The organism is Domibacillus aminovorans (genome assembly GCF_001643235.1).
Classification (GTDB): Bacteria; Bacillota; Bacilli; order Bacillales; family Domibacillaceae; genus Domibacillus; species Domibacillus aminovorans.
In genome coordinates, this window is the sequence record NZ_LQWY01000036.1 from 1 (window position 1) to 88,585 (window position 88,585).

General features: G+C 42.1%; 95 protein-coding genes, 10 tRNA genes, 1 pseudogene and 1 riboswitch. Of the genes and pseudogenes, 77 read left to right on the plus strand and 29 right to left on the minus strand.

What is annotated here, in order from left to right:
- Nucleotides 1-106: 106 nt before the first annotated feature.
- Nucleotides 107-574, plus strand: a complete 468-nt coding sequence (locus AWH49_RS12340; RefSeq protein ID WP_082862820.1) for a nucleoside deaminase — start codon at nucleotides 107-109, stop codon at nucleotides 572-574.
- Nucleotides 575-821: 247 nt separating this feature from the next.
- On the opposite strand, the gene AWH49_RS12345 is transcribed toward AWH49_RS12340, so the two are convergent.
- Complete coding sequence (locus tag AWH49_RS12345; protein ID WP_063965968.1) at nucleotides 822-1,631, minus strand: alpha/beta fold hydrolase; 810 nt, start codon at nucleotides 1,629-1,631, stop codon at nucleotides 822-824.
- A gap of 295 nt (nucleotides 1,632-1,926) precedes the next feature.
- Between AWH49_RS12345 and AWH49_RS12350 the strand changes: the two genes are divergently transcribed.
- From AWH49_RS12350 to AWH49_RS12385, 8 genes are all read left to right on the plus strand, one after another.
- Nucleotides 1,927-2,613 carry a response regulator transcription factor gene (locus AWH49_RS12350; protein ID WP_082862829.1) on the plus strand — a complete coding sequence of 229 codons (687 nt, stop codon included), beginning with the start codon at nucleotides 1,927-1,929 and terminating at the stop codon, nucleotides 2,611-2,613.
- Nucleotides 2,610-3,620 (plus strand): sensor histidine kinase, encoded by a 1,011-nt coding sequence (locus AWH49_RS12355; protein WP_063965969.1) that lies wholly within the window; start codon nucleotides 2,610-2,612, stop codon nucleotides 3,618-3,620. The genes AWH49_RS12350 and AWH49_RS12355 overlap by 4 nt, the downstream gene beginning before the upstream one ends.
- Before the next feature lie 90 nt (nucleotides 3,621-3,710).
- The gene (locus AWH49_RS12360; protein ID WP_063965970.1) at nucleotides 3,711-4,475 is read left to right on the plus strand and encodes an ABC transporter ATP-binding protein; all 765 of its coding nucleotides are present in this window, start codon (nucleotides 3,711-3,713) and stop codon (nucleotides 4,473-4,475) included.
- Complete coding sequence (locus AWH49_RS12365; RefSeq protein ID WP_063965971.1) at nucleotides 4,462-6,366, plus strand: ABC transporter permease; 1,905 nt, start codon at nucleotides 4,462-4,464, stop codon at nucleotides 6,364-6,366. Before AWH49_RS12360 ends, AWH49_RS12365 begins: the two co-directional genes overlap by 14 nt.
- A 319-nt stretch (nucleotides 6,367-6,685) precedes the next feature.
- Nucleotides 6,686-7,774 (plus strand): type III polyketide synthase, encoded by a 1,089-nt coding sequence (locus AWH49_RS12370; protein ID WP_063965972.1) that lies wholly within the window; start codon nucleotides 6,686-6,688, stop codon nucleotides 7,772-7,774.
- Nucleotides 7,771-8,304: an isoprenylcysteine carboxyl methyltransferase family protein gene (locus tag AWH49_RS12375; protein WP_063965973.1), complete on the plus strand. Its 534-nt coding sequence runs from the start codon at nucleotides 7,771-7,773 to the stop codon at nucleotides 8,302-8,304. The genes AWH49_RS12370 and AWH49_RS12375 overlap by 4 nt, the downstream gene beginning before the upstream one ends.
- A 234-nt stretch (nucleotides 8,305-8,538) precedes the next feature.
- Nucleotides 8,539-9,696 (plus strand): multidrug effflux MFS transporter, encoded by a 1,158-nt coding sequence (locus tag AWH49_RS12380; RefSeq protein WP_244886841.1) that lies wholly within the window; start codon nucleotides 8,539-8,541, stop codon nucleotides 9,694-9,696.
- A 58-nt stretch (nucleotides 9,697-9,754) separates the two neighbouring features.
- Complete coding sequence (locus tag AWH49_RS12385) at nucleotides 9,755-10,366, plus strand: YczE/YyaS/YitT family protein (RefSeq protein WP_063965975.1); 612 nt, start codon at nucleotides 9,755-9,757, stop codon at nucleotides 10,364-10,366.
- A gap of 180 nt (nucleotides 10,367-10,546) precedes the next feature.
- Here the strand turns inward: AWH49_RS12385 and AWH49_RS12390 are convergent, their stop codons facing one another.
- From AWH49_RS12390 to AWH49_RS12405, 4 genes are all read right to left on the minus strand, one after another.
- Nucleotides 10,547-12,439, minus strand: coding sequence for a DUF2207 domain-containing protein (locus tag AWH49_RS12390; RefSeq protein ID WP_063965976.1), 1,893 nt, complete (start codon nucleotides 12,437-12,439; stop codon nucleotides 10,547-10,549).
- Nucleotides 12,440-12,527: 88 nt separating this feature from the next.
- The gene (locus tag AWH49_RS12395) at nucleotides 12,528-13,229 is read right to left on the minus strand and encodes an exonuclease domain-containing protein (protein WP_063965977.1); all 702 of its coding nucleotides are present in this window, start codon (nucleotides 13,227-13,229) and stop codon (nucleotides 12,528-12,530) included.
- A gap of 6 nt (nucleotides 13,230-13,235) precedes the next feature.
- On the minus strand, nucleotides 13,236-14,216 hold the full coding sequence (locus AWH49_RS12400; RefSeq protein WP_063965978.1) for a DUF294 nucleotidyltransferase-like domain-containing protein: 981 nt from the start codon (nucleotides 14,214-14,216) through the stop codon (nucleotides 13,236-13,238).
- 63 nt (nucleotides 14,217-14,279) lie between these two features.
- Nucleotides 14,280-15,557, minus strand: coding sequence for an ammonium transporter (locus AWH49_RS12405; RefSeq protein ID WP_063965979.1), 1,278 nt, complete (start codon nucleotides 15,555-15,557; stop codon nucleotides 14,280-14,282).
- A gap of 408 nt (nucleotides 15,558-15,965) precedes the next feature.
- On the opposite strand from AWH49_RS12405, the gene AWH49_RS12410 reads away from it, so the two are divergent.
- A complete protein-coding gene (locus AWH49_RS12410) occupies nucleotides 15,966-16,706 on the plus strand; it encodes a YwaF family protein (protein WP_063965980.1) in 741 nt (246 codons plus the stop codon).
- A 14-nt stretch (nucleotides 16,707-16,720) separates the two neighbouring features.
- Here AWH49_RS12410 and AWH49_RS12415 read toward each other — a convergent pair whose 3' ends face one another.
- On the minus strand, nucleotides 16,721-17,428 hold the full coding sequence (locus AWH49_RS12415; protein ID WP_425305711.1) for a DMT family transporter: 708 nt from the start codon (nucleotides 17,426-17,428) through the stop codon (nucleotides 16,721-16,723).
- A gap of 34 nt (nucleotides 17,429-17,462) precedes the next feature.
- Here AWH49_RS12415 and crcB point away from each other — a divergent pair, with 34 nt between their 5' ends.
- The 3 genes from crcB to AWH49_RS12430 all read left to right on the plus strand — a co-directional run bounded on the left by crcB (nucleotide 17,463) and on the right by AWH49_RS12430 (nucleotide 19,041).
- Nucleotides 17,463-17,831: a fluoride efflux transporter CrcB gene (gene crcB / locus AWH49_RS12420; protein WP_094777173.1), complete on the plus strand. Its 369-nt coding sequence runs from the start codon at nucleotides 17,463-17,465 to the stop codon at nucleotides 17,829-17,831.
- A complete protein-coding gene (locus AWH49_RS12425; protein WP_063965981.1) occupies nucleotides 17,828-18,139 on the plus strand; it encodes a fluoride efflux transporter FluC in 312 nt (103 codons plus the stop codon). Before crcB ends, AWH49_RS12425 begins: the two co-directional genes overlap by 4 nt.
- Nucleotides 18,140-18,216: 77 nt before the next feature.
- Nucleotides 18,217-19,041: an aldo/keto reductase gene (locus tag AWH49_RS12430; RefSeq protein ID WP_063965982.1), complete on the plus strand. Its 825-nt coding sequence runs from the start codon at nucleotides 18,217-18,219 to the stop codon at nucleotides 19,039-19,041.
- A gap of 122 nt (nucleotides 19,042-19,163) precedes the next feature.
- On the opposite strand, the gene AWH49_RS12435 is transcribed toward AWH49_RS12430, so the two are convergent.
- Nucleotides 19,164-20,114 (minus strand): LacI family DNA-binding transcriptional regulator, encoded by a 951-nt coding sequence (locus AWH49_RS12435; protein WP_063965983.1) that lies wholly within the window; start codon nucleotides 20,112-20,114, stop codon nucleotides 19,164-19,166.
- A gap of 86 nt (nucleotides 20,115-20,200) precedes the next feature.
- Here AWH49_RS12435 and AWH49_RS20995 point away from each other — a divergent pair, with 86 nt between their 5' ends.
- From AWH49_RS20995 to AWH49_RS12460, 6 genes are all read left to right on the plus strand, one after another.
- Nucleotides 20,201-20,335, plus strand: coding sequence for a hypothetical protein (locus AWH49_RS20995; protein WP_269765889.1), 135 nt, complete (start codon nucleotides 20,201-20,203; stop codon nucleotides 20,333-20,335).
- Nucleotides 20,336-20,444: 109 nt separating this feature from the next.
- On the plus strand, nucleotides 20,445-21,209 hold the full coding sequence (locus AWH49_RS12440; protein ID WP_082862823.1) for an NUDIX domain-containing protein: 765 nt from the start codon (nucleotides 20,445-20,447) through the stop codon (nucleotides 21,207-21,209).
- Between the two features lie 22 nt (nucleotides 21,210-21,231).
- Nucleotides 21,232-21,783, plus strand: a complete 552-nt coding sequence (locus tag AWH49_RS12445) for a cysteine hydrolase family protein (protein ID WP_063965985.1) — start codon at nucleotides 21,232-21,234, stop codon at nucleotides 21,781-21,783.
- Between the two features lie 3 nt (nucleotides 21,784-21,786).
- Nucleotides 21,787-23,238 carry a nicotinate phosphoribosyltransferase gene (locus AWH49_RS12450; protein WP_063965986.1) on the plus strand — a complete coding sequence of 484 codons (1,452 nt, stop codon included), beginning with the start codon at nucleotides 21,787-21,789 and terminating at the stop codon, nucleotides 23,236-23,238.
- Between the two features lie 216 nt (nucleotides 23,239-23,454).
- Entirely contained in the window at nucleotides 23,455-24,345 is an 891-nt protein-coding gene (locus AWH49_RS12455) for an ABC transporter ATP-binding protein (RefSeq protein WP_063965987.1), read from the plus strand.
- The gene (locus tag AWH49_RS12460) at nucleotides 24,342-25,139 is read left to right on the plus strand and encodes an ABC transporter permease subunit (protein WP_063965988.1); all 798 of its coding nucleotides are present in this window, start codon (nucleotides 24,342-24,344) and stop codon (nucleotides 25,137-25,139) included. The genes AWH49_RS12455 and AWH49_RS12460 overlap by 4 nt, the downstream gene beginning before the upstream one ends.
- On the opposite strand, the gene AWH49_RS12465 is transcribed toward AWH49_RS12460, so the two are convergent.
- Nucleotides 25,136-26,152 carry a potassium channel family protein gene (locus AWH49_RS12465; protein WP_063965989.1) on the minus strand — a complete coding sequence of 339 codons (1,017 nt, stop codon included), beginning with the start codon at nucleotides 26,150-26,152 and terminating at the stop codon, nucleotides 25,136-25,138. The two genes, AWH49_RS12460 and AWH49_RS12465, sit on opposite strands and share 4 nt — an antisense overlap.
- A gap of 153 nt (nucleotides 26,153-26,305) precedes the next feature.
- Here AWH49_RS12465 and AWH49_RS12470 point away from each other — a divergent pair, with 153 nt between their 5' ends.
- The 7 genes from AWH49_RS12470 (at nucleotide 26,306) to AWH49_RS12500 (ending at nucleotide 32,331) form a co-directional block, all read left to right on the plus strand.
- Complete coding sequence (locus AWH49_RS12470) at nucleotides 26,306-26,842, plus strand: GNAT family N-acetyltransferase (protein ID WP_018395391.1); 537 nt, start codon at nucleotides 26,306-26,308, stop codon at nucleotides 26,840-26,842.
- 190 nt (nucleotides 26,843-27,032) lie between these two features.
- Nucleotides 27,033-28,475 carry a SulP family inorganic anion transporter gene (locus tag AWH49_RS12475; protein WP_063965990.1) on the plus strand — a complete coding sequence of 481 codons (1,443 nt, stop codon included), beginning with the start codon at nucleotides 27,033-27,035 and terminating at the stop codon, nucleotides 28,473-28,475.
- 124 nt (nucleotides 28,476-28,599) lie between these two features.
- Nucleotides 28,600-29,025, plus strand: a complete 426-nt coding sequence (locus tag AWH49_RS12480) for a MarR family winged helix-turn-helix transcriptional regulator (RefSeq protein WP_063965991.1) — start codon at nucleotides 28,600-28,602, stop codon at nucleotides 29,023-29,025.
- 95 nt (nucleotides 29,026-29,120) lie between these two features.
- The gene (locus tag AWH49_RS12485) at nucleotides 29,121-30,062 is read left to right on the plus strand and encodes a ring-cleaving dioxygenase (RefSeq protein ID WP_063965992.1); all 942 of its coding nucleotides are present in this window, start codon (nucleotides 29,121-29,123) and stop codon (nucleotides 30,060-30,062) included.
- Between the two features lie 55 nt (nucleotides 30,063-30,117).
- Entirely contained in the window at nucleotides 30,118-30,522 is a 405-nt protein-coding gene (locus tag AWH49_RS12490) for a DoxX family protein (protein WP_063965993.1), read from the plus strand.
- A 70-nt stretch (nucleotides 30,523-30,592) separates the two neighbouring features.
- Nucleotides 30,593-31,261 (plus strand): NAD(P)H:quinone oxidoreductase, encoded by a 669-nt coding sequence (gene wrbA, locus AWH49_RS12495; protein ID WP_081898077.1) that lies wholly within the window; start codon nucleotides 30,593-30,595, stop codon nucleotides 31,259-31,261.
- A gap of 92 nt (nucleotides 31,262-31,353) precedes the next feature.
- On the plus strand, nucleotides 31,354-32,331 hold the full coding sequence (locus AWH49_RS12500) for a bile acid:sodium symporter family protein (protein ID WP_063965994.1): 978 nt from the start codon (nucleotides 31,354-31,356) through the stop codon (nucleotides 32,329-32,331).
- A gap of 15 nt (nucleotides 32,332-32,346) precedes the next feature.
- Here AWH49_RS12500 and AWH49_RS20070 read toward each other — a convergent pair whose 3' ends face one another.
- The 3 genes and pseudogenes from AWH49_RS20070 to AWH49_RS12510 form a co-directional block, all read right to left on the minus strand.
- Nucleotides 32,347-32,571, minus strand: a complete 225-nt coding sequence (locus tag AWH49_RS20070; RefSeq protein ID WP_063966027.1) for a hypothetical protein — start codon at nucleotides 32,569-32,571, stop codon at nucleotides 32,347-32,349.
- A 174-nt stretch (nucleotides 32,572-32,745) separates the two neighbouring features.
- Nucleotides 32,746-32,880 (minus strand): annotated as a pseudogene (locus AWH49_RS19755) (aldo/keto reductase); the annotation flags it as partial.
- Between the two features lie 218 nt (nucleotides 32,881-33,098).
- Entirely contained in the window at nucleotides 33,099-33,857 is a 759-nt protein-coding gene (locus AWH49_RS12510; RefSeq protein ID WP_063965995.1) for an IclR family transcriptional regulator, read from the minus strand.
- Nucleotides 33,858-34,029: 172 nt separating this feature from the next.
- On the opposite strand from AWH49_RS12510, the gene AWH49_RS12515 reads away from it, so the two are divergent.
- Genes AWH49_RS12515 through AWH49_RS12525 form a run of 3 tightly spaced genes read left to right on the plus strand, consistent with a single transcriptional unit; the run spans nucleotide 34,030 to nucleotide 36,594 of the window.
- Complete coding sequence (locus tag AWH49_RS12515; protein ID WP_063965996.1) at nucleotides 34,030-34,968, plus strand: fumarylacetoacetate hydrolase family protein; 939 nt, start codon at nucleotides 34,030-34,032, stop codon at nucleotides 34,966-34,968.
- A gap of 5 nt (nucleotides 34,969-34,973) precedes the next feature.
- Nucleotides 34,974-35,459, plus strand: coding sequence for a DinB family protein (locus AWH49_RS12520; protein WP_063965997.1), 486 nt, complete (start codon nucleotides 34,974-34,976; stop codon nucleotides 35,457-35,459).
- A gap of 22 nt (nucleotides 35,460-35,481) precedes the next feature.
- Entirely contained in the window at nucleotides 35,482-36,594 is a 1,113-nt protein-coding gene (locus AWH49_RS12525) for a cupin domain-containing protein (RefSeq protein WP_063965998.1), read from the plus strand.
- Nucleotides 36,595-36,796: 202 nt separating this feature from the next.
- Here AWH49_RS12525 and AWH49_RS12530 read toward each other — a convergent pair whose 3' ends face one another.
- Nucleotides 36,797-37,558 (minus strand): IclR family transcriptional regulator, encoded by a 762-nt coding sequence (locus AWH49_RS12530; RefSeq protein ID WP_018395404.1) that lies wholly within the window; start codon nucleotides 37,556-37,558, stop codon nucleotides 36,797-36,799.
- Between the two features lie 402 nt (nucleotides 37,559-37,960).
- Between AWH49_RS12530 and AWH49_RS12535 the strand changes: the two genes are divergently transcribed.
- The 3 genes from AWH49_RS12535 to AWH49_RS12545 all read left to right on the plus strand — a co-directional run bounded on the left by AWH49_RS12535 (nucleotide 37,961) and on the right by AWH49_RS12545 (nucleotide 42,461).
- The gene (locus AWH49_RS12535) at nucleotides 37,961-39,328 is read left to right on the plus strand and encodes an MFS transporter (RefSeq protein ID WP_063965999.1); all 1,368 of its coding nucleotides are present in this window, start codon (nucleotides 37,961-37,963) and stop codon (nucleotides 39,326-39,328) included.
- 244 nt (nucleotides 39,329-39,572) lie between these two features.
- The gene (locus AWH49_RS12540) at nucleotides 39,573-40,757 is read left to right on the plus strand and encodes an FAD-dependent monooxygenase (protein WP_063966000.1); all 1,185 of its coding nucleotides are present in this window, start codon (nucleotides 39,573-39,575) and stop codon (nucleotides 40,755-40,757) included.
- Between the two features lie 378 nt (nucleotides 40,758-41,135).
- Entirely contained in the window at nucleotides 41,136-42,461 is a 1,326-nt protein-coding gene (locus tag AWH49_RS12545; protein WP_063966001.1) for an RNA-guided endonuclease InsQ/TnpB family protein, read from the plus strand.
- A gap of 141 nt (nucleotides 42,462-42,602) precedes the next feature.
- On the opposite strand, the gene AWH49_RS12550 is transcribed toward AWH49_RS12545, so the two are convergent.
- The 5 genes from AWH49_RS12550 to AWH49_RS12570 are packed head-to-tail and all read right to left on the minus strand — an operon-like array spanning nucleotide 42,603 to nucleotide 46,287.
- Nucleotides 42,603-43,628, minus strand: coding sequence for a ThiF family adenylyltransferase (locus AWH49_RS12550; protein WP_063966002.1), 1,026 nt, complete (start codon nucleotides 43,626-43,628; stop codon nucleotides 42,603-42,605).
- Nucleotides 43,625-44,392 (minus strand): thiazole synthase, encoded by a 768-nt coding sequence (locus AWH49_RS12555; RefSeq protein WP_063966003.1) that lies wholly within the window; start codon nucleotides 44,390-44,392, stop codon nucleotides 43,625-43,627. Before AWH49_RS12555 ends, AWH49_RS12550 begins: the two co-directional genes overlap by 4 nt.
- Before the next feature lies 1 nt (nucleotide 44,393).
- A complete protein-coding gene (gene thiS / locus AWH49_RS12560) occupies nucleotides 44,394-44,597 on the minus strand; it encodes a sulfur carrier protein ThiS (RefSeq protein WP_018395409.1) in 204 nt (67 codons plus the stop codon).
- Nucleotides 44,594-45,730 (minus strand): glycine oxidase ThiO, encoded by a 1,137-nt coding sequence (gene thiO, locus AWH49_RS12565; RefSeq protein WP_063966004.1) that lies wholly within the window; start codon nucleotides 45,728-45,730, stop codon nucleotides 44,594-44,596. Before thiO ends, thiS begins: the two co-directional genes overlap by 4 nt.
- Nucleotides 45,731-45,735: 5 nt before the next feature.
- The gene (locus tag AWH49_RS12570) at nucleotides 45,736-46,287 is read right to left on the minus strand and encodes a thiamine phosphate synthase (protein ID WP_157723724.1); all 552 of its coding nucleotides are present in this window, start codon (nucleotides 46,285-46,287) and stop codon (nucleotides 45,736-45,738) included.
- An 82-nt stretch (nucleotides 46,288-46,369) separates the two neighbouring features.
- Nucleotides 46,370-46,479, minus strand: a riboswitch (TPP riboswitch).
- 201 nt (nucleotides 46,480-46,680) lie between these two features.
- Here AWH49_RS12570 and AWH49_RS19290 point away from each other — a divergent pair.
- The 5 genes from AWH49_RS19290 (at nucleotide 46,681) to AWH49_RS12590 (ending at nucleotide 50,730) form a co-directional block, all read left to right on the plus strand.
- A complete protein-coding gene (locus tag AWH49_RS19290; RefSeq protein ID WP_082862825.1) occupies nucleotides 46,681-46,824 on the plus strand; it encodes a Fur-regulated basic protein FbpA in 144 nt (47 codons plus the stop codon).
- A gap of 400 nt (nucleotides 46,825-47,224) precedes the next feature.
- Complete coding sequence (locus AWH49_RS12575; protein WP_063966005.1) at nucleotides 47,225-48,229, plus strand: lactonase family protein; 1,005 nt, start codon at nucleotides 47,225-47,227, stop codon at nucleotides 48,227-48,229.
- Complete coding sequence (locus AWH49_RS12580) at nucleotides 48,230-49,009, plus strand: SDR family oxidoreductase (protein WP_018395414.1); 780 nt, start codon at nucleotides 48,230-48,232, stop codon at nucleotides 49,007-49,009.
- Between the two features lie 104 nt (nucleotides 49,010-49,113).
- On the plus strand, nucleotides 49,114-49,983 hold the full coding sequence (locus AWH49_RS12585; RefSeq protein WP_063966006.1) for a DUF6612 family protein: 870 nt from the start codon (nucleotides 49,114-49,116) through the stop codon (nucleotides 49,981-49,983).
- 93 nt (nucleotides 49,984-50,076) lie between these two features.
- Complete coding sequence (locus tag AWH49_RS12590; protein ID WP_094777174.1) at nucleotides 50,077-50,730, plus strand: uracil-DNA glycosylase; 654 nt, start codon at nucleotides 50,077-50,079, stop codon at nucleotides 50,728-50,730.
- On the opposite strand, the gene AWH49_RS12595 is transcribed toward AWH49_RS12590, so the two are convergent.
- Entirely contained in the window at nucleotides 50,692-51,963 is a 1,272-nt protein-coding gene (locus tag AWH49_RS12595; protein ID WP_063966007.1) for an MFS transporter, read from the minus strand. The genes AWH49_RS12590 and AWH49_RS12595 overlap by 39 nt on opposite strands.
- A gap of 193 nt (nucleotides 51,964-52,156) precedes the next feature.
- Here AWH49_RS12595 and AWH49_RS12600 point away from each other — a divergent pair, with 193 nt between their 5' ends.
- The 3 genes from AWH49_RS12600 to AWH49_RS12610 all read left to right on the plus strand — a co-directional run bounded on the left by AWH49_RS12600 (nucleotide 52,157) and on the right by AWH49_RS12610 (nucleotide 55,038).
- The gene (locus AWH49_RS12600) at nucleotides 52,157-53,089 is read left to right on the plus strand and encodes a manganese-dependent inorganic pyrophosphatase (RefSeq protein ID WP_034288522.1); all 933 of its coding nucleotides are present in this window, start codon (nucleotides 52,157-52,159) and stop codon (nucleotides 53,087-53,089) included.
- 178 nt (nucleotides 53,090-53,267) lie between these two features.
- Entirely contained in the window at nucleotides 53,268-54,155 is an 888-nt protein-coding gene (locus AWH49_RS12605; RefSeq protein ID WP_026221827.1) for a YitT family protein, read from the plus strand.
- 268 nt (nucleotides 54,156-54,423) lie between these two features.
- Nucleotides 54,424-55,038 (plus strand): PH domain-containing protein, encoded by a 615-nt coding sequence (locus AWH49_RS12610; RefSeq protein ID WP_034288525.1) that lies wholly within the window; start codon nucleotides 54,424-54,426, stop codon nucleotides 55,036-55,038.
- Nucleotides 55,039-55,093: 55 nt separating this feature from the next.
- On the opposite strand, the gene AWH49_RS12615 is transcribed toward AWH49_RS12610, so the two are convergent.
- The 3 genes from AWH49_RS12615 to AWH49_RS12625 all read right to left on the minus strand — a co-directional run bounded on the left by AWH49_RS12615 (nucleotide 55,094) and on the right by AWH49_RS12625 (nucleotide 56,841).
- Nucleotides 55,094-55,519 (minus strand): hypothetical protein, encoded by a 426-nt coding sequence (locus tag AWH49_RS12615; protein WP_063966008.1) that lies wholly within the window; start codon nucleotides 55,517-55,519, stop codon nucleotides 55,094-55,096.
- Between the two features lie 84 nt (nucleotides 55,520-55,603).
- A complete protein-coding gene (locus AWH49_RS12620; protein ID WP_018395422.1) occupies nucleotides 55,604-56,383 on the minus strand; it encodes an HAD family hydrolase in 780 nt (259 codons plus the stop codon).
- A gap of 35 nt (nucleotides 56,384-56,418) precedes the next feature.
- The gene (locus AWH49_RS12625) at nucleotides 56,419-56,841 is read right to left on the minus strand and encodes a hypothetical protein (RefSeq protein WP_063966009.1); all 423 of its coding nucleotides are present in this window, start codon (nucleotides 56,839-56,841) and stop codon (nucleotides 56,419-56,421) included.
- Between the two features lie 140 nt (nucleotides 56,842-56,981).
- Between AWH49_RS12625 and AWH49_RS12630 the strand changes: the two genes are divergently transcribed.
- The 6 genes from AWH49_RS12630 to AWH49_RS12655 all read left to right on the plus strand — a co-directional run bounded on the left by AWH49_RS12630 (nucleotide 56,982) and on the right by AWH49_RS12655 (nucleotide 62,057).
- A complete protein-coding gene (locus AWH49_RS12630; protein WP_244886839.1) occupies nucleotides 56,982-58,109 on the plus strand; it encodes a diacylglycerol/lipid kinase family protein in 1,128 nt (375 codons plus the stop codon).
- A 145-nt stretch (nucleotides 58,110-58,254) separates the two neighbouring features.
- Nucleotides 58,255-58,764: a DUF4178 domain-containing protein gene (locus AWH49_RS12635; RefSeq protein ID WP_063966010.1), complete on the plus strand. Its 510-nt coding sequence runs from the start codon at nucleotides 58,255-58,257 to the stop codon at nucleotides 58,762-58,764.
- Nucleotides 58,765-58,783: 19 nt separating this feature from the next.
- A complete protein-coding gene (locus AWH49_RS12640) occupies nucleotides 58,784-59,455 on the plus strand; it encodes a PspA/IM30 family protein (protein ID WP_018395426.1) in 672 nt (223 codons plus the stop codon).
- A 58-nt stretch (nucleotides 59,456-59,513) separates the two neighbouring features.
- Nucleotides 59,514-60,068 carry a DUF4247 domain-containing protein gene (locus AWH49_RS12645; protein ID WP_063966011.1) on the plus strand — a complete coding sequence of 185 codons (555 nt, stop codon included), beginning with the start codon at nucleotides 59,514-59,516 and terminating at the stop codon, nucleotides 60,066-60,068.
- A 27-nt stretch (nucleotides 60,069-60,095) separates the two neighbouring features.
- Complete coding sequence (locus AWH49_RS12650) at nucleotides 60,096-60,491, plus strand: DUF350 domain-containing protein (RefSeq protein WP_063966012.1); 396 nt, start codon at nucleotides 60,096-60,098, stop codon at nucleotides 60,489-60,491.
- 12 nt (nucleotides 60,492-60,503) lie between these two features.
- Nucleotides 60,504-62,057, plus strand: a complete 1,554-nt coding sequence (locus AWH49_RS12655; RefSeq protein WP_063966013.1) for a polyamine aminopropyltransferase — start codon at nucleotides 60,504-60,506, stop codon at nucleotides 62,055-62,057.
- Between the two features lie 61 nt (nucleotides 62,058-62,118).
- Here the strand turns inward: AWH49_RS12655 and AWH49_RS12660 are convergent, their stop codons facing one another.
- Entirely contained in the window at nucleotides 62,119-62,301 is a 183-nt protein-coding gene (locus tag AWH49_RS12660; protein ID WP_018395430.1) for an SE1832 family protein, read from the minus strand.
- 315 nt (nucleotides 62,302-62,616) lie between these two features.
- On the minus strand, nucleotides 62,617-64,077 hold the full coding sequence (gene cls / locus AWH49_RS12665) for a cardiolipin synthase (RefSeq protein ID WP_082862827.1): 1,461 nt from the start codon (nucleotides 64,075-64,077) through the stop codon (nucleotides 62,617-62,619).
- Between the two features lie 174 nt (nucleotides 64,078-64,251).
- On the opposite strand from cls, the gene AWH49_RS20400 reads away from it, so the two are divergent.
- A complete protein-coding gene (locus AWH49_RS20400) occupies nucleotides 64,252-64,413 on the plus strand; it encodes an Lmo0850 family protein (protein ID WP_169815997.1) in 162 nt (53 codons plus the stop codon).
- A 57-nt stretch (nucleotides 64,414-64,470) separates the two neighbouring features.
- Here the strand turns inward: AWH49_RS20400 and AWH49_RS12670 are convergent, their stop codons facing one another.
- The 6 genes from AWH49_RS12670 to mgtE form a co-directional block, all read right to left on the minus strand.
- Nucleotides 64,471-65,082 carry a DedA family protein gene (locus AWH49_RS12670; protein ID WP_018395434.1) on the minus strand — a complete coding sequence of 204 codons (612 nt, stop codon included), beginning with the start codon at nucleotides 65,080-65,082 and terminating at the stop codon, nucleotides 64,471-64,473.
- 86 nt (nucleotides 65,083-65,168) lie between these two features.
- Nucleotides 65,169-66,287, minus strand: coding sequence for an MGDG synthase family glycosyltransferase (locus AWH49_RS12675; RefSeq protein WP_063966014.1), 1,119 nt, complete (start codon nucleotides 66,285-66,287; stop codon nucleotides 65,169-65,171).
- 15 nt (nucleotides 66,288-66,302) lie between these two features.
- Nucleotides 66,303-66,887: a DedA family protein gene (locus AWH49_RS12680; RefSeq protein ID WP_018395436.1), complete on the minus strand. Its 585-nt coding sequence runs from the start codon at nucleotides 66,885-66,887 to the stop codon at nucleotides 66,303-66,305.
- Nucleotides 66,888-67,595 (minus strand): polysaccharide deacetylase family protein, encoded by a 708-nt coding sequence (locus tag AWH49_RS12685; RefSeq protein ID WP_063966015.1) that lies wholly within the window; start codon nucleotides 67,593-67,595, stop codon nucleotides 66,888-66,890.
- Between the two features lie 80 nt (nucleotides 67,596-67,675).
- A complete protein-coding gene (locus AWH49_RS12690) occupies nucleotides 67,676-68,455 on the minus strand; it encodes a hemolysin family protein (RefSeq protein WP_063966016.1) in 780 nt (259 codons plus the stop codon).
- A gap of 323 nt (nucleotides 68,456-68,778) precedes the next feature.
- Nucleotides 68,779-70,137, minus strand: a complete 1,359-nt coding sequence (gene mgtE, locus AWH49_RS12695; protein WP_063966017.1) for a magnesium transporter — start codon at nucleotides 70,135-70,137, stop codon at nucleotides 68,779-68,781.
- A gap of 196 nt (nucleotides 70,138-70,333) precedes the next feature.
- Between mgtE and AWH49_RS12700 the strand changes: the two genes are divergently transcribed.
- The 30 genes from AWH49_RS12700 (at nucleotide 70,334) to AWH49_RS12850 (ending at nucleotide 88,536) form a co-directional block, all read left to right on the plus strand.
- Nucleotides 70,334-71,107 (plus strand): hypothetical protein, encoded by a 774-nt coding sequence (locus tag AWH49_RS12700; RefSeq protein WP_063966018.1) that lies wholly within the window; start codon nucleotides 70,334-70,336, stop codon nucleotides 71,105-71,107.
- Nucleotides 71,108-71,437: 330 nt separating this feature from the next.
- Nucleotides 71,438-72,493, plus strand: a complete 1,056-nt coding sequence (locus tag AWH49_RS12710) for a D-alanine--D-alanine ligase (protein ID WP_018395443.1) — start codon at nucleotides 71,438-71,440, stop codon at nucleotides 72,491-72,493.
- 12 nt (nucleotides 72,494-72,505) lie between these two features.
- Nucleotides 72,506-73,882, plus strand: a complete 1,377-nt coding sequence (locus tag AWH49_RS12715; protein WP_063966020.1) for a UDP-N-acetylmuramoyl-tripeptide--D-alanyl-D-alanine ligase — start codon at nucleotides 72,506-72,508, stop codon at nucleotides 73,880-73,882.
- A 23-nt stretch (nucleotides 73,883-73,905) separates the two neighbouring features.
- Nucleotides 73,906-74,592, plus strand: a complete 687-nt coding sequence (locus AWH49_RS12720) for an alpha/beta hydrolase (protein ID WP_063966021.1) — start codon at nucleotides 73,906-73,908, stop codon at nucleotides 74,590-74,592.
- A 135-nt stretch (nucleotides 74,593-74,727) separates the two neighbouring features.
- Complete coding sequence (gene cshA, locus AWH49_RS12725) at nucleotides 74,728-76,215, plus strand: degradosome RNA helicase CshA (protein WP_063966022.1); 1,488 nt, start codon at nucleotides 74,728-74,730, stop codon at nucleotides 76,213-76,215.
- Between the two features lie 62 nt (nucleotides 76,216-76,277).
- Nucleotides 76,278-76,625, plus strand: a complete 348-nt coding sequence (acpS, locus tag AWH49_RS12730) for a holo-ACP synthase (protein WP_018395447.1) — start codon at nucleotides 76,278-76,280, stop codon at nucleotides 76,623-76,625.
- Between the two features lie 48 nt (nucleotides 76,626-76,673).
- Entirely contained in the window at nucleotides 76,674-77,642 is a 969-nt protein-coding gene (locus AWH49_RS12735; RefSeq protein WP_018395448.1) for a LolA family protein, read from the plus strand.
- Nucleotides 77,643-77,732: 90 nt separating this feature from the next.
- Nucleotides 77,733-78,872, plus strand: a complete 1,140-nt coding sequence (alr, locus tag AWH49_RS12740; RefSeq protein WP_018395449.1) for an alanine racemase — start codon at nucleotides 77,733-77,735, stop codon at nucleotides 78,870-78,872.
- A gap of 137 nt (nucleotides 78,873-79,009) precedes the next feature.
- Nucleotides 79,010-79,291 (plus strand): CopG family ribbon-helix-helix protein, encoded by a 282-nt coding sequence (locus AWH49_RS12745; RefSeq protein WP_018395450.1) that lies wholly within the window; start codon nucleotides 79,010-79,012, stop codon nucleotides 79,289-79,291.
- A 5-nt stretch (nucleotides 79,292-79,296) separates the two neighbouring features.
- Nucleotides 79,297-79,647 carry a type II toxin-antitoxin system PemK/MazF family toxin gene (locus AWH49_RS12750; protein ID WP_018395451.1) on the plus strand — a complete coding sequence of 117 codons (351 nt, stop codon included), beginning with the start codon at nucleotides 79,297-79,299 and terminating at the stop codon, nucleotides 79,645-79,647.
- 185 nt (nucleotides 79,648-79,832) lie between these two features.
- A complete protein-coding gene (locus AWH49_RS12755; protein WP_063966023.1) occupies nucleotides 79,833-80,660 on the plus strand; it encodes an STAS domain-containing protein in 828 nt (275 codons plus the stop codon).
- A gap of 2 nt (nucleotides 80,661-80,662) precedes the next feature.
- Nucleotides 80,663-81,019 carry an STAS domain-containing protein gene (locus AWH49_RS12760; RefSeq protein WP_026221831.1) on the plus strand — a complete coding sequence of 119 codons (357 nt, stop codon included), beginning with the start codon at nucleotides 80,663-80,665 and terminating at the stop codon, nucleotides 81,017-81,019.
- 1 nt (nucleotide 81,020) lies between these two features.
- Complete coding sequence (locus AWH49_RS12765; RefSeq protein WP_018395454.1) at nucleotides 81,021-81,419, plus strand: anti-sigma regulatory factor; 399 nt, start codon at nucleotides 81,021-81,023, stop codon at nucleotides 81,417-81,419.
- Nucleotides 81,420-81,429: 10 nt separating this feature from the next.
- Nucleotides 81,430-82,440 (plus strand): PP2C family protein-serine/threonine phosphatase, encoded by a 1,011-nt coding sequence (locus tag AWH49_RS12770; RefSeq protein ID WP_034288575.1) that lies wholly within the window; start codon nucleotides 81,430-81,432, stop codon nucleotides 82,438-82,440.
- Nucleotides 82,441-82,532: 92 nt separating this feature from the next.
- Nucleotides 82,533-82,862 (plus strand): anti-sigma factor antagonist, encoded by a 330-nt coding sequence (locus AWH49_RS12775; RefSeq protein ID WP_018395456.1) that lies wholly within the window; start codon nucleotides 82,533-82,535, stop codon nucleotides 82,860-82,862.
- A complete protein-coding gene (gene rsbW, locus AWH49_RS12780; protein WP_018395457.1) occupies nucleotides 82,862-83,329 on the plus strand; it encodes an anti-sigma B factor RsbW in 468 nt (155 codons plus the stop codon). Before AWH49_RS12775 ends, rsbW begins: the two co-directional genes overlap by 1 nt.
- Nucleotides 83,307-84,101: an RNA polymerase sigma factor SigB gene (gene sigB / locus AWH49_RS12785; protein WP_063966024.1), complete on the plus strand. Its 795-nt coding sequence runs from the start codon at nucleotides 83,307-83,309 to the stop codon at nucleotides 84,099-84,101. The genes rsbW and sigB overlap by 23 nt, the downstream gene beginning before the upstream one ends.
- Nucleotides 84,101-84,697 carry a PP2C family serine/threonine-protein phosphatase gene (locus AWH49_RS12790; protein WP_034288583.1) on the plus strand — a complete coding sequence of 199 codons (597 nt, stop codon included), beginning with the start codon at nucleotides 84,101-84,103 and terminating at the stop codon, nucleotides 84,695-84,697. Before sigB ends, AWH49_RS12790 begins: the two co-directional genes overlap by 1 nt.
- A gap of 65 nt (nucleotides 84,698-84,762) precedes the next feature.
- A complete protein-coding gene (locus AWH49_RS12795; RefSeq protein ID WP_211268403.1) occupies nucleotides 84,763-86,913 on the plus strand; it encodes a Tex family protein in 2,151 nt (716 codons plus the stop codon).
- 2 nt (nucleotides 86,914-86,915) lie between these two features.
- A complete protein-coding gene (locus tag AWH49_RS12800) occupies nucleotides 86,916-87,377 on the plus strand; it encodes a SprT family protein (protein ID WP_063966032.1) in 462 nt (153 codons plus the stop codon).
- 134 nt (nucleotides 87,378-87,511) lie between these two features.
- A tRNA-Asn gene (locus AWH49_RS12805) sits at nucleotides 87,512-87,586 on the plus strand.
- A gap of 9 nt (nucleotides 87,587-87,595) precedes the next feature.
- Nucleotides 87,596-87,686, plus strand: a tRNA-Ser gene (locus AWH49_RS12810).
- 18 nt (nucleotides 87,687-87,704) lie between these two features.
- Nucleotides 87,705-87,776: transfer RNA gene (locus AWH49_RS12815), tRNA-Glu, on the plus strand.
- A gap of 56 nt (nucleotides 87,777-87,832) precedes the next feature.
- Nucleotides 87,833-87,909, plus strand: a tRNA-Asp gene (locus AWH49_RS12820).
- Between the two features lie 13 nt (nucleotides 87,910-87,922).
- A tRNA-Gln gene (locus AWH49_RS12825) sits at nucleotides 87,923-87,997 on the plus strand.
- Nucleotides 87,998-88,001: 4 nt separating this feature from the next.
- Nucleotides 88,002-88,077, plus strand: a tRNA-Lys gene (locus AWH49_RS12830).
- A gap of 94 nt (nucleotides 88,078-88,171) precedes the next feature.
- A tRNA-Leu gene (locus AWH49_RS12835) sits at nucleotides 88,172-88,257 on the plus strand.
- A gap of 9 nt (nucleotides 88,258-88,266) precedes the next feature.
- Nucleotides 88,267-88,343 (plus strand) — tRNA-Arg (locus AWH49_RS12840).
- Nucleotides 88,344-88,359: 16 nt separating this feature from the next.
- A tRNA-Pro gene (locus AWH49_RS12845) sits at nucleotides 88,360-88,436 on the plus strand.
- Nucleotides 88,437-88,462: 26 nt separating this feature from the next.
- Nucleotides 88,463-88,536: transfer RNA gene (locus AWH49_RS12850), tRNA-Gly, on the plus strand.
- The last annotated feature ends 49 nt before the right edge of the window (nucleotides 88,537-88,585 follow it).

Here is an 88,585-nt window from a genome sequence, read left to right on the forward strand (position 1 = left end):
GTAGTTGGGGGTTTCCCCCTGTGAGAGCAGGACGCCGCCAGGCAACGAGAAGAACAGCGACAGCTGTTCTTCTTTTTTTTAATTAAAAATTAGAGGTGTAACTATAATGGAAATAAGTAAATTTATGAAACAAGCAATAGACTTAGCAAGAGAAAACGTAAAGATAAAACATGGAAGACCCTTTGGAGCAGTAATTGTAAAGCATGGGGAAGTCATTGCAACAGGTGTTAATGATATCTTAGAAACCCATGATCCTACTGCTCATGCTGAGATCCAAGCTATTCGCAAAGCTTCTCAATACTTGCAGACAGCACAGCTTACAGGATGTGAATTATATGCGAGTGGTCAACCTTGTCCTATGTGCTTAAGTGCCATACACTTGTCAGGAGTGAAGGCTGTTTATTTTGCTTATTCTAATGAACAAGCTACGGAATTCGGGTTATCTACAGCCCATCTATATGAGCAAATGGCGCTCCCTATTGAAAAGCAATCCTTACCGATTAGGCAAATAGAGAATACTACAGATTCTGAACATCCTTATGAATTATGGGATAATATAAAAAGAGTAAAATAACAGTAACACAATAATACTTGTTTTATTGTGTTACCTTAGGAGTACCAAGTAAGTGGCAGAGCCACCAATTTTTATTGGTGGTTCTTTGTTCAGGAGTGATTGCTACTTTCTTTTTTTCAAAGCAGCAAATATAGTAATTGGAAATATGCAAAAGTTAGCTTTTGTTTAAGAAATGCAATCATTGGAATTTCTTTTTGCATAGGAAATTACATTCATACAGTAAATTGGTACGCTTAGGATCCCATCCTTATCCTATAAATTGTGTTAATTCTCGATTCAATTTTTCACGTTCTTCCCACATCAAACCGTGACCGCTATTTTCGAACGGAACAAGCTTGGAATTTTTAATTTCTTTATTTTGCGCTACAGCAAGTGGGTACAAACAAACCTTGTCATGAACACCGTGAAGAATGATCGTTGGAACACGTATTTGTCTAAGATCAGAGAATAAGCTTTCGTCTCTAAACGAAGTGGCAACTGCTGCGGTAGACCAGCCAGCTGCCTGTAATCCCATTTGGAGGAACCATTGGGAGAAGGGCTGCGTTATATGCAGGAAGAAAAATTCGCCTTCAAAGTCTTGAAGCATTTTAGGACGGTCAATGTACGTATTCTGAATGATGTTCGTGACCGCTTCTTTTGGAAGTCCGTAAGGAAAATCAGGGCGTATCGTCAAGCTGGGCGCTGCAGCTGCGATTAAGGCAAGTTTAGACACCCCATACCCGTTATGACGTGTCATATATCGCACGGAAATCGCTCCACCTACAGAGTGACCTGCGAGCGTGAAGTTTTGTAAATGAAGTTCATCCACCACTGCCCGCACATCATCGGCTAGCCGATCGTAGGAGTAGCCGCTCGATGGTTTGTCCGAGTTGCCGAATCCTCTCAAATCCATGCCGATGCAGCGATAGCCGAGAGAAGGCAAGTGATTAAACTGGTATTCAAACAGCTTATGGTTTGCTGGCCAGCCGTGTATAAATAAGATTGTTTTCTCACTTTCCCGATTCACATCTTCTACATAAATATTTACATCTGGTTCTACTCTTAAATAATACCCCACTGCAATTCCTCCTTAAAAAATTATCACTTAGAAGGTTATTCAATTTGGTTAAGGTAAATAACTTTTCAGGAAAAAATGTTTTCCTTTGATCATTCGATTAACCTTGTATGACAAATGACTTATACAATATACAATATACGATTTTAAGATATGGAAAGTAACAATCAATGTATAAGGTATGGGATTAGATATAGATGTCCTAGCATGGGCTGGCGAAATTTCCTTGTGGGCTTTTTTCTTTTCTAAGAAAAACTTATGATAAGATAATCTCATAAATAGAAGGGTGATGGGCGCGATGGAGATGAAGATTATGATCATTGAGGATGATCTGGCGATTGCCCGACAGATGGAGATACGGTTTGGACAATGGTCGTTTCAGACAGTGTTGCCGGTGTCTTTTCATGATGTGATGGCGACGTTTTTAAAGGAAGAACCGCATTTGGTTATTGTAGACATACAGCTGCCTGCTTTTGATGGCTTTCATTGGTGCCGGGAAATTCGGGCGGTGTCGACGGTTCCGGTTCTGTTTTTGTCATCGAGGGATCATCCGATGGACATGGTGATGGCGATGCAAATGGGTGCGGATGATTACATACAGAAGCCGTTTCATATGGATGTGCTTGTCGCGAAAGTGCAGGCGCTGCTCCGACGAGTATATGCATATGGTGATGAGCCGGCGGATGCGCTGCAGTGGAACGGGGCGGTGATTGATTTGAAAAAAGGAATGATCCGTCATGATGGAGAAGAGGTGGATTTAACGAAAAATGAATTGTTTATTTTAACGGTGCTCCTCGATTCGCGTGACAGCATTGTTTCAAGAGAAACAGTAATCAAGAAACTTTGGGATGATGCACAGTTTGTCAATGACAATACGCTGACGGTGAACGTAACGAGATTGCGGCAAAAGCTGGTGGGCATTGGGTTGGAAGGATCGATTGTCACGAAAAAAGGGCAGGGCTATATGGCTGTGACTCTGTCATGATTAAGCTGTTTTTAAAGGATCGGATGAGCTGGATTTTCTTTTTTATCTTATGGGTTGCGGCAGGAGATGCTCTTATTTTGCTTGATGATGGGATTGTCATTGAAACGGAATCACTCGTGTACTGGAATGGGTTCCAGCTAATGTTGTTTTTTCTTTTTTTGACATGGCGCTATATAGTCGAAATGGCCTTTTTCCGCTCGTTAATAACGATGCAGACGCATGAGGTACGCGACTGGAATGAAGCAGTACCGGAAGCCCATTCGGGAGTGGAAGATATTGCACGGGAAGCCATTCTCCATGCATCCCGCTCCTTACAGACACAGCTGTCCCAATTGAAAGCGGAGCAGGCGGATCATCTTGATTACGTCACGTCCTGGGTGCACGAAGTAAAGACACCGCTGACGGCGATGAAATTAATTCTGGAAGAGAAGCCGGATCTAGATGATGTACTTGATCAATGGATCCGCATTCATGCACTCGTCGATCAACAGTTGCACGTGGCCCGCTTGGCGGAATTGCAGCGGGATTTTATGATAAAAGACGTTGCACTGCAGTCGATGGTCGTGCCGGAAATACAGGATCTCGCAAAATGGTGCATCGAAAAAAATATTGAAATTAATTTAATTGGTGTGGATAAAATCGTCACAACTGACCCGAAGTGGTGTCGTTTTTTAATCAGGCAAGTTCTCTCGAATGCAGTGAAATACAGCCTGGTTGACGGAACGATTCATATCGAAGGTGTGAACAACAAAGACGGGCAGATCTCGCTTCGCATCACAGATGAAGGCCGCGGAATCAATCCTGCTGATTTGCCAAGAGTGTTTGAAAAAGGGTTTACCGGTGATGCGGGCCGGAAATCGAATGCGGCGACCGGACTCGGGCTGTATTTGGCGGCTGTGGTCGCGGAAAAATTAGGTCACCGTATTCACATTGAATCTAAAAAGGGGACGACTGTGACGATTACCTATTTCCCAAGAAATCCTTTCGACGAAGTGACAAAAATGTAACATTCACTCCCTGTTTTGTCATGTGAATCGAACGACTGGGAGTACAGTCGCGGTATACGATGAAAATAGAAAAAAACAGGGAGGCACAAGATGAACATTTTAGAGGCAAAACAGGTGCGAAAATCATTTGGATCGAGAAATCAGGTGTATCAAGTGTTAAAAGGCATTGATCTCAACGTACGAGCGGGAGAATTTGTCGGCATTATGGGGCCGTCGGGTGCCGGGAAAACGACACTCTTAAACGTGCTGGCATCGATTGATCGGCCGACAGAAGGTGTGATCGAAATCGGCGGCTCGGACATTGCACGTATGAAAGACCGTGATTTATCCAATTTTCGCCGTGAGAAACTCGGTTTTATTTTTCAAGATTATAATTTGTTGGATACGTTAACGGTGAAAGAAAATATTTTATTGCCACTGTCGCTCGGAAAGCAAAATCGAATGGAGTCAGAACGGATGTTCGTTGATATTGCGAAAGCGCTTGGCATTACGGAACTGTCGGATAAATACCCGAATGAAATTTCCGGCGGCCAAAAGCAGCGGACATCGGCAGCGCGGGCGCTTATTAACAATCCATCGCTTGTTTTCGCGGATGAGCCGACTGGTGCACTTGATTCGAAGTCAGCGTCATCGCTTCTTGGTAATCTGGAAGGAATTAACCGGGAACGGAATGTGACGATTATGATGGTTACCCATGATCCGGTCGCATCAAGCTATTGCAGCCGAGTGGTATTTTTAAAAGATGGGCAATTGTATACGGAATTATATCGCGGCGATAAAGAGCGGAAAGATTTCTTCGGGGACATTATGAGTGTGCAAAGTGCGCTCGGGGGTGACGGCTATGACACTGTTTGATCTCGTCCGGCGCAGCATGCGGAAAAATATTAAGCATTATTATTTGTACTTCTTCTCGTTTATTTTTAGCGTTATGCTGTATTTTGTGTTTGCGACGCTGCAGCATGATGAGTCGGTCATAAAAGGAGCGGAGTTGTCGCTTCGCTTAGATCAGTCTTTTAAAGTGGCTGCGTATTTGTTGTTGGCAATTGTTGCGGTGTTTGTTTTGTACGCCAATTCAATTTTCTTAAAACGGCGCAGCAATGAAATTGGTATATATCAGTTGATTGGGCTGACAAGAGGCGGAGTTGCCCGCATGCTTATGATCGAAAATATGTTGCTTGGCATAGGCGCGCTTTTAGTCGGGATTGCGACAGGTATCGTCGTTTCGCGTGGATTTTTGCTTTTGCTCGTCAAGCTGATGGGAAAAGAAGCATTTATAGAATTATCGATTTCCATTCCAGCGATTATGCAAACAGCTATCGTTTTTATTATTCTCGTGGCCGTGACATCTCTTCAATCATTGCGGGTTGTGTATAAAAGCACATTGATTGATTTGTTTACAGCAAGGCGGACAACCGAATTGTCAAAACAACCAGGTAAAATTAGTCAGTTGCTATTTGGTGTGCTCGGCATTGTGTTGATTGTATTTGGCTACTGGTATTCAGGGCGTATGGTGAACAGCTATTTTATTTTGAATGCCTTTATCGTGCTCGCTGCGACGATTTTCGGTACATTTTTCTTTTTCCGCGCAACGGTCGGATGGCTTCTCCATTTATGGAGAAAACGAAAAGATGGCCACTTGGCGTTTCGTGATACGCTTTCCACTGCAGCGATTATGCATCGGATGAAAAGCAATGCGCGTTCATTGACGCTTATTACAACGTTGTCTGCCATGACACTAGGCATGATCGGTGTCGCGTATTCCCTTTATTACTCTGTTGAAAATTCGACGCGCGGCATGTTTCCATACGATTTTGCTTTTCAAAATCAAGCAGAATTCGCTTCTTCATTTGAAAAAGAATTAACCGCAGCCGGCATCTCTTTTGAACAGAAAGAACTCGCCTCTGTGGAACTTCCTGTCGATGTAGCAAAGTTGCCTAGTCAGGCGAGCGCTTATTGGGCTGATTTAAAAGCATCTGTTTTTTCAAATGATTCACTTGAGCAGGCAGGGATGACAATTGTAGATCCGACAGGCGGTGCTGTTTTATTTGATTCATTTGCCAATAGTGACATGTTTGGATCGAATGTCGGATATGATGTCACACTTAAAATGCCGAACAATGAGCTGGATATTACGATTAAAGAAGTCGAAGAAAAACTTGCAATGAATACCGATACAAGCTTTTATCAGCTGGCAGTTGACCGTACCACGTATGAAAAATTAGCGTCAGGTGCACAAGAAGTACCATACCTGGTGTTCACACTTGGGCAAGAAGAAGACAGTAAAGAAGCGACAGCCATTTATAAAAAAGTAGTGCCGGAAAAGGAACAGCGGGTTGTTTACTATGATATGCTGGCACAGCAATTTGAAGCGAATGGACTGATGGTCTTCATTACCGGTTTTCTCGGTCTTGTCTTCCTGTTAACAACAGGCAGCATTCTTTATTTCCGTCAGATGACAGAAGCCGAACAGGAAAGACAGACGTTCCGCACACTACGTCAGCTCGGTTTTTCCATTCCAGATATGATGAATAGCATCATATGGAAGCAGCTGTTTATTTTCGGATTACCGCTCGCAATCGGTATTCTGCACGGCATTTTTGCGATTAAATCAGCTTCATCTTTCTTATTTTCGGCAAGCATTTTATTGCCGGCAACAGTTGCTTTTATCGTATACGCAGCTATTTATGCTATTTTCGCGGCGTTTACGATTGGCTACTACCGGAAAATAATGAAAGATGTTTTATAAGTGCAGAGGCACCTTCAAAAGAATTCTTTTGAAGGTGCTTTTTGTATTGAACAATCATTAAAAGGTTTTGTATCTTAACAGTAATATAATGTAGAAATCATTTTCTGTTTGGCAATAGAAAATGAGTTTTTGAAATAGAGAGAATTTGACTGGGAAATCAGTACAGTGGAATAATGTGGACAAACAGAGAAGAGAACGTAATATTTTTCTTGCTGATACGCTCGCATTGATCCTCTACTGAATACGAATGTTAATATAATGATTGAATAATTGGAAAAAAACAGGGCAAACTAGTAAAAAAAGAAAAGGGGGATTTCGTATGCCGAAAATTGTCTCGGTCAGCACGTTTCATCCACCGCATGAACTTATGCAGGGGAAGGTGATGGACTTTGTACGGGAATTGTTTCAAGAAGACTTTCAAGATATCGAACGACTGCTGCCTGTCTTTCAAAACGGCCAAATTAAGAAGCGCCATTTATCTATGCCTCTTGAATGGTTTCGTCATGAACATAGTCTAAAGGAACGGAATGATTTATATATTAAATTAGCGACACAATATGGAGTAAAAGCAGTGGAGAGCTGTTTAAAAGACGATCGTTTTTTACAAAAACCAGTGTCCTTTGGAGAGATCGATGCTATTTTCTTCATCTCCAGCTCCGGTATGGCAACACCCGGGATTGAAGCAAGAATTATGAACCGGCTGCCATTTTCAGCGGATACAAAGAGGATTCCCATCTGGGGTCTTGGCTGTGCGGGAGGGGCAGCGGGTGTCAGCCGTGCGCATGAATACTGCCTGGCGTTTCCAAAAGCGAAAGTGCTCGTTCTTTCGGTCGAATTATGCAGCTTAACTTTTCAACGAAACGATCGTTCCAAAAGTAATCTGATTGGCACATCATTGTTCGCGGACGGTGTTGCCTGTGTACTCATCGCCGGTGATGCCGCGGATGTGAAGACAAAGTGGCTTACGCCATCCATTTTGCGTACAGAATCAAAACTGATGCCTGATTCGGAAGATGTGATGGGATGGGATATGAAAGACAGCGGTCTTCATGTTATTTTTTCACGTGATATCCCGTCGATCATTCGCAGTTGGCTCGGTGGGTTTGTCGAGACGTTTTTACAAAAGCAGAATCTTTCTATCGATAAAATCGAGCATTTTGTTGCCCATCCAGGCGGCAAAAAAGTGCTCGATGCGTATGAGGATACACTTCATCTAACAAAAGAGAAAACAGTACACGCTTGGGACGTACTGTCTGAATTCGGTAACATGTCTTCACCAACTGTTTTATATGTGCTTGAACGCTTTATGTTAGATGAGGTGAGGAAAGGGGATTATGGATTGATGGCAGCACTTGGACCGGGATTTTGCGGAGAATTAGTTCTTCTGGAATGGGGGAAGGAAACATGACACTGTTCTTATTCGTAATCACTGTAGTGTGTCTGCAGCGTTTTGTCGAACTTGTTGTTGCAAAACGAAATGAAAAGTGGATGCGTGAACGGGGAGCCTATGAAGTTGGTGGGGGGCATTATCCGTTGATTGTTTCTCTTCATGTAGGCTTTTTCATTAGCTTAGCAGCTGAAGTGATCTTATTGGAAAGATCCATAAGCGATTGGTGGCCGGTATGGATGTCCCTGTTCTTACTTGCGCAGGCTGGCAGAGTGTGGAGTCTCGCTTCTCTTGGCCGTTTCTGGAATACGAAAATTATTATTTTACCAGGTGCGCACGTTGTAAAGCGGGGACCTTACCAGTGGATCCGGCACCCGAATTATACCATTGTTGCTGCTGAAATTCTTGTTTTGCCACTTCTGTTTCAAGCGTACTATACAGCCATTATCTTTTCAGTGCTGAACATGATGGTACTATCAATCCGGATTAAGGTCGAAGAAAAAGCACTCATTGAGGCAACAGATTACAATAAAGTGTTTAAAACAGACTAACGACGAAGGAGCAGCAATTAGGGAGGATTTTATGAGCGTTTCAGTTGGAAGGTAAAGAATAATATAAGATGTCTGTCTCCATGGTGTGCTAGTTGTACTTTGGAAACAGGCATTTTCTTCTATCTTCAAATGCTGTATGATGGAAAAACCAGATAAATAGATTGGTAGGGGAAAAATGTGAGAGAGTCTGTTTTGGAAAAGCAGCAAGTACACAGCCGTTCGAAACGCGTATGGATGGCACTGCTGCTCGGTTCGTTGTCAGCGTTCGGTCCATTGTCGATTGATATGTATTTGCCGTCATTGCCGATTTTAGCAAATGATTTGCAGACGACAGCGTCGATAGCCCAGCTTAGTTTGACTGCTTTTTTAATCGGTCTTGCAGCGGGTCAGCTTGTGATGGGGCCGCTCAGTGATGTGCAGGGGAGACGGAAGCCACTTCTAGCAGGCCTCGTCGTATTCGCGATTGCGTCTATGTTATGTATGATTGTGCCGTCGATCTGGGGATTAATTGCGATGCGGTTCGTGCAGGGTGCGTCTGCTGCAGCTGGAATCGTTATCGCACGTGCAGTTGTACGTGATATGTATGATGGGCCGGAATTGACAAAGTTTTTTGCGCTTTTAATGTTAATTAACGGTGTTGCACCAATTGCCGCACCGGTTGTCGGCGGACAGCTATTGGAATTTGTTTCGTGGCACGGCATTTTCGGTGTGCTTGCGGCCATTGGTATCATTATGGTCATGGCTGTCTTTTTTGGGATGCCGGAAACGCTTCGGGACGACCGGAAATCAGCGGGCGGATTAAAAAATACGCTTGTGACATTTAAAACATTGCTCGTTGATAAAGTATTTATGGGTTATTGTCTGGCCCAAGGGTTTGTCATGGGAGGAATGTTCGCGTACATTTCAGGTTCACCGTTTGTTCTGCAAGACTATTTCGGCTTGTCGCCGCAAGAGTTCAGTTTATGTTTTGCAGCAAATGGTGTCGGAATTATTATTGCATCGCAAGTAACTGGGCGCCTCGCGGGGAAAGTGAAAGAATCCGTGCTGCTCGTATTTGGTTTATCGATGGCACTTGGCGGAAGCAGTATGATGTTTTTAATGCTTCTTATGAAAGCTCATTTAATAGCTGTATTAATTCCGTTATTTTTCTCTGTCGCAAGCGTTGGTGTTGTAGCGACAGCATGTTTTTCTCTGGCGATGCAAGGAAAAGAAAAAACGGCTGGTGCTGCGTCTGCACTGCTCGGTTTAATGCCATACATTTTCGGTGCCACGGTTGCACCGCTTGTCGGCATTGCTGGTGGCGGAACACCGCTCCCGATGGGGATGATTATGGTATCGTGTCATCTGGCAGCTATTGCATCATACTTTTTACTGTGCCGGCGAAGAACTTAAAAGGAGGCCAAAGATTTACAATAAAAAGATAAATGCTTGTTAGGAAGAGGTATTTATAGTGGGGAAAAGAATAACGGTTTACTTTGTAGGTTTAATCATCACTGCACTAGGAATTGCGCTTGTTGTTCATTCTGATGTAGGGGCGGGTCCGTGGGATGCTGTGGCGGTTGGATTAAAACTTCATTTCGGATTGACGATTGGCATGTGGTCGATTATTGCACAAGGGTGTGTTGTGCTCATTACGGCCATTATCGAGCGGGCGAGATTTCAGTTCGAATCGATCTTGGCGATTATGCTGCGGAGCTGGTTTCTCGATCTCTGGTTTTATGTCATCTTAAATGATATAAATTTTACTTCATCCCCTGTGATACAATGGATGACATTTGCGTTAGGTGTTTTTGCAGTCGGACTTGGTATCGGTATTTATGTTGAAGCAGAACTGCCGAAAACACCGCTTGATGGATTGATGCTCGCGCTTAGCAATACGTTTGGCTGGAGTCTTAGCACAGCGAGAATTTTGATTGAATTGACAGGTGTCGCGATCGGATTTTTACTGGGTGGACCAGTTGGCATTGGCACAGTCATCATTGCGTTGACGCTTGGCCGAATTATCTCGGTTGTAAATCGTAGTATGAAAAAACACATTGTCATGCCGGGTGTATCTACATAAAAAAGGGGCTGTATCATAAGCCCCTTTTCTAATGGAAATAATCAATGATTGCGCCCGAAAAAGCTTTATTTTCGCGATGAATTCATTGTAAAAATACTAGAATATGTTTTAAAGCAAAAATAGGGTTGTTCCTAGTTAGTTATTCATTGACATTTAGGATAGCTCCTTGTTCGGAGGGGATCAGTCTCCGCCTCCGCCATCTCCACCTCCGCTGTCCCCACCACTACCGCTATCTCCAAAGAAGTCGCCTCCGCTGTCCGAGGAGGAAGAACTGCTTCCTCGCGGTATGCTCCATTTCCAAGTTTCTGAAACGTAACGAACAGGTTCTTCATCTGATAGGATTAAAAACGTAAGTGGCGCAACAGCTGCGAGTTCCGTATCCAGCATTTTATGCGATACCGGTTTTTTTGCCCGCAGAATTAGTGACCGTACTGTCCATTTTTCAATGTCACTGTTCGGCATATTCCGTTGTATTCGGAACTGCCTGCTGTCTGCTTTCACAACAGCGGCTTCGCTTGATAACAAGAAGCGTGGTGTTAAGAAATACAAGACGGCACTGAGCAATATAAACAGTACGAGCCACAATGCTGCATCTACATCGTACAGCATAGCAGCCCCAAGGGCGGAACCTGTAAAGAAAATGGGTGCAGGCCAGCGTTTTTTTGGCTTCCGCCAAATAGTTATCATGAGCACCAGTCCGATAGTTCCATATACAATCATCGTAGACATTTCTAATGAATCAATCACATATGTGTATAACATTAACCCGAATACAGCCAGCAGTACCCATCCTTTTAAAAACCGCGGCAGCCGATCACTCATGACGCCGTCTTCTTTCATCTCATCAATGACATTATCCACCCATTCTTGTTCGCGCTGTTTAAATGTCTGCACTTTTTTCTGGTAATTGCGAAGAGTCGTATTTCGCGTTTTTTCATTTTTCGTTGCACCGGCTAAATCATGGACAGTGAAGGTGTTGCGTCTTTTGAAAAAAATCATGACCAGCTTCTTTTCGCAGTCAGACAATCGCTTTCGATCTCCCGTCAATGTGAAATGCAGCGTGTTGTTCGGGGAATCCGGATCTTTATAAAAACGGCCGTGCGTCCGGCTTACCTGCACAGATGCGAATCCTTTTTCAACAAGTGAATAAAGTCCAGCTAAAAAGGCATAATGATCCGTTTTCCCAGCTCGATCAATCATATACAAATAAAGAGGGTCATGATGGATCAGCGATGATGAATCACTGCGCCCACCATGAAACCTTACGAACATGACAGCGATTGCTCCCGCAAAAACAGCTGCGGATAATACCATCAATAGTATCTCGAGGTTGTCTTTTTGCTCTTCCTTTTTATAAAAAGATTGGGCGAGTGTGTTTTCCGCGTCGACCGCTTCTGTAATCGTCATCGGTTCGGCCCTTTTTGTTTGTCCGGTCATCATGGACGAAGGAAATAAAACACGAACTTCGGTCAGCGAATAAAGCATGGAAGCGGGCGTTGTAAAGCGGACGACTTCTGATCCTTTTTCTTCTACCATCCCGAGCCGATCGTGAAAAAATGCATAATATTGAGAGGGCTCTATTTCTTCAGGAAAGACGATATCAATCGTGACGTTTTCCAATGTTTCATCGTGATTCCCATCTGTTCCGAAAAAAGGAATGGTGAGATCGCTGTATGTATCGTACGAGTGAACGGCGTTTTTAAGTTCATAAATGTAAAATACTGATTTCGATGTGTTTGCTGTGGGAAGTGCTGCATAAAATGTGTTGTCCTCCTGTTCCACAGGCAAAGCACGCAAATCATTTTGGCTGACAAAGCCAGGCTCTGCACTCGTATTCGTTAATTCGTATGCTTCAAAATATTCCACGCCGTCGTGTCCCACTTTATGAATGGAGCGCCTAACCCGTTCATAATCTCCATTAAATGTGTAATGGAAAATTTCATTTACAAGTACGTCTCCGTCAGGTTGAATCCAGGTTCGAATGTTAACTTCATCCATAGAATAAGAGCGGGCGTGAACAGATGGTGCAAATAAAAAGAGAAAAAGAACGAAAAACGCGAGTTGTTTTTTCAATAGAAGTCGCCTCCTTATACAAGATGTTACGATTGTTTAGAAAGAAAAGATTCATAGAGCAGGAAAAATAATGAAAAAGACTCACCGCTCATCGAATCGCGGCGAGTCTTTCGTATACTTGTGACAATGTATTGATTCCTAATTTTTGTAGCTTATCAATATAGACAGCCCATAAAGCGGCGGTGAGCCGGGCATCACCAAGTGCATGGTGGCGTCCAGTGACGGTAATTTGATTATGTGTACAGCAGTCTTCCAGCCGGACATATGGGTTATCCGGTTCAGCAATACGGTACATGAATGACGTGTCGATGAGCCGGTGAGAAAAAGGGGTGCGAAAGTATTTTCGGCTTGCGTACTGCATAAACGCTTTTTCATGGCTTGCATGATGGGCAACGAGCGGAGACGCTCCGCTAAATTTGAAAAATTGTTCAAGCGCATTAGCCGGCTCTGGTGCATTTTTTAATTCTGCTTCATCAAGACCGGTTAGTTCTTTAATAGAAGGAGGAAGAATCTTTTCGTAACGAACGGGCGAATAGTATTCATCTTCTACTTGACAGCCGGTCACTTTCACGGCACCAATGGACAAGATTTGATCACCTTTATCGGGGTGAAAGCCGGTTGTTTCCAGATCAAAGACAATCACTTGCAATTCATCAAGTGGAATCGAAGTCGTCTCCTTCGTTCGCAAATCCCGCTGTAAGCTACGCATAAATGCTATATCCTGCCGGCCGCCCTGTAAACCGGTAAATCGGTTGCCGCTCAAATTTTTCATAAAATCGTTAAAGCCCATGGTTGATCATCCTTTTTCTACAAATCGCTGCACGTAATGATGAAGTGCCTCTGCCGTTTTTAAAATGTGACGCAGTTCTTTTTTTCGGATCGGTCCGAGCGTGTCGATATGAATGTAATGAGAGCTGTCATAATCGGATGCATTTTTGAGCGCACGAAGTCGAAAGTCCAGTAGCATCCGGTACGCCTCTTCACATTCGTCTATCCGGCTTGCATGTGCAGAAATTTGTTTTAATGCTTTCATTCTCATCAATGTCGAGGAAGATTCGATTCCTTCTTTGACAGCTAGCACGCGGATCGCATTGACATACGGGAAAAATGCCGCCTGTTTTAAATTGAGTGCACCTGTATGTTGACCGTTTTGTTCAGTGAAAATCTGTCCGAACAGCCCAACGGATTTTTTCATATATTGAATGTTTTCGAAAAAACGTTTCAATAAATACCGATCGTTTTGTAACAATGTTGAAATTTGTTTTTTAAATGAAGAAATATATGTTTTCTCCCCGTAGAGCACCCGCGCATCGCATATCATATGAAGCGAGCGAATCGTATCAAGTGTTTCCTCTTCGATCCATGAATGAATCTGCGTTTCCCATCCTTCAATCGATCGGCACCAGACTGGGTTCGAACTCATGACTTTGCCTTCGCAGTACGGATAGCCTACCTCATATAAACCATCTGAAAACGTTTGGCCGAGAGTGAGAAAATAATCCGCCGCATCATTTGTATGAAGTTCATATATCATGCCGTGATCTTGATCGCTGAGTGTTCCTTGTTCACACCGACCAGCACTGCCGAGTAAAAATAATGTGAATAGGCAAGGCGGAGCACCGTTTGTTTCTTCATGCTTTTGTAAGGCCGTTAAAAATACCTTCATCATAATCGCATCGTGAAATGCATTTAACCGCTGTGTTGAATGAAGGTATTGCTCCATGCTTGAGTCTTTTGCAAGGCGGATGTCTGCGTATGTGTGGGCACGCGTCGTCATACCTAAACACATCCTTTTTAACTAATAATACGCAAAGCGGAGCCGCTTTGCGCATGAATTATATTATTTTTCTCCTGATATAGTTTGATTTGTATGATCAGCAAATACTTCTGGATAGCCGTAGCTGCCGTGTTCACTCATATCAAGGCCCATAATTTCCTCTTCTTCTGAAACTCGGAGTCCGCCAAGTGCTTTCTTGATGGCGAAAAGAATAATGAATGACGCTGCGAAAGCGAAAGCGCCGCTGACGAATACGCCCATTGCCTGTACACCGAGCTGTGTGAAACCACCGCCGTAGAAAAGCCCAGGCCGACCGACCGTTGCAAGTTCTGGTGTAGCGAAGAAACCAGTGGATAATGTACCCCAAATACCAGGAATACCATGAACAGAAAGGGCGAAAATGGGATCATCAATGCCCATTTTTTCGATCAAACGTGCACTGTAGAATACGAGTACACCGGCGATTAAACCGATAACGACCGCTGCCCATGTGTCAACGAATGCACATGACGCGGTAATCGAAACAAGTCCTGCTAGTGCGCCGTTTAAAATGGTTGGAATATCGGACTTGCCAAGAACAACCCATGAAATAATCAATGCTGAAACAGCAGCGGCACCCGCCGCGAGGTTCGTGTTCAGTGCAACGTATCCGAAAAAACCGCCATCGACTGATAATGTGCTGCCTGCGTTAAAACCGAACCAGCCAAACCAGAGAATAAGGACGCCAAGTGATGTGAAGACCTGATTGTGACCGTGAATTGCATTAGCAGAACCGTCTTTATTAAAACGGCCAATACGTGGTTTAAGCAAAATCGTTGCGGCAAGTGCAGCCATTGCACCTGTTAAATGTACGACGGTCGAGCCAGCAAAATCTTGTTTGCCGTGCTCAGCCAACCAACCGCCGCCCCAGATCCAGTGAGCGACAACTGGATAAACGAGTGCTGAAAATAAAATTGTGAAGAGGACGTAGACAGAGAGCTTTGCACGTTCCGCGAAACCGCCGAGCGCAATTGTGACCGCGATCCCTGCGAATGCCATCTGGAATAAGAAGAAGACGGGGGATGATAAATTCATATCTTCAAGTTCATAACCGGAATAAAAGAAGTTCGATAATCCGATGAAAAAGTTTGCGTTATCTCCGAAGATGAAAGCAAATCCGACAGCCCAGAAAACGAGGCAGGCAAGACCGAATGTGAAAACAGTTTTACCGGCAATATGTCCGGCATTTTTCATGCGTGTTGACCCCGCCTCCAGCATAATGAACCCGGCAGCCATAAAAATAACTAAAATGGCACTAAGCATAACCCACAGACTGTTCATTAAATACAACATATCATCCATTTTTAACATCTCCCTGAACGTTATTTTTGATAACTAAATTATGTTATGTTTTATAACATGTACTTATGATATGTGGGGAGTAAAGATTAGTCAATAGTTTTCTGAACATTTTTAAAATTAATGTTATAAAAAGTAACATATAAAAGGACGGGATTATTTAAAGTGGTTTTAAATGTAGAAAGATTCTCTGGAAAGCATTATTTCCTAGGGAAGTTTTTGTATTATCCTTCAAACGAAAACGTAAGTATAAAAGGAATAAGAAAAACTCTTCCAGGCCGATTCTTATATGGTACACTTGGAATGGAATTGGAAAATGACGATCGTGTATTTTGTTCATCATTGTGGAAATAGAAAGGTAACCATACTGGCCGCTTATTTTATTATGAGCCGGCAGAAAGGGGTTTGGGAATGAGCTGGTTTGGGGGAAGTTATGAAGAGTATGACTTCAATATGTTTTCAGCGAGTCATTTTACTGTGCTAGCCATTTTAATAATAATTGTCGGTTGTCTCTATATTTTTAAAGAACGGCTGAAGTCATCACAATGGAGAAAAGCTGAAATAGGGACAGCTGTTTTCTTGTTATTGCTTGAAATGATGTATCACGTCTGGATGATAGTGAATGGCAACTGGCAGCTCAGCCATGCTATTCCACTGGAACTGTGCAGCATTAGCTTGTTCCTAGCTATTATTTTATTAATTAGTGAAAAGAAACTAGTGTATGAAATTTTGCTGTTTACAGGATTGCTCGGTGCATCGCAGGCGCTTTTTACGCCGTACTTAAATTATGACTTTCCACATTTTCGCTTTTTTCATTTTTTTATGACGCATCTGCTTATTTTCTGCATCCCGCTTTATTTTACGTGGATAAAGGGATATAGACCATCCATTTATTCTGTTGGTAAAACGATGTTGTTTTTAAACATATTGATGCCGTTTGTGATGATCGTGAACTGGCTCACAGGCGGCAATTATTTGTACCTAAGCCATAAGCCTAAAAGTACAAGCTTGCTTGATCTGCTCGGCCCCTATCCGTGGTATATCGTCTCACTAGAGTTGCTCGCGTTCAGTTTAAGCATTATTATCTGGCTGTTGTTACGACAAAGAGAAAGAAGTTTGCCGGTGGAGAAACCGTTCCGCCGCCGTGCTTGAAAAAAGCGGGAGATTTATCCACCCGCTTTTTTGTATGTTCTTTGCTTTTGCTGTATTAAAAAGAAAAAGACGCCGAGCAGGAGAACAGCAAGCAATGTTGCGCCTACAGGTTCCCCAAGAATGCTCATTGAAATGGTTGTCGCATCGACGTAGTTTAGTAGCCAGTTATTAATGACATGAGCCACTGTCGGGACGATGGCGAGCAATAGAAAAATGCCCCATTCCCGCGTGTTATGGCCGCCAAAAGCAACTCCTGTCCCCAGGTTATATGCAATTAAAAAAATCGATGCAAAGGCAAACACACAAAAACTATAAATCCAGTGCGATACTTTACGGACGATGTTTTGGCCGATTAATAAGTAACCGACAACTACAATGACACTTAAAAAGGATAAAATATCTCCTGAAATCGCTTCACTGCTTAAGCCGAAATCGTCCCATCCGATCATAACAGTACCAATGATGGCGATGCCCATCGTCATAAAGGCAGCGGCCGTTGTACGTTCCTTAAACAGAAAAAAGCCTCCGATAAGAGATATAACCGGCTGCAGGGTCAAAATGATGGTCGAACTTGCGACCGTTGTCAGCTTCAGAGAACCGAACCAAAGAACAAAATGTAAAGCGAGAAAGAGACCGGAGAAACATAATAAAAGCCAGTCTTTTTTTGTGATTTCACGAAAGTCCGCGCGCTTCTTGACAAAACGGCTACCAAAAATAATGATAAAAGAGACTTATTGATAGAAAGAAGGCTTTCGTGTGAACATATATATACTCATCGGGATCGGCGGCATGATCGGAGCGGTTTTGCGGTATAGCGTCAGCATATTAACGGTTTTATGGTGGAGCGGCTCATTTCCGGTTGCGACACTTTTAGCTAATTACATAGGCTGTTTTTTATTGCCATTTCTCTCGTTCAAACTAAGCGGTGTAGTATCAACGGATGTACAAAAAGCGATCACAACAGGTGTGATTGGTTCTTTTACAACGTTTTCTGCATTTAGTATTGAAACGATTGCATTGTTTGAATCTGGCAACATATTCGAAGGATGGCTGTATCTTTTTTTAAGTATTATAGGTGGACTCGTTTTTGTGCGGCTCGGTGATAGAAAGGGGCGCCTGATATGATTTTCGTTGCGATAGGTGGTTTTTTCGGGGCAATCGCACGTTTTTGGCTTGGAAATCATTTGAATAAAGGATCATTTCCGTATGGAACGTTGTTTGTGAATGTCAGTGGTGCCTTTTTGTTTGGTCTGCTGATTGGGAGCGGGATAGAAGGGAACAGGCTGCTTCTATGTGGGACAGGTTTCCTCGGTGCCTTTACGACGTTTTCAACGTGGATGTTGGAAGCGGATAAAATGGAAATGAAAAAAGCGGTTTTTTATATTATGTTAACATGTGCAGCCGGATTTTTCGGCTCATGGATCGGTTTGTAAGACAGTATAAATGAAAGAAAAACGTATGCTGTGCTATACTTTCTATGTAAAGTAAATGATAGAAGGGACGCGGGGAAATGCAATTTGTTACGTTAAATAATGGAGTTAAAATGCCACAGCTTGGATACGGTGTATATAAGGTAGAAGACGAGGAAGCGACGCCAGCTGTTTTGAAGGCCATTGAGGCAGGCTACCGTTCAATCGATACGGCAGCCTTTTATGGAAACGAACGTGGTGTAGGCAAGGCGGTACGGGAATGCGGTGTACCGCGTGAAGAGTTATTCATTACAACAAAAGTGTGGAATAGTGATCATGGTTATGAGAAGACGCTGAAAGCTTTTGATGAAAGCATGGAGAAGCTTGGTCTTGATTATCTTGATTTGTATTTGATTCACTGGCCGATGCCAGCTGAAGATACATATGTAGATACGTACAAAGCGCTTGAAAAATTATACGCAGACGGACGTGTGAAAGCAATTGGTGTATGTAATTTTAATATTGATCATTTGCAGCGCCTATTGAATGAGTGTGAAGTGAAGCCCGTTTTGAATCAGATTGAATGCCATCCGTACCTTGTTCAAAAAGAGCTGAAAGCATTTTGTCAAGAGAACGATATATATGTGGAATCATGGGGTCCGCTTATGCGGGGCGGCGCTATTTTTGAAAACGAAGCAGTGCAGTCGATTGCAAAAAAACACGGCAAAACACCAGCGCAGGTTATTTTACGTTGGCATTTGCAAAACGGATCAATTGTCATTCCGAAATCCGTGACACCATCACGAATTGAAGAAAACATCGATGTCTTCGGCTTTGAATTGACGCAGGGAGATATGGATCAAATTACAGCTCTTGACCGCGGTGAGCGAACAGGCCCAGTGCCCGCTGAATTTAATGGTAAGTAAAGAAGGCTGCCGGAAGAAATTCCGGCAGCCTTTTCATGATTGAAAAGCCGTTATTGTTCACGCTTATTGGAATTTAGTCACATTCGAGTGATATGACGATGCTTACTAAAATATTCTCGCGTTCAAACACTGTCCCGTTCGATTAATTTATACGCTATTTCACGATGTGAAACAGTATCCTCTGAAATGGCTAGTTGAAAAGCGATTATTCCGAGCTGCTTCAGGGGAAGTTCTATCGTCGTGATGCCGAGCGGTGCGGCGATAGCATGATTGTCAAATCCAACGACGGCCACGTCTTCCGGCACATTAAAGCCTAATCGCTTACACTCTAGTATAAATCCTACCGCAACAAAATCATTCGTGATCAGCATGGCAGGAGGAGGGTCATCAAGTGCTGCCCATTCACCAGCAACACGTGTGCCATCTTCAATCGTCAATGCTTGATCAAAAATCCACTTATCTTGCACATGCCCGAACGTTTCTTCATACGCTTTTTTACGAGCTTGACTACTTTTTCCGTCCAATCGGAAGACTGTGTAACCAATTTTTGAATGCCCTCTTTCAATAAAAAAAGAAATAGCTTCTTTAAACGCTTCATATTGATTTACAAAAACAGATGACATCTGTTCACCGGAACTAGCTTCGCACAATACGATATTCCCATATGCACTGTAGTCTTCCACTAGTTCAATCGGACACTCCCGCGATGTAATGATAATCCCGTCTACCTGCTTTAATTTCAGCATGTTAAGTGCATCAATTTCTTGAGCGATGTCATAATTCGTTTGCACAATCATTAATTTAAAGCCGCTTTTTTCAGCAGCGGATGCTATGCCATTTAAAATGGTTCCGAAGTAAGGATGGTTTACAAATGGCAAAATGACGCCGATTGTCTCCGTTTTTCCACGTGATAAATGAACGGCATTAATATTTTTTTCGTAGTGAAGCTGTTCGGCAGCGTTGAGTACTGCCAGTCTTTTTCCGTCACTTACATAAGGATGGTTATTCAACACGCGCGAAACTGTAGCAGTTGACACCCCGGCGATCCGGGCAATATCGTGAATATTTCCCATTGTCATCCCTCTTTTTTAAAAAAGTGCTTGCTCTGAAATGCGTTTCACACTTTACAGTTTAAAAAACAAAAGAGGGAGTGGCAAATATGTTGGGGATTTTTATGTTGCTAGTACTTAGCGTAGTTGAAGTGATAGTGGCCAGGGCTGCACTGAAAGCAGGCGGAGAAGAAGTTAAAATACAGCAATTTGAGGAATTTTTCGAAAGGGAACACAAATCATAATTATCACACACCGGCTGAGTGAAGCTGTTTTTTAATAACAACTTGCAAAAAGAGTTATCCTCGCATATAATTAGTAATTATAAAATTAATAATTAGTAGGAGAGAGCCAATGAACGATTACGATTCCTCAAAATATCGAACACCGGACGGTTATACAGCGGATATTGCAGTTTTCACGATTCTGTCCGAAAAAAAAGAAGAAAAAGCACCGCCGGATATGACGCTTCATATGATGCTCATTCAGCGTGCTGAAACAGACAGTGAAGGCAATCCGAATTTCGAAGGAGGCAAATGGGCGATTCCAGGTGGCTTCATTCAGCTGGATGAAACTGGAATACAAGCTGCTGCCCGAGAGTTAGTGGAAGAAACAGGTGTTGAAGGACTTCACATTCGTCATTTTGGTGTCTATGATACACCAGGACGTGACCCGCGCGGTTGGATTATTTCGAATGCGTTTTATGCCATTGTACCAGAATCAGCACTTGCCAGTCGGCGAGCCGCTGATGATGCAGCGGACGTTCAATTGTTTAGCATCGAAGACGTATTGAAACTGGATTTGGCGTTTGATCACCGCGATATTATTACGGATGCACTGACCATGATCCGTTCGGAAATGATCCGGACAACGACGGCGAAGAACTTTTTACCAGAAGAGTTTACGCTCTCTGAATTGCAGCGGGTGCTGTTGACGGTAACAAATGATCCGAAGATTGCCTCCGATCCGGTCTTTTTCACGAGAGCACCGAAACTGCCATTTATTGAATTGGTGCTGGACGAATCGGGACAGCCGAAAAAAACGACGCGCCATTCGTACCGGCCGTCACGTCTTTACACATTTAATAAAATTGATATGATCGAATCCATTTATGGGTGAAAAATGAAGGGATGGGTTTCAAATGAAACGAGCGCTACTCAATATTGATTACACATATGATTTTGTTGCCCCAGACGGGAAATTGACGTGCGGGGAAGCGGGCCAGGCGTTGGAAGGTGAAATTGTCCGGCTGACGGAACAGTTTGTCGGAGACGGGGATTACGTTGTCTTTGCGGTGGACGTTCATGATGAAAATGATCCGTATCATCCAGAAACAACGTTATTTCCCCCGCATAACATTCGCGGTACAACAGGGCGCAGCCTATATGGAAAGCTGCAAGATGTGTATGAGAAAAATCAAGACCGTGACAACGTGTATTATATGGACAAAACACGCTACTCAGCTTTTGCGGGTACCGATCTTAATATGAAGTTGCGTGCTAGAGGGATTACGGAAGTACATCTTGTCGGAGTCTGCACGGATATTTGCCTCTTGCATACAGCAGTTGATGCGTACAACAAAGGATACGAAATTGTGATTCATGAACAGGCCGTTGCCTCATTTAACGAAGCGGGCCACACTTGGGCACTCGGTCATTTTACAAATACGCTCGGAGCGAAAAAGGGGGAATAATGAATGAAAACGTACATGGATGATAGTTTAATGCTGCATACAGATTTATATCAAATTAATATGGCGGAAACGTACTGGCGTGACGGCATACATGACCGCAATTCCGTATTTGATATTTATTTTCGGAAACTGCCTTTCCGTAATGGATACGGGGTGTTTGCTGGTCTTGAACGAGTAATATCGTTAATTGAGCAGTTTGGTTTTACAGAAAGCGACATTAATTATTTACGTTCAACAGGTTATCAGGAAGACTATCTTGAATTTTTAGGAAATATGACATTCACCGGTACGATCCGATCAATGCGTGAAGGGGAAATTGTATTTGGCAATGAACCGATGATGCGCATTGAAGCACCGCTTGCGCAGGCACAACTGCTTGAAACGCTGCTTTTGAATGTCATTAATTATCAAACGCTTATTGCGACAAAAGCATCTCGCATGATGCAAGTGATAGGGAATGGAACGGCGAGTGAATTTGGCACAAGACGAGCGCATGAAACAGAGGCCGCGGTGTGGGGAGCTCGTGCTGCGTATATTACGGGCTTTGCTGGCACGAGCAATGTTCGTGCGGGTAAATTATTTGGGATTCCAGTATCCGGGACACATGCTCACGCAATGGTACAGGCCTATCAGGATGAATATGTAGCATTTACGAAATATGCCGAAACACACCGCGATTGCGTGTTCCTCGTTGATACGTATGATACACTGCGCTCTGGTGTACCGAATGCGATCCGTGTAGCAAAAGAATTTGGTAATAAAATTAACTTTAAAGGTATCCGGCTCGACAGTGGCGACCTTGCCTATTTATCAAAAAAGGCAAGGGAAATGCTGGATGAGGCAGGATTCCCAGATACGCAAATTATGGCATCCAATGATCTTGATGAAGAAACGATTATGAGTTTGGGCGCCCAAGGAGCAAAAATTGACGGCTGGGGAATTGGTACGAAGCTCATTACTGCATTTGACCAGCCTGCGCTTGGCGCTGTATTTAAACTCGTCTCAATTGAAAATAAGCAAGGTGAAATGGTCGATACGATTAAAATTTCTGGTAATCCAGAAAAAGTGACGACACCAGGTAAAAAGAATGTCTATCGCATCATTAACAACGCCAGTGGCCGAGCAGAAGGCGATTACATCGCGTTAGAAAATGAAGATCCGCAAAAGGAAGAAAAACTAAAAATGTTTCATCCACTACACACGTATATTAGTAAATTTGTAACGAACTTTACGGCTCGCAATTTACATGAAGATATTTTCCTCAATGGGAAACGGGTGTATGAGCTACCGTCGCTTGAAGATATTCGTCAGCACGTTAAAAAAGGTTTGGATGTTTTTTGGGATGAATATAAGCGTCCTGTTAATCCGGAGCAATATCCGGTCGATTTAAGTCCGGCATGCTGGGATCATAAAATGCGCAAAATTGAAGAAATGCTGCCACAGTCAGCAAGATAAGAAGAGGCTGCTCGAAGTTAGTTATTCACTGATTTCGGGCAGCTTCTTCTATTCATTTGAAAAGAGTAATGAAGACTTGCTTTAACTGATTTTCATCATAGTGAATCATTCATTCGTTTCGATCAAAATAGCTTGCAGGCCATACAGAATGATAGGGTATTTATGCTCTTTGTCGAATATAGATAAGCTGTAAGGTGAAAAGAGTGGAGGATAGATATGACGATTATTGAACTGAACGGGCTTACAAAATATTACGGGAAAAACCGTGGAATTGAAGATGTTACATTTTCAGTGGAGGAAGGAGAGATTTTCGGTTTTATCGGACCGAATGGCGCTGGAAAGAGTACAGCGATCCGGACTCTGCTTAATTTGATTTATCCGACAAAAGGAAGTGCGATGATTATGGGGCGTGATGTTGTGAAAGACTCACAGAAAATACGGAAGTTCACCGGTTATTTGCCATCTGAAGTGCATTATTATGAAGACATGAAAGTGAAAGAGTTATTTGCGTATTCTGGCGGATTTTATAAAAAAGACTGCGCCCGGAACGCATCGTATTTAGCTGAGAGGCTGGAGCTTGACACAAGCCGAAAAATTGAAGATTTGTCATTCGGCAACCGGAAAAAAGTCGGCATTGTTCAAGCGATGCTGCACGATCCGAGGGTGCTTATTTTAGATGAACCAACTTCGGGCCTTGATCCACTTATGCAAAACGTCTTTTTTGACCTGATCAGGGAAGCGAGAGACAAGGGGGCGACGATATTCTTTTCTTCTCACTATTTAAGCGAAGTGCAGAAATTATGTGACCGTGTGGCCATTATAAAAGAAGGGCGTCTCATTAAAGTTGAAAATATGGAAGACATCCGTACAAATCAATTTAAAAATGTCTCACTACTTTTTCATGATGCAAGCAAAGCAAATGTGAACATCGATGGAATGTTGCAGAAAGAACGAATCCCGCATGGCATCCGCTTTTTATACAGTGGATCAAGCCGGGCGCTGCTCGATCAATTGAAAACTGTGCCATTTGATGACATTCTCATTGAAGAACCTTCGCTTGAAGAAGTGTTTATTCACTATTATGAGAAAGGCGGCGTGGAATCATGATTTATAAGCGTGAAGTGAAACAAGCACAGAAAGCATTATGGATCTGGATCATTGCGCTCGGTGGCATGTCATTTTTAATTATGAGCGTGTATCCGCAGTTTGCGGCGAATAAAGAGCAACTAGACGATATGATGAAACTATATCCGGAAGCGATGTTAAAAGCATTTAATATGGACTCGCTTGGCTTTGATACACCACTTGGATTTTACGCGATTGAAGGATATTTGTTTGTCACATTGTTCGGCAGTATTTACGCGGCAATGATGGCGGGGAGCATGATCGTAAAAGAGGAGAGCGAGAAAACGGTTGAGTTTTTGCTGTCAAAACCGGTCAGTAGAGGACGGATTGTAGCAGAAAAAGCACTCGCTGTTTTCACGAATTTACTTTTGTTCAACATTGTTCTTTCTTTAATCAACTATGCCGGATTCCGCTATGCGGGGGACGAAGCAATTGATATGAAGATCTTCTTCATGATCTCGCTTGCGCCATTCTTGCTTCATTTGACGTTTGCGGCGATCGCGTTTGCGATCTCGGCGATTATGCGAAAAAGCCGGGCAGTCACATCGATTTCACTGGCGATTGTGCTTCTCTCGTACTTTTTCGATATCGTACAGAGTATTGCAGAGAAATTCGAGCCGCTGAAATATGTGACGCCGTTTGAATACGTGGATTCAGCTTACATTATCGAACATACGGCTATCAAGCCGCTGTATGTTAGTCTTATGGCCGGTATTGTCGTCATATGCGTTTTGGTCGCCTACGCCGTTTATAAACGAAAAGATTTATCGGTTTAAAGGCGGCTATATGCTTCGTCATCACAAATAATAAACAATCGGGCATCGTTTGGAATTGGTTCATCGAGTTTGGACATAAGAGATAAGTCTTGATGATTCGCGACGAGAAGGATACCTTTTTTAGCGAGTGCATTTTTCGCATCACGATATGTCGTCCAGTCCGACTGTTTCGGAATATGATACAAATCATGTCCGTCGTTGCATGTCAGCTGACGAATAATTTCGCTCGAACCATTAAATAGCATGGAGCGTGCAGCGAGATGGGCTGCTGTATCATTCGGTGTAATAAATTCTTCTACATTAGCATGAGTAAACGCGCTGATATGTTTAGAATCAGCCACTTCGCAGATCGTATATATGTTTTGATCATGTTTTTTCGCCGTTGCTTCCAGTGTGGAAGCAATGAGCAGCGTTAATCCATCGGCAGCTGATGAGTTGCGTGCGTCATCCGGTGAAAAAATCATCACCGATTTTGCTTGTAATAAATTGGCCTGCATTAATGTTGATTCTGCTGCCGGTGCGCCTTTCACGAAATCAACACGTTCATGTAGAAAAGGCGTTTTTTCGGTCACTTCGTCAATAATAACAGCACGAATGTCAGGAAAAGATTCAAGTAATTCGTTTAACGCAATCTGCGCCCGGTTCGTCCAGTTAATAAGTAAAATATGATTTTCGCGTGTAATTTGCAATCGGCCTTCCTCCTTCATCCGTTTTCGCACGCTCAATGTGTCAATAACTTTGCCGATCAATACCGTCATCAAGCCGATGCCAATGACATATAGAAACATCGCAAATAGTTTGCCAGGTACTGTAGCCGGGAATACATCCCCATAGCCAACCGTTACGACCGTTGTCATTGTCCACCATAATCCTTCAAATGGTGAGACAAATGTTTCCGGTTCGACATAATACATAAAAAAACTGCTGAACAAAATAAGTGTGGACGTGGAGAAAAATAATGTCCAATTGCTCATATGAACAGCTTTAAAAAACAATTTGCGGAAGAAAATCATGAAGTTTTCACCTCCAAATATTTCATGTGCTAATTAGCCTTTTTCTCCAAAGAACAGCCAATTTCCTTTATTTTTTTCGTGCGAATTAGTTTACTTTTGTCTGAATATTATGTATTTTGATGATAAGACAAAATGGAACAGGAGGAATTTGACATGCTGTTTCAAAAAGGAAAGCTAAAAGTTCGTGCGTTGGAAGAAAAGGATCAGGAGCTGCTAGTGAAATGGTTATCTGACCCAATCGTGTTGGAGTTTTATGAAGGGCGTGACAACTCGTTTGATTTAGAAAAAGTGAAAGCGCATTTTTATAACGATGAACAAGACATCACCCGTTGTATCATCGAATTTGAAGGCGATGAAATTGGCTATGCACAATACTATCCACTCTGTGAGCAGAAACGAGAATTATATGGCTATGCAGATGACGAATCTGTTATTTATGGAACCGATCAATTAATTGGAGAAGTCGATCATTGGAATAAAGGAATCGGTAAAGTGCTTGTCAAAGCGATCGTTGAATATTTAGCGAAAGAAGAGCAAGCAAAGAAAATTGTAATGAATCCGCAGTCGTGGAATGAGCGGGCCATTTGTTGTTATGAAAAGTGCGGATTTAAAAAAGTGAAGCTTCTTCCTGAACATACATTGCATGAAGGAAAGAAAAATGATTGCTGGTTGGTTGAGTACGAAAACTAAACATAAATAAAAAAGTAGAAGATGCTTGCATCCACAATAAAAGGCTCAACCATCATTGTTTTGATGGTTGAGCCTTTTATTGTTTTTCATCCATGTTCAAAAAGAATGACATATGATACGATGAAAATCGTTCACACATGAAGTAACCTTTCGTGAGAGTCGAAAGTGACATATATATAAGAGGTGAAGTATGGAGTTATCTGTTCAAAAAATGAAAAAAGAATGGTTTGGCAATGTAAAAGGGGATTTGCTATCGGGTCTTGTTGTCGCCCTTGCGCTCATCCCAGAAGCGATCGCATTTTCGATCATTGCCGGTGTCGATCCGATGGTCGGCTTGTATGCATCGTTTTCAATGGCTGTCGTGATTGCTTTTATGGGTGGTCGTCCGGCGATGATCTCTGCTGCGACCGGTGCGATGGCGCTCTTAATGGTCACACTCGTAAAAGATTACGGGCTGCAATATTTATTTGCGACGACGATTTTAACCGGTCTTTTGCAAATAACGTTCGGTTTTTTGAAAGTGGCCCGGTTTATGAAGTTCGTCCCGCGATCGGTTATGATTGGATTTGTCAATGCGCTGGCTATTTTAATTTTTATGGCACAAGTGCCGCATTTTATCGGCGTATCTGCTATGACGTATGTGTTTGTAGCGGCGACATTGGCGATTATTTATTTGCTGCCGCGTATAACAAAAGCCGTTCCATCACCGCTTGTGGCGATTGTTGTGATGACAATTATTGCGGTTGCTGCCGGCTTCGATTTACGGACAGTCGGAGATCTTGGCAATATTAGCGGCACGCTTCCGTCGTTTTTCTTCCCAGATGTCCCGCTCAATTTTGAAACGCTGTCCATTATTTTCCCAACGGCGCTGGCAATGTCGATCGTCGGCTTGCTTGAGTCATTATTAACAGCGTCCATTGTCGACGATATGACCGACACGGAAAGTGATAAAAATAGAGAAGCGCGAGGTCAAGGAATTGCGAACATTGCGACCGGTTTACTTGGCGGCATGGCAGGATGTGCGATGATCGGACAATCGGTTATTAATGTCAAATCTGGCGGCCGAGGTAGACTTTCGACATTTACAGCAGGCATCGTTCTTCTTTTGTTAATTATTGTATTAAGCGATATCGTCATTCAAATCCCGATGGCGGCGCTCGTCGGCGTGATGATCATGGTGTCGATCAGCACATTTGACTGGGCATCACTGACAACAGTACGCAAAATTCCGATCACGGATACAATCGTCATGGTCGTCACAGTAGCTGTCGTTGTCTGGACCCATGACCTGTCAAAAGGTGTATTTGCCGGTATTATTTTAAGTGCGTTGTTCTTTACCGCAAAAATATCGAAAGTAAACGTTACGAAAGAAGCGGGCGATTCAAATGAAAAGATCTATCGCGTAACAGGACAAATTTTCTTCGCATCAGTGACCGATTTCTTAAATGAATTTAATTATAAAGAAGAAGTAGATAAGATTGTGCTTGATTTAACAGAAGCAAATATATGGGACGATTCGGGGGTCGCTGCGATTGAAAAAGTGATCATGAAATACCGGGAAAACAGAGTTCCGGTTCAGTTAATAGGATTAAACGGACAAAGTGCCCGTCTCATGAAGCAAGTAAATGTTTAATAGTGGAACAGCGAGTCAATGATGGCTTGCTGTTTTTTCTGTTGACACATGAAACCAAGCGTGATACTATTATCTCGAATTAGAGATAAATTAAATTGAGATAATGGACTGGAAGTGATCAGAAATGAATTCTGGATTGAAGGCGTTAGTTGTGTTAATGCGAGCCTCACAGATGGTTCAGGATGTATTGCGAAAAGACATTAAAGCGTATGGGTTAAATACAACAGAGTTTGCGGTGCTTGAACTTTTGTATCATAAAGGCGATCAGCCCATTCAGCATATTGGCAAAAAGATATTGCTTTCAAGCGGCAGTATTACCTATGTCGTCGACAAACTTGAAAAAAAGGGACTGATCGTTCGTAAAGACTGCCCGAAAGATCGCCGCGTCACCTATGCTGTTCTCACTCATTCAGGAAAAAGGTTTATAGATGAAGTATTTCCTAGGCATGAAAAAACAGTTGATTCAATTTTTGAAGAGTTGTCAGAAGAAGAGCTGGAAACCGTCACTTGTTTATTGAAAAAAATAGGGCTTCATGCAAGTAAAAAGTAATTTTTTGGATAATATCTTTAATTAAAAATATATGGATATGAGATATAAAAAAGAAGCGTACGAAGAGCAAATGTACAACGATAGGAGGGAGAAAGATGACTAAAAAAACAGTAGGTATTCATCACATTACAGCGATTGTCGGTCATCCTCAGGAAAATGTTGATTTTTACGCCGGTGTTTTAGGGCTTCGTTTAGTGAAAAAAACGGTCAATTTTGATGATCCAGGAACCTATCACCTTTATTTCGGCAATCATGGCGGCAAGCCGGGAACCATTATTACATTTTTCCCTTGGGTCGGCGCTCGCCGTGGAACGATCGGTTATGGACAGGTAGGCGTCACATCTTATGTTGTACCAGAAGGAGCCATTGGATTTTGGGAAAAGCGATTGGCAAAATTTAATGTTTCATTTATAAAAACAGAACGTTTCGGTGAACAGTACTTACAATTTGATGATCCCCATGGCCTTCGTTTAGAAATCGTTGAACGGGCAGCAGGAGAAGAAAATGAGTGGACATTTGGTGGTGTGACACCGGATGTGGCGATTAAAGGATTTGGCGGTGCTACATTATTGTCTGCACAGCCTGAACAAACGGCCGCATTGCTGGAGAAGGTGATGGGTCTGGAATTTATTGGACAAGAAGGAGATTTGGTGCGCTTTCGCTCTTCTGGAGACATTGGCAACGTGATTGACATTAAGACAACACGAAGCGGCCGTGGTCAAATGGGTACGGGTACCGTTCATCATATCGCCTGGCGTGCTGATGATGATGAAGATCAATTAAAGTGGAAAAAGCACGTTGAGCAGCATGGATACGGAGTGACGCCTGTGCAAGATAGAAATTACTTTAATGCCATTTATTTCAGAGAGCACGGAGAAATTTTATTTGAAATTGCGACGGATCCACCAGGATTTGCTCATGATGAGTCACAGGAAACAATGGGTGAAAAATTAAAACTGCCGGCGCAATATGAAATTCACGGAGAGAAGCTTGAGAACACTTTGATCCCTATTGAAGTAAGAGAACTAAACGGTTAATACATGTCAGCATTTTTAAAAAATAATAAATAAAAATGAATTGGAGAGATGATTAGTGTCAGTAAAAGCAGAAGCAGGAACCCTTATTTTACGGGTGGTATTAGGAATTATCTTTTTTGTGCACGGTTTAGTGAAGTTTCAAGGGGGAATTGGGAATACTGTAGGATGGTTTGACAGTATTGGCATTCCAGGAGGAATCGCTTACATTGTAGCGATCATTGAATTAGTTGGTGGTATTGCATTAATCGTTGGATTTGGAACGAAAATTGTGTCAGCTTTGTTGGCGTTGCTTATGATTGGCGCTACCTTGAAAGTGAAATTGGCCGTCGGTTTCCTAGGCAATGGGCAAATGGCCGGATATGAATTAGATTTAGCATTACTAGCTATCGCACTGTACCTTGCGATCAATGGCAGCAAAAAATACTCACTTGGTCAGCTGATAGGGAAAAATCAACACTAAGATAGATTTTTCAAGGGAACGGACATAATACGTAAAGCAGATTTTCAAAAATAAATCGGCGGTGAAGGAAATGGGATTTTTAAGTAAATTATTTGGGAAATCATCTAATCATAGGGAGGAACAAACAATGGAAAATGTGAAATTAGCGGTGATCTATTACAGCTCAACAGGAACGAATTATCAAATGGCGAAATGGGCAGAAGAAGGCGCGAAAGCTGCAAGTGCTGAAGTGAAAGTATTAAAAGTACCTGAAACGGCTCCACAGTCAGCGATTGATTCAAATCCAGCCTGGAAAGCGCATGTAGAAGAAACGAAAAGTGTTCCAGAAGTAACGTTGAATGATCTTGAATGGGCGGATGCCATTATTTTCAGCATACCAACGCGATTCGGAAATATGCCTGGACAAGTAAAACAATTTTTAGATACAACGGGCGGCCTTTGGTTCCACGGAAAGCTTGCAAACAAAGTGGTTAGTGCGATGACATCCGCACAAAATGCGCATGGCGGTCAGGAAGCAACGATTTTGGCACTTTATACGACAATGCACCATTGGGGAGCGCTCGTTGCATCACCTGGTTACACAGATCCGGTAACATTTGCGGCCGGCGGCAATCCGTATGGTACAAGTGTAAGTGTTGACCAAAATGGCAAAATGGTAGAAGACGTACAGGCTGCTGTTAAACATCAAGCAAAACGGACTGTGACAGTAGCAGAATGGGTAAAAAAAGGGAACCAATAAGTGAATAATGGTGAACCGGTGTTATACCGGTTCGCTTTTTTTGTCGACAAAATGATACAATATTTTTAAAAAATTGAATGGAGTTCTTGTTTATGCTGCAATTATTGAATGCATTGCTCGGGAAATGGATGCCTATTTTGACACCGATTAGTGTCGTAACAGGGATCATCGCTGCCGAATACTTGCATTCGTGGGTGTTTATTGTCCCATGGCTATTTGCTTTTATGACGTTTGCAGGCAGTGTGAATTCGAGTTTTAACATGCTTCATCATACGATGACCCATCCGTTTCCAATTGTGATAGCACTCGTTACGTTGCATATTGTTGCGCCGGTGTGGGCGCTTGTCGTTGGGCAGATCGTTTTTCCACATGATCCATTGACCGTAACAGGGATCACACTAGCGCTTGTCATTCCGACCGGGATTACGAGTATGATCTGGGTAACGATGTATAAGGGAAGTGTATCGCTGTCGCTGGCGATTATTTTGATTGATACGATGTTGTCGCCTATTATCGTGCCGTTCAGCTTATCCGTTTTAGTCGGAAGCAATGTTGAAATGAGCTTTATGGATGTGATGAATGGACTTTTCTGGATGATTGTCATTCCGTCACTGGCAGGGATGGGTGTAAATCAATGGCTAAAGGCGGAACGGGCAAGCCGTATCAGCCAGAAATTATCGCCATTTTCAAAACTATCATTGCCGGTTGTCGTTGCGATCAATAGTTCAGTTATTGCCCCCTATATGAAAAACATCAATTTGGAATTATTAGGAATTTTGGTAACGATCTTTCTCATTGTATTATCTGTCTATTTATTTTCGTGGGGGATTGCTTATGCATTTAAACAAAGCAAAGAAAATACAGTTGCGATCATTTATACAAGCGGCATGCGCAATTTTAGCGCCGGCGCGGTCATTGCCGTTAATTTTTTTCCACCAAAAGTCGCGGTTCCAGTTATCGTCTGTATGTTGTTCCAACAACTACTCGCTGCTTTTCACGGCTATTTAATCACGCAGGTGTATGAAAAAAGAATATTCAAGAAATCCGAGCAAAAACGCCTATCCTCATAAAGGACAGGCGTTTCTTTACTTTTTTCGTTTTGCATTCTGTCTTTCCAGATGTGCTTCAGTGATATGTTCAATGTCACTGCGCATAAGAAAGAAGGTAATAATGCCAGAAAACACAGAAGCTCCAATTGCAATCAATGTGCGTGTCTGCGCGTCAATCATTGAAAAGTCTTTATTTAACATCCACGTTGCAATCGAAAAAACGAGGACTATAACTGGAATGACAAAAATAAATCGTTTCATTAACTGTCTGTCCGTCCTTTCACGTTCTTTTTTCCAGTGTAGCACAACTCGCACGCTGACTTTTAATAAAATATATCGAGCCAGGGACTTTGCATTAAAAAATGTAGATTTAGTCAGTATTATGTTGATGACAATAAAAAGCAACCATGAACCCCGGCTGCCTACAAATTATCCTAAAATCTCTTCAATTTTCTTTAAATCTTCATCTTCATTCAAATGTTCAAATAAGTTATGACCGCCTACTGCATTCGTACCGAGACCAATTCTTGAAATGTTGAGATTCGTTTTCTTGAGTGTCGTGTACTGCATCTTGACCCCTCCCAATTTACCTTCTATTTCACATTACAGGAATAAGATTTTATGGTCAAAGAAGATGACTGGAAAAATGGTGGAAACCTAGCGTACCAAATCTAAGTGATATGGAATTGTGTGCTCCGTTTTCGCAGGAAAATAGTGAGGTTATTACCTTTTAACGGTCTGTCGTTCTCTAGATCGTGTCTACCAGTAGACTCAAGAGCAGGAAGGACTTAATGCCAGCCGAATGATTCTGACAGTTCGAATGTACTCTTTAAAACGAATTGACTAATAGTAGTATCGAGCGTTTCAGGTATCAATTGCGTAAAGCCAACAATGGTAACAGCGCCCACTAATTCTTTTTTATAATTTAAAATAGGCACGCTGAACGATGAAACGTGATCGACAAGCGGTTCGACGGCGTATGAAAAATATGTACGCCGAATGATCTCGAGTTCCTGTTCAAACTGTTCTTTCTCATCATCTGTTAGTTTCTGTAGTTCGTTCGTTTTCCATTCAAACACATCCGATGAATGTTGAAACGCAGCGATCAATTTACCTGAAGATGACAGCAATGGGAGCTTTGCACCAATTTGTGCGCCGATATTTAATCCGTAACTGGCACTCCATATGTTGGCGATGACAGGTCCGTCATGCGTCCAGACAGACAATAGAACAGTCAGTTTCGTATGGCGGCTAATGTCTTTCAAGTACGGGGTGACGCGACTGATGACATCTTCACTTCCAATGGCTGCATTGCCGTATTCAATCAATTTGCTGCCAAGAAAAAAAGATCCTTGTTTCTTATCACGGTACAGCAGGCCGAGCATCGTTAACGTATTTAAATATTTATATAAATTGCTTTTTGTGATGCCAGTCAGTTCTTGAATTTCAGTAAATTTAAGCGGTTGGCCTTGTTCAATAAGCGTTTCAATAATATGAATACCAGTCTGCAATGATCCGATAACCGGCAGCGGTTTATTCGTTTCCATAGTGATACTCCTTTCGATAATTTTTTTCACATAATCATGGCATAACTTCAGAAAGCTGTCCAATTGAACAATATTGTGATTTGAATGTTGACAAATGTAAGCGGATACGATAAATTTTATATAAATAATGAACAGTGTTAACTAAAAGTGGAATGAGGAGGAGTTCTAAAAAATGAAATTAGTAACATTTACACATAATGGCGTAACACGTATTGCGGCTCTTGAAGGAGAAAAAGTGGTAGATCTAAACGCTGCCTACAAAGCAAAACTCGCTTCTGAAGGGAAAATTCGTGCAGCTCAAATTGCAGAAGCATACGTACCTGCCGACATGACCGGATTTTTGCAGGGGGGTGCTGAAAGCCTTAGTTATGCAAAAGAAGCAGTGGCTTATGCGCTTGGAAACAATGAAAGTGATGTACCGCTTGTATTCGAAAAATCACAGGTGAAAATTGGGGCTCCTGTTCCAAACCCAGGGAAAATCTTCGCTGTAGGGCACAACTACCGTGAGCATATTCTTGAAATGGGACGTGAACTTCCTTCTCATCCAGTTGTATTTGCTAAATTTGCTAATACGCTGATTGGGCCACAAGATGATATTCCTTTCTACCCGATTTCAGAACAATTGGATTATGAAGCAGAATTTGCGTTTGTGATTGGGAAGAAAGGTAAAAATATTTCAGAAGAAGATGCACTTGATTATGTTGCAGGTTATGCAGTAGCTAACGATGTTACTTATCGTGACTTCCAACGTCGTACACTCCAATGGTTACAAGGTAAAACGGTCGATGGCAGTTTGCCAATGGGGCCTTGGATGGTGACTTCGGATGAATTGACAGATCCGCAAAGCTTGGAAATGGTTCTAACAGTAAATGGTGAAGAACGTCAACGCACTAATACGGCGAACCAAGTATTCACGGTTAAAAAATTAGTATCATTCCTATCTACCATTGCTACACTAGAGCCTGGTGATATTGTAATTACAGGAACTCCTGGGGGGGTCATTCAAGCAATGGATCCGCAAGTATGGTTAAAAGATGGCGATGTAGTTCGCATTGAAATTGAAAAAGTCGGTGTTTTAGAAAATAAAGTACGCGCTGTAAAAGGAGAGTAATAAGTATGACACAAAACGCGATTACTTCCGTTAGCGAGTCAATTGATCGTATTATCGAAACGGTTAAAGGATTATCAGAAGAGACGATTCGATGGAATCCAACTGAAGATGAATGGTCCATTATGCAAATTATGGCCCACATTGTTGAAGCATTGCCTTATTGGGTAGAGGAAATTGATCAACTTGTTCAATCACCTGGAAAAGAGTGGGGGAGAAATCATCTGCATGAGCCTCGTTTAGAAGCTGTAAGGCCTGCCACAGTGGACGCGGTGAGCGTGGATGAGATGTTGCAAAAATTAGAAAAAGTTAAACAACAGGTAAAAGACGGAATCGAAAACTTAACTGCTGAGCAGCTGGCAGCTGAGGCACCAAGCAAAAATCCTAACTTTGGTACGAAACCACTTTCATTTATTATTGATCATTTAATTGACCAGCATGTCAATAAACACGAGGGTCAAATTCAACGTAACTTATCTAAAGTAAGCAAGTAACTATTATAGGGGGGTTATAAAGATGGCAGAAACAACTGAATTTATGAAAAGTCAAATCGTACAAGACTTCACGAAAGATATTCGCCAATATAATCTTGGTCCACTATGGGAAGCAATTCCAGCATTGATGCATAAATCACCAGAACCACATGCAAAAGCGTATCTTTGGAAAGCCAGTTTACTCGAGAAGAAGTTAATGGAAGCGGCTCAAATTTTCACTCCAGACCGTGGCGGGGAAAGAAGAGCGATTTATTTACAAAACCCTGGTTTAGATTATCGTCAGCCTTGGGGGTGGGCTTCTACAACGCAAACTCTTTATGCAGCGGTTCAATTGCTTCAACCTGGTGAAGTGGCTCCTTCTCACCGCCATTCCCAAAATGCACTCCGCTTCATTACGAAGGGAGAAGGCGCGTATAGTATTGTTCAAGGTGAAAGAATCTTCATGGAAGAAGGAGATTTCTTAATTACACCGAAAGACCTTTGGCATGGTCATGGTCATGAAGGAACAAAACCGATGATTTGGACAGATGTTCTTGATATACCAACCATTTATGCGTTGGGTGGCACATTCTTTGAAAACTATCCAGAACGAATTGAACAACCGAAAGTACCGGATAACTACGGTTCACAACGTTACGCTGCAGGTATGTTACGTCCTGTTACGGATCGTAAACCGTCTACTGCACCATTAGGCTCATACAAATGGGAACACACGCATAAGGCGATTGAATCATTAAGTCAATTTGACCCGGATCCATTCGAAGGATATGCTGTAGAATTCATTAACCCTTCTACTGGTCAAACAGCGAACCCAACGATTGCTGCTTGGATTCAGAAGTTTCCTAAAGGCTTCCGTACGAAAGCACAGCGTCATACAAGTGCATCGATCCATCAAGTTTATAAAGGCTCTGGATACAGCATTATTAATGGTGTTCGATTCGATTGGGAAGAAGGAGATTTCCTTGCTGTTCCAAACTGGGCTTGGGTTGAACATGTGGCAGCGGAAGATACGTATTTCTTCACTGTTAATGACCTTCCAATCATGGAAAAATTCGATATTGAAAAACAAGAAGCGTATGATAAAAACAATGGTCAACAAGAAGTGACATCTGAGTTCAAACCTTTCTTACCTTAAAAATGAAAAGTATTGCTCGTTGATGTAGTCATCATCAGCTTTTGTAACAGATAATAATTGATCAGATAATATCTTAATACACGAATAGGAATTTGCCTGCTGCTGAAGTTTAGCGGCAGGCGCTTTTTTGCGTTGTTTTGGAAGCAAAAAAGCGGAGCGGATTCGCACGATAAAATAAAAAACCATTCAGTGAAGAATGGTTTTACGGACGGTGACCGAATGATGCTGACACTTTATTGGCCTGCCGGATTACATACTGACTGATTTCATCGTCGGCATTGGTCGGAATAAGCGGTGTAAACCCGACGATGGTTAATGCACCGAGTAAATTTTTTTCAAAGTCAAGAAGAGGTACGCTAAATGATGAAATGTGCTCAATGAGCGGTTCTACTGCGTATGTGAACTTGTTTTTTTCTATCTCTTCGCGCTCGGCGATGAACGTTTTTCGTTTTACTTCCGTCAATTTGCTAAGCTCTCGCAATTCCCATTCCCGTGCTTCCGTTTCGTTCATAAAAGCAGCAAATATTTTTCCGGAAGATGATAGTAGAGGCAATTTCGCACCGATTTGAGCGCCAATGTTAATGCCATAATTAGCGTTCCAGATGTGGGCGATAACTGGACCATCATGTGACCAAATTGCCAGTAGTGTTGTTAGAGACGTTTGCTGGCTGATGTCCTTTAAGTGAGGAATAATACGGCCAATGATGTCCATGTTGCCGAGTGCTGCATTTCCATATTCAATCAGCCGACTGCCAAGTGAATACGCATTTTGTACGGGATCGCGGTATAAGATACCGGATTGAGTAAGTGTGTATAAGTATTTGTACAAATTGCTTTTCGTCATCCCAGTTAATTCTTGAACATCAGAAGACTTTAATGGTCTTCCCTGCTCTAGAAAGACATCGATAATATTAATGCCAAGTTGCAGTGATTGAATCCCTTGAGGACTTTTATTGTTTGTCATATAGTCCCTGCCACTAAAAACATAGATAAATATAGTGATTCATCTATACTAGACTATTCGTGCCTTTTTTAGCGCAGAACTCACCTCTCTTTCAATGGTTGTCTGTTTAATCTATATCGTAAGGTGAAGGACCAAGAAAAACAAGTAGAGATAATGGGTATGTTGAAAAAAGGTATACTTTTGCTAGCTTTTTATATCTAATTAATACGCGTAGTTTCAGAATAACAAAAGTATATTAAAATTTTTATTGAAACATAGTCCAATATCATTTATACTCCTATTAAGAACCGCTGTTCATTATTTTTATAATTGGTGATTATAAAAATAATGAAAATTATTTCTTGAAGCGTGAAAAGTAAGCGCTTTAAATATCTTTGAATTCGAATTGGAGGGATCATTTGTATGGCAAAAGTCAACACAACTGAAATTATTAATAATAGTAAATTTAACCGCTTTCATTTTGGGCTGTTAGCATGGTGTTTTCTGATCATTTTATTTGATGGATATGATTTAGTTGTTTTTGGAACGGTTGTTCCGAAGTTGATTCAAGAGTGGAACTTATCGACGGTCGAAGTAGGAGCGATGGGTAGCTACGGATTATTCGGTATGATGTTCGGTGCGATTTTTTTAGGGATTTTGGCTGATCGAATTGGTAGAAAAAAAGTAACAGCTATATCGCTCATATTGTTCAGTTTATTTACCGTATTATGCGGGTTTGCAGATGATCCGACTACTTTCTCTATTTATCGCTTTATAGCCGGTTTAGGACTTGGCGGTATTATGCCAAATGTTATTGCGCTATTAACGGATTATTCTCCGAGAAACATGAAAAGTATGACCGTTTCTATTGTTCTTTGTGGATATTCTGTTGGTGGGATGCTTGCACCAACACTAGGAATTTTGATTATGCCGACACTTGGATGGGAATCTATCTTTTGGTTTGCTGCACTTCCATTAGTGTTTTTACCGTTGATGTATAAAAGTCTTCCAGAATCTTCAGTTTACTTAGCTAAAACGGGTAAAAAGGAAGAGCTGTTTCGCATACTGAAAAAAGTCGACCCTAAATTTACGTATAGTAAAGATGATGAGCTCATGGAACTTCCAGTAATGGAATCTAAAGTTCCAGTTGTAGGATTGTTCCAAGAAAAACGAGCATTAGGTACGGTTATGTTTTGGATTGCTTCCTTTACTTGTTTGTTAATGGTATACGGTTTGAATACATGGTTGCCTAAATTAATGATTGAAGCGGGTTATGCGTTGAATTCAAGCTTAGGTTTCTTGATTGCGCTTCAAGGTGGAGCGATTATAGGGACGCTCATTATTGCGCGTCTATGTGATAAATATGGTTCTAAAAAAATGCTTGTACCAATGTATGCTTCAGGTGCAGTTGCCCTAACATTGCTTGGATTTGGCGGAAATACATTTGTCATTTATTTATTGGTAGCGGTTGCAGGAGCTGCTACAATTGGGGCTCAAAATATTGTTCAAGCTTATATATCACAATACTATTCACCAACTATACGTTCTACAGCTCTAGGAATGTTTTCTGGAATTGGTCGAATGGGTGGAATGCTTGGTCCGATATTAGGAGGATTCCTATTATCCGTTACATTACCGATTCAATTCAATTTTATTGCGTTTGCTATACCAGGTCTGATTGCGGCTATCGCTTTATCTTTCGTTCCTGCAAAGCAAGCTTACTATCTTAATCAGACCAATAGATCTGATCAAGAGAAAATCAAAATAGCAGAGGCTAAATTAGTGGAGTAAGCAATTATTTGACGTGAGAATTAAATAAAGAATGAGAAAAGCAGGTATGATTTTTCATCACACCTGCTTTTTTGTTTTATATTTTCTTTTCATGTTCGTCATCTTTTACTGAAAAAAGCAGAATATTGTAAGGGGAATGGCCGAATTTCACGAAAAATATTGACATAAACAAAGAAATAGCTTAGAATTTATATTAATGATGTACTAAGTTCTCTATTAGTGGAATAAAGAAGGAGGAATTTATATGGAGCATGTAAGCGAAGTAATCGTAGTTGGCGGTGGTATTGGTGGACTGGCAGCAGCACTTGGTGTGGTCGAAGCAGGGAAAACTGTAGCTGTTCTTGAACAAGCCCCCCAATTTGGAGAAGTAGGCGCAGGCATCCAACTTGGCCCAAATGCAATGGCGGTTCTGGATCGTTTTGGACTGGTTGATGAAATTAATAAATTGGCTGTATTCCCGAAACGTCTTGTATTAAAAGATGTGTATACAGGAGAAGAATTAACAGTATTGGATCTTGGTGAGGAATTTCAAGAACGTTACGGTCAGCCATATATTGTTATGCACAGATCCGATTTGCATAGAGTGTTGCTTGAAGCGTGCCAAAAATCGAATAAAATTACGTTATTCAATGATCAAGCTATCCAATCTGCAGATGAAAATGAAAGCGGTGTCTTAGTAACGAACCAACGAGGTGAAACATTTGCGGCAGAAGCATTGATCGGGGCAGACGGCCTTAAATCGAATATGCGAAAACTATTTAGCGACGATGAGCCTATTTGCTCTGAATATGTTGCATACCGCGGTACAATTCCAATTAATGAAATCTCAGCAGATAACAACCTTGATGACGTAATTATGTGGATCGGACCGAATCTTCATCTCGTTCAATATCCAGTTCGCCGTGGTGAACTATACAATCAGGTTGTTGTATTTAAATCGTTTGAATATAAAGAAGGATCAGAAGACTGGGGTACACCTGAAGAAATGGATAAACGCTTTGAAGGATGCCATCCGCTCGTTGTCAATGCTCTGTCATTCATTCAGCGTCAAATACGCTGGCCGATGTACGACCGCTTACCAATTGATAACTGGACGAAAGGGAAGATCACACTTCTTGGCGACGCGGCTCACCCGATGCTCCAATACTTAGCGCAAGGTGGATGTCAGGCGCTTGAAGATGCGGCATGTATGGCAGATGAACTGTTGAAAAATGAAAACGATTACGAAACGATTTTTCAAAACTATCAAGAACAACGTATTCCACGTACAGCAAAAGTGCAAACAACTGCAAGAACGTGGGGCGAAATTATCCATGCAGAAGATCAGTTGTCTCTATTGCTCCGTGATACGATCTTCAAGTCACGCGAAGCAAATGATTTCAGCGCAACGGATTTCCTATATGGATTCCAAAAAAATTTAGTAAGATAAGTGAAAGGGCCCTGTGATTCAGGGCTTTTTTTAGTCGAAAGAATAGATAGGAGAAGGCGTTGAAATGAATGCCGCATCAGCTATTCACTTATTTCGCTTGTAGTTTCTAAAAGGAAAAGGCGTGACGGAATGACATTTAGAATACAGGGAATCCGAACGTCTACAGCAGGTAACTCTGCTGGTTTGACGATGGGGTTGCGGATTTTCTGAACGGGAAAGCCCATCGTCTTTAGACAGGGGAAGAGAGTGAGGTCGAACGAGGTGTGTCTTTTGGCACGTCAATCGTTCGGATTTTTGTTATTTCAACACATATCACTTGTTTTAAGAACGTATATTCTGTTACAATAGAAGGATAAAGCGAGGAAGGAGGGCACAAATATGTTTGTCACGCATTCATTTCGAATTCCTTATGATAAAAAGGTATACGACGAATTAAGAATTATGCAGCGGGAAGCCGCCTCCGTCTGGAATGATATTGTTCGGGAAGCGACTTCTTATTATTTCACTTGTAAAAAGTGGCTGAGTAAAACAGACATTCAAGCGATTCGAAAACAAACCTATGATCTTCATTCTCAAACGGTTCAAGCGATTGCGGATAAATACGTGGCGAACCGTGAAACGATCCGACAGCTGCGAAAAGTGGATAAAAAGGCTAACTATCCGTGGCGTAGAAAATATTATTATTGTATTCCTTTAAAAAAAGCGTCCATGACTGTTTCAAAAGATACGATCACGATTAAAAAAGCCGAATATGGATACGCCCTTTCAGACTTGTTAACCAAAAAGAAAAAGAAAAAGTGGAATGAAAAGGTTCCAAAGAAAAATAAAACCGTTGTTCTTCCTAATCTTTCAGAGGAAGATATGGAAAATTGCAACTATGCGGAAATCGTATGGAGAAACGGGGCATATTGGTTTTGTTATGCGGTATCTGTTCCCGAGAAAGACATTTCCTCTTATGATTTTAAAGCAGCGGGCGGAGAATTAGGAGAAATTCATGCCGTCACGGTGGCAACGGAGAACAAAGCTTTATTAGTGTCAGGACGGGCGATGCGGAGTCTTTCTCAATTTCGTGCAAAAGCATTAGCTGATTTGAGCAAGAAAATGTCTCGTTGTCAAAAAGGATCGAACCAATGGAAAAAATATCGGCAGGCGAGAATTCGCATCCGTCAAAAAAGTAAACATCAGCTCGAACAATTGGAACATAAGACAACCAAAGAAATTGTCGCGTTTTTAGAAGAAGAAAACGTCACGAACTTTGTGATTGGGCATGTATCCGGCATAGAGAAAAACACGAAGAAAAAGAAACAAAAGAAGAATAAGATCAGAAGACAACAACTTTCTTTGTGGAATCAAGGAAGAATCAAGCAAAAACTCACGTATAAAGCGCAATTAAAAGGCATTGCCGTGGAAGAAACAGAAGAAAGCTATACGTCACAAGACTGTCCGTTTTGCGGGGGAAGACACCACGCTAAAGGACGAAGATTTGGTTGTTCTGTTCACAAAACAGAAATCCATCGTGATGTCAATGGGGCACAAAATATCGCCCGTAAAAAACACCACATGGCCGTCAAACCGCTTTTATCGGTTATCTACAAGCAGCCTGTATGGTATAAACGTTTTTTGTCAGAAGAACAAAGACAAAAAACGAAACATCCGAATGATGAACCGAAAAAAGAAAAACGTATCGCCAGTCGAATGGCGTAGTTGGCACAGACCTTGCCCTCTTGAAAGACTGTTTTTCTCTCAAGAGTTGTTCGCCCAAGTCTCGCCACTGCCTCTTCCTTTGGGATTGTGTAAGTGGGATGTTTGCGAAAAAGAACCCCACGGCTGAAGCCGTGGGAGTGGTCAGTGGAAGTAGCGGTAATATACCTTTTTACTTTCTTCTACAGAGGATACACCTTGTATAAAGACACGGCCATCTTTAAACGCGGTAACCGTATAAGGTTCCTTTTTAAAGGAGAGTAAAAAAGCATTTTGATGCGTTACATCGGCATTTTTTTTCACATTTTCAGATAAAAGATGAAGGTCGCGCCGATCAATGCCAGCTGGCCGGATTTGGACGGTATCCCGTCCGCATAATACAGCAAACTTTGTTGATTGTTCATATGAAAGAAATGGATAAACCGGATTTGCCCCGCATGATGGGCAGTCTGGTTTTTTTAGTCGGGCTACATCAACGGATGAAAACTGATTCGTCCATAAATCAAATGAAAAAACCGTACCGCGTAAAGCATCGGCATTGCCTGTTAGCCATTTTAATGCTTCTGCGGTCTGTGCAGAAGCCGTCATTTGAACAGCAGGAGAAATAATCCCAGCTGTATCACACGTAGCACCTGCTTGAGGAATTGTATCCATTAAACAATGAAGGCATGGCGTTTTTCCGGGGATGACAAGTAGTGACAGACCGCCTGATGCGACACAAGCGCCGTATACCCACGGGATTTCATATTTTTGAGCAGCATCGTTAATGATAAAGCGGATGTCGAAGTTGTCGGTGCCGTCAATGATGAGGTCAACAACTTCACGAGATAAAAATCGCTCAAAAAAATCAGCATCTGCGTCAAGAGTCAATGAATCAATGATGATGTCCGAGTTAATCGACAGAAGCCTTTTTCTTGCAGCGTCCGCTTTTGGTATCCGATCAATCGCATCTTGCTCGGTGTATAAGTTTTGACGCTGTAAGTTGGAAAAATCAACATAATCCCGGTCAATGATTGTGATGCGGCCAACGCCGGCACGGACGATCATTTCGGCATTCGCTGCACCGAGTGCACCAGCTCCAATAATTAAGACGTGCTTATTGCGAAGTGCTTCCTGCCCATTTTTTCCGATCCCGGGGAATAGTACTTGGCGCGAATACCGTTCGGTCAAAGTACACTCATTCCTTCCAGTGGGCTTGAAGCAGCAGCATGCATCTTTTTCGGGATACGTCCAGCTTCAAATCCGGCACGTCCTGCGAGAACGCCGTATTTCATCGCTTCAGCCATTCTCACTGGGTCATTTGCACCCGACACAGCTGTGTTAAGAAGGACACCATCGGCACCGAGTTCCATCGCTTTTGCCGCATCAGAAGGCACGCCAATTCCAGCGTCGACAATAACCGGTACAGAAGACTGTTCAATAATGTAACGGATGTTGAGCGGATTGATAATGCCAAGACCTGTGCCGATTGGCGATGCACCTGGCATAATCGCGTGGCAGCCAAGATCCTCAAGCCGTTTTGCGAGCAGCACATCATCTGACGTGTAGGGCAAAACGATAAACCCTTCTTCAAGCAGCATTTCAGATGCTTTTAGTGTTTCAATCGGGTCTGGCAATAGCGTTTTATCACAGCCGATCACTTCGACTTTAATCATGTCACAAAGTCCGGATGCTTTTGCAAGTTTTGCGATGCGGACCGCTTCTTCCGCTGTTTTCGCGCCAGCTGTATTTGGCAGCAACGTATAGTTCTTTACATCAATCTTTTCTAAAAAGTTCGGTTGATTTGGTTCGAAAATATTCATCCGGCGTACCGCAAACGTTAAAATTTCTGATTCTGATTTTTCTACCGCTTCTTTTTGAATATCGAAATTCGGGAACTTCCCGGTTCCGAGCAACAATCTAGATTTAAATGAATAAGGTCCAATGTTTAACATATTATCCGCCTCCTACAAATTGAACGATTTCAATCCGGTCGCCATCACTGAGCGCCGCATCATCGCGTGTTGTTTTGTCTAAAATCGATTGATTAAGTTCAACAATAGCCATTTCTTTATTCAACTTAAAGTGATCAAGCAAATCGCGAACTGTTGTGACGTGATCTGGAAGTTGCACGTCACGTCCGTTTACGGTCATGTTCATACAAGTAATTCCTCCTTTTTTGTTTGAAACCGGAACGGAGAGAAAGGAGCAAGAACAGCGGCTGTTTTTTCACAGCCATTCAAATACCGTTCCATTAACACCCCGGTTACAGGACTTAATAAAATACCATTCCGATAATGACCTGTGCATATGGAAAGGCCTTTAATCGAAGGATGGGCGCCGATAATTGGCAATCCATCAGATGATTGCGGTCTCACCCCGGTCCACGTACGGTCAATGATCCCTTCGTCAAGCACTGGCAAAAGCCGCGCCGCCCGGTTTAATAAAGAGCGGATGCCGCCTGCTGTAACAGATGAGTCAAACGAGCCGGGATAAGATGTCGCACCAATCAACATTTCCTTATTGCGCTTTGGCACGATATAACAGCCATCAACGGCAAAAACGGTTTTTACAGGCGCCGCTTCGCTCAGTTTCACTGATATGCATTCGCCTTTTACCGGAATGATCGGAGGCATGAAATCCGCTTCCGCAAATAATGTACCGCTCCACGCGCCGGCCGCATTAATGACCCGGTCTGAATGAAACACTCCGCGGGTTGTTTGTACACCGCATACTGTATTCGCTTCCACTACGACGCGAATGACAGCCTCTCGTTCGTACACGTGCACACCAGCATTCACCGCCGCCTGCAAAAACGCGCGGGCAAGCAACGGTGCTTTCACCTGATTGTCTTTTTCTAAATAAATGGCACCGGCTGTTTCAATTGACATACATGACTCTACAGACGGCACATCATCTGGTTCGAGCCACTTAACAGATGCATCTTTGCCGGATAAAAAGGCATACTGCTTGAGAAGAGCTGGCTTATCATCGGCTGTAGCCGCTACTTTTAACAGTCCGGCTTTGCGCAATTCAATATCTACACCGGACTCTTCGAACAACTCATCGCGAAGATCCGGGAACATCGCCCGGCTTTCAAGTGCTATATTCATAAGCGGGTTTTCATACTCAAATTCATTTTGCGCACCGAGCATTCCGCCTGCTGCAATCGACGCTTTGCCTGCTGTACCGGCGTCAAACACCGCCACAGACAAACCAGATTTCGCTAGCCGGTAGGCAATTGAACAGCCAATCACACCGCCGCCAGCAATAATGACATCGTATCGTCTCATCGTTTTCACTCCTCTTTTTTAAAAAAAGCAGAAATCATCGCCGCACCAGCCGCGCCCGCTTCAATTACTGTTTTCACGTTACCGGAATGAATGCCGCCGATTGCGATGACAGGAATAGAAACGGCCTTTGTTACACCGCGCAGCGCATCTAGTCCGCGACCAGGGAGACCTTCTTTTGAAGGGGTCGTGAAAATATGGCCGAAGTAAATGTAGTCAGCGCCATCTATCTCTGCTTGTCTCGCTGTATCCACAGAATGAACAGATTTGCCGGCCTGGATGTCTGGGTGGGAACGCTTGAATATTTTCAAGCGTTCATCGAATTCTGTAAAGTGGACCCCTTGTAATCTATAACGAACAGCGATATCAGGGCAGGAATGAACGATTAATTTCTCGGGCGAGATGCCGCGTTTTATCATGTGCTTTATTTTTGAATCAATGTCTGTTTCAGATAACTGCTTTTCGCGTATACAAATCGCTTCAACATTTGGATAAAGAGAGGCAGCAGTCACTATGGCTTTTTCAGAAAGGCCGGTACCGTCCGTTACTGCATGAATCAAATGCATCATCTCCATTTTTAAACATACAAAAAGCGCTGCTTCCCAGTATGGAAAGCAGCGCTGTATAAATAACACAATATAAATAAAGGTCTCGCCACTTTCCTACGCCAGTACGAACTAGATCAGGTTCCAGGAATCCCAAAGTAATCACTTTGATCTCAGCCTTTTTAAAAGGCACCTCCAGTGGATTAATATTCAGTTTTTTTTAGCTTATCATAGTATTCAGATAATGTCACCTATGAAAATGATTTGTAAAAGCACAAGACAAAATGACGGAATTTATTTGAAAACAAGCTTTATTTTATTTTTTGTAAAAATATGTCGTGAAATATGTTTCATAACATGCGCATATAGGGAATAGAATAAAGGTAATAAGAAAAAAGGGGAAGCCGTATGCATACAGAGAAGGAACAAATGATATGGATTGAACGGTTAATGAAAAAAGGGATTTTTAAATATGGTAACCGTCAGCTTTATGAATTAACGGTCGATGAATTGATTCATTTAAATGATGGAAACAAACAAATAAATAATTAAGAAAAAGCTCAAACGCAGTCCGTCGCGTTTGAGCTTTTTTCTTTTTTTAGCGTTGAGTAGACACCAGGTTCACGGTTCTCTGCGTAATAAATAAGTGGAATGTGCCGGTTAAAAAACGATGAAAATGAATCCGATAAAATGAGTAAGGGAGCTCTATTAATAAAAAGCCGAGTGATACGACAGTGATCAGTTATATGAATGTATCTTGTAGGCAAACAGCATTTCTTTTAATGTCGCATGTTTTTTCTCTAAATTGCGCGGTTCTGGCAGTCAGCCCGCCAATTTCATGCGTTTGCTGAAAAATATATACCAGAAAAAGTGTAAACTTTTCTTTTTACGTATGAAAAAGAGAATGGCGGGTAATAAGAAAAGAGATGTTTAAAATAGAGGAGATGACTGTTTGAATTATATAATCTGGATTGGCAGCTATGCGAAAAAAGAAGAACCAGGCATTTATAAGGTAAATGTGGATACGGACAATGAAAAGTTAAACGTGACGGGCCGATACGCCGGTGCTGAAAATCCATCTTTTTTAGCAGAAGCAGACGGATATTTATTTGCGGCATCCGAAATGATGAAGGGTCAGGTAGCTCTTTTTAAAATTGATGAAGAAGGATTGGATAGACGAGCGACAGCAGATGCGGGTGAAATGGCGCCATGTCATATTTATGCAGAAGACACATCAGCCTGGACCGCCAATTATGGGGGATCAGTGACAAAATATGAACGCGACGGCGATCGCTTGACGAAAACGGCATTTGTGAAACATGAAGGAAGCGGGCCGAATGCAGAACGGCAAGATGCACCGCATGTTCACTCTGTTACACCGTTTCCAGATGGGTTGCATCTAGTCGTATGTGACCTTGGAACCGATACGCTTGCTGTATATGAAAAAAATGAACTTAAGCTCGTAAAGGAAGTGAAAACAGCACCGGGTTCGGGACCACGAATGGCGCTTTTTCATCCGGACTTGCCGGTTTTATATGTCATAAATGAGCTAGATTCAACTGTTTCAATTTACAAGGTGGAAATTGGCGGAAATATTATGCATTTAGACACAATCGCTGCGCTTCCGGCTGGATACACCGGCGTGCATACAGGTGCTGATCTACAATTTAGTCCCGACAAGAGGTTTCTATACGTGTCTATTCGTGGATGGAACGGGTTTGCTATTTTTGATATTCAAGGAGAAGGTGCACTTTCACAGCCGCGTCACGTAGAAGGAGCGGGGAAAACACCACGCAGTTTTTACGTGTTGCCGGACGCACCGTATTTAGTTACAGCTTATCAAGATTCAAATGAACTTGCCTTGTTTAAAATAGAGGAAAATGGGTTACCCGTTTTTATAGAAGAGAAAGTTACGATTCGAGAACCAGTATGCGTCATTAAGAAAGGAGAAAAATAAATGAATATTTCGTTAAAAGGAAAAACAGCGCTCGTCACAGGCGGGGGTTCCGGCATTGGCCGCGCAACAGTCATTCGTTTTGCAGAAGCGGGAGCCAATGTCATCCTTCTGGATCGGAGCCCGGAAAATTCAGATGATCTTGTGAAAAAAATCGGCGAAGACCGTGCTTTGCATGTAAAAGCGGATGTGTCAAAAGCAGATGAGATGGAAAAAGCGATTAATGAAGCGGCTGCGAAGTGGGACGGCATCGATATTGTATTTGCAAATGCCGGACAAAATGGGACATTTACACCGCTTGAACATTTGGATCCGGACGACTGGAATTCCGTTATAATGACGAATTTAACCGGCACCTTTTTAACGTTAAAATATTCTATACCTTATTTGAAAAAAAATGGTGGAAGCGTCATTATTACATCGTCTATTAATGGAACAAGGACATTTAAAAATTTTGGCTTTTCTGCCTATGCAACAACGAAAGCGGGTCAAGTCGGTCTCGGCAAAATGGCTGCTGTTGAACTCGCACAGTTTAAAGTGCGTGTAAACGTTATTTGCCCAGGCGCGATTGAAACGAATATTGATGAAAGTACAAATATGGAAGATGAGAAGCTGAAAGAAATTCGTATACCAATTGAGTATCCGGAAGGCAATCAACCGCTTGCAGGAGGTTCTGGAAAGCCGGAACAGGTCGCGGATCTCGTTCATTATTTGGCAAGCGACGCTGCAAGCCATGTGACCGGCTCGGTCATTTATGTAGATGGAATTGAATCACTATTATGATTTTTCCGGTAAAAATGGAAATTTGTCGAAACTTTTTCAAATCACTTTCGTATTGAAGATGTATAACCCCTAAACGGGGAATTCAAGAACGGGAGAGGATTAATTTGAAAAAATGGGCACAATTCTTGGCGGCAGGTGTATTAACGATGGGGCTTTCAGCCTGTGGTCAAACAGCAGAACCAACGCCGGAAACGAGTAAAGATGCGACGAGTGATATGACGCTGGCGGAAGTATATGACAAGTCAATGGCTGTATCGAATGAAACGAAAAGCTTAAGTGCTAAGATCGATATGACGCAAAACATGGAACAGCCTTCTCAGGACTTATCAATGGAAACCATCTCTGTTATGGACATGGATATCATAACGGATCCGCTCGCCCTGCATCAAACAGGCACAACGACGATGAAAGTGGATGGCTCAGAGGAAGCAGAATCGATGAAAACGGAAATGTACATGACAGAAGCTGGCTTTTTTATGAATGATGAAACGACAGGTCAATGGGTGAAGATGCCGTCAGAAATGTATGATCAAATTACAAAAATGTCGAAACAGCAATCGGACCCATCACAGCAGTTAAAGCAGCTTGAGGCCTTTAAAGATGATTTTACATTTGAACAGACAGACAGCGAATATGTGTTGAAGTTAGCAGCAGCAGGTGAAAAGTTTAATGCGCTCATTGAAGAACAGATGAGCCAGTTTATGCCGACGCTTGAGGGAGAAGAGGGCCAGGCAATGATGGATCAAATGCTGGCCGGTATGAATATCGAAAAAGTAGATTACACGATTTATATCGATAAAGAAACGTTCGAGACAACGGCAGTCGACATGATCATGGATATGACGATGGAAATGGACGGCGAATCGATGAAAATGAATCAGGTCATGAATGCCAACTACAGTAATTACAACGGTGTAGAAGCGATCATAGTACCAAAAGATGTTGTGAACAACGCGCAGGAATTACAGCTATAATGTTTCGTACAACCCCCGTTTTTAAACGGGGGTTTCTTGCGGATGGAGAACGGGAATGAGGGCATTATTAGAATAGAGAAAGAGGTGAATGATATGAGAATCCCGGAGGAGCTGGCAGAACAGGGAAAGAAGAGAATTGCACTGTATCCAGTCGAAGGATTTGTATACGGAAGCGGCCCGGAATATGCAAAAGTGATGCTTGTCGGTGAAGCACCCGGTGAAACAGAAATCGGCAACGGCATTCCGTTCAGCGGACGCGCGGGTAATGAGCTGATGAAGTTTCTGGAGATAGCCGGTGTCACAAGAGAAGAGGTATACATAACGAGTGCCGTCCGGAGCCGTCCCTATAAATGGGGTGAGAAAAACGGTCCAGACGGTACGAAAATTAAACGAAAATATAACCGGGCGCCGACAAGCGGCGAAATTCTAGCTCATGCGCCGCTCTTAGATTATGAAATTGAACATGTAAAAGCCCCAGTGATCGTCGCACTTGGCAACATTGGCTTAAAGCGGCTCATCGGCAAAGAGAAAAAAGTATCTGAACTTCATGGTAAATTGCTTATTCAGCCTGTTTTGCGCTTGAATGGAGATAAATATGAATGGACGGGAAAAGAATACAGGATCTTTCCAACCTTTCATCCGGCAGCGATTTTTTACAATCGTCGTTTATTGGAACTTATTCATTCTGATATGAAAAACTTGCGTGAATTACTCGGGAATCTTCCGGTGAATGAGCAGTCCGATTAAAACGAATAACATAAGAGAAGCGAGCGCCACTCGGCTCGCGATATTGCCATAGCCAGCAAGTACGAGCGTGATCGTCCCGTACATGAGCGGGCCGACAATCGCCGATAATTTGCCTGAAAAAGCGAACAAACCGAAAAACTGGCCGCGCTTGTCCTCAGGTGACAGTTCAATAATGAAAATGCGCGATGTCACCCAGACTGCGCCAAGTGCGACGCCGAACAGGCTGCCGGTTACCCAGAACATGGGGCGGTTAATCGCAAATGTGCCGAGCAGCAGAGCGAAGAATAAAATAATGCCAACATAAAAGACGGCCTTTTTCGCGCCAACAGCCCGGGTAATATAGCCGAAAATAAACGAGCCGATAATGCTTGAAATCGTCGATACAAGATAAAGCAAAATGAATTCGCCGGATGTAAAACCGACAATCGCTTTTGCATATAAAGCCATCATGGCAATCGCCGTGGCAATTGCGTCATTAATGAAAAAGTAGACAATCATAAACAGAAAAATCGGCCGGTAGCGGCGCATATCTTTAAACGTATGCCAAACATCGTGGTAACCGGCGAAAAATGGCCGTTTTTCTAAGGCAGGACCCGGTGTTTCTTTGTATAAAAATAGCATCGGCATCGTAAAGATGAAAAAGAGAACAGCGGTCGGAATAAAAGCATCTGCATAATTGGCTTTACTTACGAGCGGATAGACAGCTAATCCGACAAGCGTCCCCATATAACCGACTGCGACTCCAAAGCCAGACAGCACAGCCATCGTGTCTTTCGTCCCGATATCAGGCAGCATCGCATCGTAAAAAATTAAACTAGACTGATAAAAGAACTTTGCGGCGACAAATAACGCAACGACTGCGGCAAATGCTGCCGGAAGTCCGCCAAATTGACCGAGACTGAGCGGGGCTATCAAGCCCATTAAAGCAGTGAAGATAATGGCTGCCAGCGCAAATACCATGACGTATCGTTTTTTTCGTCCCGTCCGGTCGATCCATACACCGAAGAGCGGTGAAAATAATACGAGGAAAAAGCTTGATACGGCATTCGCATAAGATAAAAATGTACTGGCAATTTGATCGAGCCGTTCGTCACCCCCGGCTACTTCCTGCACGTAAAATGGGAAAAAAATGGTCGTAATATTAGATGAAAAAATAGTATTTGCAAAATCGTAAAGCGCCCATGAAAGTACAGGAAGGGTTAAAAATAATTTCCAGCTCTGGCTTTTTTGCATAAAACACCTCCATCTTAATACTAATTCGCACTTTAATGAATGTATCCTGCCATTTTACAATAACTTAATGTTTAAACCAATTAATCTTATGTGAATTTAATCGATTTTCAGTTATACTAAAATTAAGTAAGCATCTTTTTCCGTTTTGCGTTAAAATAAAACGGAACATTATACATAAAGTGAGGGAAAACACATGGGAAAAACATTTATTTTCGGTCATAAAAATCCGGATACCGACACAATCTGTTCTGCGCTTGTTTATGCAGACTTGAAAACGAAGCTAGGCTTTGACGTAGAAGCAGTCCGTCTTGGCGATGTAAACGGTGAAACAGAATATGCATTGAAACAGTTCAATACAGTAGCACCACGTTTAATCGAAAAAGCAGCATCTGAAGTCGAAACGGTTATTCTTGTCGACCATAACGAACGTCAGCAAAGTGTTGACGATATTGACGACGTGCGGGTTCTCGAAGTCATCGATCATCACCGTATCGCAAACTTTGAAACAGCTGATCCGTTGTACTATCGCGCTGAGCCGGTTGGCTGTACAACAACGATTTTGAACAAATTGTACAAAGAAAACGGTGTAGAAATTGAAAAAAATATCGCTGGCTTAATGCTGTCTGCGATCATTTCCGATTCTCTTTTATTTAAATCACCGACTTGCACAGAAGAAGATGTAAAAGCAGCGAAAGAATTAGCTGCAATTGCTGGTGTAAACGCAGACGAATATGGTCTTGATATGTTGAAAGCAGGCGCTGATTTAAACGGAAAAACAGCCACAGAGCTTATTTCAATTGATGCGAAAGTATTTCCAATGGGCAGCAAAAAGGTTGAAATTGCTCAGATTAATGCCATTGATCCAGCTGACGTTCTGGCTCTTAAAGCAGATCTGGAAGAAGCAGTAACAAATGCGATTAATGAAAAAACATTGGATCTGTTCCTCGTAGTCATTACGGACATTTTAAACAGTGACTCGGTTGCGATTGCGATCGGAGCGGAAGCATCTGCTGTTGAAGAAGCATACAATGTGAAACTTGATAACAACACGGCCCTTTTAAAAGGCGTTGTATCACGTAAAAAACAAATCGTTCCAGTTTTGACTGAAATTTTGCAGGCGAAATAAGATCATCCAGTCCTTTCGAAAAGGATCTCCTTTTCGAAAGGTTTTTTTATAGAAAAAAGAATGCTTACTCCTCCAAAAAAAGAAAACGCTTTCAGTAAGACCGCTTTTTTTTTGTGTGAAAAATAGTTATAATAAAGGAAATAGAGTGTAGGGGCGTGGACGCATGGATAATGAACCAATGACGGAACAGGAAAGTCTGCTTCAAAAACAGCACCGAAGATTGACATTTAGAAGGTTGATTAAACGGATTTTATTTATTTTTATCGGTGCTGTTATGATGGCGGTTGGAATTGAAATTTTTCTTGTTCCGAATTCGATAATGGACGGCGGAATTGTCGGGATCTCTATTATTTTATCGAAATTGACAGGTGTGAAACTCGGTCTGTTTTTATTCTTATTAAATATTCCTTTCTTTTACCTCGGATATAAGCAAATCGGAAAGACATTTGCGTTATCGACGGTTTTCGGTATCGCGATTTTATCGGTTGCCTCCACTTTTTTTCATCCAGTCCCCGCGTTTACAGAGGACATTTTACTGGCAGCGGTATTTGGTGGGCTGGCGCTTGGAGCGGGTGTCGGCATCGTTATTCGTTATGGAGGCTCGCTTGACGGGACAGAGATTCTCGCCATTTTAATTAATAAAAGACTGCCTTTTTCCGTAGGTGAAATTGTCATGTTTTTTAACATTTTTATTTTTCTATGGGGTGGATTCGTATTCGGATGGGACCGAGCGATGTATTCCGTTCTTGCCTATTTTATCGCATTTAAAACGATTGATGTTGTTATTCAAGGTCTTGATGAATCGAAATCAGCATGGATCATTAGCGATCAATACCAGGAAATCGGGGAAGCAATTATTGCCCGCCTCGGACGCGGTGTGACCTATTTGAACGGGGAAGGTGCATACACCGGCGATCATAAGAAAGTTATTTTTTGTGTGATTAACCGCCTTGAAGAAGCTAAACTAAAATCGATCGTGGAAGATATGGATGAAGGTGCATTTCTTGCGGTAGGGGATATCGCTGAAGTGCGTGGCGGTCGATTTAAGAAAAAAGATATTCATTAATAAGGAGTGTTCCGGGCAGAGTCCGGGGCATTCTTTGAATTTGTAGTTGGTGAATAAACAGTTCAAGCTTCAAAGTCAATGAGACTTTGAAGCTTTTTTATTTGATCAGAAGTGAGTATCGAATGTGAAGGAAACATAGATGCTTTTATTCTAAATTGATTATAATGTGACTAAAAAGGAAAAAAGAAATTAGTTGCATATATAATGAAACTTTTAAATTTTTTAAACGTATTCATTCACATACTGTATAAAAAAGGAGAGGGTATTTATGTTTGGAAAAGTAGCAGCGGATGTACTTGGATTGAGCGATGTTGGAGCGGTTATTAAACCAGCGGATTACGATAAGGTAGATGCTGATGATTACATCATGCATGAAGATAATGAAAAAATTTATTTTTTAATTAAATCAAAAGCAGATGAGTATTGCTTCACGAATCTCGGTCTCGTTCACGTTGACGGTGCGAATGCCGTTAGCAAAAAGAGAATGCTGCGCCGATTTAACTATGTCACGAATCGCGTCTCGAATGTCATGCTTGAGACGGCAGGTACAGTTGACCTTGATGTGGAAATTAAATTTACACTCGGCAATGAAACGTATTCAATCGACGTGCACAAAAAGCATCTTGAAGAATTAAAAGATTTGTATAAGGCATTATTGAAAATTGCCGAAATGCAGCATGAAAATGAGATGTATCTTGGCTATTCACAGCAAAGTCTTGATATGTCAGCAAGCAGCGTTCAACATATTACAAAGACGCAAATTGATCTGGCGGGCGAATTTGAAAAAATAAATAATTATGCATTTAACTGGTTAGTGCAATCAAGTTCAAGGTACCGCGTAAAAGATTTTGGGAAAGTGTTTGAAAAATATATTAATAACTGAATATAAATGCATGCATAAAAAAGCGATGAACACTCAACAGAGCGCTCATCGCTTTTTAATATTCGACTGTTAGAGATTCAAGTTCAGATTGTTCACATGGAACGACGGTATAGCCAAGCTGTTCGACCTTACTGGTCATATTTTTAGAGCAGTCGGGGCCAACGACTAAAAAAGTACGGTCGCGCTGTACCTTTTCATGGATCATTGACAGCATGCCGAAAAGAGCTGATGTCTTTTCTTCTGATAACGTCTGTGTGAATGAAGACGTCGATTCTGTTACTGGGATGATCCATAGCTCACAAGCATCTTCGGTTTGTAACAGCTGTTCAAAGACTTCTGCTTTTTCAAGCGGTGTTCTCATCGTGTCGTCGCGAAGTTCATATACTTCTTTATCGATCATCACATTTTCTGCGAACGGGCGGCTATCTTTCTGATCAAAAACTTTAATGTCCAATTTAGACGGTTCAAAATGTTTATTCATCCATTTCTCTCCTCTGCCCTGTCAAACAGGTCTATCTCTTTGTTTAAACTCATATACCCGTTTTCAGAGAAGAATAAACCATTTTTATACGATCGTCAAAATTTCTTTTAAACGGCCAATCGTATGATGTGGGTTTGCTCCATCAATGATTTTGCCTTCACCATGATCAATCCAGACGGATTCTATGCCGGCACGCGTTGCACCAAGAATATCCGTCCCTTGATTGTCACCAACCATAAGAGCGTCTGCTGCTTCGACATTCATTAGTTTCAGCGCATGATCAAAAATTGCTTTTTCCGGCTTGCCAAACCCGAAATGGCCCGAAATTAAAATATAATCAAAATAAGGGACAAGCTCCGGAGTCATCGTTAATTTTTCTAACTGAAGGGAAGGCGCTCCATTTGTCAATAAAAGAAGACGGTACCCTTTTTCACGGAGTTCATTAAGTACCGTGAACGTTTCTTCATAGACAAATGGTGATTCGCGGCGAACGGAACGGAAACGCTCACGTGCCCATTCAGCTTCAAAAGAAGGGATACCTGCTGCAGACAGGCCATTTTTCCACGTTTTTAGCTGATAATCCGCAATGTTTTCACCCATATCACGGAATAGACTATAATGAACGTCGCCAAAATCACCCCACAGTCCTTCAAATGGGTTAATGCCAATAGAAACCGTCACTGGATAAAAAGAATACGTTTCATATTGTGCATGAGCAGCAGTACGGACATGCTGTTCAATCTCTCCAGCATCTTTTTCATATTTTTCGGCAATCTCACCGCACGTTACGTCAAATGCCGTTTGAATGCTTTTTTTATCGTTGAGAAGTGTGTCATCGAGGTCAAAGAATAGTGCTTTTTTCAAAATGTTGTCTCCTTCATATATGCGTAGTCTAGGTGCTATTTCGACAAAAAGCGTAAAAATCCTCCTTTTCGACGTGGAAAAGATAAAAAAGGGGGCGGAGTATAATCGGGAATACGCTGGACCGGAAGCCGAGCTATTTTTTCAGCCAGTTCTGTATGTAGCGCCAGTATATGTGCCTGCTGTTCTTCAAGTGCGCAAAGGCGTCTGTCAATAATCGAGAAAAATGCGTTTTGTCCAATAAGATTTGCTGCTTGACCCGGGGGCAATTTTTTGGAAGAAGCGGTTTCGATCATGCGCCGGAGCGTCGCCAGCTCTTTTTCATCAAACAGCCGTTCATTGCGTTTGCCTGTTTCAAATCGAAACCCTGCCCCTTCAAGTGCCATCACATATTTGCCAAGCGTCGACAGGCTGATCTCAAGCGCTGCTGCAACTTCTTTTGCACTGTACCTTTCAGCCAATTGTATCCCTCCGTTTCCTATTTATCTTTAATTCTTTCTTCGTCCGCTCGTATATTCCTTTCACTAATTTTAGCGAAAAAGCACACATGACGATGTTCTTTTCGTCAATTTTCGGGTATACCATGCTTAGGTGAAGAAACATGAATTTAATAAAGTGGTTTTACACAAAGCGATATAACATAAAAGCAATTTATGCCGAGTTTCCGAATTCAACCGTCATTTTTCGGCCTATCAACCGATATTACTTCGTTTATAATGTCAACTGGTCGGAGAACGATCCACCTGTGACGAAAGAAAATCTTGAACAAATGGAACAGGGATTAAATGACGAACTAGGCACCGGTCACTTTTACCGTAATCGCAAATCAAAAAAACAGGGGGTCCCCGCAGTGAAAAAAGCGATGATTATTGTTAATCCATCATCTGGAAAGGAGCAAGCAGAAGAACACATTGATCAAGTAAAGGAACAGCTTGAAAAATCCGGGTATAACGTTGATATACGTTTGACGGGAGGGGAAGGAGATGCGATGCGCTTTGCAAAAGAAGGGTGTGATTCAAAGTATGATGCTGTTATTGCAATGGGCGGCGATGGGACGATGAATGAAACGGTCAATGGCCTTGCCGAACAGCCGTATCGTCCTGAGATGGGTGTCATTCCTCTTGGAACAGTGAACGATTTTGCACGTGCGCTCAATGTGCCGATTGATCTGATAGAAGCGATTGGCGTGCTAGGGGGCAAGACGGAATTGGCGGATATCGGTAAAATAAATGACCGCTATTTTTTGAATGTTTTAGCACTAGGAGGCATTGCTGAAGCAACTGGTGAAGTCACATCTGAACAAAAAACATCAATGGGATCGCTTGCGTATATTATCGAAGGATTAAAAACATTGACGGATAAAACACCATTTACGATCACAGTGGAAGCAGATAGCGGCACATATGAAGAAGAATCGCTTCTTTTTTTAGCAGCATTGACGAATTCGGTCGCTGGCTTTGAAAAGCTTGCACCTGATGCTAAAGTAGCCGATGGACAGTTTCACTGCTTTATCGTGAAAAATGTGGCGCTGCCTAAATTGCTGCGGATTGGGGCAAATTTATTAAAAGGAGACTTTCAAAAAGATCCTGATGTCATTTATTTCACATCGGAAAAATTGAAAATCAGTTCATCGCTGGAGTTGAAAGCAAATGTAGACGGTGATATGGCGGATACTGTGCCGTTTGAATTAAAAGTGCTTCCAGGTCATTTGACTATTTTTACTTCTTAAAATAGCTGGACGGGCTGTTGTTTTTGCAGATGACAATTGAATCAGATCATTATTTGCGTGTTTTTAATGCTTTATTTTTTGTTATACTCAGAAAAATGAAACCGAGGTATAATTTGTGCGTACGTATATGTGAGGTGAAAAGCAAATGAGTTTTTTTAAACGTCTGTTTAAAGGAGCGGATGAAAAAATTCCCGAAACGAAAGATCGTACGCTTTTAAATGTACGTGTAGGCGATTTCGTCACATATGATCTTGCCGATTATGAAGTGACTGGCAAGATTCACTATAACGACAGCGGTTATACGTGGGATGCGTACCAGTTGGCAGCAAGCGGGAAAGTAATCTGGCTTAGCGTTGAGCTTGATGATGAGCTTGAAGTGGGGATGTATGAAACGATTCGCCTGCCGGGGCTCGAACCGGGTACGCGAAAAGTGACGCATGACGGCCGAACATATTATTTAGAGGAACAGGGCCAGGCATATGTAAAAGGAGAAGGCCGCAGTGAGAACGTCCACGGAAAAAATGTGGACTATTATGACTATATGGATGACTCGGGAGAACATTTTTTATCTGTTGAAGTATGGGGCGGAGATGTGGAAGTCAGTTACGGATATGAAATTGAAGAATATGAAGTGACCATCTTGGCAGGAAGCTAAACAAATTGGAGGAGATAACATGTTTCAATTTTTTAAACGTGTACAGACATATGTTGGATCAGAGCTAAATGCGGCACTTGAAAAAGCAGAAGATCCGGTTAAAATGCTTGATCAATTTATGCGGGAAATGGCGGCGGATATTCGTGATGCGGAAACAGCTGTAGCGAAACAGCTGGCAAATGAAAAAATGTTGAAAAAGAAATACGATGATGCGAACAGCATGGTGGAAAAGCGCCAGCAGCAAGCAATTGACGCTCTTGAAGCAGGCAATGAAGACTTGGCACGCCGCGCGCTCGAAGATAAAAATGTTCACGCTCAGCAGGCGGACTCCATGCGTACCGCGCACGAACAAGCGGCATCAGATGTTGCGATCCTGCGCGATAAATTGTCTGAAATGAAGCGAGAGTACGAGGAAATGCGCTTGAAAAAAGATTCCTTAAAAGCGCGTGCGGAATCTGCAAAAACGAGAACGAAAATGAACCGTGCGATGTCATCCGTTGGCGGTGATGAATCACGCCGCGGCTTTGAACGGATGGAAGAGAAAGTGATGCAGTATGAAGCAGAAGCGGAAACATCAGAAGATTTGCGTGCCGAGTCGCGCAGCCTTGATGATGAACTGGCTGCTTTGAAGAAAAACAGTGCTGTTGATGATGAACTGGCCGCACTTAAACAAAAGCTCGGAAAAGAATAAGGAACCGCGGCCCGCATAGATGGGCGGGCCGTTTCTGTTCATTTGGAGTGTTTCATTTATGATAAAAAAAGGATGGCTAACCGGAACGATTGCGTTTGTCGTGTTTCTTGCTGCGTGCGGATTGTCAGAGGCCGATGATTATATTGATGAAAATTATACGTTCGTCGACGCCGTTCAAAACAACATGAGTTCAAATGACCGTGCACTTGTATACCGGGTAAATAAAAGTGTCCCGGATACAGCAGCAGAATTGATCGAAGTACAGAAACCGGAACAAATCGGTGAAGAAGTAGACGGTAGGCAAGTGCTCGTCTATGATGATGAGTTTATTATATTAACAGAAGATCCAGACAATCCAGGATCGACACTTGTTGAAGTAGCAGAAGATGAGTTTGTCCGTACGCATTACAATCCCGGTTTCTTTTCGGGCATGCTGCTAGGCTCGTTTTTAAATGGCCGTTTCGGTTCAAACTGGGAGCGGACGCAGTCGAACAAGTGCCGTCAAAATAACGATGATTGCTACTCGGGCGGTGGATACTACGGTTCATTTTCATCTGGTACATACGGGAGAGGCTCCGTGTTTCGAGGTGGCGGCCCAGGATCAGGCAAGTAATAGTATATTAAGAGAGGGGATTCGGTTGTGAACCCATTTTTGTTGACGTTTTTGTATTATGCGATTGCCATTGCAATCGTGGTAGTAGGTTTGGTGATTTTTGAACAGATAACGAGAAAGTATAAAGATTGGGATGAAATTAAAGGCCGCAATGCAGCGGTTGCGTTGTCGATTGGTGGAAAAACTATCGGTATTTGCATCATTCTTACGTTTTCTATTTTCCACAACGATACGATATTAGAGACGGTATACTGGGGATTATTCGGAATGGTGCTTCAATTAGTAGCCTATGTTTTATTTGAACTATTCACAAGAAATTTTTCAGTGGAAGAGCAGTTGAAAGAGGGAAATCTAGCAGTAGGTATTGTCTCATTTTCTGTTTCCGTTGGCCTGGCGTTTGTTATTGGCGCCTCGATTTCGTAAGGCGGTGCTCACATGACTGAACAGGAATCCATCCGGCAAAGCCGTTCGATTTATTACGCATCAGGTATCGTATCGATTTGCGGAATTATATTTGAAGTGCTGTTCGGTGCACTCGGTTCGTACATTTTAGGAGATGGAGTGAAGCAGTATACGCTCACCATCTCCCTTTTTTTAACCGGAATGGGTATCGGCGCATACATAAGTGAAAAAATGACGAATCATTTGATTGCATCATTTATCTGGATTGAATATGGTATCGGTCTTGTCGGTGGTTTTTCATCGATGCTGCTCTTTGGCGTAACGGCATATTTGCCAGACGGGACCGATGCCCTTTTTTTATACAGCGTTACATTATTAGTTGGAACGCTTACCGGTGTAGAACTGCCGATTTTAATTCGGAAAGCAAATGAGATTGGCGTTTCACTGCAAAAAAGTGCAGCGAAAGTACTGTTTTCCGATTATGCCGGCGGGTTAGTGGGCGGACTGCTCTTTTTATTTTTACTCCGTCCGTACTTTGGATTAGTCAAAACATCGTTTCTCGTTGCCCTTATTAATGTAGCTGTTGCTCTTTGGATAGTATTCCGTTTTAAAAAAGAATTGAAACGATTCACGTTACATGCAGTATCAGGTGTTGTATTTTTGCTTATTTTAATCGCAGGTGCATTATTTGGAGAAGAAGCAGCTTTTCATTTTGAACAAAAATTGTATCATGATCCAGTCGTGTATTCCGAGCAGACAGCGTATCAGCAAATTATTTTGACGCGTGAGCAGGGAGATACACGTCTTTATTTAGACGGGCAATTACAGTTCAGCTCTTCAGATGAGCATCGATATCATGAAATACTTGTGCATCCAGTTATGTCTGCATCCAAGCGTCATAACGATGTACTTGTCCTAGGCGGCGGCGACGGGCTTGCCATGCGGGAGTTGTTGAAATATGAAGATTTGGGAAAGGTGACACTTGTCGATCTCGATCCAGCAATGACAGAAGAGGCGCGAACGAATCACTTATTGACGGAATTAAATAAAGGTTCGCTTGATGACAGTCGTGTGAATGTGGTGAATGACGATGCCTTTCAGTTTCTTGAAGCAGCGGATAGTTTATATGATGTTATTATCGTCGATTTACCGGATCCCAATAATGAATCGCTGAATAAACTGTATACGCAGGAATTTTATTCGCTTATCCGCAATCATTTGCAGCCAGATGGTGCTTCGGTGATACAGGCGACAAGCCCTGTTTTTGCGCCGGAAGTATATTGGACGATTGATAAAACAATTAAAGAAGCCGGATTGAAAACGGAAAATTTACATGCTGATATTCCAAGCTTCGGCGGGTGGGGATTTATTTTAGCATCGCGTGAACCCGTGCAGTTATCTAAACTGAGTATTATGGACGATACACGCTATTTAACGACGGATATGCTGCCAGCGCTAGCAGAATTCGGCAAAGATGAGGATGCCCATATAGAAGATGAGAACGGCCATCCAGTGACGTTAAAACCGAATACATTAATACGGCCGAATTTAATTGAAGTCTATGAAAATTCGTGGCGTTATTATTGAAAAGAGCCGCCCCAGGTAGTGAGGCGGCTCTTTTTGCGACTAAATCAAAATCAAGGTTTTGTTATTCTGTCGCTGCGAGCAGCTGTTCATTTAAGGCTTTCAATTCTAATTCCATTGCTGTCAACATTTCTTCTGCTTTTGTCGTGCCATGTCCAGTTGATTCCAATTTTTCAATATCACCTTGCACACGCATATAATCCATTTTCAGTTCGGCAATTTTATATTCAATTTGTGATTTTTTCATCAGAATCCCGCCTTTATGATGTTTCTTTTATTTTACATGTGCAAAATAAAAAAGGCCACTGCACTGAGCAGTGTACCCATGCTTATTTTAAAATTAAGAAGAGACAATGAACTCGAATGCGAGGTTTAAGAAAAACACCGTATGGACCGCCGCAAAAATAAGTCCTTGTTTATTTAAACGCTTCATCAATACTCGATCCATATTAATCACCTCATAAATAGTTTGTAAAGATATAATACTATATGTTCACAAAAAATTCAAAACTTTTTTACTTATTTGGTACAAAAAAATAAAAAGAAGCAAATTTCGCTTCTTTTAAAGGATTGGAGATAGTAATCTAGAAATGGATTCTTTAAACTTAATCATTAAAGAGCGCTGTTGATACAATTCAGGTGTTAATTCATACGAAACGAGCATATCATCCATAAAAATTTTTGCGAGCGCTTTGCCGCTTTCATAATCATACATGAATGCATTCACTTCAAAATTTAACCGGAAGCTGCGCACATCAATATTAGCTGTACCGACCGAACTTAACTTATCATCTACGACAATCGTTTTCGCATGAATGAATCCATCATCATAAATATAAATTTTTGCCCCGGCTTTCATAAGTTCACCCGCATATGAATACGTCGCCCAGTAAACAAACATATGATCAGGTTTATTTGGAATCATAATTTTTACATCAATCCCAGACAAAGCAGCGATCCGAAGTGCATCTAAAATACTCGCATCTGGAATGAAATAGGGAGTCTGAATGTAAATGGACTTTTTAGCGGTTGTAATGAGTTTAAAGTAACCGCTTTTAATTTGCTCCCATTCAGAGTCCGGGCCGCTTGTGACCACTTGAAGTGCGACATCGCCTTTTGTTACGGGTGCAGGAAAAAGTCGTTCCTCATACACAAAGTCATGCTGTTTTGACGCCTGGTTCCAGTCTAATATGAATCGTGTCTGAAGGGCATGAACAGCACTGCCTTTCACGCGCAAATGTGTATCACGCCAGTAACCGAACGATGGATCTTTTCCTAAATATTCGTCACCGACATTGAATCCGCCCACGTAGCCAATCTGTCCGTCAATAACAACAATTTTTCGATGATTACGATAGTTAAGGCGTAAATTAACATAAGGAATGGGCGACGGGAAGAAAACTTCTACAACGCCTCCCGCTTCAATCAATTCTTTAAAATGGCGCCGTCTTAACTTTCTGGAGCCTAAGTCATCAAAAAGCACACATACTTCAATACCTTCTCGTGCTTTTTCAGTTAAAGCATGAATTAATTTTTTTCCAAGTTCATCAAAGCGGAAGATGTAATACTGAAGGTGTATATGGTCTTTCGCATTGCGTATATCCTTTATTAATGCTTCAAACTTAGCGTTGCCATCTATATAAATATCGACGCTGTTATCTTCAGATAAAACAGCGTCATTGTGACTGAGCAGCATATACACCAATTTTGCGTTTTTCTGGGTATGTGGGTTGGCGAAAGGAAAAACACTTCCTTTGATGGCTTGTTTTTGATGGTCGATCTGCTCTTCAATGCCGACTTTCTTTTTATCATCCCAATCAAACAGGCGGCTTCTGCTTAAATTTTGTCCGAAGACGAGATAGAGAAAAAAACCAAGAAAAGGTATGAAAAAGAGTACCATAAGCCATGCCCAAGTTGCACTAGGATCACGTCGTTCAAGGAAAATAACGACTACGGCGAATGTAACATTCAATGCGAATAAAGTATATGCAGCCCATGGCCAGATTGGAATACCGATCGTCACGTTTATCACCGACCTGTTTCAAAATTGTTCTTGCTGTTTATTATACAGGAAAAAAATCAGAATAAACCGGATTGAAATTAGCGAAACGGGGAAAAAGAAGAATACATCTAAAAAAAGTGAAACAATTTTTTATATAAAACGTATAAACAAAAAAACATTAAAGGATGGATAACGATGAAGAGTGCAGATAGGACTCGCGAAATAGTTGATAAAATTGCCCGGCTCGGTGTAAAAGTAACAGCGACTAAATCCAGATTGGAGCTTTGGAAAGCCTTGCAGGGCAATTGTGAAACGGCTGGTTGCGCAAAGATGGTCACGTCTTATCATATCGGATAAGAAAGATGGATCGTTATGCGATTTGAAAAAGTCCGGAAACGATTTCCGGACTTTTTTTCATGAACGACGGCGTATTTTTTTCACGTACCAGACAATCGCAGCAACAAACAGAATGGCAAGGATTGCATATACAACGTTTGAATACACATCCATATAATCAACGATTGTATGCCATGAATCAGCAAATGCTGCACCGAGATTCACAAGGATTGTATTCCATATTAGTGTTCCGGCTGTCGTGAAGATTAAAAATAAAAAGAAGTTCATGTTCGACATCCCAGCTGGAATAGAGATTAAACTGCGGATAAGGGGTACCATTCGGCAAAGAAATACAGTCCATACGCCATACTTATCAAACCACTTATCCGCACGATGAATATCTTTTTTTGTCACACGAAGAAAACGGCCATACCGATCAATAATTTTCTCTAAATTTTCAACATCAATTAACAGGCCAATTCCGTATAATATAACGGCTCCAATGACTGATCCAGCTGTTGACGCTAAAATAACGCCGGTGACCGTCAAATCCGTTGAGCCGGTCATGACACCACCAAATGTTAAAATGACTTCAGATGGAATCGGTGGAAATAAATTTTCAAGGGCGATTAAAAAAAAGACACCCCATAATCCGTATTGCTCCATCATTGATATAATCCAATTTTCCATGGCCATTCCTTTCCCACAAAAGATTTACGCTTAAGATGAAATTATAGCACTTTACGCTTCTTCTTCACCATTAAAAAGACCCGCATTCAAAGCGGGATTGATGATGATTCTTTGCCGAATATATTGATAAGGGTTGTTTCGAGTGAATGTTCTTTTTCAAAGCGGTACATTTCAATCCGTTTTTTCCATTTACTGCGCTCGATGTCACTGTCAATAATCGCCGTAATTTGCTGCTCAACCGGTTTATCATTGGTTAATTCATAAATAAGCTGCCGCTTTTTTAAATAATCCGCATTGAACTCTTCCTGCCCAGGGAGGGCACCTGCAATAAAAACAGGCAGTTCTTTTTCAAGAACTTCACTGACAGTAATGCCGCCTGGTTTTGTAATAATGGCAGATGCCTCTTCATAATACCGGTTCATATCTTCACGGCTGTTCATATAAGGAAGTGCTTTAATACGCGGATGATCGAGAGACATGATTAATTCACGCAGTTTTACATTATGCCCGCATAGGACGTTATACGTGTAAGAAAGTGTATTGCCTTGCAAATTGTCCAGCAGTTTTTCGAGGTGGCCAAGCCCGCTGTTTCCACCGGCGACAAGAATAGAGCGGTGTTCGGAATGCACATGTTCCACTTCGAATGAAGGATGCACAGGAATACCGGTTACGAAAATTCGATTTCCTGGAACATCGAATTTTGCAAGCCATTTTTTTGCTTCGAGATGAGGGACAAAATGATAGTCGATGCTTCGTTTTCCCCACACATCGCTGACGAAAAAGTCAGTGTACACATTAATGACAGGTACATCTATTTTTCGCAGTCGTTTTAAATGGTTTAATAGCTTTGACGGATAACTGTGCGTACAAATAATATAATCTGGCCGTTCTTTTTCAATGATGCGGGCAAGACGGAACTCAAAATATTTATCCCACACGTGAATGGACATCTGTTCATTTCGCTTACCGTCAGGTGTATAAATAAACGATTTATAAAACTTGCTGTATGATTCGGGTTTTTTGCTGATCCACTGCATGTACATTTTTGAAACGACTGTTTCAAGCGATTCATGGCAATAGCTCAATAAATCTACCGTTTTAATTTGGACGTCAGGTCGTATACAAGTAATGCGTTCAATAATGGCTTCCGCTGCTTTATGGTGACCTGAAGGCAGACGGAATAAAGGAAGTACAATAATTTTCATATAGTTTAGACTCCTTTAACGGCTGGAATGTGATGATTTTCTCCACTTTAAAATAAAATGAATCATAAAGACGATGAAAAAAAATGCACCGGCGATACTTAAATAGATCGGTTCAATTTGAATGTACGAACCGATCAGAAAACCGGCTGATATATAAATCAATACCCACGTAAAGGAACCTAAAACGGAAAGAGCTATAAATGCAGGAATAGAAAATTTTGTAATACCGGCGAAGTAAGGATTAAACTGACGAATACCGGGGATAAAAAATCCGACTAATAATGATTTTGATAAATTCCAGTGCATAATCGTTTTATGGAGTTGCTTTTTCGTTACACCTAAATATTTACCATACCGGTCAAGGAGCGGCTGCCCGATCATTCGTCCGAGCGTGTAGCTAATGAGCATGCCCGTAAAGGCTCCAGATGTTAAAACAGCAACAGCATAAGCAAAGGAAATGGAGCCGTTTTTCGCAAGCATACCGATATAGACAAGCAGACTTTCTTCCGGTGCGGGAATGCCAACAATGCCAAATAGGCCGGTGAAAAATAAGATAACGTATCCGTATTTTGATAAATAAGCAAAGATTAATGATTCCATTTAAGCCCTCTGTTTGCCAATCAAAGTAGTAACTGTAACGAATTCGTATTGTTCAGAATCTTCATCGGATAAAAATAAGTGAAGTGCTTCAATCATCATACGCGGAGCCGTTTTATGGGCACCGAAAGTGTTTCCGCTGTCATGCAATGTAATAATAGCGCCGTTTGACCGGGCATTGCGTAATTTATCTGCTAGTTTTCGGACAGTCATATTTTTTTTCCAGTCACCCGGTATGGCTGTCCACATAATCGTCTCAAACCGTTTTGCTTTTGACAGCGTCACTGGATTGAAGTGTCCCCAAGGTGGCCGGTACAATGTAACACGTTCCCCGGTAATAGCAGATACTTTTTCTGAAGCACGAACGAGCTGATGATTCATAGCGGAAGGTGATAGCAGCCAGTTGGAAATGTGCCGGTCATTATGAATACCGATGTCGTGTCCTTCCTTCTGTATACGACGTATTAAATCCGGATGACGTTCTGCTTTTTTGCCAACAATAAAAAATGTCGCTTGTACATTGTATTTATGTAATGCCTCAAGTAGAAGAGGTGTATAAACTGGATCTGGACCATCATCAAATGTCAGTGCGATTTGTTTTCGGTCGTATCCGCGTTTTTTCACACGTGTTGAGCATGTTCGTGCCGCTGCAGTCGGAATAATCGTCCACGCGGCAGCGAACAGAAAAGCCGTTTGTACGATTCTTTTCATAAAAACCTCCAGTTTTTTAAAGTCCTGTCTTTTAGTCAATTCCTATTATAGAAAAAATAAAACCCGCTGAAAAGCGGGTTTTAAGCATTATTGGGTGCAGCTATTGAGATAGCCGATGGATCCACGGATGATTCGATTCGTTTAACAGCGGTCACCGGCTTGATTTCGAGTTGACGAATTTGATGATCTTGCATTTCTAAAACAGTGAATAAAAATCCACTATATTCGATCGTTTGACCGCATTGAATATCGAAATTTTCCGTCAGCATCCAGCCGCCAATCGTATCAACATCGTCATCGTTCATATCAATGCCTAGTAGTTGTGCTGTTTCAGATACAGACAGTTTGCTGCTAGCAATGTAATGATGCTCACCCACTATTTGAATGACGGGTGGTGCAGCAATATCGAATTCATCGTGAAGCTCGCCAACAATGACCTCAACAATATCTTTAGCCGTGACGAGCCCTGCAGTGCCACCATATTCATTAATTAAAATGGCCATCTGCATGCGTTCTGCTTGCATTTTCGCGAGCAGCTCGTGAACAGGGATAGAATCGATGACACGAATGACGGGACGGATAAAATGCTTAATACTTTTTGCTCCCACTACAGGATCAGATACGTATTCTGCGATGACTTCTTTAAAATTCACAAAGCCGATGACTCGGTCTTTATCACCGTCAATGACCGGATAACGTGTGAATTTTGTTTCTCGGAACAAGCTGATGCATTCTTTGACAGTCTCATCTTTTGGCATATAGGCCATTTCTGTGCGAGGCACCATAACTTCTGTCGCACTTCTGTCACCTAAGACAGAGAGAGTATTGTCATTATGTGCACCGCTTATTTCAGCGAGCAAAGCAGAGGAGCGCCCTGTCGAGGGGGGTCTCCAGTTTCATTTTTTTCTCTTCTTTTCATAAACCGGATGGCTGTAAACGATAGTGCTACAAGGATAACAGCAATAAGTGCAATCCATATGTCCAATCAGATTTCTTCTCCCGCATGGTGCGAAAGAAGAAGTCACCTCCTATAAAATATGATGATCAAATTTGAAAAATCAGCAGAATATAATGCAATGTTTACCGTCAATGTCCCATTTGATCACCTTCCTTCATTCGTTTCATTCTTTAATATCTCTATTATATTAAAGACAGATAATTCGGTCAAATACCGTAATCATTTCTATAACAGATGTGCTAAAAACCATGAGGCAATTGTAAAGTATGTGATAAGTGAAAAAATATCATTAATTGTTGTAATAAGCGGTCCGGATGCGACTGCCGGGTCGATGTTCATCTTATATAAAATGAGCGGGATAATCGTACCAGCAAGCGTTCCGATGATTAATGTAAGCAAAAGAGAGGCACCGACGACAAATCCGAGAACGGTACTGCCCTGCCAGAAAAAAGCGATAAAAAAGATTAGGATGCCACATACAGCACCAATGATCAACCCAACACCGAATTCCCGCATGATCAGCTTCAGAACTGTTTTCATATCAATATCACGTGAAGCGAGCCCGCGGACGACAACAGCAAGAGACTGTGTACCGGTGTTGCCGGTCATACCGGAAATCATCGGCATAAAATAAGTAAGCGCAACGACTTGATGGAGTATATCTTCAAAGCCAGAAATAATGTTGCCAGATACGAGTCCGATAAATAAAAGCAGTACGAGCCATGGAAGGCGTCTGAATGATGCGACACCGGCTTTCGTATCAAAGTCAATTGATTTACCGGAAGCAGATAATTTTTCAATATCTTCATTTGCTTCTTGAATAACGACGTCGATAATATCATCAAACGTGACGATACCGATTAAAACATTGCTCTCATCGACAACTGGAATGGCAAGGAAGTCATATCGTTGAATGAGACGGGCAACTTCTTCTTGATCTGTATGCGCACCGACCGAAATAACACGTGCGTACATAATATCAGCAATTTTTTCATGGGTATCTGCCAAGAGCATGTCACGGTAAGAGACAACACCAACGAGTTTTTTATGATCGTCAATGACATATAAATAGTTGATTGTTTCTGCGAACTCAGCGAAACTTTTCAATTTTTCAACAGCTTCTCTCACTGTGTATGAATGTTTAATCCATACAAAGCGGTTTGTCATAAGGCGTCCAGCTGTTTCTGAAGGAAAGCTCATCATATTTTCAACGATGGTCGATTCTTCTTTTTTCATACCGGACAGGAAAATTTTAATATTTTCCGGTGACATGTCATCAAGAAGAGAAGCAAGGTCATCGTTGTCCATATCATCGAGTACTTTTCGGGATCGTTCTTTCCCGACATTTTTGAGCACGATCATTTGTTCGTCGCTTTCGAGCTCCTGGATCATATCGGTCAAAATCGGAATCGATAAATGAAGCAAAAACCGCGTTTGATGTTTTTCCGGCAGGTTGCGATAGATGGCTGCCATATCGTACGGGTGAAGTTCATCAATTAAATGCTGCAGGTCCGTTTTTTTGCCTTCTTTTAAGAGCTTGATGACGAGCAGGGTGAGTTGGTCTTCGGTTAAGTTCGAAATCACAGACAGGGGACCCTCCTTTTTGTGAAATTTCAGCTGCACATCTAGTATAAAACGAAATGAGGACAAAAGTTTCACACATTTTGTGAAATTCATTGTAAATTTACGTACGAAGATGAACGAATTTTGATAAAATAACAGTATAACAAAAAAAGATAGAGGCAGCTATGCAATTCGTCGCGATGTGGAGGTCATATGATTGAAAAGTCCCGGAAACATGAAAGAACTGATTTATATACATTTACACCCAATTAATCAATATGTCGTATCGTATGGAATTGAATTTCAAGAATTTATAAAGGCCATTCCGGAGACACCCCCGCATTTGCTATTATTGAAGCACAAGTTTGAGGATAGTGACTTTAATATGCATACCCGTTTCGATTACATTGAACCGGATGGACTGAAAAGTTTATTGAAGGAAGATGTAGGAGAGTATGGCGATTTTTGCTGGGTTGATTTTGAGGATATAGATGGACTGAATGAACTAGAAGGAAGCGAAATTGCAGAACTTCTTTATCTGGCCCATAGCAAGGAGCATTTGCGACGTCCGTTTTACATCAAGTTGAACAATCGTTATGCGTACTTATCGCACGATGATGAGTGGTTCAATAAAACGTATTATCGTCAAATTCCTGATTTTTACAGCGTGCTCGGTAAAGTGATTTCATTAAAGCTCGGTTTCTTTCGTAGTGAACGGTCATTTTTTGCTTTGAAGAAAGGATCGGCGTTTCCGCCGATCCCACCCGGAATGATTGCACTTGCCTGTGGAGATATGAAAGAAGGAATTGTCATTTCATTGGCAAAAGCGGAGCAGAGCCGCTCAAAGGTGGAAGTGCCAATTTGGGTTGTCGGTGATCATATTAATATGGACGATGTGTTTGACGAGTATATGACCAGTTTCAGAACATTGCCAAATGCCCGGTTCGTGTTTGATAAGAAAACACATGAGTGGAGCGTATTTTCACAATAAAAAACGGATTCTCACATTGAGAATCCGTTTTTTAACGAACAAGGACAAGTGTCACACTTTTAAACGATGCTCCATTGATGTTTGTGTTTGCTTATTCGTTAAGCTGTCGACTACTGATGTAATCGCACCATTGCCTGTTACGTTACAAGCTGTGCCGAAGCTGTCTATGGAGAATAATAATCATGATGAAAAAGGACAGACGGAATATTGTTATTCTTCAGATGAAAGAAGCATAATATATAATTTGAGTAAGAAGTCGGATGGAAAGTTTATTCTTATAACGGAAAAGCATGGTAAAATAGAAAATACCGAAATTTTTGGAGGCTTATAATGAAAAAGAAACTTGGATTACTTTATGGGGGAAAATCAGCGGAGCACAACGTATCGCTGCAAACAGCGAAAGCAGTGACAGCGGCGCTTGATTTATATAAATTTGATGTATATCCTATATACATTTCAATTGATGGGACATGGACAGAGGGAGAAAAACTAGAAACGCCTGCTTCCACCATAGAAGAATTACAGTTAACTGAAAATGGTGGGACGGAACATGTTCTTTCTATGCTTGCACAAGGAAAATACGATGTTGTTTTCCCGCTTTTACACGGACCGAATGGAGAAGACGGTACGGTTCAAGGTCTGTTGGAAGTGTTGAATGTGCCATATGTAGGGAACGGTGTGCTCGCTTCATCTGCTGGCATGGATAAAGTGATTATGAAAAATGTCTTTGCGCAAGCGGGATTAAAACAAGTTGGCTATACACACATGACTCGTACAGAATGGGAACAAAATAAAGAAGCAGGTTGTGCATTAATTGAACGTGAAATCGGCTGGCCTTGTTTTGTAAAACCAGCAAATCTTGGTTCAAGTGTCGGTATCAGCAAATGCCAAAACAAAGAAGAACTTATAGGTGCAATGGAAGAAGCATTTCAATTTGACCGAAAAGTCATCATTGAAGAAGGGGTCGTTGCCCGTGAAATTGAAGTGGGGATCCTCGGAAATGAGATGCCTGTCTGCTCGGTGATCGGTGAAATTGTACCAAAAAAGGATTTTTACGATTACAAGGCGAAATATGAGGATGAAGATACAGCGCTCATTATTCCCGCTGATCTAACGGATGCTCAAAAAATGGAAATGGAACAATTAGCGATTCGTGCGTTCCGTTCACTTGACTGCTCAGGACTTGTCCGTGCTGACTTTTTTTTAACGGAAAGTGGAGATTTATTAATTAATGAAGTGAATACAATGCCTGGCTTTACACCATTCAGTATGTTCCCGCTTCTTTGGAAAGAAGCAGGGGTTGAATATCCACAGCTTATTGAAAAGATGATTGGCCTAGCGGTTGAACGTCATATAGAAAAACAAAAGATTAAATATACGGTTTAAAGGTGGGCGCTCATGATTCGCAAAACGGTTGAGCAGTTAACGAAAATGATAAATGTAGAAAATGATGTAACAATCTGGCATGAACGGTTCATTGAAGGCGTGTCAATTGATTCGCGTGAAGTAGAAGGAAGCTGTTTGTTTGTTCCTTTTACTGGTGAAAATACAGATGGACATAAATATGTGCGGCAAGCGATTGAAAATGGCGCAGGAGCGGCCTTGTGGCAAAAGGATATACCGGGAGCACCGGAGGATTTGCCGGTGCTGATCGTAGAAAGCACATTGCTTGCGCTCCAGCAGCTGTCAAAAGCATATCGTGATTCACTTAACGTGAAAGTCGTCGGTATTACTGGCAGCAACGGCAAGACGACAGTTAAAGATATGACGGCCGCCGTGTTTGCCGAGAAATACCGTGTTCAAAAAACAGAAGGTAATTATAACAATCATATTGGTCTGCCGTTAACGATGCTGTCATTACGTGAAGATACGGAAGTTGCCGTGCTTGAAATGGGCATGAGCAACAGAGGTGAAATTGAGCTTTTGTCAAAGCTTGCTACACCGGATGTGGCCATTATTACAAATATCGGTGAATCCCATTTGAAAGATCTTGGCTCAAGAGAAGCAATTGCAGATGCAAAATTGGAAATTTCAGCGGGTTTATCGAGTGAAGGAACACTTGTTTATTTAGGCGACGAACCGTATCTTACTGAAAAAATGACTGAAGAAGTGCTATTTCAAACGATAACATTCGGTCTGGGTGAGTCGAACACATTTTATCCTGTATCTGTTGAACAAACGGAGAATGGAAGCATTTTTTCTATAAATAAAGAACCGTCCGTACGATTTGATTTACCTGTACTTGGTCAACATAACGTCACGAATGCGCTCGCAGCTATTGCAGCGGCCAGCCTGTTTGCTGTGCCGTATGAAGATATGGCAGCAGGTCTCCGGAAAGTGGAACTGACGAAAATGCGGATGGAGTGGGTGAAAGGTAAAAAGGGTATAAAGATAATAAACGACGCATATAATGCCAGCCCGACATCGGTAAAAGCAGCTATTTCACTCGTATCGGAACTGCCTGGCTATGACCGGAAAATAGTCGTTCTTGGTGATATGCTTGAACTCGGCCTTGATGAAGAACTGTTTCATTATCAGACGGGTCAGGTGATTGATGGAGATAAAATCGATTACTTATTTACGTATGGTGCACTCGGCCAGTTTATTGCAGCTGGAGCGAAAAATGCACTGGGTCCGGACAGAGTTTTTGCTTTTCAAGACAAACATGAATTAATTAAAGCAGTCGATGGTGTTCTAGAAGGCGGCGAACTGCTGTTAATTAAAGCGTCAAGAGGTATGAGATTGGAAGAAGTAGTAGACGGACTGTCAAAATAAGATGTGGAAAGCGGTGAGCAGTCATGATTGGCTGCCTTTGTATACATGGGTTTACAGGAGCGCCATATGAAGTAGAGCCGCTTGTGGATTACTTGCAGCAACACACGGACTGGAAATTCGTTGTGCCTCTTTTACCGGGGCATGGCGATACGTTTTCGTTGAAAGATAGTACTTGTACAGACTGGATTGACTGTGCTGAATTAGCACTTCAAAAACTGTTTGAGGAATGTGAAGAAGTGTATGTGATCGGCTTTTCGATGGGAGGATTAATTGCTGCATATTTGACCGCCCGCTACTCGATTAGTAAACTTGTGCTGCTCAGCGCGGCAGCGAAATATGTAAATCCGGCGCAAATAAAAGAAGACGTTCGGGAAATGGTGCAGGATTTGCGCAAAAAGCAGCTTCATGAAAATGAATTATTTTTGCGTTATCGGGAAAAACTGATTATAACGCCGCCGGCCGCCGCGCGTCAGTTTCAAAAAGTAGTACGTATCGCCCGCCCAGAATTAAAGAAGATTACAGTACCAGTATTTATTGCCCAAGGAACAGAAGACGGTATTGTTCCGGTCACAAGTGCAGAATATATTTACAAGCGCCTTTCATCAGCTGAGCGGCACCTTTATTACTCTCCAAAAGCGAAGCATTTAATTTGTCATACAGGAAGTAAAAAAGAACTTTTTGAGAAGGTATTTACTTTTTTGTGCAAGTAACGTAGAGTTATAAAAATGCGCATTGAAAATTCGGACGTGGAATGATAAGATACAATAGACATGTTGCTCTTCGCATGAACGTAGAAGGGTATTTTTTGTGCGGACAGCAGTTTAACATAGAAGGAGAAGAAACTATTGACGAAATTTAAAGATTTAAACTTAAGCGCTGAGACGCTAAGAGCTATTGACAAAATGGGCTTTGAAGAAGCGACACCAATTCAGGCGGATACAATTCCATTAGGCCTTGCAGGAAAAGATATTATCGGACAGGCGCAAACGGGTACGGGTAAAACGACTGCTTTTGGTGTACCAATGGTTGAAAAAATCGATACGAAAAACGATTCAATCCAAGGTCTTATTATTGCGCCGACACGTGAGCTGGCAATTCAAGTATCAGAAGAACTTTACAAAATCGGCAGCGGAAAACGTGCACGTGTATTAGCTGTATATGGTGGACAGGACATTCAACGGCAGATCCGTGCATTAAAACAACGTCCACACATTATCGTTGGTACACCAGGACGTATTTTAGATCATATTAATCGCCGTACATTGAAACTTGAAAATATTCAGACGCTTGTTCTTGATGAAGCAGATGAAATGTTGAACATGGGCTTCATTCAAGACATCGAATCCATTCTTTCAAATGTTCCCGAAGAACGTCAAACGCTTCTATTCTCGGCAACAATGCCAGGACCAATCCGAGCGATTGCAGAACGTTTCATGAAAGATCCAGAAATGATCCGTATTAAAGCGAAGGAAATGACGGTTTCAAATATCGATCAATATTTCGTGAAAGTGCAGCAACGCGATAAATTTGACATTCTTTCTCGTTTAATGGACGTTCAAACACCTGAGCTAGCGATCATCTTTGGCCGTACAAAACGCCGCGTAGATGAGCTTTCAAATGCACTTAGCCTTCGCGGTTACCAGGCAGAAGGAATTCACGGTGACTTAACACAGGCGAAACGTCTAACTGTGTTAAACCGCTTTAAATCCGGGAAAATCGATGTACTTGTCGCAACCGATGTTGCAGCACGCGGTCTGGATATTTCAGGCGTCACGCACGTTTATAACTATGACATTCCACAGGATCCGGAAAGCTATGTTCACCGTATTGGCCGTACAGGTCGTGCCGGTAAAGAAGGGATGGCGATTACATTCGTTGATCCGCGTGAAATGAGCTATCTTCGTGAAGTGGAACGTACAACGAAAAAACGTATGACGCCAATGGAAGCTCCAACGTGGGACGATGCACTCAGCGGTCAGCAGCAAGCAGCTGTAACGGAGCTTGAAACAACGATTACAAAAAATGAATTGACAGAATATCGTACATTTGCAAAAAATTTGCTTGATCAATACAGCCCTGAAGATATCGTGGCAGCTGCTGTAAAATTGATCACAAAAGAGCCGGACCGTACACCGGTTCACATTACAAATGAATCTTCACTTCCGCAAAAACGTGATAATTTCCGCAGCAAGAATTCTGGCGGCGGCTATCGTAAATCAGGCAGCGGCGGTGGTGGTCGTCAAGGCGGCGGACGTTCTTATGGAAACCGTGACCGCAAAGGCGGTTCGGGTGGATCAGGCGGCGGCGGACGTCGTAAATATTCTTCAAATTAATAAGAAATGAGCCGTTCCGGTCTATACTGGAATGGCTTTTTTTTGAGAGGAATGTGAACTGGATGATAAAAGGAATTGGCATGGATATTGTGGAGATTGATCGGATTCGCCGTTTGATCGAGCGGCAGCCCAAGTTTATTGAACGTATTTTAACACCGCAGGAACTGACGTTTTTTCACGATAAAAACGGAAGCCGTCAGTGGGAATACGCAGCCGGCCGATTTGCAGTGAAAGAAGCTTTTTCAAAAGCAGAAGGAACAGGCATTGGTGAGCATTTATCATTTCAAGATATTGAAATCAGTTCAGACGATAAGGGACGACCGATCTTAATTCGTCCTTATTCAGAAGGTGTACATATCACAATTACACATAGCCGTGAATATGCGGCAGCAGTTGTTGTGATCGAATGAATATTGCCCTAAACATCCTCATATAGTGCTTATGAGAGGGGTGCGGCAATGAAAAAGTGGATTGGCTTACTAGCAATCGTTTTACTCCTGGTATCTGCCTGCGGAGCGCCGACGAAAGAAGATGTTGTGACGGAGATTAACGAAAAAGCAAAAAACGCTGCCGGATATAAAGCGAAAGCCGTACTTGAAATTCAAGCCGGCAAAGAAAAACAAAGCTATAACGTAGACATCTGGAATAAGCAGCACACGTATTACCGCGTTCATCTTGCTTCTGTTACTAATAAGCATAGTCAGACGATTTTAAAAAACAAATCAGGCATTTACGTTATGACACCTTCACTTGGTAAAAGTTTTAAGTATGATAATAATTGGCCGGAAAACAGCAGTCAGTCTTACTTATTTGAATCACTCGCTGCAGATATACAGGCAGATGGAGAAGCGACATTTAAAGAAACAGCCAAGCATTATGTATTTGAAACGAAAACACGCTACACAAATAGTAAGATTCTGCCGCGTCAGCAAATAACATTCAATAAAGATGATTTGACACCAGTGATGGTCAAAGTGATGGACAAACAGGAAAAACCCGTCATTACTGTTATTTTTAAAAATATGGATTTAAATCCAACATTTTCAAAAAAGGACTTTGAGCGGAAGGAAACGACAACAAAAGAAACAGCAGGTTCGGTGGAAGAAGAATTCACTGTTCATTATCCAGTCGCTATAACGGATTCCACGCTGATTGATGAAACGAAAATAGGGGATAGAGTCGTGTTAACATATGGAGGAGACAAGCCATTTACACTTATTCAAAAAAGAGCATCCGCCTTAAATGGACAAAGTGTCGTTTCTGCATCAGGTAACATGACGGATATGGGATTTGCAGCCGGTGAATCAGCAGAAGGATCGTTAACCTGGGTATATAATGATGTTGAATTTATGATGGCATCCGACGTGATGACGAAAGGTGAGATGGAATATACGGCAGCTTCCATGCAGCCGGGTGCAGTAAAGTAAAGGACGGCGGTCATAGTTTACCGCCGCTTTTTTTGCGTGTAAAATAGAAGTGCAAGTATCATGACTTTGACAAAATAGGATGTGAGGAAGATGGATTATTATCGCGATACATGGGCGGAAATAAATCTTGACGCAATAAAGTGGAACGTCGCAAAAACAATTCAACATTTAGCAGATTCAATGACAATGTTTGCTGTTGTAAAAGCGAATGCGTATGGCCATGGCAACGTGCAGGTAGCAAAGGCTGCGCTTCGTGCAGGGGCAAAAGGGCTGGCGGTTGCTTTTTTAGATGAAGCATTGTCACTAAGAAAAGCAGGCATTACAGCACCGATCCTCGTTCTCGGTGCCAGTCGTCCTAATACTGCGGGTATTGCAGCAACACATAATATTTCTTTAACCGTTCATGAAAAAGAATGGCTGACTCATGTGCATATGGAAAAAGGTCAAACGCTGCGCGTACATATTAAATGTGATACAGGAATGGGCCGGATTGGTGTGAAAACGATAGATGAATTGCAGTCGATCATCGATAAACTGAATCAATCTGAATCATATGTATTCGAAGGTATATTCACTCATTTTGCGACGGCAGATGAAGTACATACAGCTTATTTTGAAAAGCAACTTCAGACTTTTCAAGAGCTTGTTTCATCTATTTCAGAAAAACCGCGCTATATTCATTGTGCAAACAGCGCTGCAACACTTCGTTTTCAAGGTGCTGGTGTCAATACAGTACGATTTGGTATTTCGATGTACGGACTGACGCCATCTCTTGAGATTCAATCATTACTACCTTTTGAGTTGAAGCCGGCTTTTTCTTTGCATACGAAACTTATCCATGTGAAACAAATGCATGAGGGGGAGAAAGTCAGCTATGGAGCGACGTACGAAGCGTCAGAAGGAGAGTGGATCGGTACATTGCCGATTGGATATGCCGATGGATGGATTCGCAAGCTGAGCGGGCAGGAAGTGCTCGTTGATGGCAAGCGGACACCGATTGTTGGCCGAATCTGTATGGATCAGTGTATGATTCGCCTTCCGCAAGAATATTCTTGTGGTACGGAAGTTACGCTTATTGGTCGCCAAGGTGATGATGAAATAACAATGGATGAAGTGGCAAGAAAACTCGAGACGATCAATTACGAAGTTCCGTGTGTCATCACCGCGCGTGTTCCACGTGTCTATAAGGAGAATGGACAAGTCGTTCATGTATCTAATCCGTTGTTGTAATCAGTGTGGGCTACTCCTTATTCACTGTTATACAATATTTTTCAATTGCCTCTTCCATCCTAGAACATGCAATGGTATGATGTCTATGACAGTAACAAAAAAAGAGACGTGTGTAGTGATTGGTGGAGGTGTAGTTCTTGTCTGAATCCAGTACGACGACAGATGTGTTAGTAAACTTGCCCAAGCAGTTTGTAAATGAACTTGACTGTTTTGCGGAGCAGGAAGAAATTAGCCGGAGTGAATTTATTTATCGAGCTACAAAAATGTATTTGCGTGAACGAAAAAAGCGTCATATTCGTGAATCTATGCGCCGCGGATACATGGAAATGGCGAAAATCAACCTTGCTATTGCTTCTGAAGCGATGCAGGCTGAATATGAGGCAGGCAACACAGTCGAACGTTTAGTAAGTGGAGGATAAACCGTGTGATCGTAAAACGTGGTGACGTATATTTTGCAGACCTGTCTCCTGTTGTCGGTTCCGAACAAGGCGGCGTCCGGCCTGTTCTTGTCGTCCAGAACGACATCGGGAATCGGTTCAGTCCCACTATTATCGTTGCGGCCATTACAGCTCAGATTCAGAAAGCCAAACTGCCAACGCATGTCGAAATTAATGCTGAGCGGTACGGTTTTGAAAGAGATTCCGTCATTTTACTCGAGCAGATCCGGACAATAGATAAGCAGCGGCTGACAGATAAAATAACGCAGCTAGACGATGGAATGATGGAGAAAGTGGACGACGCCTTGCAAATTAGTTTAGGTCTTATACAATTTTAATGAAGGCATCTACGGGGAAACCGTGGGTGCTTTTTTTTATGAACCTGAATTTCCTGAATTTTTTGTAATAAGCAGAGGGTTCTGCTTTTTAATTGCTCTTATAACCTTTATAATGAAAATAATGAACGTTTTTGACGAAACCGCTTGCGATGTGCTGCAACGGAATGATGATTGGAGCGAACTGAATGCGTAAAACAATTTATCAATATGTATATTCTCATAACGATGAGATTTTAAATGAATGGATTGAACTTATGCGCAAAGAAGCAGACGAACGGGCTATTCAGACAATGTCCGATCATATGTTTATTAAAACAAGTGCGGAATTTGTTGAGCTAGTCATGTCGAATTTTTCAGAATCTGTAGAAGCATTTCATGATCGAGCTATCGAATTCTCAGAAAAAATTGTCCGGCTAGGCTGGCCGCTGACGATGATGACAGATGGTTTGCGGGTGTTTGGACAAATTGTTGAAGATAGAATGAAAAAAGAAGGAAACATTGATCATAACAGCTATGTCGAATTTGCTGCTGAAATTAACAACTGGATGTTCCCCATGTATAAAACGATTACACAAGCCTACACAACATCATGGGAGCGGACCGTTTCTCTTCAAAAAATTGCGCTTCAGGAATTGACTGCACCCCTTATTCCGGTTTTTGATAAGATTTCGGTTATGCCGCTTATCGGAACGATCGATACGGAACGGGCAAAGCAAATTATGGAAAATTTACTTGAAGGAGTTGTCAATCATCGGGCGGAAGTCGTTTTAATCGATATTACAGGTGTACCAGTTGTCGATACAATGGTCGCGCATCATATTATTCAAGCAGCAGAAGCGGTCCGTCTCGTCGGTGCGAAATGTACGATTGTCGGCATTCGTCCCGAAATTGCCCAGACGATCGTCAATTTAGGCATTAATCTGGAAGATGTGACAACGACGAGTACACTGAAAAAAGGTGTCGAGCAGGCGCTAACGCTCACGTCAAGGAAAATTGTGGAGGTGCAAGAATGAACATGAGAATTCCGATTTTAAAACTGCATGACTGTTTACTCGTTTCGATTCAATGGGAACTTGATGATCAGACGGCGCTTCAATTTCAGGAAGACCTTCTTCATAAAATTCATGAAACGAGTGCACGCGGCGTTGTTATCGATTTTACATCTATTGATTTTATAGATTCTTTCATTGCGAAAGTGCTTGGTGATGTGATTAGTATGTCAAAGTTGATGGGCGCGAAAGTGGTCATTACTGGTATTCAGCCAGCTGTTGCAATTACATTGATTGAACTTGGTATTCACTTAGAGGGAGTTATGACTGCACTGGATCTCGAAAAAGGTTTGGAGAAACTTCAACGGGAACTGGGGGACTGAAATGATGGACTCTAGTGTTAAAATAATAAATGAATGGGATATCGTAGCGGCGAGACAGCTTGGTAGAAATGTCGCAAAAGAGCTTGGCTTTGGTATCGTGGATCAGGCCCGTATCACGACTGCGATCAGCGAATTGGCGCGTAACATTTATTTATACGCAGGCCAGGGGGAAATTATCATAGAAAAGGTAGAGAATGGAGCAAAGAAAGGAATGACGATCATTTCACGCGACGCAGGACCGGGCATTTCCGATCTTCGCAAAGTAATGGAAGATGGATTTTCGACTTCTGGTGGACTTGGCGCAGGGCTGCCGGGCGTTAAGCGGCTGATGGATGAATTTTCAATCGAATCCACTCTAGGAGAAGGTACCCTTATTCAGTCGGTGAAGTGGCTCAGGTAGGAGGTAAAGGATGAATTTCAGAGACACGATGCTCGATAATTATAAAGAAATATTAAAAACATATATTAGCGATCAAACTGAACAGGCACTTTATTTGAGTGAGAAGTTCAGCAGAAAATTGCTTGAATGTAAAGTGTCTCCAGAAGAAATGATCAGTCTCCATAAAACATCTATTATGGAGTTGGAGCCTGATCTGCCGGAATCATTGCTTTTATCGCTTGATATTTTGCTTGAAGTGATGATGGCATATGGTCTTGCCTACCGTGAACATCAAAGTTTACGCACCATTCAGCGGGAATTGATTAATGAAATTGAAGTGGCTGCGAGCATGCAGCAAACCCTTCTTGGTACACAGATTCCTCATCTTTCTTCTCTGGATATCGGGGCAATCAGTGTGCCGGCTAAGCAGATGAGTGGGGATTACTATCACTTTGTTTCCCACGAAAACGGTGCAATTAGTGTAGCGATTGCCGATATTATCGGAAAAGGAATTCCTGCTGCACTTTGCATGTCGATGATTAAATATTCAATGGATAGTATGCCGGATGACAGTCAGGCGCCGGGAGACGTGCTGGAGCGCTTGAATCGTGTCGTTGAACAAAATGTAGACCCGACGATGTTTATCACAATGTTTAGCGGGTTATATCATCCTGAAAATCATACGTTCCATTATTCCTCGGCTGGGCATGAACCAGGCTTTTTTTATAACAGTGAAAAAGGGATATTTGAAGAATTAAAAGCAAAAGGCCTGTTACTTGGTGTTGATAAAAAAGCGAAATATAATGAATACGAAAGAAAAGTAGAAGTAGGCGATGTTATTTTGCTCATGTCAGATGGTGTAACAGAATGCCGGACGGAAGATGGATTTTTAGAAGTCGATACACTTATTGGCTATATAGAAAAATACATACAGCTCGGTGCTCAGGATATTGCTGATAAAGTTTACAAAGAACTTGAATATTTACAGGATTTTCAGCTGCGTGATGATTTTACGTTGATTATATTAAAACGAATAGCATAACAGGGGTTTACCATGCAGGTAAGTTGGGTAAAAGGAAGGTATTGAAAGCATAGAGATATCTAGATATTTTATTAAAAGGTGGTTTAATTTGAATGAACATTTCCATTGACGTACGAGAGCAAGAACTGCAGACAACGATCACACTTGCAGGTGAAATCGACGCATATACAGCACCGAAACTGCGTGAAACAGCTTTTCCATACACTGAAAAACAATATGCGAATGTCGTGATTGATTTGTCCGGGGTTTCATATATGGATAGTACAGGTCTTGGTGTATTCGTAGGCCTTTTTAAAAGCTTAAATGCAAATGAAGGAACGTTAAAACTTGTTGGCTTATCAGACCGTTTAAAACGTCTTTTTGATATAACAGGACTCGCAGACATCATGAATATTAACTCTGTAGCAGAAGGTGGCGTGTAATGATGGCAGTAGTTGACTACATCGAAATGAAAATCCCGGCAAAGCCGGAATTCGTCGGAGTCACTCGTTTAACACTGTCTGGGATTGCCAGCCGAATGGGCTTTTCTTACGAGACAATTGAAGATTTAAAAATTGCAACGAGTGAAGCGATCACGAATGCTGTCCAGCACGCGTACAAAGGTGAAGAAGGCGAAGTGCTGATCGGTTTTGGCTTATACGATGATCATCTCGAAGTCGTTGTTTCCGATAATGGGAAAAGTTTTGATTTTCATAAAACAAAAGAGTCGCTCGGCCCCTATATAGATCATTCTGTAGAATTTTTACGTGAGGGAGGATTAGGCCTTTACTTAATCGAAACATTAATGGATGAAGTAAAAGTGCATCAAAATGAAGGGATCACTTTGTTTATGACTAAGTATCTTGAAGGAGAGCAGGTGGAGATGGATGCAGAAACCGTCTCGACCTAACCAAGCTGCAAAGCTTCAGGCCATAGACTGGATTAAAGCATTTCAGGAAAACGGTGATCAAGAAGCACAGGAAAAGCTTGTTAAACATTATCAAGGCCTCGTGGAATCAATCGCACGTAAATATTCAAAAGGCCGCTCCCATCACGAAGATATCGTTCAAGTAGGCATGATGGGATTACTAGGTGCGATTCGCCGCTACGATGATTCATTTGGCAAAAGCTTTGAAGCGTTTGCGATCCCGACAGTCGTCGGTGAAATTAAACGCTTCTTACGTGACAAAACTTGGAGTGTGCATGTTCCGCGCCGGATTAAAGAGCTTGGGCCAAAAATTAAATCGGCAAATGAAGAATTAACAACATCGTTGCAGCGTTCGCCGCGTGTCGACGAAATATCGCAATATCTTGATATTTCCGAAGAAGAAGTACTCGAAGCGATGGAGATGGGGAAAAGTTATCAGGCACTGTCTGTCGACCACTCGATTGAAGCGGACTCGGATGGCAGTACGATTACGCTTCTTGATATTGTGGGAAATCCTGAAGAAGGCTATGAGCGTGTTGATCAGCGTCTTGTGCTTGAAAAAGTATTGCACGTCTTGTCTGAACGTGAAAAGCAAATCATTCAGTTTACTTATTTGGAAAATTTAAGTCAAAAAGAAGCCGGTGACAAGTTAGGTATTTCTCAAATGCATGTATCAAGGCTGCAAAGACGGGCTATTAAAAAATTGAAAGAAGCGATTCATGCAGAGGCGTATTCAACGGGGCATCTATCTTGATGGAGCATATGAAAAATACATTCATTGAGATGATTGCTGGCAGCCATTCAAAAGATGGGAATTCTTTTTGTGGAGACACGTATTATGTTGATCAGAAAGACGATGAATTTATTTGTCTGCTTGCTGATGGTCTTGGAAGCGGCAGATATGCCTATGAATCCTCATATGCTGCTGCTGAAGTGGTAGAGCAGAATTGGCACTCGGAGACGATAGAGAGTTTGATGGAATTGATCAATCAATCGCTTTATCAAAAACGAGGAGCAGCTACTGCTCTCTTTAAAATCAAATTCAGCACCCGTCAATTTGAATATAGCTGTGTCGGTAATATTCGGTTTTATTTATATGGACCGGATGAGAAGTTAACATACCCACTCCCCGTTACCGGCTATTTGTCTGGGCGTCCGCAGCGTTACCGGATGGAACGGTTTCCGTATGAGCAAGGCAGTAAATTTCTCGTTCATTCAGACGGCGTGAACTTGTTGAATACGAAAGAATTAATGCGCTATCGAACAATAGAGCAAATCGCTGCTGAACTCAACGAGGTAGCGGCAAAATCAAATGATGATGCAACGTTTATCGTTGGAAACCTGCTGTGATTCAGCGGGTTTTTTATTTTTTTGATAAAATGAAATTATTCAATAAAAGAAGCGGAGGCTTGGTGATGGAAGAGCAATTATTAAAAGCGACAGCAGCAGATACGAATATCGTATTGAAAAATGTACGTGCAGTCATTCAATTAACGGAAGAAGGGAACACGATTCCGTTTATTGCCCGCTACCGAAAAGAAATGACCGGATCACTTGATGAGGTAGAGATTCGAACTATACTTGAACGATTTACATACCGGAAAAACATGGAGCAGCGTAAAGAAGATGTGATCCGTTCCATTACAGAACAGGAAAAAATGACACCTGAACTCGAACAGCATATAAAAGCAGCGGCCACATTACAGGCCGTGGAAGATTTATATCGGCCATACAAACAGAAAAAGCGAACGAAAGCATCGATTGCGAAAGAGAAAGGGCTTGAACCTTTTGCAGAATGGCTTTTGACCTTTCCAGAGCAGGCAAATGTGAAGCAGGAAGCCGCGCAATACATGTCAGATCAGGTGACAGATGTAGAAGAAGCTATTGGGGGCGCGTCTGATATCATTGCTGAAAAACTAGCAGATGATGCATCCGTCAGACAGCGCATCCGTCTTGATATGATGAAATATGGGAAAATAAAAACAGAATTAAAAGGCGAAGACGAAAAAGAAATATTTAAAATGTATTATGAATATGAAGAAGCGATCAGTAAAATTGCGCCTCATCGCACACTTGCTGTGAACCGTGGCGAGAGCGAAGATGTGTTGAAAGTCAGCATTGTATTCGATGAAGAGCGGGTCATGCGCTTTTTAACAAAAACGTTTATCACAACGGACAGAAGTGAAACAACATCGATCGTTATTGCTGCTTCACGTGATGCGTATAAACGGTTAATCCGCCCGTCCGTTGAGCGTGAAGTGCGCAATGAACTGACGGAAGTTGCAGAAGAACGAGCGATTCATATTTTCTCTGAAAATTTGAAAAACCTGCTTCTGCAGCCACCTTTAAAAGGAAAGATTGTTCTGGCTGTCGATCCAGCTTACCGAACAGGCTGTAAACTAGCTGTCGTCGATGAGACGGGGAAGGTACTTTCTATTAACGTGATCTATCCGCATCCGCCAAAAGCGAAGAGAAAAGAGGCAGAGGAGCTTTTTAAACAAATCGCCGATCAATATGAAGCGGACATCATTGCGATTGGAAATGGAACCGCTTCACGTGAATCGGAGCAATTTGTCGTTGAAATGATCCCGAAGCTGAAAAAACAGACGGCTTATATCATTGTGAACGAAGCAGGCGCTAGTGTGTATTCCGCGTCTGACATTGCCCGCGATGAATTTCCAGATTTAAAGGTGGAAGAACGCAGCGCTGTGTCGATTGCGAGACGCATTCAAGACCCGCTCGCAGAACTCGTTAAAATCGATCCACAATCTATTGGCGTAGGTCAGTATCAACATGACGTTTCACAAAAAAAATTATCCGCTTGCCTTTCATTTGTCGTTGAAACAGCAGTCAACAGAGTAGGGGTGGATGTAAATACAGCCTCTCCATCATTGCTTGAACATGTAGCTGGACTAAATAAAACCGTCGCTCGTAATATCGTTCAGTATCGTGAAGAAAATGGCAAATTCCAAAAGCGTGCTGTCATTAAAAAAGTGCCGCGTCTCGGTGGGAAGACATTTGAGCAATGTATCGGTTTCTTACGTATTACGGGGGGAGAGGAACCGCTTGACCAGACATCTATCCATCCGGAAAGCTACAAAGAAGTGTCCGCTTTATTGAAAAAACTGGGCTTTACTAAGCAAGAAATCGGAACGGAAAAATTGGCTGAATCACTGCGATCACTCGATGTGCAGCAAGCAGCTGTGGATCTTGATATCGGTGAGATTACATTGCACGATATTATTGAATCGCTACAAAAACCAGGGCGCGACCCACGCGATGAACTCCCAGCACCATTGTTAAAAACAGACGTATTAAAGATGGAAGACTTGAAAAAGGGAATGGAACTTGAAGGAACGGTAAGGAATGTAACGGACTTCGGTGCGTTTGTAGATATAGGGGTAAAACAAGATGGTCTCGTCCATATCTCTAAATTAAAAAAAGGATTTGTGAAGAATCCATTTGACGTTGTGTCAGTAGGTGACATTGTAACGGTCTGGGTTGAGAGTGTCGATGCAGATAAAGAACGGATCGCACTAACGATGGTTCAGACAGATAAGCAATGATCATAACGGATGAAATGGTTCAGCAACTGACAGAACAATTGTCGCTTCAGTTTTTCAAACGTCCATTTCGACATAAAGCATATATAAATAAACGGCTGCGCACAACCGGCGGCCGTTATTTACTCCATTCACATCATATTGAAGTAAATGAAAAATATGCAATGGAGTACGGCGAGGAAGAATTGATTGGTATTATAAAGCATGAGCTATGTCATTATCACCTACATTTACAGAGAAAAGGGTATAAGCATGGAGATGCTGATTTTAAAAAGCTTTTGATAGAAACGAGTTCTCCTCGTTATTGCCGGGCACTGCCAAGGAAAGAAGAGAAAAAGAAGGTACGTCAGGTTTTGCACTATTGTTGTCTAGAATGTGGGATTGTTTATAAACGATATCGGAAAATGAATGTATATAAATATGTGTGTGGAGCATGCCGGGGACAAATATCAGAAATAACTGATTAACGTATTGACAAGAGCTGTCTCAATTGCTATCTTAGTTGAGCAGCTTTTTTTAATTTATTTCTTTATAAAAAAAGTATTGACGAAAATTGAAAAAAAAACTATAATGTTAATTGTCGATAAGGCGCTATTGTCGTTCCGCAGTAGCTCAGTGGTAGAGCAATCGGCTGTTAACCGATCGGTCGCAAGTTCGAGTCTTGCCTGCGGAGCCATATTCATTTGGGGAAGTACTCAAGAGGCTGAAGAGGCGCCCCTGCTAAGGGTGTAGGTCGGGTAACCGGCGCGAGGGTTCAAATCCCTCCTTCTCCGCCAGAGTAATATTTTTATAAAGGCCCCTTGGTCAAGCGGTTAAGACACCGCCCTTTCACGGCGGTAACACGGGTTCGAATCCCGTAGGGGTCATCGTCGGGAAGCCGGCTTTTTTCAAGGCTTCTCTTCTCTATGTGATTTTTATGTTTGGTCCGGTAGTTCAGTTGGTTAGAATGCCTGCCTGTCACGCAGGAGGTCGCGGGTTCGAGTCCCGTCCGGACCGCCATTTTCATTTTGATTGGGCTATAGCCAAGCGGTAAGGCAACGGACTTTGACTCCGTCACGCGCTGGTTCGAATCCAGCTAGCCCAGCCATTTTGAGCCATTAGCTCAGTTGGTAGAGCATCTGACTTTTAATCAGAGGGTCGTAGGTTCGAATCCTACATGGCTCACCATTAAGTTTTTTAAAAAAGTGTTGACACACTGGCATGGCTCGTGTAACATATAATTCTGTTGGTAAGGGAAATTAAGGTGTGTAAAATGCTTAATGCGGTCGTGGCGGAATGGCAGACGCGCTAGGTTGAGGGCCTAGTGGGGGCAACCCCGTGGAGGTTCAAGTCCTCTCGGCCGCACCATTATAATAAGCGCCCGTAGCTCAATTGGATAGAGTATTTGACTACGAATCAAAAGGTTAGAGGTTCGAGTCCTCTCGGGCGCGCCATATGAATTTTAAAAAACGGGAAGTAGCTCAGCTTGGTAGAGCACTTGGTTTGGGACCAAGGGGTCGCAGGTTCGAATCCTGTCTTCCCGACCATTTCTTTTAATGAAAAGGTCGATCAAGCGGGTGTAGTTTAATGGTAAAACCTCAGCCTTCCAAGCTGATGTCGTGGGTTCGATTCCCATCACCCGCTCCATAACTGATTGAACATTGAAAACTGAACAAAATCAATAAAAACGTCAACG

Coding starts and splice junctions, on each gene's coding strand:
- AWH49_RS12340 (WP_082862820.1), top strand. CDS start 107: ATGGAAATAAGTAAATTTATGAAACAAGCAATAGACTTAGCAAGAGAA.
- AWH49_RS12350 (WP_082862829.1), top strand. CDS start 1,927: ATGGAGATGAAGATTATGATCATTGAGGATGATCTGGCGATTGCCCGA.
- AWH49_RS12355 (WP_063965969.1), top strand. CDS start 2,610: ATGATTAAGCTGTTTTTAAAGGATCGGATGAGCTGGATTTTCTTTTTT.
- AWH49_RS12360 (WP_063965970.1), top strand. CDS start 3,711: ATGAACATTTTAGAGGCAAAACAGGTGCGAAAATCATTTGGATCGAGA.
- AWH49_RS12365 (WP_063965971.1), top strand. CDS start 4,462: ATGACACTGTTTGATCTCGTCCGGCGCAGCATGCGGAAAAATATTAAG.
- AWH49_RS12370 (WP_063965972.1), top strand. CDS start 6,686: ATGCCGAAAATTGTCTCGGTCAGCACGTTTCATCCACCGCATGAACTT.
- AWH49_RS12375 (WP_063965973.1), top strand. CDS start 7,771: ATGACACTGTTCTTATTCGTAATCACTGTAGTGTGTCTGCAGCGTTTT.
- AWH49_RS12380 (WP_244886841.1), top strand. CDS start 8,539: ATGGCACTGCTGCTCGGTTCGTTGTCAGCGTTCGGTCCATTGTCGATT.
- AWH49_RS12395 (WP_063965977.1), bottom strand. CDS start 13,229: ATGGGCTTTAACGATTTTATGAAAAATTTGAGCGGCAACCGATTTACC.
- AWH49_RS12400 (WP_063965978.1), bottom strand. CDS start 14,216: ATGACGACGCGTGCCCACACATACGCAGACATCCGCCTTGCAAAAGAC.
- AWH49_RS12405 (WP_063965979.1), bottom strand. CDS start 15,557: ATGGATGATATGTTGTATTTAATGAACAGTCTGTGGGTTATGCTTAGT.
- AWH49_RS12410 (WP_063965980.1), top strand. CDS start 15,966: ATGAGCTGGTTTGGGGGAAGTTATGAAGAGTATGACTTCAATATGTTT.
- AWH49_RS12425 (WP_063965981.1), top strand. CDS start 17,828: ATGATTTTCGTTGCGATAGGTGGTTTTTTCGGGGCAATCGCACGTTTT.
- AWH49_RS12430 (WP_063965982.1), top strand. CDS start 18,217: ATGCAATTTGTTACGTTAAATAATGGAGTTAAAATGCCACAGCTTGGA.
- AWH49_RS12435 (WP_063965983.1), bottom strand. CDS start 20,114: ATGGGAAATATTCACGATATTGCCCGGATCGCCGGGGTGTCAACTGCT.
- AWH49_RS20995 (WP_269765889.1), top strand. CDS start 20,201: ATGTTGGGGATTTTTATGTTGCTAGTACTTAGCGTAGTTGAAGTGATA.
- AWH49_RS12440 (WP_082862823.1), top strand. CDS start 20,445: ATGAACGATTACGATTCCTCAAAATATCGAACACCGGACGGTTATACA.
- AWH49_RS12445 (WP_063965985.1), top strand. CDS start 21,232: ATGAAACGAGCGCTACTCAATATTGATTACACATATGATTTTGTTGCC.
- AWH49_RS12450 (WP_063965986.1), top strand. CDS start 21,787: ATGAAAACGTACATGGATGATAGTTTAATGCTGCATACAGATTTATAT.
- AWH49_RS12455 (WP_063965987.1), top strand. CDS start 23,455: ATGACGATTATTGAACTGAACGGGCTTACAAAATATTACGGGAAAAAC.
- AWH49_RS12460 (WP_063965988.1), top strand. CDS start 24,342: ATGATTTATAAGCGTGAAGTGAAACAAGCACAGAAAGCATTATGGATC.
- AWH49_RS12465 (WP_063965989.1), bottom strand. CDS start 26,152: ATGATTTTCTTCCGCAAATTGTTTTTTAAAGCTGTTCATATGAGCAAT.
- AWH49_RS12470 (WP_018395391.1), top strand. CDS start 26,306: ATGCTGTTTCAAAAAGGAAAGCTAAAAGTTCGTGCGTTGGAAGAAAAG.
- AWH49_RS12475 (WP_063965990.1), top strand. CDS start 27,033: ATGGAGTTATCTGTTCAAAAAATGAAAAAAGAATGGTTTGGCAATGTA.
- AWH49_RS12480 (WP_063965991.1), top strand. CDS start 28,600: ATGAATTCTGGATTGAAGGCGTTAGTTGTGTTAATGCGAGCCTCACAG.
- AWH49_RS12485 (WP_063965992.1), top strand. CDS start 29,121: ATGACTAAAAAAACAGTAGGTATTCATCACATTACAGCGATTGTCGGT.
- wrbA (WP_081898077.1), top strand. CDS start 30,593: ATGGGATTTTTAAGTAAATTATTTGGGAAATCATCTAATCATAGGGAG.
- AWH49_RS12500 (WP_063965994.1), top strand. CDS start 31,354: ATGCTGCAATTATTGAATGCATTGCTCGGGAAATGGATGCCTATTTTG.
- AWH49_RS20070 (WP_063966027.1), bottom strand. CDS start 32,571: ATGAAACGATTTATTTTTGTCATTCCAGTTATAGTCCTCGTTTTTTCG.
- AWH49_RS12510 (WP_063965995.1), bottom strand. CDS start 33,857: ATGGAAACGAATAAACCGCTGCCGGTTATCGGATCATTGCAGACTGGT.
- AWH49_RS12515 (WP_063965996.1), top strand. CDS start 34,030: ATGAAATTAGTAACATTTACACATAATGGCGTAACACGTATTGCGGCT.
- AWH49_RS12520 (WP_063965997.1), top strand. CDS start 34,974: ATGACACAAAACGCGATTACTTCCGTTAGCGAGTCAATTGATCGTATT.
- AWH49_RS12525 (WP_063965998.1), top strand. CDS start 35,482: ATGGCAGAAACAACTGAATTTATGAAAAGTCAAATCGTACAAGACTTC.
- AWH49_RS12530 (WP_018395404.1), bottom strand. CDS start 37,558: ATGACAAACAATAAAAGTCCTCAAGGGATTCAATCACTGCAACTTGGC.
- AWH49_RS12535 (WP_063965999.1), top strand. CDS start 37,961: ATGGCAAAAGTCAACACAACTGAAATTATTAATAATAGTAAATTTAAC.
- AWH49_RS12540 (WP_063966000.1), top strand. CDS start 39,573: ATGGAGCATGTAAGCGAAGTAATCGTAGTTGGCGGTGGTATTGGTGGA.
- AWH49_RS12545 (WP_063966001.1), top strand. CDS start 41,136: ATGTTTGTCACGCATTCATTTCGAATTCCTTATGATAAAAAGGTATAC.
- AWH49_RS12555 (WP_063966003.1), bottom strand. CDS start 44,392: ATGTTAAACATTGGACCTTATTCATTTAAATCTAGATTGTTGCTCGGA.
- thiS (WP_018395409.1), bottom strand. CDS start 44,597: ATGAACATGACCGTAAACGGACGTGACGTGCAACTTCCAGATCACGTC.
- thiO (WP_063966004.1), bottom strand. CDS start 45,730: ATGAGACGATACGATGTCATTATTGCTGGCGGCGGTGTGATTGGCTGT.
- AWH49_RS19290 (WP_082862825.1), top strand. CDS start 46,681: ATGCATACAGAGAAGGAACAAATGATATGGATTGAACGGTTAATGAAA.
- AWH49_RS12580 (WP_018395414.1), top strand. CDS start 48,230: ATGAATATTTCGTTAAAAGGAAAAACAGCGCTCGTCACAGGCGGGGGT.
- AWH49_RS12590 (WP_094777174.1), top strand. CDS start 50,077: ATGAGAATCCCGGAGGAGCTGGCAGAACAGGGAAAGAAGAGAATTGCA.
- AWH49_RS12595 (WP_063966007.1), bottom strand. CDS start 51,963: ATGCAAAAAAGCCAGAGCTGGAAATTATTTTTAACCCTTCCTGTACTT.
- AWH49_RS12600 (WP_034288522.1), top strand. CDS start 52,157: ATGGGAAAAACATTTATTTTCGGTCATAAAAATCCGGATACCGACACA.
- AWH49_RS12605 (WP_026221827.1), top strand. CDS start 53,268: ATGACGGAACAGGAAAGTCTGCTTCAAAAACAGCACCGAAGATTGACA.
- AWH49_RS12610 (WP_034288525.1), top strand. CDS start 54,424: ATGTTTGGAAAAGTAGCAGCGGATGTACTTGGATTGAGCGATGTTGGA.
- AWH49_RS12615 (WP_063966008.1), bottom strand. CDS start 55,519: ATGAATAAACATTTTGAACCGTCTAAATTGGACATTAAAGTTTTTGAT.
- AWH49_RS12630 (WP_244886839.1), top strand. CDS start 56,982: ATGAATTTAATAAAGTGGTTTTACACAAAGCGATATAACATAAAAGCA.
- AWH49_RS12635 (WP_063966010.1), top strand. CDS start 58,255: ATGAGTTTTTTTAAACGTCTGTTTAAAGGAGCGGATGAAAAAATTCCC.
- AWH49_RS12640 (WP_018395426.1), top strand. CDS start 58,784: ATGTTTCAATTTTTTAAACGTGTACAGACATATGTTGGATCAGAGCTA.
- AWH49_RS12645 (WP_063966011.1), top strand. CDS start 59,514: ATGATAAAAAAAGGATGGCTAACCGGAACGATTGCGTTTGTCGTGTTT.
- AWH49_RS12655 (WP_063966013.1), top strand. CDS start 60,504: ATGACTGAACAGGAATCCATCCGGCAAAGCCGTTCGATTTATTACGCA.
- AWH49_RS12660 (WP_018395430.1), bottom strand. CDS start 62,301: ATGAAAAAATCACAAATTGAATATAAAATTGCCGAACTGAAAATGGAT.
- AWH49_RS20400 (WP_169815997.1), top strand. CDS start 64,252: ATGAAGAGTGCAGATAGGACTCGCGAAATAGTTGATAAAATTGCCCGG.
- AWH49_RS12670 (WP_018395434.1), bottom strand. CDS start 65,082: ATGGAAAATTGGATTATATCAATGATGGAGCAATACGGATTATGGGGT.
- AWH49_RS12675 (WP_063966014.1), bottom strand. CDS start 66,287: ATGAAAATTATTGTACTTCCTTTATTCCGTCTGCCTTCAGGTCACCAT.
- AWH49_RS12680 (WP_018395436.1), bottom strand. CDS start 66,887: ATGGAATCATTAATCTTTGCTTATTTATCAAAATACGGATACGTTATC.
- AWH49_RS12685 (WP_063966015.1), bottom strand. CDS start 67,595: ATGAAAAGAATCGTACAAACGGCTTTTCTGTTCGCTGCCGCGTGGACG.
- AWH49_RS12710 (WP_018395443.1), top strand. CDS start 71,438: ATGAAAAAGAAACTTGGATTACTTTATGGGGGAAAATCAGCGGAGCAC.
- AWH49_RS12715 (WP_063966020.1), top strand. CDS start 72,506: ATGATTCGCAAAACGGTTGAGCAGTTAACGAAAATGATAAATGTAGAA.
- AWH49_RS12720 (WP_063966021.1), top strand. CDS start 73,906: ATGATTGGCTGCCTTTGTATACATGGGTTTACAGGAGCGCCATATGAA.
- acpS (WP_018395447.1), top strand. CDS start 76,278: ATGATAAAAGGAATTGGCATGGATATTGTGGAGATTGATCGGATTCGC.
- AWH49_RS12735 (WP_018395448.1), top strand. CDS start 76,674: ATGAAAAAGTGGATTGGCTTACTAGCAATCGTTTTACTCCTGGTATCT.
- alr (WP_018395449.1), top strand. CDS start 77,733: ATGGATTATTATCGCGATACATGGGCGGAAATAAATCTTGACGCAATA.
- AWH49_RS12755 (WP_063966023.1), top strand. CDS start 79,833: ATGCGTAAAACAATTTATCAATATGTATATTCTCATAACGATGAGATT.
- AWH49_RS12760 (WP_026221831.1), top strand. CDS start 80,663: ATGAGAATTCCGATTTTAAAACTGCATGACTGTTTACTCGTTTCGATT.
- AWH49_RS12765 (WP_018395454.1), top strand. CDS start 81,021: ATGATGGACTCTAGTGTTAAAATAATAAATGAATGGGATATCGTAGCG.
- AWH49_RS12770 (WP_034288575.1), top strand. CDS start 81,430: ATGAATTTCAGAGACACGATGCTCGATAATTATAAAGAAATATTAAAA.
- AWH49_RS12775 (WP_018395456.1), top strand. CDS start 82,533: ATGAACATTTCCATTGACGTACGAGAGCAAGAACTGCAGACAACGATC.
- rsbW (WP_018395457.1), top strand. CDS start 82,862: ATGATGGCAGTAGTTGACTACATCGAAATGAAAATCCCGGCAAAGCCG.
- sigB (WP_063966024.1), top strand. CDS start 83,307: ATGCAGAAACCGTCTCGACCTAACCAAGCTGCAAAGCTTCAGGCCATA.
- AWH49_RS12790 (WP_034288583.1), top strand. CDS start 84,101: ATGGAGCATATGAAAAATACATTCATTGAGATGATTGCTGGCAGCCAT.
- AWH49_RS12795 (WP_211268403.1), top strand. CDS start 84,763: ATGGAAGAGCAATTATTAAAAGCGACAGCAGCAGATACGAATATCGTA.